99 protein-coding genes, 1 tRNA gene and 3 pseudogenes (2 of these 103 cut by a window edge) are annotated in these 115,343 nt (G+C 34.6%); 46 read left to right on the top strand and 57 right to left on the bottom strand.

Features of this window, described 5'->3' with window-relative positions; all coding sequences use genetic code 11:
• The 18 genes and pseudogenes from ACZ9HT_RS13420 to ACZ9HT_RS13335 all read left to right on the top strand — a co-directional run.
• Positions 1–606, top strand: partial view of a hypothetical protein gene (locus tag ACZ9HT_RS13420; RefSeq protein WP_476040997.1) — the 3' portion only. It extends 477 nt beyond the left edge of the window; 606 of the gene's 1,083 nt are visible here — the last part of the coding sequence; the start codon falls outside the window, past its left edge; its stop codon occupies positions 604–606.
• Positions 607–1,063: 457 nt separating this feature from the next.
• Positions 1,064–2,044: an ankyrin repeat domain-containing protein gene (locus ACZ9HT_RS13415; RefSeq protein WP_476040996.1), complete on the top strand. Its 981-nt coding sequence runs from the start codon at positions 1,064–1,066 to the stop codon at positions 2,042–2,044.
• 412 nt (positions 2,045–2,456) lie between these two features.
• Positions 2,457–2,726, top strand: a pseudogene (locus ACZ9HT_RS13410) (M23 family metallopeptidase); the annotation flags it as partial.
• Positions 2,727–2,816: 90 nt separating this feature from the next.
• On the top strand, positions 2,817–3,668 hold the full coding sequence (locus ACZ9HT_RS13405; RefSeq protein ID WP_476040995.1) for a hypothetical protein: 852 nt from the start codon (positions 2,817–2,819) through the stop codon (positions 3,666–3,668).
• 324 nt (positions 3,669–3,992) lie between these two features.
• A complete protein-coding gene (locus tag ACZ9HT_RS13400; RefSeq protein ID WP_476040994.1) occupies positions 3,993–5,312 on the top strand; it encodes a site-specific integrase in 1,320 nt (439 codons plus the stop codon).
• Positions 5,313–5,315: 3 nt separating this feature from the next.
• A complete protein-coding gene (locus ACZ9HT_RS13395; protein ID WP_476040993.1) occupies positions 5,316–6,275 on the top strand; it encodes a hypothetical protein in 960 nt (319 codons plus the stop codon).
• A gap of 239 nt (positions 6,276–6,514) precedes the next feature.
• The gene (locus ACZ9HT_RS13390; protein ID WP_476040992.1) at positions 6,515–6,814 is read left to right on the top strand and encodes a DUF3853 family protein; all 300 of its coding nucleotides are present in this window, start codon (positions 6,515–6,517) and stop codon (positions 6,812–6,814) included.
• A 10-nt stretch (positions 6,815–6,824) separates the two neighbouring features.
• A complete protein-coding gene (locus tag ACZ9HT_RS13385) occupies positions 6,825–8,201 on the top strand; it encodes a DUF3987 domain-containing protein (RefSeq protein ID WP_476040991.1) in 1,377 nt (458 codons plus the stop codon).
• Positions 8,202–8,422: 221 nt separating this feature from the next.
• A pseudogene (locus ACZ9HT_RS13380) lies at positions 8,423–8,590 on the top strand (PG0870-related protein); the annotation flags it as partial.
• A gap of 120 nt (positions 8,591–8,710) precedes the next feature.
• Positions 8,711–9,328, top strand: a complete 618-nt coding sequence (locus tag ACZ9HT_RS13375; protein WP_476041006.1) for a DUF6371 domain-containing protein — start codon at positions 8,711–8,713, stop codon at positions 9,326–9,328.
• Between the two features lie 146 nt (positions 9,329–9,474).
• A complete protein-coding gene (locus tag ACZ9HT_RS13370; protein WP_476040990.1) occupies positions 9,475–9,771 on the top strand; it encodes a plasmid mobilization protein in 297 nt (98 codons plus the stop codon).
• Position 9,772: 1 nt separating this feature from the next.
• Positions 9,773–10,723, top strand: a complete 951-nt coding sequence (locus ACZ9HT_RS13365; RefSeq protein ID WP_476040989.1) for a relaxase/mobilization nuclease domain-containing protein — start codon at positions 9,773–9,775, stop codon at positions 10,721–10,723.
• A 1-nt stretch (position 10,724) separates the two neighbouring features.
• Entirely contained in the window at positions 10,725–11,210 is a 486-nt protein-coding gene (locus tag ACZ9HT_RS13360; protein WP_476040988.1) for a hypothetical protein, read from the top strand.
• Positions 11,211–11,432: 222 nt separating this feature from the next.
• Positions 11,433–11,762 carry a helix-turn-helix domain-containing protein gene (locus ACZ9HT_RS13355; protein ID WP_476040987.1) on the top strand — a complete coding sequence of 110 codons (330 nt, stop codon included), beginning with the start codon at positions 11,433–11,435 and terminating at the stop codon, positions 11,760–11,762.
• A complete protein-coding gene (locus ACZ9HT_RS13350; protein ID WP_476040986.1) occupies positions 11,762–14,731 on the top strand; it encodes an Eco57I restriction-modification methylase domain-containing protein in 2,970 nt (989 codons plus the stop codon). Before ACZ9HT_RS13355 ends, ACZ9HT_RS13350 begins: the two co-directional genes overlap by 1 nt.
• Positions 14,718–16,322, top strand: coding sequence for an Eco57I restriction-modification methylase domain-containing protein (locus ACZ9HT_RS13345; protein ID WP_476040985.1), 1,605 nt, complete (start codon positions 14,718–14,720; stop codon positions 16,320–16,322). Before ACZ9HT_RS13350 ends, ACZ9HT_RS13345 begins: the two co-directional genes overlap by 14 nt.
• A gap of 13 nt (positions 16,323–16,335) precedes the next feature.
• A complete protein-coding gene (locus ACZ9HT_RS13340; RefSeq protein WP_476040984.1) occupies positions 16,336–18,381 on the top strand; it encodes an ATP-dependent nuclease in 2,046 nt (681 codons plus the stop codon).
• A gap of 1 nt (position 18,382) precedes the next feature.
• Positions 18,383–20,215, top strand: coding sequence for a UvrD-helicase domain-containing protein (locus ACZ9HT_RS13335; RefSeq protein ID WP_476040983.1), 1,833 nt, complete (start codon positions 18,383–18,385; stop codon positions 20,213–20,215).
• A 14-nt stretch (positions 20,216–20,229) separates the two neighbouring features.
• Here the strand turns inward: ACZ9HT_RS13335 and ACZ9HT_RS13330 are convergent, their stop codons facing one another.
• The 3 genes from ACZ9HT_RS13330 to ACZ9HT_RS13320 are packed head-to-tail and all read right to left on the bottom strand — an operon-like array spanning position 20,230 to position 23,472.
• Positions 20,230–20,586, bottom strand: a complete 357-nt coding sequence (locus ACZ9HT_RS13330) for a hypothetical protein (protein ID WP_476040982.1) — start codon at positions 20,584–20,586, stop codon at positions 20,230–20,232.
• Between the two features lie 36 nt (positions 20,587–20,622).
• Positions 20,623–22,143, bottom strand: a complete 1,521-nt coding sequence (locus ACZ9HT_RS13325) for an HNH endonuclease (protein ID WP_476040981.1) — start codon at positions 22,141–22,143, stop codon at positions 20,623–20,625.
• Positions 22,144–22,170: 27 nt separating this feature from the next.
• Complete coding sequence (locus tag ACZ9HT_RS13320) at positions 22,171–23,472, bottom strand: hypothetical protein (protein WP_476040980.1); 1,302 nt, start codon at positions 23,470–23,472, stop codon at positions 22,171–22,173.
• A gap of 659 nt (positions 23,473–24,131) precedes the next feature.
• Between ACZ9HT_RS13320 and ACZ9HT_RS13315 the strand changes: the two genes are divergently transcribed.
• Both ACZ9HT_RS13315 and ACZ9HT_RS13310 read left to right on the top strand, forming a co-directional pair.
• The gene (locus tag ACZ9HT_RS13315) at positions 24,132–24,515 is read left to right on the top strand and encodes a hypothetical protein (RefSeq protein WP_476040979.1); all 384 of its coding nucleotides are present in this window, start codon (positions 24,132–24,134) and stop codon (positions 24,513–24,515) included.
• A gap of 5 nt (positions 24,516–24,520) precedes the next feature.
• On the top strand, positions 24,521–27,913 hold the full coding sequence (locus ACZ9HT_RS13310) for a hypothetical protein (protein ID WP_476040978.1): 3,393 nt from the start codon (positions 24,521–24,523) through the stop codon (positions 27,911–27,913).
• Between the two features lie 280 nt (positions 27,914–28,193).
• Here ACZ9HT_RS13310 and ACZ9HT_RS13305 read toward each other — a convergent pair.
• Both ACZ9HT_RS13305 and ACZ9HT_RS13300 read right to left on the bottom strand, forming a co-directional pair.
• A tRNA-Ser gene (locus ACZ9HT_RS13305) sits at positions 28,194–28,280 on the bottom strand.
• A 106-nt stretch (positions 28,281–28,386) separates the two neighbouring features.
• Positions 28,387–29,403 (bottom strand): asparaginase, encoded by a 1,017-nt coding sequence (locus ACZ9HT_RS13300; protein WP_476040977.1) that lies wholly within the window; start codon positions 29,401–29,403, stop codon positions 28,387–28,389.
• Positions 29,404–29,447: 44 nt separating this feature from the next.
• Here ACZ9HT_RS13300 and ACZ9HT_RS13295 point away from each other — a divergent pair, with 44 nt between their 5' ends.
• The gene (locus ACZ9HT_RS13295) at positions 29,448–29,750 is read left to right on the top strand and encodes a hypothetical protein (protein ID WP_476040976.1); all 303 of its coding nucleotides are present in this window, start codon (positions 29,448–29,450) and stop codon (positions 29,748–29,750) included.
• A gap of 10 nt (positions 29,751–29,760) precedes the next feature.
• On the top strand, positions 29,761–30,426 hold the full coding sequence (locus ACZ9HT_RS13290; RefSeq protein ID WP_476040975.1) for a TrmH family RNA methyltransferase: 666 nt from the start codon (positions 29,761–29,763) through the stop codon (positions 30,424–30,426).
• A 52-nt stretch (positions 30,427–30,478) separates the two neighbouring features.
• Here ACZ9HT_RS13290 and ACZ9HT_RS13285 read toward each other — a convergent pair whose 3' ends face one another.
• The 3 genes from ACZ9HT_RS13285 to tsaD are packed head-to-tail and all read right to left on the bottom strand — an operon-like array spanning position 30,479 to position 32,692.
• Complete coding sequence (locus ACZ9HT_RS13285; RefSeq protein ID WP_476040974.1) at positions 30,479–31,174, bottom strand: RsmE family RNA methyltransferase; 696 nt, start codon at positions 31,172–31,174, stop codon at positions 30,479–30,481.
• Between the two features lie 39 nt (positions 31,175–31,213).
• Positions 31,214–31,621 (bottom strand): hypothetical protein, encoded by a 408-nt coding sequence (locus ACZ9HT_RS13280; RefSeq protein WP_476040973.1) that lies wholly within the window; start codon positions 31,619–31,621, stop codon positions 31,214–31,216.
• An 18-nt stretch (positions 31,622–31,639) separates the two neighbouring features.
• Positions 31,640–32,692 carry a tRNA (adenosine(37)-N6)-threonylcarbamoyltransferase complex transferase subunit TsaD gene (gene tsaD, locus ACZ9HT_RS13275; RefSeq protein WP_476040972.1) on the bottom strand — a complete coding sequence of 351 codons (1,053 nt, stop codon included), beginning with the start codon at positions 32,690–32,692 and terminating at the stop codon, positions 31,640–31,642.
• Between the two features lie 4 nt (positions 32,693–32,696).
• Between tsaD and ACZ9HT_RS13270 the strand changes: the two genes are divergently transcribed.
• The 5 genes from ACZ9HT_RS13270 (at position 32,697) to ric (ending at position 39,801) form a co-directional block, all read left to right on the top strand.
• Positions 32,697–37,475, top strand: a complete 4,779-nt coding sequence (locus tag ACZ9HT_RS13270) for a translocation/assembly module TamB domain-containing protein (RefSeq protein ID WP_476040971.1) — start codon at positions 32,697–32,699, stop codon at positions 37,473–37,475.
• A 128-nt stretch (positions 37,476–37,603) separates the two neighbouring features.
• Positions 37,604–38,074, top strand: a complete 471-nt coding sequence (locus tag ACZ9HT_RS13265) for an Lrp/AsnC family transcriptional regulator (RefSeq protein ID WP_476040970.1) — start codon at positions 37,604–37,606, stop codon at positions 38,072–38,074.
• Between the two features lie 70 nt (positions 38,075–38,144).
• On the top strand, positions 38,145–38,519 hold the full coding sequence (locus tag ACZ9HT_RS13260; RefSeq protein ID WP_476040969.1) for a hypothetical protein: 375 nt from the start codon (positions 38,145–38,147) through the stop codon (positions 38,517–38,519).
• Positions 38,520–38,527: 8 nt separating this feature from the next.
• Positions 38,528–38,959 (top strand): RrF2 family transcriptional regulator, encoded by a 432-nt coding sequence (locus tag ACZ9HT_RS13255; protein ID WP_476040968.1) that lies wholly within the window; start codon positions 38,528–38,530, stop codon positions 38,957–38,959.
• 128 nt (positions 38,960–39,087) lie between these two features.
• Positions 39,088–39,801, top strand: a complete 714-nt coding sequence (ric, locus tag ACZ9HT_RS13250) for an iron-sulfur cluster repair di-iron protein (RefSeq protein WP_476040967.1) — start codon at positions 39,088–39,090, stop codon at positions 39,799–39,801.
• Positions 39,802–39,976: 175 nt separating this feature from the next.
• On the opposite strand, the gene ACZ9HT_RS13245 is transcribed toward ric, so the two are convergent.
• From ACZ9HT_RS13245 to ACZ9HT_RS13190, 12 genes are all read right to left on the bottom strand, one after another.
• Positions 39,977–41,260, bottom strand: coding sequence for a chloride channel protein (locus tag ACZ9HT_RS13245; protein ID WP_476040966.1), 1,284 nt, complete (start codon positions 41,258–41,260; stop codon positions 39,977–39,979).
• A 181-nt stretch (positions 41,261–41,441) separates the two neighbouring features.
• The gene (locus ACZ9HT_RS13240; protein WP_476040965.1) at positions 41,442–42,377 is read right to left on the bottom strand and encodes a YeiH family protein; all 936 of its coding nucleotides are present in this window, start codon (positions 42,375–42,377) and stop codon (positions 41,442–41,444) included.
• Between the two features lie 80 nt (positions 42,378–42,457).
• Entirely contained in the window at positions 42,458–43,339 is an 882-nt protein-coding gene (locus ACZ9HT_RS13235; RefSeq protein ID WP_476040964.1) for a LysR substrate-binding domain-containing protein, read from the bottom strand.
• A gap of 179 nt (positions 43,340–43,518) precedes the next feature.
• Positions 43,519–43,731 carry a hypervirulence associated TUDOR domain-containing protein gene (locus ACZ9HT_RS13230; RefSeq protein WP_476040963.1) on the bottom strand — a complete coding sequence of 71 codons (213 nt, stop codon included), beginning with the start codon at positions 43,729–43,731 and terminating at the stop codon, positions 43,519–43,521.
• Positions 43,732–43,775: 44 nt separating this feature from the next.
• Positions 43,776–44,318, bottom strand: a complete 543-nt coding sequence (locus tag ACZ9HT_RS13225) for a DUF488 domain-containing protein (RefSeq protein ID WP_476040962.1) — start codon at positions 44,316–44,318, stop codon at positions 43,776–43,778.
• Positions 44,319–44,506: 188 nt separating this feature from the next.
• Positions 44,507–44,917 (bottom strand): MFS transporter, encoded by a 411-nt coding sequence (locus tag ACZ9HT_RS13220; protein ID WP_476040961.1) that lies wholly within the window; start codon positions 44,915–44,917, stop codon positions 44,507–44,509.
• A 133-nt stretch (positions 44,918–45,050) separates the two neighbouring features.
• Positions 45,051–45,545 carry a toxin-antitoxin system YwqK family antitoxin gene (locus ACZ9HT_RS13215; RefSeq protein ID WP_476040960.1) on the bottom strand — a complete coding sequence of 165 codons (495 nt, stop codon included), beginning with the start codon at positions 45,543–45,545 and terminating at the stop codon, positions 45,051–45,053.
• 317 nt (positions 45,546–45,862) lie between these two features.
• Positions 45,863–46,678 carry a hypothetical protein gene (locus ACZ9HT_RS13210; RefSeq protein ID WP_476040959.1) on the bottom strand — a complete coding sequence of 272 codons (816 nt, stop codon included), beginning with the start codon at positions 46,676–46,678 and terminating at the stop codon, positions 45,863–45,865.
• Positions 46,679–46,830: 152 nt separating this feature from the next.
• A complete protein-coding gene (locus ACZ9HT_RS13205; protein ID WP_476040958.1) occupies positions 46,831–47,850 on the bottom strand; it encodes a sodium:calcium antiporter in 1,020 nt (339 codons plus the stop codon).
• A 254-nt stretch (positions 47,851–48,104) separates the two neighbouring features.
• On the bottom strand, positions 48,105–48,518 hold the full coding sequence (locus ACZ9HT_RS13200; RefSeq protein WP_476040957.1) for a fasciclin domain-containing protein: 414 nt from the start codon (positions 48,516–48,518) through the stop codon (positions 48,105–48,107).
• Between the two features lie 263 nt (positions 48,519–48,781).
• Positions 48,782–49,501 carry a LytR/AlgR family response regulator transcription factor gene (locus tag ACZ9HT_RS13195; protein ID WP_476040956.1) on the bottom strand — a complete coding sequence of 240 codons (720 nt, stop codon included), beginning with the start codon at positions 49,499–49,501 and terminating at the stop codon, positions 48,782–48,784.
• Positions 49,498–50,550 carry a sensor histidine kinase gene (locus ACZ9HT_RS13190; RefSeq protein WP_476040955.1) on the bottom strand — a complete coding sequence of 351 codons (1,053 nt, stop codon included), beginning with the start codon at positions 50,548–50,550 and terminating at the stop codon, positions 49,498–49,500. The genes ACZ9HT_RS13195 and ACZ9HT_RS13190 overlap by 4 nt, the downstream gene beginning before the upstream one ends.
• Positions 50,551–50,752: 202 nt before the next feature.
• On the opposite strand from ACZ9HT_RS13190, the gene ACZ9HT_RS13185 reads away from it, so the two are divergent.
• Entirely contained in the window at positions 50,753–53,152 is a 2,400-nt protein-coding gene (locus ACZ9HT_RS13185; RefSeq protein WP_476040954.1) for a TonB-dependent receptor, read from the top strand.
• A gap of 131 nt (positions 53,153–53,283) precedes the next feature.
• Here ACZ9HT_RS13185 and ACZ9HT_RS13180 read toward each other — a convergent pair whose 3' ends face one another.
• The 21 genes and pseudogenes from ACZ9HT_RS13180 to asnB all read right to left on the bottom strand — a co-directional run bounded on the left by ACZ9HT_RS13180 (position 53,284) and on the right by asnB (position 76,577).
• Positions 53,284–53,439: a hypothetical protein gene (locus ACZ9HT_RS13180; RefSeq protein ID WP_476040953.1), complete on the bottom strand. Its 156-nt coding sequence runs from the start codon at positions 53,437–53,439 to the stop codon at positions 53,284–53,286.
• Positions 53,440–53,565: 126 nt separating this feature from the next.
• On the bottom strand, positions 53,566–53,829 hold the full coding sequence (locus ACZ9HT_RS13175; RefSeq protein WP_476040952.1) for a BRO-N domain-containing protein: 264 nt from the start codon (positions 53,827–53,829) through the stop codon (positions 53,566–53,568).
• A 517-nt stretch (positions 53,830–54,346) separates the two neighbouring features.
• Entirely contained in the window at positions 54,347–56,533 is a 2,187-nt protein-coding gene (betT, locus tag ACZ9HT_RS13170; protein WP_476040951.1) for a choline BCCT transporter BetT, read from the bottom strand.
• A gap of 290 nt (positions 56,534–56,823) precedes the next feature.
• On the bottom strand, positions 56,824–57,387 hold the full coding sequence (locus tag ACZ9HT_RS13165) for a CIA30 family protein (RefSeq protein WP_476040950.1): 564 nt from the start codon (positions 57,385–57,387) through the stop codon (positions 56,824–56,826).
• Positions 57,388–57,506: 119 nt separating this feature from the next.
• On the bottom strand, positions 57,507–58,052 hold the full coding sequence (locus ACZ9HT_RS13160) for a hypothetical protein (RefSeq protein ID WP_476040949.1): 546 nt from the start codon (positions 58,050–58,052) through the stop codon (positions 57,507–57,509).
• 86 nt (positions 58,053–58,138) lie between these two features.
• Entirely contained in the window at positions 58,139–59,983 is a 1,845-nt protein-coding gene (locus ACZ9HT_RS13155; protein ID WP_476040948.1) for a hypothetical protein, read from the bottom strand.
• Between the two features lie 187 nt (positions 59,984–60,170).
• Positions 60,171–60,293 (bottom strand): annotated as a pseudogene (locus tag ACZ9HT_RS13150) (transketolase family protein); the annotation flags it as partial.
• Between the two features lie 84 nt (positions 60,294–60,377).
• Positions 60,378–61,226, bottom strand: coding sequence for a hypothetical protein (locus ACZ9HT_RS13145; RefSeq protein WP_476040947.1), 849 nt, complete (start codon positions 61,224–61,226; stop codon positions 60,378–60,380).
• 372 nt (positions 61,227–61,598) lie between these two features.
• Entirely contained in the window at positions 61,599–61,772 is a 174-nt protein-coding gene (locus tag ACZ9HT_RS13140; protein ID WP_476040946.1) for a hypothetical protein, read from the bottom strand.
• A gap of 214 nt (positions 61,773–61,986) precedes the next feature.
• On the bottom strand, positions 61,987–62,934 hold the full coding sequence (locus ACZ9HT_RS13135) for a transketolase family protein (RefSeq protein ID WP_476040945.1): 948 nt from the start codon (positions 62,932–62,934) through the stop codon (positions 61,987–61,989).
• Between the two features lie 346 nt (positions 62,935–63,280).
• On the bottom strand, positions 63,281–64,132 hold the full coding sequence (locus tag ACZ9HT_RS13130) for a transketolase (protein WP_476040944.1): 852 nt from the start codon (positions 64,130–64,132) through the stop codon (positions 63,281–63,283).
• Positions 64,133–64,242: 110 nt separating this feature from the next.
• On the bottom strand, positions 64,243–65,595 hold the full coding sequence (locus tag ACZ9HT_RS13125; RefSeq protein ID WP_476040943.1) for a hypothetical protein: 1,353 nt from the start codon (positions 65,593–65,595) through the stop codon (positions 64,243–64,245).
• A gap of 17 nt (positions 65,596–65,612) precedes the next feature.
• A complete protein-coding gene (locus tag ACZ9HT_RS13120; RefSeq protein WP_476040942.1) occupies positions 65,613–66,125 on the bottom strand; it encodes a hypothetical protein in 513 nt (170 codons plus the stop codon).
• Positions 66,126–66,293: 168 nt separating this feature from the next.
• Positions 66,294–66,722 carry a transposase gene (locus tag ACZ9HT_RS13115; RefSeq protein WP_476041005.1) on the bottom strand — a complete coding sequence of 143 codons (429 nt, stop codon included), beginning with the start codon at positions 66,720–66,722 and terminating at the stop codon, positions 66,294–66,296.
• A gap of 231 nt (positions 66,723–66,953) precedes the next feature.
• Positions 66,954–68,393 carry a sodium:solute symporter gene (locus tag ACZ9HT_RS13110; protein ID WP_476040941.1) on the bottom strand — a complete coding sequence of 480 codons (1,440 nt, stop codon included), beginning with the start codon at positions 68,391–68,393 and terminating at the stop codon, positions 66,954–66,956.
• A 566-nt stretch (positions 68,394–68,959) separates the two neighbouring features.
• Entirely contained in the window at positions 68,960–69,232 is a 273-nt protein-coding gene (locus tag ACZ9HT_RS13105; RefSeq protein ID WP_476040940.1) for a GNAT family N-acetyltransferase, read from the bottom strand.
• Positions 69,233–69,281: 49 nt separating this feature from the next.
• Positions 69,282–69,833 (bottom strand): TMEM175 family protein, encoded by a 552-nt coding sequence (locus ACZ9HT_RS13100; RefSeq protein ID WP_476040939.1) that lies wholly within the window; start codon positions 69,831–69,833, stop codon positions 69,282–69,284.
• 38 nt (positions 69,834–69,871) lie between these two features.
• Positions 69,872–71,056 carry an MFS transporter gene (locus ACZ9HT_RS13095; protein WP_476040938.1) on the bottom strand — a complete coding sequence of 395 codons (1,185 nt, stop codon included), beginning with the start codon at positions 71,054–71,056 and terminating at the stop codon, positions 69,872–69,874.
• 197 nt (positions 71,057–71,253) lie between these two features.
• Positions 71,254–72,762: a catalase gene (locus ACZ9HT_RS13090; protein WP_476040937.1), complete on the bottom strand. Its 1,509-nt coding sequence runs from the start codon at positions 72,760–72,762 to the stop codon at positions 71,254–71,256.
• A 311-nt stretch (positions 72,763–73,073) separates the two neighbouring features.
• Positions 73,074–74,468, bottom strand: a complete 1,395-nt coding sequence (locus tag ACZ9HT_RS13085; RefSeq protein ID WP_476040936.1) for an MFS transporter — start codon at positions 74,466–74,468, stop codon at positions 73,074–73,076.
• A 435-nt stretch (positions 74,469–74,903) separates the two neighbouring features.
• On the bottom strand, positions 74,904–76,577 hold the full coding sequence (gene asnB, locus ACZ9HT_RS13080) for an asparagine synthase B (protein WP_476040935.1): 1,674 nt from the start codon (positions 76,575–76,577) through the stop codon (positions 74,904–74,906).
• A 274-nt stretch (positions 76,578–76,851) separates the two neighbouring features.
• Between asnB and ACZ9HT_RS13075 the strand changes: the two genes are divergently transcribed.
• Entirely contained in the window at positions 76,852–80,154 is a 3,303-nt protein-coding gene (locus ACZ9HT_RS13075; RefSeq protein ID WP_476040934.1) for a T9SS type A sorting domain-containing protein, read from the top strand.
• A 114-nt stretch (positions 80,155–80,268) separates the two neighbouring features.
• On the top strand, positions 80,269–83,523 hold the full coding sequence (locus ACZ9HT_RS13070) for a T9SS type A sorting domain-containing protein (protein ID WP_476040933.1): 3,255 nt from the start codon (positions 80,269–80,271) through the stop codon (positions 83,521–83,523).
• Between the two features lie 76 nt (positions 83,524–83,599).
• Here ACZ9HT_RS13070 and ACZ9HT_RS13065 read toward each other — a convergent pair whose 3' ends face one another.
• From ACZ9HT_RS13065 to ACZ9HT_RS13055, 3 genes are all read right to left on the bottom strand, one after another.
• Positions 83,600–85,192 (bottom strand): GMC family oxidoreductase N-terminal domain-containing protein, encoded by a 1,593-nt coding sequence (locus ACZ9HT_RS13065; RefSeq protein ID WP_476040932.1) that lies wholly within the window; start codon positions 85,190–85,192, stop codon positions 83,600–83,602.
• Positions 85,193–85,326: 134 nt separating this feature from the next.
• Entirely contained in the window at positions 85,327–85,893 is a 567-nt protein-coding gene (locus tag ACZ9HT_RS13060) for a hypothetical protein (RefSeq protein WP_476040931.1), read from the bottom strand.
• A gap of 446 nt (positions 85,894–86,339) precedes the next feature.
• On the bottom strand, positions 86,340–87,545 hold the full coding sequence (locus ACZ9HT_RS13055) for an RsmB/NOP family class I SAM-dependent RNA methyltransferase (protein WP_476040930.1): 1,206 nt from the start codon (positions 87,543–87,545) through the stop codon (positions 86,340–86,342).
• Between the two features lie 352 nt (positions 87,546–87,897).
• On the opposite strand from ACZ9HT_RS13055, the gene ACZ9HT_RS13050 reads away from it, so the two are divergent.
• Complete coding sequence (locus ACZ9HT_RS13050) at positions 87,898–88,230, top strand: zinc ribbon domain-containing protein YjdM (protein WP_476040929.1); 333 nt, start codon at positions 87,898–87,900, stop codon at positions 88,228–88,230.
• Positions 88,231–88,446: 216 nt separating this feature from the next.
• On the opposite strand, the gene ACZ9HT_RS13045 is transcribed toward ACZ9HT_RS13050, so the two are convergent.
• Positions 88,447–89,379, bottom strand: coding sequence for a sulfate/molybdate ABC transporter ATP-binding protein (locus ACZ9HT_RS13045; RefSeq protein WP_476040928.1), 933 nt, complete (start codon positions 89,377–89,379; stop codon positions 88,447–88,449).
• A 78-nt stretch (positions 89,380–89,457) separates the two neighbouring features.
• Here ACZ9HT_RS13045 and ACZ9HT_RS13040 point away from each other — a divergent pair, with 78 nt between their 5' ends.
• Both ACZ9HT_RS13040 and ACZ9HT_RS13035 read left to right on the top strand, forming a co-directional pair.
• Positions 89,458–90,117 carry a YceI family protein gene (locus ACZ9HT_RS13040; protein ID WP_476040927.1) on the top strand — a complete coding sequence of 220 codons (660 nt, stop codon included), beginning with the start codon at positions 89,458–89,460 and terminating at the stop codon, positions 90,115–90,117.
• Between the two features lie 84 nt (positions 90,118–90,201).
• Positions 90,202–90,855 (top strand): hypothetical protein, encoded by a 654-nt coding sequence (locus ACZ9HT_RS13035; RefSeq protein WP_476040926.1) that lies wholly within the window; start codon positions 90,202–90,204, stop codon positions 90,853–90,855.
• 30 nt (positions 90,856–90,885) lie between these two features.
• On the opposite strand, the gene msrA is transcribed toward ACZ9HT_RS13035, so the two are convergent.
• The gene (msrA, locus tag ACZ9HT_RS13030; RefSeq protein WP_476040925.1) at positions 90,886–91,569 is read right to left on the bottom strand and encodes a peptide-methionine (S)-S-oxide reductase MsrA; all 684 of its coding nucleotides are present in this window, start codon (positions 91,567–91,569) and stop codon (positions 90,886–90,888) included.
• Positions 91,570–91,857: 288 nt separating this feature from the next.
• Between msrA and alaS the strand changes: the two genes are divergently transcribed.
• Entirely contained in the window at positions 91,858–94,515 is a 2,658-nt protein-coding gene (alaS, locus tag ACZ9HT_RS13025; RefSeq protein WP_476040924.1) for an alanine--tRNA ligase, read from the top strand.
• Between the two features lie 81 nt (positions 94,516–94,596).
• Here the strand turns inward: alaS and ACZ9HT_RS13020 are convergent, their stop codons facing one another.
• From ACZ9HT_RS13020 to ACZ9HT_RS13005, 4 genes are all read right to left on the bottom strand, one after another.
• Positions 94,597–94,842, bottom strand: a complete 246-nt coding sequence (locus tag ACZ9HT_RS13020) for a hypothetical protein (RefSeq protein ID WP_476040923.1) — start codon at positions 94,840–94,842, stop codon at positions 94,597–94,599.
• Positions 94,843–94,929: 87 nt separating this feature from the next.
• A complete protein-coding gene (locus ACZ9HT_RS13015) occupies positions 94,930–95,424 on the bottom strand; it encodes a GNAT family N-acetyltransferase (RefSeq protein ID WP_476040922.1) in 495 nt (164 codons plus the stop codon).
• A gap of 17 nt (positions 95,425–95,441) precedes the next feature.
• Positions 95,442–96,647, bottom strand: coding sequence for a metallophosphoesterase (locus tag ACZ9HT_RS13010; RefSeq protein WP_476040921.1), 1,206 nt, complete (start codon positions 96,645–96,647; stop codon positions 95,442–95,444).
• Positions 96,648–96,713: 66 nt separating this feature from the next.
• Positions 96,714–97,781: a 3-oxoacyl-ACP synthase III family protein gene (locus ACZ9HT_RS13005; protein WP_476040920.1), complete on the bottom strand. Its 1,068-nt coding sequence runs from the start codon at positions 97,779–97,781 to the stop codon at positions 96,714–96,716.
• A 99-nt stretch (positions 97,782–97,880) separates the two neighbouring features.
• Here ACZ9HT_RS13005 and ACZ9HT_RS13000 point away from each other — a divergent pair, with 99 nt between their 5' ends.
• From ACZ9HT_RS13000 to ACZ9HT_RS12970, 7 genes are all read left to right on the top strand, one after another.
• The gene (locus tag ACZ9HT_RS13000) at positions 97,881–98,450 is read left to right on the top strand and encodes a hypothetical protein (RefSeq protein WP_476040919.1); all 570 of its coding nucleotides are present in this window, start codon (positions 97,881–97,883) and stop codon (positions 98,448–98,450) included.
• A 10-nt stretch (positions 98,451–98,460) separates the two neighbouring features.
• Positions 98,461–99,180, top strand: a complete 720-nt coding sequence (ubiE, locus tag ACZ9HT_RS12995; RefSeq protein WP_476040918.1) for a bifunctional demethylmenaquinone methyltransferase/2-methoxy-6-polyprenyl-1,4-benzoquinol methylase UbiE — start codon at positions 98,461–98,463, stop codon at positions 99,178–99,180.
• Position 99,181: 1 nt separating this feature from the next.
• Positions 99,182–99,967, top strand: a complete 786-nt coding sequence (gene porT, locus ACZ9HT_RS12990; protein ID WP_476040917.1) for a type IX secretion/gliding motility protein PorT/SprT — start codon at positions 99,182–99,184, stop codon at positions 99,965–99,967.
• 152 nt (positions 99,968–100,119) lie between these two features.
• Positions 100,120–100,422 (top strand): hypothetical protein, encoded by a 303-nt coding sequence (locus ACZ9HT_RS12985; RefSeq protein ID WP_476040916.1) that lies wholly within the window; start codon positions 100,120–100,122, stop codon positions 100,420–100,422.
• Positions 100,422–100,709, top strand: coding sequence for a cell division protein ZapA (locus ACZ9HT_RS12980; protein ID WP_476040915.1), 288 nt, complete (start codon positions 100,422–100,424; stop codon positions 100,707–100,709). Before ACZ9HT_RS12985 ends, ACZ9HT_RS12980 begins: the two co-directional genes overlap by 1 nt.
• Before the next feature lie 325 nt (positions 100,710–101,034).
• Entirely contained in the window at positions 101,035–102,606 is a 1,572-nt protein-coding gene (rny, locus tag ACZ9HT_RS12975; protein ID WP_476040914.1) for a ribonuclease Y, read from the top strand.
• Positions 102,607–102,790: 184 nt separating this feature from the next.
• Positions 102,791–105,304, top strand: coding sequence for a cation-translocating P-type ATPase (locus ACZ9HT_RS12970; protein ID WP_476040913.1), 2,514 nt, complete (start codon positions 102,791–102,793; stop codon positions 105,302–105,304).
• Positions 105,305–105,387: 83 nt separating this feature from the next.
• On the opposite strand, the gene ACZ9HT_RS12965 is transcribed toward ACZ9HT_RS12970, so the two are convergent.
• The gene (locus ACZ9HT_RS12965; RefSeq protein WP_476040912.1) at positions 105,388–106,932 is read right to left on the bottom strand and encodes a choice-of-anchor J domain-containing protein; all 1,545 of its coding nucleotides are present in this window, start codon (positions 106,930–106,932) and stop codon (positions 105,388–105,390) included.
• 39 nt (positions 106,933–106,971) lie between these two features.
• Complete coding sequence (locus tag ACZ9HT_RS12960; RefSeq protein WP_476040911.1) at positions 106,972–107,436, bottom strand: acyl-CoA thioesterase; 465 nt, start codon at positions 107,434–107,436, stop codon at positions 106,972–106,974.
• Between the two features lie 149 nt (positions 107,437–107,585).
• Between ACZ9HT_RS12960 and ACZ9HT_RS12955 the strand changes: the two genes are divergently transcribed.
• The gene (locus ACZ9HT_RS12955; protein WP_476040910.1) at positions 107,586–107,939 is read left to right on the top strand and encodes an arsenate reductase family protein; all 354 of its coding nucleotides are present in this window, start codon (positions 107,586–107,588) and stop codon (positions 107,937–107,939) included.
• A complete protein-coding gene (locus ACZ9HT_RS12950; protein WP_476040909.1) occupies positions 107,936–108,274 on the top strand; it encodes a hypothetical protein in 339 nt (112 codons plus the stop codon). The genes ACZ9HT_RS12955 and ACZ9HT_RS12950 overlap by 4 nt, the downstream gene beginning before the upstream one ends.
• Before the next feature lie 39 nt (positions 108,275–108,313).
• On the opposite strand, the gene ACZ9HT_RS12945 is transcribed toward ACZ9HT_RS12950, so the two are convergent.
• The 3 genes from ACZ9HT_RS12945 to idi form a co-directional block, all read right to left on the bottom strand.
• Positions 108,314–108,763, bottom strand: a complete 450-nt coding sequence (locus ACZ9HT_RS12945; RefSeq protein WP_476040908.1) for a hypothetical protein — start codon at positions 108,761–108,763, stop codon at positions 108,314–108,316.
• Between the two features lie 104 nt (positions 108,764–108,867).
• Positions 108,868–109,947: a glycine cleavage system aminomethyltransferase GcvT gene (gcvT, locus tag ACZ9HT_RS12940; RefSeq protein WP_476040907.1), complete on the bottom strand. Its 1,080-nt coding sequence runs from the start codon at positions 109,945–109,947 to the stop codon at positions 108,868–108,870.
• Positions 109,948–110,161: 214 nt separating this feature from the next.
• Positions 110,162–110,671: an isopentenyl-diphosphate Delta-isomerase gene (gene idi / locus ACZ9HT_RS12935; RefSeq protein WP_476040906.1), complete on the bottom strand. Its 510-nt coding sequence runs from the start codon at positions 110,669–110,671 to the stop codon at positions 110,162–110,164.
• Positions 110,672–110,986: 315 nt separating this feature from the next.
• Here idi and ACZ9HT_RS12930 point away from each other — a divergent pair, with 315 nt between their 5' ends.
• Positions 110,987–111,388 carry an LNS2 domain-containing protein gene (locus ACZ9HT_RS12930; protein WP_476040905.1) on the top strand — a complete coding sequence of 134 codons (402 nt, stop codon included), beginning with the start codon at positions 110,987–110,989 and terminating at the stop codon, positions 111,386–111,388.
• Positions 111,389–111,391: 3 nt separating this feature from the next.
• The gene (locus tag ACZ9HT_RS12925) at positions 111,392–112,351 is read left to right on the top strand and encodes a D-2-hydroxyacid dehydrogenase (protein ID WP_476040904.1); all 960 of its coding nucleotides are present in this window, start codon (positions 111,392–111,394) and stop codon (positions 112,349–112,351) included.
• Between the two features lie 163 nt (positions 112,352–112,514).
• On the opposite strand, the gene mscL is transcribed toward ACZ9HT_RS12925, so the two are convergent.
• Positions 112,515–112,886: a large conductance mechanosensitive channel protein MscL gene (mscL, locus tag ACZ9HT_RS12920; protein ID WP_476040903.1), complete on the bottom strand. Its 372-nt coding sequence runs from the start codon at positions 112,884–112,886 to the stop codon at positions 112,515–112,517.
• A gap of 137 nt (positions 112,887–113,023) precedes the next feature.
• On the opposite strand from mscL, the gene ACZ9HT_RS12915 reads away from it, so the two are divergent.
• Positions 113,024–114,520: an NAD(P)H-hydrate dehydratase gene (locus ACZ9HT_RS12915; RefSeq protein ID WP_476040902.1), complete on the top strand. Its 1,497-nt coding sequence runs from the start codon at positions 113,024–113,026 to the stop codon at positions 114,518–114,520.
• 50 nt (positions 114,521–114,570) lie between these two features.
• Here the strand turns inward: ACZ9HT_RS12915 and lgt are convergent, their stop codons facing one another.
• Positions 114,571–115,343 carry the 3' portion of a prolipoprotein diacylglyceryl transferase gene (lgt, locus tag ACZ9HT_RS12910; protein ID WP_476040901.1) on the bottom strand. The gene runs 97 nt beyond the window's last position, so the window shows 773 of its 870 coding nt (coding positions 98–870); its start codon lies off the right edge, out of view; the stop codon is at positions 114,571–114,573.

Raw genomic sequence — 115,343 nt, 5'->3', positions numbered from 1 at the left:
ATATATTATTATGATCAGGAAAATAAAAAATGGAATTTTTTAAAAAATATAGAGAGCCATAAATTGCCTCCTTATGTCAGTAGCGATTTTTTTAAAATTAGTTTCCCTAAATTCTTTAATATAAATATTGTCGGAAATAAGAAAAATTCTCAATTAGAGGAAAAACATGTGAAAATTCCTGATATAAAATCATCTAATACCGACATAACAAAAATTGAGGTTTACGGTACTTTTAAATCTAAATGTACAAATAAAAAAGACAGCTATCTTTTATTAATTGGAAGCAAATTTAACAAATTCAATGAAGGAACAATAGAAATATATAATCAAAATAAGAGTTTTCTTGCAAAAATGATGATTGAATATTTGCCAGAAAATCAGACAATTATTTATATTGGTACAAGTATTACAGGTGATGGAATTGATATAAAAACGCTCACTACTTTTTCTAAAGGAAATATTATTGCAAAAGTTGATATCATTGATGAAAATAAGATATCCATCAATTGGTTTGGTTTGTACAATGATAAAACTAAAAAGAGAATGTTTGAAGATAATCCTTTTGGGAAAGGGAAGAATGCTGTTATACGGAGGTGTAACAATTAATCTGAGGGTATGACATCACTTTGCATCACAAATGTCAAAATCAATCTTTCTTCTCATTCTTCTTGTTTTAAGTTGTCAAAAATCTATCAATAAAGCTGAAATGAATTCTAATCTCAATGCAACTCAAAATAATTACCTGCTTCGGCTGCTGATCATATTGCCAAAAATTTAACTCTTGAATAATATTTTCAGGATCTGGGTCACTCAAGTACCCTTTAGACTCTTAAAAATTGCAAAGATGTTTTTGTAAGAATAGAAAACAGATCCTCTGAAAAAATCGCATTAGAATTGTATGTGAAAATAATATTTCTGAAAATGCTGGTGACGTGCGAAATACTGAAAGTCCGGATTCCTGGCTTGAATTTTTGCTGGCTTCAAAGCAATTATTTGATATTAATTTTGATCCGGATGATTAAGGGAGTAAATGCTATTCATGTTGAGATTAAAAACTAAAACTATGAGAAATACTTTTCTGTTTTTTTTACTTATTATTATTACTTGTCTTGAGATTAGTTGTAAAAAGAGTAAGTCAAATTTTATTAGCCCAATAAATACAAAAAATGATTCATTAAAGATTAATGCTTTTATAAAAAAAATAAATCATTTTGAATATACTCAACTGGGGATTGACTGTAAAGAAAATAATCTTAATGGTGTTCAAGAACTAATAGAAAAAGGAGCTAATATAAATTATGCAAAAAAAGATGATATATATAACTATGACGCATTGTATGTAAGCATTGAGAATAATCGACTATCAATTGTTGAGTATTTACTTCTAAAAAAAGCCAAAGTAAATCAAATCTACACCGATGATGGATTAACACCTTTATCTTTTGCATGTAAATTAAATTACTATGAAATAGCTAAAATATTAATTGAAAAAGGTGCTAAAATTAACGGAATTATCTTAGCAGATAGTGATTATAAAATTACACCATTGTTTATGGCTTTAGAAAATAACAATTTTGAATTAACAAAATTATTATTAGAGAAAGGAGCAGGTATTCAAATTAAAGATGAAAACAATAACAGTGCAGAGGATATTGCTTTAAAAAAAGGAGGTAAATGGATTTCACTTTTTAAAGATAATGAACTGAAAAACTCTGGCATCGAAAAAAAATGGAAAGGAATTTACTATTACCGACCGTATGATAATATAGATTCATTGGGTAATTATTATGTAAATATCCAACAAGATAATTCAGAATTTGGTTTTAGCGGTACAAAATCTTTTAGCAATAAATTGAATATTGATTCGGCGAATGACACGCTGGTTTTATATGACAAGAAAACCTCTAATTTAATTGGCAAAGTTTTTAAAAAGAATGATCAATTTTGGCTTACAAGTAATCTCGTAAAAAACTATAAAAAAGCAAATGTTGGAAAAAATCAGTTCCCATTAAATTTTGCAAAATCTTCAGAGGACATAGAATAATGACATACTACGCAAATTAATATTATAAATTGGAGACCAAACCGAGTGAGCCAATCATGAATATTATGTTACGGCGAGTTATGGCGGCAAGATCAAAAAAGCGAGTCAGATAAATGTTGATGTGGTGAATCCTGATCATAAACCGAAACCACCCCAGAAAACACCAACTAGTCAAAAAAAAACATCCTCAAATGGTGCTGTATTTTCAGGGACCAATTCTAAGCCAATGAAGCGTATCTATTTGAGCCAGAAGGTGGAGGATTGATGATTACACCTAAAGCTGCAGCAATTCCAAAAATGAATAGAGCAGAGTTATTTTATGTCTATAATACGTTAGTATACTGATACGTAACTTTCACCACATAAAAGTGATTTTCATGGTAGAACAGGTGGAAAGGATGATGGGCTAGGTTTATATGCTCCCGTTGGTACCCAAGTTTACGCTGGTATTGATGGTGAGATAACTTATTTGGAGGATAAAGGTGGTTATGGGCACAGGACTTTTTTAGAAGGTAATTATAAAGGAGAAAAGTACTTCTTAATGTATTGTCATCTTTCAGAGTATAAAACAGGAACTGTAAAAGCTGGTGATCCGATAGGTAAAACTGGTCAGACAGGAAATTCAAAAGGTCAAGCGGCAAAAATGGACCATCTGCATTTTGAAGTCAGAAAAATAAAATGACGAAACCTCCATTTGACCCATTACACGAATTGCTGAACTAGGACGTAATGTGAATACAAAACCAGATAAAAATACACAAACAGGCATACTATGATCAAACAGGCATTTTATTTTATAATAATACTAGTAACATTTTTTAATTCTTGCAAAGAAACCCCAAAAATAAGAGGTAATCCAAATGATTTATCATTAGAAAAAAAAATCAATAAAAAAGAATATAAAATTCCTGATGATCTGATAATAGACAGTCAAGAAGAAATAAATATTGACAATGACGAGTCAAAAGAAATAATAATTACCGCAGTTGATAAGAACGCAGATTATTTTTATGAGTTTTGGTTCAAAGACGCTAAGGAGGGGATTAAGAAAGAAAATTACATTAGTGAGAATTTACCTAAAACAGTAAAAGCAATACAATCGCCACTGGTTTTCACAAAAATTAGTGAGACAAGGAATAACTTTAAAATTGATGGCAAGCTATTCGAATCTGACTATGACATCGATGGTAAGCTCATTCGATTTCATTTGACAAGTGTTAAAGGTGAAGGATTTAGTTATGAAATATACAGTGAAGGAAAAAAAATTGGCACTACTCAGAAAGATTCATGGACGCACGAACCCTTTTATTACAAAAATGAAAATATTGGAGTTCTTTTCATTGCAAACGGTGATGAAGGAGGAATTTGGGGTTACAGTGTTTTTATGAAAATTGATAATAAATTTGTTAATCTTGGATTTGTTGAATTCTCATCTGTAGTTGATACACCACTAAATAAATTTTTAGAGTTAGATCAAAAAGATAATTACGTAATATTTAATTTTTTAGAACCCGAGATCTTTTATGGTAATAAAATTAACAGTAGTAAATTGATTTTAAAAATAGATATTGAAAAATTGAAACTATTAAATTCAGGCAGTGATAAACCTTCCTCTTCAGATTAACCCAAATTTTTGCTTAGTCCCCAATTTTTATGCGTGATCCCAAATAATGACGTTGGCATATGTTACCAAATTGAGAAATTTGAACTTGATATAGCAGGAGTATATTACTAAAAAATCAGGAACATTAGTTCCTGATTAGGTTAAGTCATTGTTAGACTTGTTTGTAGAGAGGATGGGATTCTCATCTATTATATTTCTAAATTTACTAAACTATCATTTTCCTTTATTAATAGAGGTTGTACGAGTTTTTGTATTTTAAGATATTTCTTAAATATCATTGCATATCATAAAAAATGGCTGTAGATTTGGCTGTAAATATTTTTTATGATTAACATTAAAAGAAAAATAACAGTTGATATTGAAAGAAGAAAAAAGAAAGGTGTAGTTGTTAATGATAACGCACCAATATTTATTCGTCTAACCTTTTTATCTAATAGAATAAATTTTTATAGCGGTTTCAGAATAAATATTTCTGACTGGGATGCCGAAAAAAAGGAAGTCATTTCTGGTCGAACAAATTCCAGTGAACAAACTGCTGAAGAAATAAACATTAAAATTGACAAGTATAAATCTGCAATTCAGTCGTTCTTTTACGAATGTCAAATCAAAAATCAGATACCAACTATTGAAGAGGTTAAGGATGCTTATGAAAAGATAAAAAATGATGGTGTAGAAGTAAAAAAAATAAAAAAGTTAAAGGTTGAATTAATAAAAGTTGAACCTAAAGAAGAAATATCATTTTATAAAGTGTTTGACGAATTCACTTCCTATAATGGAAAAATTAATAATTGGACAACTGATACTTATGCAAAGTTAAAAACTCTAAAAACTCATTTGGAAGCGTTTAATCCAAAACTTAGATTTGAGGATTTAACTTTGGAAGGATTAAGCAATGTTCTAACTTTTTTTAGCAAAACATTAAAACTTCGAAATACAACTACCAAAAAATACATTGAAAATATTAAGTGGTTCTTAAGATATGCTGTAAAAAAGGGATATACAGAAATTAAATCATTTGAAGATTTTCAACCAAAACTTAAAATCGCAAAAAAGAAACTCATTTTTTTAACGGAATCTGAAATTTTGCAAATAAAAAACTTTGAGATACCGGAAACTAAATTATATCTAGACCGCGTTCGCGATGTTCTTCTTTTCCTTTGCTATTCTGGTTTGCGCCATTCCGATGCTTACAAATTGAAAAAATCAGACATTAAAGACGGCAGATTTGATGTTACAACTCTAAAAACAAACGATAGCCTTGTAATTGAACTTAATAAAACATCTCAAGATATTATTGATAAATATAAAGATATTCCTTTCCAAAATGATAAAGCGCTTCCGGTTATTTCTAACCAGAATATGAACGAATATTTGAAGGAGCTTGGAGAGTTAGCAAAAATAAATGAATCTATTACCGAAACATATTTCATAGGTAATGAAAGACACGATGAAACTAAACCCAAGTATGAACTTTTAAGTAGTCATGTTGGAAGGCGTTCTTTCGTATGTTTATGCATTGCGAAAGGAATCGGTTTACAAATAATTATGAAATGGACAGGACATTCAGATTACAAATCGATGAAACCATATATCGAAGTTGCAGATTCAACAAAAGCGATTGAGATGAAAAAATTAAATTTTTAGGAAATGAAAACAAGTGAACATTTAGCCTTCCTACAAAGAATAGCAACTAGTTTTAATGCAGTTCGAAATACAAGTGATATTAGTAAGGGTTTATTAGACAAGATCATATTTTTCTGTAAAATAGATGATGCTCTAGTTTATGAAGATTTGCTGCGAAGCGAAAATATTCCACTTCTTTTAAGTGAATATAAAGAACTAATATCAGAGATTAAGAAGAAATTTAACGATAGTCAAAGTTTAATACAAGAGTTTTCTGTAAGTGTCTTCTTTGAACAATTACTGCTTCCTTATGATTACAAAATTGAGGTTGAAAGCAAACGACTTGAGTCGTACAGAAATGAAGATAGTTTGCTGCAAAGTCAATTAGAATCGTGGAGTATGAAATATTCCGAAGAATCTGTTGAGATGAAAAATTTAACCAGGGATTTCGAAATTGCTAATAGTGAATACAATTTTCAGAAGCAAAAACTTGAGATTGTTCAAAAAGAAAGAGATGAGTTTTTTGAAAATAATTCTAATAGTCTTTATTTCAGTTTCAGTCCATTTCTAGAAAAAATGGACATTATAGAAAAATGGATACTGCGACTTTCCAACTCAAATACTTTTTCACAAATTATATTTAAGGATGAGGATTCCATAGAATTAGCCTATTCGATTTTAATTAAAATGAGTCTGTTGAAAACTGTTTCACTGCCAGAATTTTATAATCAGATTACATTAAATAAGGTGCTTAGTCTCGAAAAAAACCCGAGTAAGGATAAATATATTGCTTATTCAATAAACAAATTGAAAGCATTTATTGTTGACAATAAAAAAGAAATATGGGAGAAGACGATTGTAGAATATTTTCAAATCCAAAATTTTGATAAAATAAAGACTGTTAACCAAGATCACCTAAAAACTAAAGATCATGAAGAAATTGATTTAAAAATAAGCAATTATTTTGAAAGTCTCAAGAGTTAAAATAGTCGCAGAGAGTCTTGAAATTTATTATTCTCTAATAAAATAGATGCAAATGACCTCATAAAGTCCTATTACATTTTTTTGCATTTTATTTTTATTTTTTATTTTATAAAGCATTGAATATCAGTATTAAATTATTGATATTTTTTTATTTCCATTTTTCTCCATTTCGAATTTTATGTCTATTTGCAATGTTAAGAACGGGCATATTAATTATTAAACTTTAAATAAAATTCAAAATGAAAATCGAAAATCTTTTAGAAAAGCCAATCTGGCAAATGACAGGTCAAGAATTTTTGACATTAAATGAACAGTGTAGAAGTACGGAAGATCAGCAAATTGTTTCTATTTCTGAAAACCCCTTAAGTAAAAAGTATGTTTACGGAATTCGTGGAATTGCAAATCTTCTCAATTGCAGCATTGCAAAAGCAAATCGTATAAAAAAAAGAGGAATTATTGATGAAGCTATAATTCAGGAGGGACGTTCTATCATGGTTGATGTTGAATTGGCTTTAAGTCTAATTAAAAACAATATGTAAGATGGCGCAAATGGAAAACGCCCGGTTACCCGACGAAAATCACAAAGGCGCATCATTTTTCGACTCAAACAATAATACTGAAAATTTTCATATTCTCAACGGATTAAAAGAAGATTTCAAACTTGTTTCAGGAAAAACTATATTTCCGGGAGGTATATTCCCGCCGATAATGCAAAATCTAATAAGAGAATTAGAAAGTACCTTAAACTTTTCTCCAGATTATACATCGGCTTCAATTCTTTATGCTGTTTCAGTTTCGATCGGCAATCGAATCCAACTGAAAGTAAAAAATAGTTGGCTGGAAAAATCAAATTTATACTTGGTTCTTGTCGGCAGAACGGGCGATGTAAAAAGCCATTCGGTTTCATTTTGTCTTAATCCTTTAGTGAAATTGGATAAGGAGAATTTTGAACAATATCTCCATAAAAAGAAAGAATTTGAACAACTGCCAGTAGAAGAAAAATCTAAAACTACAGTTCCTTTTCTTCGTCAATTATTGCTTAATGATTTTACACCAGAAGCATTTGTAAAAGCCCATTATTTTAATCCGCGAGGAATTGGTTTATATACCGATGAAATTGCAGGCTTCTTTAATTCTTTCAATCAATATCGGAAAGGAAGTGAGGAAGAATCCTATTTGTCCGCTTGGAGTGGAAAGCCCATTATAAAAAATAGGATTTCAGGCGAGGAAATGAGAGTTGATAATACAAAAGTAGATATTATCGGAACCATGCAGGAAGCGATTTTATCGAGTGTTTTTCAGTCAAATAAAATGAAAAATGGATTTATCGATCGTCTTCTTTTTGTGTTGCCGCATAAATACGTCGACAATAAATGGAACGACCTCGATTTAGATGAGAAATATATTAAATGGTATTCAGAATTTATCAATAAAATTTATAACCTGGCCGAGAATTCAGAAGTGATACTGGAATTTCATCCTGAAGCAAAGGATTATTTATACAAATGGCAAAACTGCCAAAAAAACGATTTTGATTTTGAATACCAGAGAGGCGTTTCCGTGAAACTCCAACAATATGTTTTGAGATTTTCAATTCTAATCGAAGTGATTCATGCGGTTTGTAATGATGAGAAACTTCAGTTGATCTCTTTAAAAACCCTAAAATCTGCAATTAAATTTAGAGATTATTTTTTTGAAAATGCAGTCCGTGTTTTTGAAATTATTAACAATACTTACTATGATTCATTGACAGAAATACAAAAAAATGTGTTTGACAAACTTCCTCAACAATTCAAAACAGGAGAAGGAATTGAAATAATTTCTAAAGAAGATCTAATGAAAATTAGAAGCTTTAAAAACTTTTTAAAAGATGAAAAACTCTTTAAAAAAATCGCTCATGGGATTTACGAAAAACAAGTTTTTTAAAACAGGTTATCAATTTACTACTGCATTATCTGCATTATTGCACTTTGGGTTTTAAAACACTGAATATTAAACACTTAATAGTGGTCTAAAATGCAATAAAGTGTAAAAAGTACAAAATACATCTTTTTAAAAGTGCAAAAAATGCAACGAAAGTGCAATGAAAAACAAACTTCAATCACCTATGAATAAAGGATAGTGCAAAAAATGTAAAAAGTGCAAGTATGAAAAGATACCGGTATAATTTAGACCCAAGTTCTAAGAAATATAAATGTCCCAATTGCGGTCAGTTTACATTGGTAATTTTCATTGATTCTGAAACAGGAGAACTCATGGAGAATTACGGAAGATGTGATAGAGAATCTAAGTGTGGTTTATTTTACCATCCTTCGAAAGATGGATTTCAAAATTTTCAAAATTTAGGAGTTATGGATAATCTATTTTATGAAATCTCACCTTCGTTTCATAAAAATGATTTGGTAGAATTATCAATGAATTATGATAATAATTTCGTGAAATATTTAAGATTTTTATTTGGAAGTTCAACAGCAAATTCGGTTCAAAAAAACTACAAAATTGGAACACTTCCAGAATTTAATAATGGAACAATTTTCTGGCAAATTGATGATGATAAAAAAGTGAGAGCGGGAAAAGTAATCCAATATTTTGAAACCGGAAAAAGAACAAAAAATATTACATGGATTCATAAATTTTTAATAATGAAAAAAGAAATTTTAGATTACAATTTATCACAATGTTTGTTTGGGTTACAATTGACAATTGATAACAAAAAAAGCATAATCGCGTTAGTAGAATCAGAAAAAACCGCTTGTATAATGAGTGTGATATTTCCATATTTTTTATGGTTGTCTTGTGGTGCAAAAGGCGAGTTTAAATTGAAAAAATTAGAAGCAATTAAACAGAGAAAAATCATCGCATACCCAGACTGTGAAATTCAAAAAAATGGTTCAACTACCTACCAAGAATGGAAGAGAAAAGCAGAAGGTTTTAATGCAAATGGATTTGATATTTACGTTTCTGATTTGCTTGAAAAGGAGACAACGGACCAACAAAAAAAGGACGGGATTGATATTGCAGATTTCTTCATGAAAAAACTATACAAAAATTAATAAAAACGGTTTTTATATCGAGATGTGCTAATTGCGCTACAAATCGTTCCGACTTTGCATCTTATCAGCATCCCGCTTTTTCTCCCGATGGTCAAAAAAGGAAAAATTGCTTCACAATTTTAGAATAAAAAGTAAACAAATCAAATATGAAAAATAAGGAATTTCGGTTCAGGGTTTCACCGCTTGAACACCAAATTATTAAAAACAAAATCTCAAAAACAGGTCTGTCAATTTCAGAATTTATGCGGAGACTTTCTTTGGATTTAGAACTCAAAAACAAACTCACAGATGATGAAATTGAATGCTATAAAAACCTTTCAAAATATGCCGATAATTTCCGCAGGATTTCGAATTTATTTAAACTTGGTGATGTTACTGGTGTGAAAACCCACACACTAGAAACTTCAAGACTGATTAGTAAACATCTGGATAAATTTAAATAAAATGATAGGCAAAGCAAAATCATGCGTTGGTGGTTTTTCACTTTTCAATTATGTAGTTGATGATGAAAAAGGAATAGAATTATTGAGAAATAATCTTTGTGGAGAGACTCCAGTTGAACTTATGAGAGAGATGCAAATTATCCAAAATTTAAATCAAAAAGCGACAAATAAACTCATATCAATGGTTCTTTCTCCGCACGTAGAAGATGGCGAAAAATTGACTTTAAAACAACTAGAAAATTTAACAAAAGAATTCCTGGAAGAATTAGAAATTGATCCGGGAAATTCGCAGTTCATTGCTTTTTTGCACACAGAAAAACGGCATCGCCATATTCACATACTGTTTAACAGAGTAGATGAAAATGGGAAATTATTGAAAGATAATCATATCGGAAAATTAGCACAGTGGGCTGCACACAGGTTTGCAGAAAAAAACGGATTGATATCAGCAAAACAAATAAAAATTGATAAAATAAAAGAAGCAGAACAAATTCAATTTGGTTTTAAAAATTTAAGAAAGGAAATCTATCAAAAGCATTTGAATGTAATCGCAACGAAACCAAAAACAATGGAGAAATATTTATCTGAAATGATGAAACATGGTGTAAAATTCATACCAACTATCAATAGGCAAGGAAAATTGCAGGGTTTTAGGATTCGAGATATGGAAAGTCAAACTGAAATGAAAGCGAGCGAAGTCCACCGAAATATGGGACTAAAAAACCTTTTAGATTCTGGATTATTTTTTCAGGATAAAAATTTTGATTTAAGTAATGTAATGCAGGAATCAAATCAATTTAGCATTCAAAAAGTTCAAGAAGAATCAATTATTGCAGAAAAAAGAAATAACAATTTTCCTACAAACAATATTTTTACATTTAGTCCAAATATTGTTGATCACACCGAAGATGAATTAAAAAGAAAACGTAAAAAAACATTTAAAAGAAGATAAAATGACACAGAAATTAAAATCACAAGATTTGATGGAACTCTTCAATGAGAAACTTGATATAGCAATTGAAAAGTTTGATTTGAATGAGAAAATAATTACTACAGTTAATAAAAAGTTGGAAGAAATTAAAAATTCTTCTCTTAAAGTTGAATATGAACCACTGGGTACAGTAGTTCAAGAAAACGCAAAAATGTTTAAGGAGCACAGAAGTGAATTATTAAATATTTTTGAAAAACAGATTTTCACGATGAAAATTGTTGCTAAAGAAAAAGAGAAATATCAATTGTATTTTTATGGTGCTTTGACTGTTCTTTTGTTTTTATGCACAGGTTTACTTTCTTATGGCATTGATCAACAGTACGAGAAAAAAGATGCAGAAAGAAAATTAAAATTTTATTCATCAGAAGCATACAGAATGAATAGTTATCTGAAGGAGAAAAAATTAATTGAGAAATATGAAAATTGGCTACAAAGTAAAAAGCACTAACTGGTATAAGAGAAGTTAATCAAAGTATGTAAATATTATGACTACATGAATAGGCGATTTTTCCAGATTATAACAAATTTTAATAAGGTAGACGGCAATTTATAAAAGATTGACGGGTAGGAATTAAGTCTTGAACAAATGATAAATGATTTTGATAAATTTAAATCCCTATATTTGGACAAAATAAGTCCTGAAACTATTTTCAAGAAAAAATTATTTAAAATGAAACAATCATTTGGGGAATTAATTAGAGAATTACGAGAAAAAGAAGGACTCCCTTTAAGAAAGGTGGCTGCTTTTATAGACATCGATGCTTCTACATTAAGTAAAATTGAACGTGGGGAGCGTTCGGCAAATAAAGAATTGATTCCGGCTTTTGCAGAAATTCTCAAAATATCAAACCATGATCTTACTTTAAGTTTATTGAGTGATACAGTTGTAGAATCTATTATCTATGAAAATAACTGTTCTGAAATTTTAAAAGTAGCAGAGGAAAAAATCAAATACTTTAAAAGTAAAAATTACGAACAAAGTAAATTAAAGTTTGATTAATGGAAATAGTAGATTTAGTTAATAGATTTAGTGCTGAAAGAGAACGATTTATCAGTTCTAGTTATAATGAGGCGCAACTTCGCACCGATTTTCTTGATCCTTTATTCAAACTTCTTGGATGGGACATTACCAATGAGCAGGGTAGACCAACTAATGAAAGAGAAGTTCTTGTAGAAGAAGGTTTGAGGGGAGAGGTTAGTGAAAATACTAAAAAACCAGATTATACTTTTAGACTATTTGCTGAAAGAAAATTTTTTGTAGAAGCAAAGAAACCATTTGTGAAAATAGAAACAGATGCAGAAGCAGCAAAGCAAGTAAGGAGATATGGCTTTACGGCCAAATTAAAAATTTCGGTGCTTACCAATTTTGAATATTTAGCAATTTATGACTGTTCGCAAATAGTAGAAGAAACTGATCAGGCTCAAAAAAGGAGGTTAAAACTCTATCACTATACAGAATTTCAGGAAAAATTCGAGGAAATTAAATCTTTGATTGGAAGGGAAGAAGTTTACTCCGGACATTTTGATGTTGAATGGGAAACTATTGAAAGACAAATTCAAACATATAACATTGATGATTTATTTCTAGCTCAAATTAATGAATGGAGAGTTTTATTAGGGACTGAAATTTACTCTAATAATCCGGATCTTGAAGAATCACAATTGAATGATATTGTACAGAGTTACATCAACAGTATCGTGTTTTTAAGGGTATGTGAAGACAGAAATATTGAATTATATAAAACATTATTAAATTTAGCAGAGAATAGAGATTTTTCCGCACTGATACAGGTTTTTAGGAATGCGGATATAAAGTTTAATGCAGGATTATTTAGTCAACCATTAAATGAAGAAATAATATCTAATGAGAGTAATGCTTTTTGGGATATCATTAAGCAACTCTATTTTCCTGAAAGCTCTTATTCCTTTTCGGTGCTTTCTTCTGATATTCTAGGACACATCTATGAAATATTTCTTGGAGAACAATTAAAAATTGAAGATGGGACTATAGTTTTACGAAAAAAACCTGAAGTTGAAGATAGGGATATTGTAACCACACCCACATTTATTGTTCGAGATATTCTGGCAGAAACCGTGCAAAAATATTGTGAGGGAAAGACAGACGAAGAAATACTCAACTCAAAATTTTCAGACATTGCTTGTGGTTCAGGCGCGTTCTTATTAGAAATATTTCAATTGCTTCAGGATATTTTAAAAGATTATTATGTTTTAAACAATCTGGATAAAGTAATTCAGGTAGGGATCAACAATTATAAACTCAAATTTAAAGTTAAAAATCAAATTTTAAGGCAATGTATTTTTGGAATTGATAAAGATTTTAATGCAGTTGAAGCTTGTAAATTTGGACTACTTCTTAAATTATTAGAAAACGAAGACAGAGAAAGTATCCCTATTCCGGCTCTTCCATCACTGAACCATAACATTCATTTTGGGAACAGTCTTATATCGCCAGGTCAAACCACTGCAGCAAATAGAGACCTGATCAATCCTTATGATTTTGGAACTGTTAAATATGATGTAATAGTAGGCAATCCACCTTATCTTGCAACGGAACACATCAAAAAATTTACGCCTTTAGAATTACCCTTATACAAAGCACATTATACTACAGCCTACAAACAATTTGATAAATATTTTTTATTCGTTGAGAGAGCCATCCACTTATTAAATCCAAGTGGTTATTTAGGACTTATAATACCGAGTAAATTCTCAAAATTAGGTGCAGGAAAGAATTTAAGACAATTACTTTCAGAAGAAAAACTTGTTGAAAAAGTGGTTTCATTTGGAGCAAACCAAGTGTTTCAGGATAAAAGCACTTACACCTGTATTTTGATACTTAAAAATTCAGAACATGAATTTTTACAATATCATGAAGTTAAAAATCTCAACAATTGGAAAGCTAAAAATTATGAGATTGATTACAGTCAAATCAATATTTCAAGTCTAAATGGCGAAACTTGGGAATTGCTTCCGCATGAGTTGAATCCAGCATTTAATTTAATAAAAAATCAAAGTGAAGAATTAGGAAATTTGGTTGGCAGTAAAAATATTTACAATGGAATACAAACAAGTGATAATAGAATCTACATTCATAATATTTCCAATGAAGATGATGATTTTTACTATTTCACTTTACATGAAATGGAATGGAAAGTAGAAAAGGAATTGACAAGGCCTTATTTTCAAACGAGTACTGGAAATAATAATTTAAATACCTACCGAACCCTCCAACCAAATTCATTTGTAATCTATCCTTATAGAAACCAACAAGGGAGAATATCTTTTGTAGATCTAACTACATTGGAAACTTCTTATCCGGAAACATTTAGATTTTTAAGTCACTACAAAAGCACATTACAATTAAGAGATATAAAACCCGCTCCTGAAACTGATAACGAATGGTATCGATTCGGAAGACATCAAAGTTTGGAAAAATGTGATGTTCCTGAAAAAATAGTTGTTGGAGTTTTGTCCCAGGGAGATAAATATGCGATAGATAATCAGCGAACTTTTATTTCTTCTGGAGGAACTGCAGGATATTGTATGATTACTTTACCAGATGATTTTCCATATTCTATATACTACATTCAGGCACTTCTAAATTCTAAATATGGAGAATGGTTTGCTTCGATTTACGGAGAAATATTTAGAGGTGGTTATATTGCTAGAGGAACAAAAGTTTTAAAAAGACTGCCAATTAGGAAAATTGATTTTGCAAATGAAGTTGATACAAATCTTCACAACAGAATTTCTGAAACACAACAAATTCTTATCAATTTACAAAGCAGAATTGATGAAAACCGAACCGATAACAGAGCACTAGTACCTTTAGAAAGAGAATTTATAGAAAAGAAAATAGAATTAGAAGATTTATTAAAAGAGTTGTTTAACCTTGGAGAAGATGAAAATCTTATTCCACAAATAAGTGAGATTTATGCAACTGATTAATGAAGCAACAAAAGATAAATTAAGAGGTGGATTTTATACACCGGAACCCATTGCACAGTTTATGCTGAAGTGGGCAACCAATGGTAACCAAGCACTGGATATACTTGAACCAAGTTGTGGAGATGGGGTATTTTTACAGATAATTAAAAATAATGAAATTGCATATAACTCGATTACCGCAGTAGAATTTGATGATGATGAATTTGTAAAAGTAGAAGCAATAGAATTGGAAAATTCTAATTATATCAATGATGATTTTCACAGATTCTGTCTTAATACGGATGCTAAATATGATTTGATAATAGGAAATCCTCCATATATTAGATACCAATATTTCAGTAAAGAACAACAGGAACTTGCTGCAGAGATATTTTCAAAATCAAATCTAAAATACTCAAAATTAACAAACGCCTGGGTTTCTTTTGTTGTTGGATCCAGTCAATTATTGAAGGAAGAAGGAAAAATAGCATTTGTACTACCGGCTGAAGTTCTGCAGGTTTCTTATGCACAACAGTTGAGAGAATTCTTGTCTCATTTTTATAATAAAATAAACATTATCTCTTTTGAGAAATTAGTTTTTCCTGAAATTCAGCAGGAAGTAGTTTTACTTTTATGTGAAAAGGATGGAACAAACCTACATAAAATTGATCATCTTGAAGTTAAAGATGCAGAGGATCTGAAGGATATTGACATTTTAAAATTGGATAGTCCACAGAAGAAAATTGACTTTAAATCGAATAAATGGACATTCTATTTTCTTGATCAGATTGAAATTGATTTTTTAGAAAAACTTCAAAAAAATAATACAGTCCCGAAATTAGGAAAATATGCTAATGTTGAAGTTGGAATTACAACCGGAGCAAATCCATTTTTTACAGTTCCTTTATCCACAATTCAATTTTACGATTTAGAAAAATATGCAAAACCTCTTGTAGGAAGAAGTGTGCAAGTTCCTAGTTTAATTTTCACTGAAAAAGATTGGAAAAAAAATAGAGATAGTGATGCAAGAACCCACTTGCTCACATTCCCAAAAATGAAAGATTTAAATGGTTCTTTTGGCGCAAGAGAATATATAGAGTTTGGAGAGGAACAAGAGATCAACAAAGGTTACAAATGTAGTATTAGAGAAGAATGGCAGATAGTGCCCTCACAGAAACTATCTGATGCATTATTTATTAGAAGAAACCATTTGTACCCAAAATTAATTATAAACGAAGCTGAAGCCTATACAACCGATACAATGCATCGGGTAAATATTAAGAAAGATGTTAATTTAAAAGCATTTGTTGCCAGTTATTATAATTCATTATCATTTGCATTTGCGGAAATCTCCGGAAGAAGTCACGGGGGTGGAGTTTTAGAATTAATGCCAAGTGAAGTAGAAAATATTATGCTTCCTTATCACGATTCCAATGAAGAATTGGTGGAAATGATTGATGAAATGATCAGATCTAATAAAAGTATTGATGAAATTCTAAAAATCACTAATGAAAAGATTTTGATTGAAAAATATAATTTTTCGAGAAAGGATGTTGAAATTGCTGATAAGATTTGGAAGAAATTATCGAGAAGGAGATTGAATAGGAATTAAAACTATATGTACTATGAAAATTAAACAACTTTCTGTAACAAATTTTAGATTGTTAGATAATATCACGATTAATGTTGAAGATGATATTACATTAATAGTAGGAAAAAATAATACCGGAAAGACATCATTATTTGAGGTTATAAATTTATTTTTTGATTCTAAAAATAGGATTTCATTCCATGATTTTGCATTTAATAGTCATGATGTTTTTAAATTGTGTCATGAAAATTATAAATTATTAGAAGATTTAGAGGAAGATAAAAAGAATGAACTTGAATTGACAATAATTGATGAAATTCCTAGAATAATTTTAAGAATTGAAATTGAGTACGACAAAGTGAAAGATTCTTTAATTAATATAAGTGAGTTTATTTCTGATTTAGATGATGCAAAATCAGATGTTTCAATTCTTTTCAAATTCGAACCCAAAGACACAATCAATTTATTTAAGTCTTTTGATAATAGAACCGTAAATGAAGTTGAATTAATAGATTGGTTAAATGAGAATATATCTTCCTTTTACACACTCCATGTTTTTGGTGGAGATAATTTAATAGATGACAATGTTTTAGCAAAAATTCAATCAATAATAAATTTTGAGACAATCCAAGCATCAAGAAAATTGGATGATACAAAAATGGATAAGAATAGATCTTTAGCACTTGGATTTTCTGATTATTACCAAAACATTAATTCTGATAATAATGAAGATGTTGAAAATTTGAAAAATACATTAAAAGAAGTTTCTACTGATTTGGATGTAAAGTATGAGAAAGTTCTCAAAAAAATTCTTGAAAAATTAAAATCTTTTGGTATAGATAAAGACATCAATATACCAGAAATTATATTGAAGTCTAAATTTGATCCTGAATCTATTATTAGAAATAATGTTAAATATTATTATAAAAGCGGGGGTATTGAATTACCTGAAAATTATAATGGACTAGGTTATAGCAATCTCATATTTCTAGTTTTAAAAATAGTAGCATTTATTGAGAATTTTAAAAAGAACAAAGCAAATAATAGTATTGAAATTCTTACGATTTTAATAGAAGAACCCGAAGCCCATCTACATCCTCAAATGCAACAAGTTTTTGTGGAGCAAATACGAGATACAATTGAAAAAGCATTAAAGGATGATGGCATTCAAGTACAACTAATAATTAGTACTCATTCTTCCCATATGGTAGCAGAGGCAGGTTTAAATGTCAAGCGCAGCTTTGAGAGAATTCGATATTTCAACAGATGTAAACAAGATGGTAAGACAATTATTGAGGTCAAAGATTTTAATGATTTTAAGCATAAAGAAAAGGATACAGATACTTTTAGATTTTTAAAACAATACTTAAACTTGCATAAATGCGATTTGTTTTTTGCGGATAAAGTTATTATGGTTGAAGGGATAACAGAAAAAATACTAATGCCATTATTTATTAGAAAAGTTGCAACGAAACTCGAAAATGAATATGTCTCTATTATTGAAGTTGGTGGAGCATATACTCATAAATTTAAAGAGTTTTTTAAATTTCTAAATACAAAAGTTCTTATAGTAACGGACATAGATTCTATAGATCCGGAAAACAGTAGAAAAGCTTGTAAAGTAGACACTTTAAATTCTAAAACGTCTAACCAAACATTAATATCTTGGTTGCCGGAAAAAGAATTAATTTCAGAATTATTATTAGCAACTACTGAATCGAAAATAGATTCAGGTATAATTAGAGTAGCATATCAAGTCACTGAAGATAGCCATACCTACACAGCAAGAAGTTTAGAAGAAGCAATAATAAATTGTAATAAAATTTTTTTCACACACTCTAACGAAAATTTAACTGTTAAGGAAAAGTTTATATTATTGAGAAATAGAGATTTATTAGAAGAACCGTATGCGCTATCGCCAAATTCCAAACAAAAAACTGACTTTACCTTTGATTTATTGACCTTTGATGAATCAAATGAGTATTTGGAAAGAAAGACCTGGAATGTTCCCAAATATATTAAGGAAGGTTTAGAATGGTTAGAAACAAATGAACATTTAGAAACCATAGAAGCTAATTAATATGGGGGCATTTGAAGAAATTAAGGAATGTATTGAAGCTAAATCAAGCTTCGTAGTTGAAGCGGGAGCAGGATCTGGAAAAACCTATGCATTAATTCAAACCTTAAAATATTTAATAGAAACGACGGGAGATGTTTTACAATCTAATAAACAAAAAATCATTTGTATTACTTACACCAATGTGGCTAAAAATGAAATCATTAAAAGAATTGAATATAATGATTTAGTTAATGTTTTTACAATCCACGAATTTTTGTGGCAATCAATTAAACAGTTTCAAAAACAATTGAAGATTGAGATTTGCAAACTAAATGAGTTGAGATTGTCGAACGATATAATCAAAGGTAATGCTTCAAAGTATATTCAAAATTTGATTGAAAGAATCGGAAACATACAATCTATTTTTTATAATGATTCTTCGTTTCGAGATTTTGAAAGAGGAGAGCTACATCATGATGACGTAATTGACTTATCAAAAATGCTTTTTAAAGAATATCCTCTACTAACATCTATTATAGCACAAAAATATCCGTATATTTTTATTGATGAATATCAAGATACTTCGGTAGAAACTGTTGAAGCACTAATAGATTATTTATTGCTTCGACATCAAACCGCAATATTACTCGGTTTTTATGGTGATTCTCATCAAAAAATTTATAATACCGGAATAGGAAGTCTTAAAGATTACTATGAAGGGGAAAATAATAAACTCACATTAATAAAAAAAGAAGAAAATTACAGATCCTCAAAAACTGTAGTTAATTTATTAAATAACTTCCGTACAAATATTAAGCAAGAGTCTAAAAGAGATTTAGAGGGTTCAGTAAATTTTGTCTATTGGAAAAATCATCCGGAGAAAGAGAAAAATCAAAAGGTTAAAGAATTTGAAGACTCATTGAAAAGTATAAAAAATAATTATTACGATAAGGTTATTGAAAAGCTAAATAGTGATGGATGGGACTTTGGAAACAATAGTATAGATAAGATTTTAGTGCTAGCTAATAGTAGAATTGCAGAAAGAGCTGGTTTTTCAAACCTATACAAAATATTTAGTAAACGATATGGTCAATCGACCAAAGAACGTCTTTTGGATAGAAATCATTTTTTAATCAAATTTTTTACTGGATATATTGATAAAAAGAACTCTCAAGAAAGAGAGGTTGGTTTAGAACATCTTATGCTTTATTGGTTGAATAATAATCATAATAAAGCAATCAGGTTTATTAAAAAAAATGGAACTATTTTAAATGAGTTTCAACACTCAAAAAAGAAAGAAGTATCAGATATTTTAGATGATTTATCAAATTATAGACATGATAAAACAATTAGAAAAGTATTAGAAATTGTTTTGCAAAAGGGAATTTTATATTCGAGGAATTATCAAGATTTTATTGAGCGCATCTATAAAGATTTAGAAGGAGTAGATCCAGACATAAAAGATAAAATCGAAAAGGATAAATTTTTTTATGAATCTTTTTTAAATCTACCCTATAGTGAAATTTTAAACTTTTGGAAACATATTCAGAATGAAACAGTGTTTTCAACTAAACATGGTACAAAAGGGGATGAATATAGAAACGTCTTGACAGTAATTGATGATACTGAATGGAAGGCAGAATATAATTTCAATAATTTTTTCAGCAGTTCTGATGAAAAACCTGAAAGAGCATTACGAACACGCAATTTATTTTATGTTGAGTGTTCTCGTGCTAAAGATAATTTGGTTGTTTTAATGTTATCAAAAATTGATAGTAATGCATTAGTTAAGATTAAAACATGGTTCGGAGAAGAAAATGTTATTGATGTTGATGAATTTGTGAAATTCGAATAGATTTTTTTTAAAAGTTATATAAAATTTTTTGTCACATCAAGACCCTCCTCCACAATTTTAGGAATATCATTGTAAGAAGTTATTTTTGATATTCCAGTGTTTAAGGCCGTTAAATCTATAATTTGAGGTTCGTCATTGGATTTGGAAATGTAGATTTCTATTGCCCGTTTTAAGCGGTCTTTGACTTCTTCTAATTGCTGTTCAAAATTTGGCAAAAAAGATGATTTCTTTCCAAATTCAGCATTTGTCAAATTTAGAAATTCTTGCTTATGAGCGCGACTTATTCTTCCATCAAATTTAAAAGCTCTTGATAAAAAATGTTCATAATTCATTGCATAGGCATGCAGTTCTCTTTCTTCTTTTATTCCCATAATGTGACAATTCTAACGATTAAATTTATTGTATTTTTATTCAATTGCTCCGAGTAAATATCCAGTAGTTAATCCTTTTTCTTTAAAGAAATTTTTCACTTGACTTTTATTATCAGATAAAATTCTATCAATGTCAGAATTAGTAGGCGTTTCCCAAACATTCCAACTAACAATTCTTCTAACAATTCTTCTAACAATTCTTCTTATTTTTTCAAAACTATCATCTGAAATTTCTCTGTAAAAAATCTGTGCTTTTTCATCTTGATCTATAATTTCAAGTTTTGCAGCAACTGCATCACGTAATAATTCCGACCATGCCATTATTGATTTACTTCTAAACATTCTGTTAAGTTTATTTTGTATCAAATCGTTATCTGTTTTAGAAGCATCCCACTTATGCAATATCTCTTCATCAATAATATTACAAAGACTAATTGCATTAGAAATTTCCTTATCTCGTTTATAATTTTCACTTGTTAGATCATCATCAGTAGGACTTCTATAAAGAAAATTTGTAAAAATTGATTTTGTCAACATATCTAATGTTAATGGATAGTCCGCAGAACTTCTATTGCCCTTTGAAACTAACCGAACTATTTTATTTGTTGTTTCATCTAATATTGAATCATAAATAAAACTCGTAAATCGTTTATTTACTTCTGCGTTTGTCAGTTGCTCTCCTAATCTAATAAATTTAACAAAACCTGCCTCAGTTTTCTTTTCACCATCTTCTACATTTTTATATTCTTCAAATTCTTTCCCAAATTGACTGCCAAGCTTTGCAACCATAACTGATGAAAAAAATCTTGTCTGTGCAAATTTATCGTGAGCAGAAATATTAGTTTGATTTAAACTTTTCGGATCTGGATCAATGTAGATTTTAAGTTCAAAATTTTTTCTTTCATTCCATAGTAGCGAAGCTATTTTATGTTGACCATCAAAAATTAATATTTTGTTCTGATATAATCTCGCAATTGAAGGATTTAAGACCGTATTTCTTTGAAAATGTCTATATAAATCAAATACCTTTTCTTTAATTAAATATCTTGGTTGCAATCCAATTTTCCCATCTTCGTCATCATCACTATTTATTACATTTACTGGCAATGTAGCATAAAAATACTTCCATTTTGTTGTGGGACAAGTGTATAATCTGAAATTTTCTTTTTTATTTGAAAATTCAAGTTCGATTGAATCATCAGAGATTTTATGATAAACAGTCTCTCCGAAACTTGTAATGATATTTTCATTTTTAAAAAATTCTAATTCGTGCTTTAGCGTTAATGCTTGCCCTTTATTAAAAAACTCTTCTAATCTAATTTTTATTCTAAAATCCTCAAGTGGCAAACGTCCTTTTTGCAAATTATGTTGCTGACACATTGGAGCAATATTGTCAATTTCAGAAGCGCCATCATTTACGAATGCTTTTATATGATCAAAATGAATTTCATCAGTTTCTAAAATATCATGTCCAGTTGCATAACACTTTCTGCCAAATCTTTCAATAATCTGTGCTTTTTCCGATTCTGTAATTTGTCTATTTAATATTACTGCCATTTTTATTTTTTTTATGATAATTCTAATTTAAGACATCTTTAATTTTAAACTTGAACTATAAATTTTTTTTTTTTCTTCTTTATTCATATTTAAGTGGAAAGTAAAATCTCTTTCTTTATCAAACGAAAAGTCATTGAAGACCCATCCTTTGACTTTTGAATAATGATTGAATTCGTCCCAAAAGTGTGCATAACTTTTTTTGTCAACAAAATTATTTTCATCCTCTTGACAAAATGGAACTATAAATGTTATTAATTTGCAAGTTAGATGAAATTCACCGACCATGTATGGAATTTTTTTATTATCGTTTTTTCTGATATAAAGAAATAATTTAGGTTCGGTTGTAAAATGATGGTAGGAAATTAGTTCACCAATTTTGGGTAAAATTTTAGATGTTAGTTTCTTATTAACCCATTCTATTGTTTTTTCGAATTTTTGAATTTCCTCTGTATCAATAACACTCAAGCAAAACTTCACAAGGCATCGATAAATATCCTGTGAGTTAATTTTATCTTGTAACTCTAACTTAATATTATAATCATCTGGATATTCTTCAACATCCGGTCTGCTATCTATACTTTGAAATTTTATTTCTAAATCATCATTTTTTACGATCTCAAAATTTTTACCTTTTATTTTTTTACTTCCTCCTTTGCCTTTAATGTCATAAAACGTTCTGAATATTGAATAAAAATTAATGATATCTGGTTCAATTTCAACGCTAAATTTATCGTTGCAGCGGTCACACTCATCATAAAGAAAAACTTTTTTATTTCCTAAGCCTTCGGATATTGCATGGGCTTTGCTTTTGAACGTTGTTTCTCCATTTAATTTACCGCAAAATCTACATTTTCGATTTTGTTTATCTCCAATAAATATTCTTTCGCCACCAAACGCTCTTAATCGATAATTGTCAAGGGTAGCTCCAAATGTATTTTCGAATTCTTTATTAAGTTGATCAAACGTTTCGTCTCCTTGAAGTGAAATCAAATAATTGTTTAATTTATTTGATTCTTGAATGGTTAATTCAAAATTCGGAAGAAAAAAAAAGTATTCATCTTCCTTTAAACGACTGAAATATGCTGTCACTTGGTTTATACTTGGTGGAAATCTATCCTTAAAAAGTGCAATAAATTTTTTAATACCAATTTTATTATCACTATCATATTTTTGTAAGCCATTAATCTTTTTTGAAGAAATATCTCCGAAGAGTTCATAAAGACCAAATACAAAATCTTCAATCAATTTTTGATTTTCGGACTCTAATAAGAATGATAAAGTTTCGTTTAGAGATTTGAAAGTAATTTTAGAACTCCAAGATTTATTCATATTTTTTGTAAAAAAGTAATGCAAGATTTATTTTTTGGGTTGTAATACTATTTAACTAATTTTCAAAACGCTGTATAACGTCTCCTTATGCAGACTGAAAAGTTCCGCTAATTCGACAGTGATTTTCCTTTTAATAAAGTTTAATAATTTCTCTTAGGTAGGCGACTTGTTTCTCTACCATTATTTCTGGCTTGTTCTATTAAATATTTCAAGTTCTTGTTTTGGTATAATGAGTTTAAAGCCTGCGAAAGATATTCTATAAGCACTATTTTAAAATTTCACGTCTCACGGACTTTGTGAGGCGAATAAAAGCAAGATCTCAATTTTCTACTTCTTCGGAGAAAAAAAGCAAATATAGAAAAGATTTGAAAAGGGGACATAGTTATCAAAAAAACTATATCATTTAAGTCATTTCCGGAATATGTATAGGCACCTACATCAGAATCTTAAAATTGAAAACCACTGAATCCTAATTTAACAGAAACTTTTATGAAGTTGATGTGGTGGAGCAATTAACTAAGAAAAATGAGGAACTGGTGACTAACATTTGTTGTGATTTGATAAAAATCAATTCAAAATATAAAAATCCAAACTTATTAATTGAATTTTTTATATATTATAAAATAAACTAGTTAAATTTATGCTCTAAATAATAAATTATGATAATTACTACAGCATTGGTAACTGGATTGTTGCTGAGATTAGGAGAGAAAGGACTTGAAAAAGCATTTGAAACTGGTGGAGAAAAAATTTCGGAAGATTCAATAAATTGGATAAAAAGTCTCTTTTATAAAGATGGAAAACCTAAAAAAGCATTAAAGGAACTTCAAGAAGAGCCCGAAAACAATGGAAAACAGGAAATAGTAAAAGGTATAATTGAGAATAGTATTGAAGATGATGAAGAAAATAAGAAATATTTTGAAGAGTTAATTGAGAAACTTCCGAATATACAAAATACGATATCAAATAGTAAAAATGTTGTAGTAGGAGATATCACTTCTGGTAGTAGTACTATAGTAGGTGATGGAAATGTGATAAATTAATAGTTATGAGTAATAATATTGTTACTGCTCCCATTAATGCAGGAGAAAATGCTATTATTGGCAATGGCAATACTGTAATCCAAAATTTTATCAGCGGATTAGATATTTTATTGAATGAGTACAAAGACCAACTAACATATATTTCAAATTTACTCAATGAATTTAAACCTAAAACAGCCCTAGATCTTTTACAAGATATCGAATATCGAATAAAGGATAAAGAAATTGCTCAAAAAGAAATTTTATCTGGCAAAATCTTGTATTTAAGGGGTTTGTGTAAATCAGAAGTTGAAAACTTTAAAAAAGAAGATTCCGCAAAAGATTTTATCAAAGCGTACAACATCAATAAGAATGATAATACTTTCAGAGATAGGGCTTGTATTGAATACTTAAATTTACAAGAAAATGAAAAAGCAAATTCATTAGCAGCAGAAATTTTAAAGAGTGATGAATTTAACGTTGCAGCATGGTATGTAAAATGTATTTTGTCGGAAGATTTGCTTACAACTCTAAAATTAGTTCCTAAAAATTTAAGAGATAGTTCTGATTTTACTAATTCTTTAGTATTTAGAATTATCCGTATGGATGAATATAATTCTTTTGATGATTTAAAAAAATATAATATTGAGTATAAGGTCAGTTTGGATGAGTTTAAAGAATTAACATTTGCAAATAAACTCAAATGGATTATTAATATTGATTTGCTAATAAACAAATTTTTTTCTGAGTTTCCCTTACGGTACATTTCAGGAGAAAAATTAATAGTTGAAAATAATTCAAGTATGCAAAAGGCACTTGAATTACTAGAAAAATATGTTTTGACATTAGACAAGACAGAACTTTCCGACTGTATAATACCCTATAAGTTTTATTACCACTACCTAAAATATTTGATAAAGAATGATAAAGAAGATTATTTAGCATTATTTGAAAATTATAATAATTTAAAAGAAATGCATTGGTCTTTGACGGTATGCTTATGTCAGGTTCTCAATCACAATAAAAAATTTGAAGATACATTAAAAGTCTTAAATGAATATTTAACAAAAGGGGGAGAAGAAATTGTTGAATATTTTATTTTTAAAGCCGTTGTATTAGATGCTTTAGAAAAATATGATGATGTAGAGGAAATGTTTTTACAATATTTGAATTTTAAAGACTCAATTGATGAAAAGACCGTTCTTAATATTTTTTACACTTTTTTCAATATTCAAAAAAAATATGCTGATTTGGATTTGTTTAATCGAGAGAATGAGGAAATGCTTAAAAAAAATTACGCCTTTCCTGAACTTAGGGAACTTGTTGATGTTACATTAAAAGTCAATTTTTTGGATGATAAAGGAGAAGATGTAAAAAATCAATTAAGAAAAATTAGTATAAACAGTTTCAGTTTGATTGGTTGTAAAACTCTTATTGCAAGAAATTTTGAAAGTATAGGATTAAGAAAAGAAGCAATAAATTGTTTAGAAAAATTTGTTGATAAAACCAAAATATCAGAAGAGTTGCGACTATATATTCATTTTTTAATAGAACAATTATATGATAAAAATGATATCGAAAGACGATATAAAGAATTACTAAAACTATTGGAGTTTTGGAGAAAGAATAGTGATTATGTAGATGAACAGTTGTTGTTGGTAGAGCATAATCTTTTTATGGATATTAATGATCTGGAAAATCTTATAATAATTGATAAATTACTTTATACATTTTTTCCCGAAAATGAACAATATCAATTTTTTGTTTTGTTAACGTTGGATAAATTGGGGAATTATGAGCAAATAAATGAGTTTTCAGAAATTTTAAAAACCAATTTTGAAAATGAAATTTTAGGAGTAAATATTGCAATACTTCTATTAAGAAATAAAATTGATACACTAAAGGCGTTCTTAATTTTATTTAATTTGGCGGAAAATAAAAGTAATATTAATGCACGTAGATCGTACTTTACAAACTCTACAATGTTCACAGAGTATCTTGAAAAATATGAAGAAGTAAAATTTGGAAATTGGGTTGTTTATAAGGTAGACGAAGTAATAGATAAGATAAAAATAGAAAAAAATGATGGGTTACAAGGGAGATTTTTAGGAAAGAAAATCGGAGATAAGTTTATTGAAGTCGCAAAGATGTCAGGAAATACGAAAAACATTGAAATTTTAGAAATTTTCAATGACGCAATGAAATTGTTTAGAGAAATAACTGAGGAGGCCCATAATCCAATAAATGAACTTGGTTTTGAATCTATGAAACTACCTGAAAACATTGAGGATTTAGAAAGTTTTTTAAAAAATCAATTTGGAATACAAGGAACTGAACAAAAAAGCTATATAGATGTATCTCTGAACGATTATTATAATTCAGGCAAAGGTTTTATTGAAATTACTAAAGCGGTTTTTAAGGATGATTTTATAGACGCCTACAATCATCTCACTTTAAATGTAGGAACTAAATATACTACTATTCCGAGTTCAGTAACTAATAATGATTTTGTTGAAGATTACGGATTAGATTTTAGTACATTAATATTATTTTACAATTTAGAAACAAATTTCGAATTTAAGTTTATTCATAAATTTAAAATTTCATTTCAGATTAAATCAGAACTTGAGAGTAGAATCCAGGAACTAAAAGTTTCTCCAGTTTCAACGCTTTCTGTTAATATTACTCTTGATCGAGTGGAAAAATTTATATATCCCGAGAATATAAATGAAATAAGAATTGAATATTTGGAGAAAGTGCTATTATGGGTCACTAATAATTGTATTGTGGATAAAGTAATTGAAAAACTTGAGCTATATCCGAAATTAAGAGAAAACGAGAATCATTTTGATTCAAATTTTAGTAAAATGCTTGTTGATTTAATGTATATGTCCTCAAGGCAAGATTTTAGATTGATTAGTAGTGATTCATTTATATTTATTAATAACCATAGGATTAATATATACACCAATATTTTAAATCCAGAGAAATATCTTAAAACATATTACTCGGAAAAGTGCGACGAAACATTTTATAGGCAACTTTTAAAATGGAACTATACAGGCATTGATATAAATTTTGGTGTTTTAAAAAGTGAATTTGTTGATTTCCTTGCGGGAAAAGATAATTGTTATTCTAAAGCCGTCGATAACTTACAGTTTTCTTTGAACTCAAATCCGGAAATAATTTATACATGTAGTAAATTTTTGAAAGAAGTCTATTTGTTTAGCTCGATTACTATTGAGAATAAAAATCGATATTCTTTCGATATTATTTCAAGCAGCTTTAATCAAATGCCAATCGAGCTTATAAACATGTATGAAGGTTTAATTAGAGCTGAATTTAAGTTGTTAGGCGATTACTTCGATGAAGTTCTTCTAACCTTTCAAGAAGTTAAGAAATTGTACGGTTTAATTTGAAAATAAAAATATTAGTACAAAAAAAACACAAATTTAAACTAAAATACTCTAAATGAATTATTCAGGATTTTGTTACGTATAGTCGATGGTTTAGAGTTTTTTTAAAATTGCTCATATTGATAGATTATATATTTTAAAACTATTGTTTAAAAGAATGTGGGTAAATAATATATTTTTAATGTCATGTGATCTCATACAATACAAACAGCCAAAACTAAATAAGTTTTGGCTGTATTTTTGGCTGTAATTACCATAAGTGTTTGATAATCAATTGAAATTGTAGAGAGGATGGGATTCGAACCCACGGTACAGTTGCCCGTACACTAGCTTTCCAGGCTAGCTCCTTCAACCACTCGGACACCTCTCTAATTGAAGACTGCAAAAATAGCGTAATTATTTGAATTCTAAAAACCGATTCGTGAATTTTTCAAAATTAAAAACGCTTCGTGTTTTGAAGATGTTCAAGATTACAATTATTCCGAAACTTCACCACAAAGATTTTTAGCAAAATTTTCTGCGAAACTTCCTTCGTAATTAGGATTATCTAAAAGGTGCATCGCTTTTGTTATCGCACTTTCCGACGTTATGTCGTGTCCGCTGATCGCACCGATTTTTGTAAAGATATTAGAATTTGTGTACTTTCCAAAACTGATTCCTCCCGAAACACATTGCGAGATCACCACGATTTCAGTTCCCTGATCGCGCAACGTTTGTAAGGTTTTCTGCGTTTTCTCTGTGTTGAAAATTGTTCCGGAACCAAAAACCTGCAGCACCAAAACTTTAACTTTCGGAATTTCAGAAAAATGATTCAAATGCATTCCCGGGAAAATCCGCCAGAATAAAACATCCTGCGAAATGTGATTGTCCACGTGAAACGGCTCAGAAGTTCTGTTCCGCCATAAATAATCTTTCTTCACATTCAAATGAACTCCAGATTGACCTAAAACTGGGTAGTTAGGAGTTTGATAAGCGTCAAAAAACTCCGCAGAATATTTCAAAGTTCGGTTTCCACGCAGCAATTTATATTCAAAATAAACCGCAACTTCCTGAATCACCGCCTCATCATTTTCGTACAAACTGGCGTAATATAAACTCGTAAGTAAATTTTCCTTCGCATCTGTCCGCAAATCACCGATGGGCAATTGTGAGCCCGTTAAAATTACGGGTTTGGTCAGGTTTTTCAACATAAAACTGAGTGCCGAAGCGGTGTAAGACATCGTGTCCGTTCCATGCAAAATTAAAAATCCATCATATTTATCGTAATTTTTACCAATATAATTCGCGATGATTTTCCACTCCGTTGGACCCATATCCGATGAATCCAAAGGCTTTTCAAAGGGATGAACCGTAACTTCGCATTCGATCATTTTCATTTCCGGAATTTTTTTAAAAATATTGCCGAAATCAAAAGCCTGCAAACTGCCCGTTTCGTAATCTTTTTCCATGCCGATCGTTCCACCCGTATAAATCAGGAGCACTTTTCTTTTCATAGCTTCAAAAATACGGTATTTCAAAGAATAACAAAAATGCAGATTTGGGCGATTTTTTTAGATTTTCCCGCACCAGAATCTACCACCCAAAATCTAAAAAACCGGGCTCTTCGTTCCAATTCCTCATGCAGCCGCTTATCAATGAACCGCACAATTTTGCCACCGCTAATTCCGGGATTTCCACTGCGATCCCTATCGCGGGACACCGCCGATCCACGAGCGCTGTTAGAGCTCCAAGCTACGAACAGCGCTTCCAAAAAAAAATCCGATTAAACTTGTTCACGCTCGCTTCGCTCGCAACCTTTTCTCCCCAATTCATCACCATCAAACTCCAAAATAATCCTTAATTTTATCGCCATGAAAAACCGACAAGCCTTCGAGTATCTGCAGCAATTTCTCACCGAGGAGCGCCTTCAAAAAATCAATCATTTTGCGCTTGAAAGTTCAGATTATGTTTTACCTGTCATCGAAGATGTATTTCAGTTCCGAAATGCAGCTGCCATTGTTAGGTCTGTAGAAGCGTGCGGACTTCATAAAATCGTGGCTATGGAAAGCCAGAACGAATTCAATCCAAACTTGCGCGTTACAAAAGGTGCAGAAACCTGGGTAGAATTGGAAAGACTTCCACACAGTCTTGATTCTATTAATGAAATTAAAAACCGCGGTTATAAAATTGTAGCAGTTTCGCCCGAAAAAAATGCAACGCGGTTACCGGATTATCAGATCACAGAGCCTGTAGCTTTAATTTTCGGTACCGAAGCCGAAGGAGTGACCGAGGAGATTTTAGATTTCGCCGATGAAACCTTAGCCATTCCGATGTATGGATTTACGAGAAGTTTTAATGTATCTGTTGCCGCCGCAATTTGTGTTTATGAACTCAAACAAAAACTCCTGAAATCAAATATCGATTACAAATTATCGGAAGAAAAACTCTGGCAAATGAAAGTTCGCTGGGCGGTAAATTCATTACAAAGTGGCGACCAGATTTTAGCGAAATATCTAAATGAAAATTTCAATAAGTAATGAGCGAAATTTGCAATAAGTTTAATTTTCAAATTAGCACATTTTCAAATCGTCACATCATCAACCCGTAATTCCAGGCTGCCACAAAAACTCCCGCAGTTTCTGTTCTTAATCTCTGGCTTCCGAGCGAAACAGCTTTCACTCCTTTTTCTGCTAAAAGCTGAATTTCCTTATCAGAAAAATCACCTTCAGGACCAATTAAAAAAGTGACATTTTCTTGAGATTGAATATCTTTTAATTCGATTCGTTCTGAATTTTCATTGCAGTGCGCTACAAATGTTGTTTTCGGATCAATATCTTTAATAAAATCTGTAAACTTTGTTAAGTCATTTATGATGGGGAAATGAAAGCGCAGACTTTGTTTCGAAGCGGAAACCGATTGTTTTCTGATCTTTTCGATGTTTACATTTTTTCTTTCCGTTTGTTCGGTCTGAATTAAAGTAATTTCTGAAATTCCCATTTCTGTGGCTTTTTCCACAAAAAATTCAATACGGTCAATATTTTTTGTCGGCGCGATTGCAATATGAAGTTGCGTCGGAAAATTCGGAAGGTTTTCTTTAATTTCCAGAACATCCAGAGAAACTTTCTTGCCTTCAAAAACCAGATTTCCTTTCGCCAGATTTCCTTTGCCATCGGTGATAAAAATTTCTTCGCCAGATCTCATCCGCAAAACTTTTACAATATGCGTTTGTTCTTCGCTGTCGATATGAACTTGATCACCGGTGATTTCTCCGTAAAATAATTTCATTTAAAGCTTGTTCTATTTTTAATTGAATATTATTTTATATCAAGGTTTCAGATAATTATTCTCACTTAAAAATGCCACACCGGTTTTGATGGTCGTATAAATATCGGTATCACATTCTCTGTAACTGCAGGGATAAACTTCTTCGATCCATTTATCATTAATAAAGATCAAATTCAAATATTCAGTTTTTCTCAAATTATTTTTAAGTGATAAATAATCTCCTTCTTTCGGGGTGAAAGCAAAACTAAAAACGTTTTCAGTATTTATTTTTTCCAGGAACTCCTCTTTAATATCCTGAAGATATCCGATTTCGGAACTTTCATTCAAGAAATCTGCTTCTTCCGTGGATGCTTCAGTTTTTCCGGTCACCGTTTCTAAGATCCAGTAATATCTTGAACTTTTTTTGGAGTGGGTTACCAGGACTTTTTCTTCTAATAATATTTTCATCTGAAATTTTATAATCTATTAATCTATAATCTGATCGTCTTTCTTAAAATTTTCCTCAATATCATATCTCGATGTTGCAGAAACTGAAAGGTCCGCAAATTCGCCACGGTCAAATTTCAATTTCGCTACCATTGCGATCATCGCGGCATTATCGGTCGTATATTCAAATTTCGGAATATAAATATTCCAGCCTAATTTTTCTGAATTTTTTTGCATTGCTTCTCTCAAACCGGAATTTGCAGAAACGCCGCCTGCGATCGCTACATCCAAAATGTTTAATTCCTTCGCTGCTTTTTCGAGTTTATTCATCAAAATTTCAACAAGTGTTCTTTGAACGGAAGCACACAGATCCTCCAAATTTTCTTTAATGAAGTCTGGATTTTTTTGAACTTCCTTCTGAATAAAATAAAGCACCGACGTTTTAATCCCGCTGAAAGAATAGTTATAATTATCGATACGTGGTTTATTGAACTGGAACGCGTCCTTATTTCCGGTTTTTGACAAACGGTCTACAATGGGTCCCGCCGGATAATCCAGCTCGAAAATTTTTCCAATTTTGTCGAAAGCTTCTCCAGCTGCATCGTCGATGGTTTTTCCAATAATTTCCATGTCAAAATAATCTTTTACTACCACGATCATGGTATGTCCGCCGGAAACCGTTAAACATAAAAAGGGAAACTTTGGAGGTGCCGGATTTGCATCGTCGATAAAGTGTGCTAAAATATGCGCCTGCAGGTGATTGACCTCTATTAAAGGAACCTTTAAGCTCATCGACAATGATTTTGCAAAAGAAGTTCCCACCAGTAACGAACCCAAAAGTCCGGGACCGCGCGTAAATCCAATGGCAGAAATATCTTTTTGTTGTATATTTGCTTTGCTCATGGCTTTTTGCACCACAGGAATAATGTTTTGTTGATGAGCACGTGAAGCTAATTCGGGAACAACACCACCATATTCGTTGTGTATTTCCTGATTGGCTGCGATGTTAGACAGGATTTTGTTTCCTTGAATGATTGCTGCAGAAGTGTCGTCGCAGGACGATTCTATCCCTAAAATTATTGATTCGCTCATAACAATGGCAAATTTAGAGAATAATAACGATAACGAAAATAAAAAATCTGTCGCAGAAAACTTAGGTGACCAGATTCAAAATACGGCGGAAAATGTGAGCGACAAGGTGCAGGAAACGGTAAAAGAAGCCGGTCAACTCGCCTCCGACGCGCTGCATCATCCCGGGCAAACGGCAAAAGAATTTGGCGAACAGGCGGTGCATGATGTTACCAGCTACAAATGGTGGGCAAAATTACTTTTGGTCATTTTTTGGTTAGCGCTTTTTATATTCGCTTCAGTGATTGTTGTAATCAGCCTTCCGGCAACCAAAAACTGGGCAGCTCAAAAGGTGATCGAGAAACTGAATAAAGACTTAAAATCCCAAATGTCTTTCGAAAGTGTTGATGTGAGTTACTTCGGTGATATTCATATTCATAAAGTGACCGTTCAGGATTATAAAAAATTTCCGTTTCTGAAGGCTGACGAATTGTATGCCGACTCCGACTGGTTTTCAATTATCAGCAATTCCCGGAATTTACAGTTTCAGTCTTTATCTTTAAAGAAGCTTGATCTGAAAGTGATCACCTACAAAGGCGACAGTATTTCTAATTTCATCCGTTTTGTTGATCTTTTTAATACGCCTTCGCCAACAGTAAAAAAAGAAGCTTTCCAATTAAAATCAAGAGTATTTATTTCCAATTCCAAAATATCGATCATCAATCAGAATTCTGAAGGGGAAGCAGGAAAATGGCTCACGGCAAACAACGTAAATTTAGTTGTACCGGAATTAAGAGTGAATGGTTCTGATGTTTTTGCGCAGATCAACAACATGAGATTTACCACGGAAAGATGGGGTAAAAAACACGTGGTTGATACTTTTTCTGCAGATTTGGCGCTTACAAAACAATTTCTATCGCTGAAAGATCTAACCATAAATACAGATCGCTCTTTACTTCAGGGCGATGTTAAATTTAATTTGAGAAATGGTTCCTGGGCAGATTTTGCTGATAAAGTTCGGTGGGAAATGAAATTGAAACCCGGAAGCCAGATCAGCGGTTACGACATTAGCTATTTTGTGACGAACTGGGATAATTACAAGCCCATCAATATCTCGGGAACGATGACGGGGCCTTTAAATAAATTTTATCTGGATAACTTTTTAGTCCGTAATCCAAATGTAAATATAAGAACGCAAACCATGAAGGTTTCTAATATTCTGAAAGGAAACTTTCAAATTGAGACCAACAGTTTGTCGACCGATTTTACTTATGTTGATCTAAAAGAAATGATGCCGACTTTCATCTCCTCAAAAATGAAAAATTTTGCGGATGATTTTGGAAGACTTAAATATAACGGCGCAGTTCGGGTGACTCCAAAACAGATCTTTGTTCCCAAAGCAAACTTAATTACCGGCATCGGACAGGCGAAGATCACCAATTTTTACCTGACAGATTACAGTTCAAATCTACCAAAATACCGTGGCTTTGCTGAGGTGAATGATCTAAATACATCTGTGATCACTAAAAATAAACAGGTCGGATTAATATCCGGAATGTTTAATTTAGAAGGTGAAAGTTTTGATGTGAATACGATGCGATTAAAAACGCGGTCGCGTATTTCGAAAGTAGAGATCTTAAATAAAGAGATTAACAATATTTTTCTTGATGGTTTTCTGGATCACAAAACTTATAAAGGAATTGTGAATGTGAACGATGAAGAGGCAAAAGCAAATATCAACGGGTTCATCGACTTTAGAACCAGCAGATTAGCTGCCGATATTGTGGCGGATGTGCAATATTTAAATCTGAATTACTTTACGGGTGGAAAAGGAAACCAGATCGTAACAGGTTTGGTAGATGGAAAAATTTCTATGACAAATCTGAACGACCTTAATTTAGATGCCGACCTGAAAAATGTAACTTTTGCCAACGCCACCAACAAATTCCTTATTCCAAATGCTAAAGTAAAAGCCTATTTCGAAAATGGCAACCGCGTTGTTTCTGTTGATGCTCCGGGCGCCGTAAATGGCCAGATCTCCGGTAAATTTAATCTGGAAGATTTAGCGGCAATGGTTCAAAATGGGGTGGAAAAAATTCTGGTTGGTCCGCCGCCCAGAAAATTATACCGTGGACAAAATTTCACTATGGATTTTAAAGTGGAACAGGGACTCGTTAATTATTTCGAACCGAATCTTCAGATCCCAACCGGCGCTTCTGTGAACGGTTCTTACGAAGGAAATGCTAATAATCTTATTTTGAATATTGATGCACGTTCCCTGAAATACATCATGACCAAAAAAGAAGAAATCACAGATGCTGATAATGCACTCGCCAGAGCAAATCCGGCTTATAAAATAACGGAAAGAGACAAGGTTTCCCGCGACAGCGCCATGGTCGACAGTTTAATGGTGCGAATAAATACCGCAAATCTTGATGAGCAAATTTTTGCGAAAATCAATCGGGTAGAATACAATCAAAATATTCTGAAAGACATCACGCTGAGCGGCAGAAACGAAAACAACTCTATTCTGCATATTGCGGCTAACTTCAAACACGGCACACCGGAAGATGAAGTGAAACAAACGCTGAAGGAATACGCAATTAATCTAAATCAAACTGCGAATACTGCAGGAGATTACGTCTTTAGATTTGAACCGACTACCGTAAAAATTAACGATGTTGCCTGGAGTGTTGATACAGATCCGACACTCAATCATTCAATAACCTACAGAAAGAAAACTGCTGATTTTTTAATTCAGAATCTGCGGGTTTATTCAGATGCGAGTGAATTATTTTTGAAAGATGCGGTCTTTAAATCGGCGAAAGATTTTTCCGCGGACGGGGAAGTCAAAAATCTGGATATAGCGAAAGTTTTTGCCTTAACAAAAGGTGTGAACAGCATGGATCTTCAGGGAACTGCGAACGGAACTTTCAATATAAAAATGGATCAGAATAATCTGGAACCTTTGATTGATCTGAATATTACCGATATTTTAATGAATGGTAAGGACATGGGAAATGTCATGATTTCTGCAAAGAAAAGTGCCGTTCCCAATGTTTTCGATGTTGAAGCAAAAGTAGTTTCTACCGGAATTCTAGGTAATAATGATCTTTATTTATCCGGAACCATCAATAACAACACGTCTTCGCCAACGCTTGATCTCGTTGCCGAGATGAACGAGTTTGATCTGGCTTTTTCCCAAGAATTTGTGAAAGGCGTCTTCGGAAATGTTCGCGGGAAAGCTTCCGGTGAATTGAAGATCTCCGGTAAACTGAGCGATGTTGATTACAGTGGCGATATCGCCTTAAAAGACTTTGGACTTAAACTCAATTTTACGGGAGTTGATTACGCTTTAGATGATACGGTGGTTTCACTTTCCAAAGGTTTAGCGATTTTAAATGATATTGGGGTGAAAGATGGCAGAACAAATTCCAAAGGCTCAATTTCCGGAGCGATCCAGTTTGAAACCTTAGCTTCTATGGGGGTCAATTTAGTGTTAAGAGCCGATAATTTAATGTTGCTGAATACGACTCAGAAAGATCTTGATTTATTTTGGGGAAGGGTTTATGGCACAGGAACGCTTTATGTTGACGGACCCGTTTCCGCTTTAAATATTGCCACGCCGGAAATGAAAGCTTTGAATAACAGTGTTTTCACTTTCAATTCTAATTCAACTTCTAATGTCGAAGAATTTAAGATGCTGCGTTTTTTGAAAAAAGATGAAGCTGGAATTGTGAGTATTGAAGACAAGAAAAGATCGAGCGCAAACATTAATGTTGATTTTACGATCTCGGTTGATAAAGGAACAACTGTAAATGTTTTGGTTGGTGATGATATTGGAGATATAACGGTTCGTGGAAATTCGGATAAACTTCGTTTTTTAATGAGCCGAACAGGTTCAGTTTCGATGAACGGAGATTACTCTGTTGATAACGGAACTTTTGTGTCGAAAGCGATTTTGAACAGAACGTTCCAGATCTCCAGAGGAAGCAGTATCCGTTGGGATGGCGATCCTATTTCGCCGCAGCTGGATATTGATGCCACTTATTTAAGAACTGTAACCAACGCCGGACAATACCTGAATATGGGAAGCCTGCAACCTGTAAATGTTTTGCTCTCTACAAAAATTACCCAAACATTAAATAATCCGAAAATTGAACTGGGCGTTTCCGCACAGGATGTTTCGAGTAATTTAAGAGAAACGTTAGCTGAAAAAATGAGTAACGAAGATGAGAAGGTGATTCAGTTCGGATCCGTTTTGGTGATGAACAGCTTTAATGTCGGTAATTCTGCCTTCGATATTAATTTAGGAAATATTGCAGAAAGTTCCGGATACAACTTGCTTTTCAAACAGCTCGGTTCCGTGTTAAATACCATAAGTAATGAATTTCAGGTCGATCTAAATTATCTGAATGGCGACACCGCCTCCAACAGTGGCGACCGTGCCAATGCCAGCGTGAGTTTTGCGCTTTCGCCGCGGGTAAAAGTGAAAACAGGTTTAGGAATACCGATTTCAAAATCCGAGAATACCAATTCTGATTATCTTTCGGGCGAAGGAATTGTTGAGTATGACTGGTCCAAAAAGAACGATGGAACGCGTTTGCTGCGTGCTTATTCTAAACCAAGCAATATTGGACTGGGAACCGCAACCGGAAACGCAGGTGCAAATCAAAGTTATGGAGTAGGAGTAGTTTATAGTAAAAGCTTCAGCACAATCTTCAAAAGAAATAAAAAAAGCAAAAAGAAACTGAATACTAAACCCGAAATGAAAAGAGATTCTGTTAAAAATGATACGATAAAATAAGGATTTTGAGGTAAAACATAACAATTAAGTTAAATATTGTTAATATTTCAGTAAATTTTTTCGTTTTAATATTTTTTTGTAAATTTGCAAAAATATACACGTAATATTATCAAATTTATAAATAGAAAATGAACTATCAATTAGACGAAATAGATAAAAAAATCCTCGATTTTTTAGTAGAGAATACAAGAATGCCCTTCACAGAAATCGCTAAACAGATGGATGTTTCTGCAGGTACTATTCACGTAAGAGTGAAAAAAATGGAAGATGCCGGAATTATTTTAGGTTCTTCTTTAAGCATCGATTATGGGAAGTTAGATTATCACTTTACCGCTTTCATCGGAATTCTTTTAACTAAATCTAACAGAACGCAGGAAGTTTTGAAAGAGCTGACTACAATTCCAAATGTAATCGAAGCAAGTGTGATCTCCGGAAAGTACAATATCTTTTGTAAAATAAGAGCGAAAAATACCGAAGACGCAAAAAGAATTATTTATCAGATCGACGATATTCAGGATGTAATGAGAACAGAAAGCATGATCTCTATGGAAGAATATATTTCTGACAAAAACAGATTGATCGACGCAGTTTCTATCTAAATCGAACTGATTTTCAATAAACATAAAAACTTTTGAATTCATTTTCAAAAGTTTTTATAATTTTACCACTATGAAGGAAGATTTCTCGGATGAAGATCCAAAAAAAGATATGGGATTTATCTTATCGCTCGCAACCTTATTGCTTTTCAGCTTAATGGGAATCGGTATTGATACTGATGAATTTCTGCAGCGGGTAGAATTGAATATTCCAACCAACTATTTTTTCCTGATCGCAGGTGTTGACTTCTTGATGATCGCAGGAATCGTGCTTATTTTCTTTTATCGAAAGATTGGAGTTTATATTTTTCCGGCAGCGGTTTTAGCGCATTATATGTTGCATAACTATTACCTTTCTACTTTTTTATATACCGATGTTACGAATCTTTTTCTGTTCATATCGATAGGTTTACTGGCATTTATCCCAAAATGGAAATTTTTTAAATAAAGACAAAAATGTTTTCAAAAGCCTGCGAATATGCCATAAAAGCTACGATCTATATTGCTCAGCAAAGCCATCAGCAAAAACGTGCGAATGTGAAAGAAGTCGCAAGATCGGTCAACGCTCCGGAAGCTTTCACGGCAAAAATTCTGCAGCAGTTATGTCGGGAACATGTTTTGGAATCCATTCGCGGGAAACAGGGCGGTTTTATCTTCGACCTAGAAAAGCAGAAGCAAACAAAGATTTACGATCTTGTTCGCATTATGGATGGTGACAACATTTTTACCGATTGTGGTTTAGGTCTGCATAAATGTTCCGAAGTAAATCCCTGTCCGGTTCACGAGGACTTTAAAAAAGTTCGGGAAAATCTGATTTACATGACGCAGAAATATTCCTTTTACGACCTTGCCCTGAAAACGGAAAACGGTTTGGCCTGGCTTAAATAATTCTTTTTAAAATTCTAAATTTTTACCGAAAAATCTCTTTTGTTTTTTTTCTGAATTTATATCGGATAAATTTGTCCGAATTAAAAAATAGGTTTACATTTGTAGTATAATTACAAATCACACAAGACATGTTAACGAAAGAAAGAACAATAGGTGAAATGGTTGCACAGGATTTTAAAGCAGCCGAAGTATTTAGAAAGTATAAAATCGATTTTTGCTGCAAAGGAAACCGAACCATCGAAGAAGCTTGCGAAAATAAAAAATTCAACGTTGCAGATGTTTATAAAGATCTGGAAGAAATGTCGAAAGAAAAGTCGGGCGAAATCGATTTTAATTCCTGGCCACTGGATCTGTTGGCAGATTATGTAGAGAAAACGCATCATCATTATGTAGAAGAAAAATCTGCAGTGATCATTCAATATTTAAATAAACTGTGCAAGGTTCACGGAGACAGACATCCGGAATTATTCGAAATTAATGATCTTTTCTTAGAAAGTGCAAAAGATCTTGGAGCACACATGAAAAAAGAAGAGTTGATCCTTTTCCCTTTCATCAAAAAAATGGTTGCAGCAAAACAGAAAGGAGAAGCGGTTGAAAAACCTCAATTCGGAAGTGTTGAAAATCCTGTTGCCATGATGAAACATGAACATACGGTTGAAGGTGACCGTTTTGTGAAGATTGCAGAATTGACCAATAATTATCAGTTTCCGGAAGATGCGTGTGGAACGTATCAGGTAACCTATAAAATGTTAGAGGATTTCGAAAATGATCTGCATAAGCACATTCATTTGGAAAATAACATCCTTTTTCCAAAAGCAATTGAACTAGAAAAAACATTTTAGACTGAATTTTCTGTTTTTTTACTGAAGTCCATCTCATCTGTTTGAGGTGGATTTCTATTTTACGTAACCACAAAATTCACAAAGAACTTTTCAGGAAACGTCGTACGGAAGTTCGCTAAAATCGGGTAGTGTTGTCAATCAAAGGCATAAAAAAAATTCCAGCACCATTTCACTGTTATTCTACAGAAGAAGTTTTCGAATTCAGATAGAAATCATACGTGTAAACATTGTATGGCAAAATAAGTTTTGAAATCCCGTAAGAAATGAAACAGCAGATCAAAATCGGAACAAACAAAACATAACCGTCCGGAAGCAGATTACAGATCAAAACCACCGATGTAAACGGGGCATAGAGCGAAGCCGACAAAGTTGCAGCCGCACCGATAAGTGCAAAATTAATAGGAATTAATTGCATTCCTAAATAATTATTTCCTACAAAAGCTACCATTAATCCTAAAAAAGCTCCGGCTACAATACTTGGTGCGAAAACGCCACCGTCGCCACCGGCTCCTAGAGTTAAAGAAGCTGCCAAAGGTTTCAGCACTGCTAATATGACAAGAAGCAAAAGGGTAATTGTTGGTGCATTTAAAGGTTCCTGCAATATTTCCCGTAAACCGTGGTAGCTGTCGCCATATAAAGTCGGGAAGAAAAAGATCATTGTTCCCACCGCGATCGCTCCTAAATTCACCCGGATAAAATTGTTAGAAATATTACCGAAGATCTTTTTCATTCTTGTTACAAGAAGCGTAAAATAAACAGAAAGAACGCCGCCCAAAATGCTCAGCACCACAAAAAACGGAATCGCTGCGTACGTCCATTCTTTTACCGGATGCGTTAAAATTGTTTCCGAATCGAACAGTTCAATAAATCCCCAACTTACCAAAGCAGAAGCGGTGCAGGCAATTACCAGCGACTTCCGCATTTTTCGCGCGATCACTTCCAAAGCAAATAAAAATCCGGCGAGCGGACTTGTAAATAGAATAGCGACGCCGGCTACAACACCAGCACAAATCAATTCGCGTTTGTACATTCGTGCAGAAAATTCCTTTTCGTAAGCATAATTTCCAATCGTGGCGGTCGCAACAACCGTGGAAACTTCAACACCCGTTGAACCTCCAAAAATAACGGTGAGAAAGCCGTTGAAAAAGTGAGAGGGGATTTTGAAAAGTGGCAAATGATCTTTTCGCTGATCCAAAGTTTTATAAATTTCTGTAATTCCTTTATTTTTTCTGTTTTCAAAAAGAGTTTTTCTCAAGAAAAAGATGGCGGTAATCCCAATGGTCGGTAAAATAATAAAGAGCGCCGAATATTTCCCAGAAATTAAACTGAACAGATAATGCTCGAAAAATTCTGTAAGATGTTTGAGGATGAAAGCCAGCAAAGCACTTCCTAATCCTACCAACATCGAGGCAACGACGAGGCGAAAGTAATGTTGGGTAACGATTTTAGTTCTTTCCAAGGGAGTTCTTTAAATAATAAGTGTCAGATATCATTTTCTTCAGAGGTATATTTTTTCATGTATTGAAAATATTTCGGCTGAAGATGTCTGTTTTGCAAATTTAAAGAAACTTTAATAAATCAAGAGAATTTTAGGGAATTCATTATTTATCATTTAAAGAAAAGGGGTGGAGAAGCTTCTTCTATTTTAAGATCATAAGCAAACTTCCGACACTTACTACGACCCAAAGTACGATTGCCAGAAACAATGGCTTCCAACTGATGGTTTTCAAAGTCTGAATAGAAATCGTAGAACCAATGAAAAAGAGCGTTAAATTTAATCCGGATTTTGCGCCTGTAGTTGCTAATTTGCTGAAACCGTCGAAAATAGGAAAGTAAGTATTCAAGATAATCGCAATAATAAAATATCCGATAAACCAGGGGATTTTGACCTTTGCGCCTTTAGTTTTAAAAAATACCATTGTTAAAAGCGACATTGGAATGATCCATAAAGCCCGGGAAAGTTTCACAGTCGTTGCCACTTTCAGAGCCACGTCGCCATATTTATTGGCCGCGCCAACCACAGAACTCGTATCGTGAATTCCGATGGCACACCACAAACCGAACTGTTCCTGCGTCATATGAAATAAATGTCCGAGCGGTGGATAAACAAAAAGTGCTACAGAATTAAGCGTGAAAATAATCGCCAAAGCCAAAGACATTTGTTTCGTAGTTGGTTTAATAATGGGCGACACGGCTGCAATTGCACTGCCACCACAAATTGCTGTTCCCACAGAAATCAAGTAAGATAAAGGTCTTTCGAGTTTTAAAAATTTACCGAGGAAATATCCAATGGTCATTACGGTGGTGATGCTTAGAATTGTTAAAGTAACGCCTTCTTTTCCGGCTTTTAAAGCTTCATCGAGTTTTAGTCCGAATCCTAAACCGACAATGGAGATCTGCAACAAAAGATGAATGTATTTATGGAGATCCTGTTCGTAAGGATTACCAATAATAATAGTAAAAGCGATCCCTAAAGCCAGAGCAACGGGCGAGGACGCGAAAGGGGAAATACAGAAAATGACCAGCAGAAAGAATAGGATTTTTCGGAGAAGATCTTTTGAAACGGTAGTTTGCATTTGGATGATTTATTTGGTGGTACAAATTTCGGTTATTTGTCATTCATAAACCAATCACAATTTGTTGTAGCGTATAACCATTAGTTATAATTAATGAATTTCAGAAAAAGATTGATGAGGTCTGAGTGTTCGCCTTTTAAAGTTATGAAATGAAAATTTCTTTCGATGCTGAAATTTTTAATATCGATCACACTGAGTTGATTATTCCTCAGTTCCTGCAAAACAGTATTGAGGGAGAGAAAAGCCATTGCGTCGGAATGCAGCAAATAATTTTTGATACTTTCGCTGCTTCCTAAATTCATTACCACATTCAATAATTTTAAATCGATGCCGTTTTTCTTTAATTGATTTTGAATAAATTCCTGCGTGCCGGATCCTTGTTCCCGAAAAACAAGATCAATTTCATACACGTCTTTAAGCTTGAAGTTTTTGTGGACCAAATTATGATCTGCCTTAGAAACCAAGACAATCTCATCTGGTTTAAAAATCTGATAGTCGAAATAAGAAGACTGCGATTCCCCTTCTACAATTCCCAGATCGATCTTCCCTTTCTTAAGTAGAGCCGAGATATCTTCGGAATTATGCGTCACCAATTCAATACTGATGTCTTTGTAATAAGAATTAAACTTCGCCAGAATTTCAGGCAAAATATACTGCGCGATTGTCGTACTCGCGCCGATCTTCAGCTTTCCTTTTTCCTGTTTGTTGAGTTGGGAAATATCAAATTCCAGATCGCGGTATAGGTTTCGGATCTTTTCTGCGTAGATCAATAAAATCTTTCCGCTTTCAGTGATTTGAATCGTGGTTCCGTTTCGGTGAAACAATTTCGTGTTGAGTTGATTTTCGATCTCTTTAATGTGTTTCGTCACTGCCGGCTGAGAAATACTCAGTTCGTTTGCAGCTTTGGTAAAGCTGAGACGAGTTGCTACGGTATGAAAAACTTTCAGGCGGTAATCGAACATGAATTAGAATTTAAGGATTTTTGAAGAAGTTTTTTTACCGCAAAAGTGACAAAAGGCAACTGTAAAAAAAGAAGATTCAAAAGAATGGAAAAAGTAATGCATTATTCTGTCCGCATTTTGCAAACTTTGATTTGGTGTATTTGATCTTTTGTCTCTTTGTGGTTTAACGTATTTAAATCTTATTTTTCTATAGTAAGAGCCGAACCTTTGTGCGCGGCGATGTGATCGGTTTTGCTGCTTTTGATCTCATATTGTGGATCATCTTCTTTGGCGTGATGCGTGTAGCCTTTATAATCAAAATCTTTCGTATGAACTTTGATGATGGTTCCGGAAACTTTTCCTGCTTCCGAATTCCAGCTTACTTTATCACCGATTTTAAATTTTTTTTCCATGATCTAATTTTTTTAAATTTTTCTTTTTGAGAGCCTTTATAATATTATTCAGGATTTTCTACTGAATAGAAAACCTGGTCACCTACAACTCTCGCCGGAGCAGTGTACGGATGTTCCGTCGCTTTTCCTAAAGCCATAATATGAAGCACTTCCCAACGTTTTGCCTTCAAATAATCTGACACCATAGAACGGTGACAACGCCACCAAACTGCTTCCGAACACATCATTGCCGTTGGTTTTTCCAGAGCGAGTTTTTCCAGTTCTTCCACTCCATTTGCAAAAGGTGCGGTTTCCATATAATCGGCGTAAGCCTGGAAAGATTTATTTCTCCAGACCGTATTTTTTGATGAAGGAGACAATTTCCTTCTTCCGCCAAGATCTTCGATGTACACATATTGAATTCCGCTTTCTTCTAAAGATTTCTTAAGCTGATCCTGATCGAACTGTGGGAATTTTCTTGAACCGGGTAATCTTCGAATGTCCGCCAGAGTTTTAATGTCAAATGAAAAGAGCAATTCAAGAAATTCCTCGATCGTTCTGGTAGAATGACCGATGGTGTAGATGGTGGGTTTTTCAGACAATGACATTTGAAGGAATTTATAGGAAAGTGGGAATTATAAATTTAATGATTTTAAAATAAAAAGAAGCCCCAATTTAATTCGTCAAAATTACATTTCAAAGATTAGAGTAAGATTATCATCTTCTGCTTACATTTTTCGAGTGTAGTTTAAACTTGCGGCGGTGAGGAATTAGTTATTGAAAGTTCGCTGCAGAATTATCTTGTATTTGCTTGAAGATCACTTAGAACTTTATCTTCACTTGGTCTTAAAAGGAAAATGTATGCTATTAACAGTATTCCAAAGATCACCAGATCGGGCTTTATAAATAAAATTAAAAAGGCGGCACTTTCTAAAATAGCCCACCGAATTATTGAGGCCGTTTGATACAAATTAAATTTTTCTTCTAATTTTAGATCCGAATCAATTTGCTTCAACTGACTTTTAAACAGAAAATTGCTTAGCAGAAAAGCGCCGATCGGAATCACCAAATAAATTAGATCACTGGATTCAATTTCCTGACCTTTTAATTGTTCCATTGTAATTTGGCCTGCGAAAATGTAGGCTAAAATAACTCCTGCACAAATTGCCAGATGAATTATTTTAAGAATTTTTAGTTTATCTGTCATGATTTATTTTTTTTGAATCGTATGTTTTTATTCATCTAAAATTACTTATGCTGTCTGCCTTTATCATATTATAATTCTCACTTATCTGATCGTCGCACTTGGAGCATAAAGACGATTTGAGAGACTTGAGCTCTTAAAATATTTCCGTTTTTGTCAGTTGGCCCTGTTCGTTATAATATTTCCATTCTCCTGCCTGTTCTCCATCTTTATAGGAGCCAATACTTTCCACTTTTCCGTTAACGTGATAGGTTTTCCATTCTCCTGTCTGCTTGTTTTTTTCGTAATTTCCTATTCGATAAAGTTGTCCGTTAAAATGGTTGTTTTTCCATTCACCTGTTGAGTTTCCGTTCTCAAAGTTGGCGGTTGTCAACAAGGTGCCATCTTCGAGGTAATCTTTCCATTCCCCGGTTTTTTTTCCGGTGTCATATTTTCCGGTGCGCAACAACTTTCCACTTTCATAGTAATATTTCCATTCGCCTGTAGGATTTTTGGTATTGTCAACCTGGCCCAGTTCCTTTATGTTTCCATTTTCATAAAAAATCTTGTGAACCGTTTGTGCGTTTGAGCAAGCAAAAAAATTCATTATCAAAAGTAAAATCAGCAGGTTTTTCAGGTTTATTTCTTTCATCTGTAATTGTTACTCTATTTTATAAGTTGGGTTGAACTTTCGTATTGCAAAACGGTTGGGAGTTTGTGTTTTTTTTGAGTGGATTATCTTCTTCAAATAAAATTCAATTTCCAACGAGTAAATTAGTGAAAATAATAATTAAAGAGGATTTCAATATGGAATTATTATTTAAATCCGGGACGATAATTTTTCTGGAAGTCGTTTTTTGTCACCTGATTAAATCGAAGCCTAAGTATAATTAATAAAGTCTAATAAAAATTCAGGACTTCACTTAATGAAAGAAAACTTAACTCTCAGCCAAGATCATGGATTGTCTTTTATCGATAAGGATAATCGGAATATCTCTTGTAATTTCCGTTTTCAGCATCAATTGTTATAATGTCGGTTGCTCTGTTTTTGTCTTCTCTTTCTTCCTCAAAGACATAGTAATTTCCTGTTTTCTCCATATGAATGCCGCAAAAAATTTGAGAAAGCAAGTGCTTATTCTTTCGGTTATTGTAAAATATTTCTTCTGCCATTTTCAGGGATATTTTTGAATTATTTGAGATGACTTCTATTTCTTTATCGGTTGCGTTAATTATTTTGATTCGCTTGTTTTTTTCAGGTTCAATTAATGCAATATTTTTTGAAATCGAATTTCCATGACCACCATTGATATCGAAATCTTCATCTAAAGTGCAGTCTGAAATACCGACGGGACCGAACATTCCATAATGTAAACCGGCTGTGTGATGAAAGTTTGATATATAAAATTTAAGGTTATTGTGGGTTGTCACAATAATGGTATCTGTTTTCAAAAATTCAGAAAACGGAATCCGAGTTTTTTTGAAGGATCTGTCTTCTGAGACGTAAGTGAATTTGTTTTTAATAACGGTGTCTGAAAAGATCTCTTTACCTCTCTTAATTTCAAATTTTAAGCTATTGATTTCATTTTCTTTAAATCCTGAAAAGGAAATTTCGGGCTGCTCGGTTATTATGTGGGTAGAATCACATTTTTTAATGGTTGCAGATAATTCTTTCTCGATTTGTCTCCTGCTGAAATAGGAAGAAATGGTGACAAAGAGTACAATCGCCAAAATGAAAAGGCTAATTGCTGCAATCCCACGAAGTAAAAGTTTATAGATTTTTTTCATTTTTGTATTTGGTAGGAAAGCTTCTTCGTGCGTTTTAGCATTTTCTTAATATATAAAAATACGAAAGAAATCCTTCGATAAGCACAAATCTCATTTATTGCTTTAACTATCAGTCAAAATAGCCATTTAGCTTACACCAAAAAGCCGCTATCTTAAATTTTTATGGCGAACACCATCCCGAGAATTGAAAGAATATAAAAGCCTAAAACAATCCAGGAATCGATACCCATTCCTTTCTTTCGACCTGGTTGTTTAATAACCATGCCGATCAAGTAGATGGCGGTGATAATAATCGCAACAACGGTTAAATAAACATCTACATTTTTTGCTTGCGGCAGGATCGGTTTATTGGTGATCAGCGTTGCAGCCAAAAATAAAACCGGAAGAAAAGCATTGCCTCCAAATATATCACTGATTATTGGTTGATACGTTTTGTCTTTCACGAAAGCCAATCCGCTTGAAATCTCCGGTAAAGAGGTAACAAATGCCAATACGGTTGCGCCAAAGATTAAACCGTTAATATTAAAATGTTCTGCGATAGTACTGCTTGTATCTTCCAGTAAAACTCCAAAAACCAGAATTATTAGGGAAATACCAATTAACCAGATAATGGCAGATTTTGGAGACATTTTAGTCTGACCGCTTTTGGAAGATCCGCTAACAGCCGGTTCTTTTTTAGACTGCACTTTTTTAAGAATAATAATACTGGTGATCCATGAAAAAGCAATCAGCAATTCCGGCGGAGTCGTTCTAAATATCAGACTTGAAGGAGTAAGTTCTTTTCCGAGGATCACCGTTACCAAGATAATGATCAGAAATAAACCCTGAATTAGGCTGGCTTTATTACTTACCAAAGTACTCAGAGGTTTTTTTTCTTTTCGGGAAGCAAAATCAAAAAGGACCAAAAGTAAAGACTGAATCACGATGCCGCCCAGAATATTTCCGACAGCAAGATCGATATTGCCTTTTATTGAGGCACTAATGGTAATCGCAATTTCCGGAAGATTGGTGACGACCGATAAAATGATAGTGCCGCCAAAGGAACTTCCCAGCTTAAATTGGTCATCAATAAAATTGACGACTTTAGATAATTTGTTGCTAAAGAGCCAAAGCAAAACAACGGAAGCGATAAAAATCCAGATACTGTAGTTGAAAGGAATGCCAAGATCCATAGAATCGGTTTTAGTGGGAAGAAATACAACTGCAATTTATAAAATTTTGGTATTGGAAATAAATTTTTATCTATTTAATGGCTATAATTTTTCGGTATTATTTATACAACCGCTTAAATCTAATTCATGTTTTGAAATACCATCTCTTAAAAAATAATTCTATAATGAATATATATCCTGCGTCAATCAAATCACAAAAAACAAAGCCTCCCAATCACAGGAGGCTTTGTTTAAAAGTTTAAATTAACTTGATCTTAAGATAACAATACGGTGTCGATCACGTGGATCACTCCGTTTGATGCTTCAATGTCAGCAGCTGTAACAGTTGCGCCACCGATTTTTACTTTGCCATCTTGGATGCTTACCTTTAGCTTTCCTCCCTGTACGGTTGTTAATTCTTGCCCGTCTGATAAATCAGCAGCGTGAGCTTTTCCCGCAACCACATGGTAAGTCAAAACTTTTGTAAGCTCTTCCTTATTTTCTGGTTTTAGTAAAGTGTCCACACTTGATTGAATGTCTGCAAAAGCAGCATCAGTTGGTGCGAAAACAGTGAAAGGTCCGTCGCCTTGTAAAGTTTCTACTAAACCTGCCGCTGTTACTGCTGCTGCAAGTGTTTTACAATCTGATGATGCGATTGCTACGATGTCTTTTTTAGTTTCGTTGTCCATTTTGAATTTTATTTTTTTGAGAATTAGTTTTCTCATTTGGTAAAATTACATACTAATTATTCTATAATGGTGTTTTTTTAATACATGTTTGCAATAGAAATTCTCAATCTGTTATTGTTGAAATTACTGCCCCAAAATAGCGAGCTTTAATGTTTTTTAATATTTTCAAAATTATTGATTTGTTCCTTTGGAATTCCCCATTAGCAATAGTTTCTTTTTTATAGGATTGCAATTCACGGATTATAAATTCGCACCATGGAATTTCACAATTTTTTATTTTGGATCATTTCAAACAATTCTTTTTTATAAGTATCGCCGATGGGAATGTTTTTATCATTGATGTAAACGCATAAAGAATCTGTTTTCGTTATGTGCCGAAGGGAAACGATAAAAGATTTATGGGTCTTGATAAATTCTGATTTTGGCAGTAGATCCTCAATATTTTTAAGCGTATTATTGGTGATGATCTGCTTTTCAGTTAAATGAATGGCGACGTAATTTTTTAGTGCTTCGATATATAGGATGTCTTTCTCATATACTTTTTCAAAATTATTTTTACCATCGGTTTTAACGAAAAGATATTCCGACGTATTTTTTGGTAGTTCTGAAATCTGGTTCTGATTGACATACGTATTTTCAACTTTTTTTACCGCTTCATAGAACCTTTCAAATTCGAAGGGTTTGAGCAAATAATCGACCGCATTAACATCGTAACTATCCAAAGCAAATTGAGAATAAGCCGTTGTGAAAATAATTTCCGTTTTCCCTTTGATGATTTTTGATAATTGCAAACCCGTTAATTCAGGCATTTGAATATCCAGAAAAACGAGGTCGATATTGGATTGCTCAATGATGGATAAAGCCTGAATAGAACTTGTGGTCGTTGCTTCTAATTGGAGAAATGGAATCTTGGCCACATATTTTTCGAGTAATCGAATTGCAGGCGGTTCATCATCTACAATTATACATTTTAATATTTTCATAATTTGTTGATCAATGGCAATTTTAATAGTGTGGTAAATTTACCCTCTTTTTCTTCCGATTGAAAAACAAAATTGTTCTGATAAATCGCAGACAAACGTCGTTTTAAATTCTCTTTCCCTATGCCATTATGGTTGTATTTTTCGGATTTAGAAATTAAGTTTTCGGTGGTTACAATCACTTCTTTATCAGTAACCTTAATAGAAAGTTTTGCCGGATTTTCATTGTCAGTAATGATCCCGTGTTTAAAAATATTTTCCACAAAATGGATAAAAACTAAAGAGGGAACAACTTGTATATCAACGTTTCCTTCCACTTTATAATCTAAAAACATCGTGTCTTCAAATCTTTTTCGGTGCAGATAAATGTAATCTTCGATAAATTTTATTTCTTTTTTTAAAGGCATCATTTCGTGTTCCGCTTCATAGGTCACATATCTTAAAAGTTCAGAAAGCCGGTGAATATCTTTCGCGGTGTTGGGTTGCGTATCAATTAAATCGGTATAAAAAACATTCAGCGTATTAAATAAAAAATGTGGTTCTAACTGGGATTTTAAAAAATTGAGTTCTGCTTTTTTATAATCCAGTTCCAATTGAAAAACCCTTTTTTGATTGGCGGCTGATTCGTAAAAAATATATAACAAAGTACTGTATAAAATACCCTTAATTGCAAAATAGGAATTGTCAACAGTGTAATAAACGAATTTTCTGGATTCTTCCCAATAATTGTGAAGACCAGTAAAATGGTATAAAATAACCTCTTCAAGCAAATAGCGAATCTGTCCAAAAATGACCATCAAAAGGATGATGCCTAAAAAAAATATGAAATAATTTTTCTTTTTTAAAGTGTAAGGAAGAACCACATAAAAGTTTAGAAAGTACACAGAAAATGTTGCGATATACATGATGATCCGTGTAAAATTTATTGGCAACTGAAAATTTTCTAAAAACCCTTCCTTTCCGCCGCTGTGAAAATCCAGAAAAAAATCCATTAAAACGACTAGAAGGATGACGGCCAAATGAAAGTAACGCTGTTTTTTAACTATTTCCATGTGATAAAATTACCCAATATTTTTACTTGCAAATTATATTTTTTGATGAACTGGCAAAAACGCTACATGAAATAGGTTTTTAATATCGAAAAGTACAAAAGCGTGCTATTTTAAGGTTTCATCTCGTGTTATTTCGGGTTGGTGTAATTTAATTAATTGTGGAGGTTGCCTGGAATACATTTGCGTCATCAAATAATAACACATGAAAACAACAATCGCACTTTTCTTATTACTACAAAGTTTCTTCTACTTTGGGCAAAGCATTCAAATCAGCGGAATGGTTACATTCGAAAAAACCAATCAGAAATTAGCATCTGCGAAAGTTTCTATTTTTAATGCTGCAGACCATAGTTTTCAACAAAGCACAAACACAGATGCAAATGGACAATATCAACTGGACATAAAAGAATCTGAATTTTATATTAAAATTAATGTAGAAGGATATAAGGTTTTACAATCCAAGATTTTAAAGAAGAGTAGTGGTAATCAAATTCAAAATTTTTCTTTAGAGGAAAATGTTTCTGAAATAGAGGAAGTGGTGGTTATGAAAGCCAATAAAGTACTGACCTTAAAAGGGGATAAAATGATATTTGATGTCGATAAAGCAGGTTTTGGCAATGGCAATGATGCTTTGGAAACCTTAACAAAATTACCGGGTGTTCGTTTGGATAAAGATGAAAATGTAGTTTTTAGAGGCAATGGAAATGTCCAGATCATGATTGACGGAAAACCTGCACTTTTAAGTGGCGAAGAACTCAAACAATATTTAAAAACTTTGGATGGTGGCAATATTAAATCGGTTGAAATTATTGCAAATCCTTCCGCAAAATACGATGCTTCGGGAAGTGCTGGAATTTTTAACATCGTTCTCAAAAAATCTGCCGCAACGGGTTTAACCGGAAACGTAAAAACATCGGTTGGCTATGCGGAATTCATTAAAAATTACAACAGTATAAATTTGTACAACAATACGGAAAAATGGAATTTTAAATTCGGCCTGAGTCAGGGTTATACAGAAGGCGCGAATCACAGAATGATCAATCAAACCATCGTCAATCCGACGAATACTTTATTGTTAGAACAAAAAAACGATTGGTTGCCAATATCCAACAGTTATTCCGGAAATTTTGGGGTCGGACATCAATTGAATAAAAACGCCAGCGTTGGAGCTTCCATTAATTACAATATTTACAACAGCCGCGAATTGACCAATGGTCGAACAAATGAGTACGACAACAGCGTTTATAAGCGCTACACGATCTTAAAAACAAACGATGCCATTTTTAATAAAACCTTGATCGGCAACTTATTTTACAATTTTGCCACCGATAGTTTAACGACGAAAATCGATGCCCAAATTAATTTTGCGAAGTATGAAAATACAAGCGACCGCCTCACCTCTAATTCCTATTTTAATTCGAATACCAATGAGATGTACAAAAATGCTGAAGTTGTAAAATATAATAATCCAACCAATTATAATATTTTAAGCGCTAAAATAGATGTAGAACACAAGGTAAATTCCGCCCTCAATTTAGAAACCGGCGCAAAATACAGTTACGTGAATAATGATTATGACATTGATTTGAGAGAGCGCAATTTAGCCGGAGATTTTATTTTAAATACGAATAGAAGCAACCGGTTAATTTACAAAGAATCGATTTTTTCCGGCTATGGAACGGCCAATTTTAAAACCGGAAAGTTTGATCTGCAGGCAGGTTTACGGGCGGAATATATTAATTATAATGCGACGTCATTAACCTCCAATTCCACCAATAAAGATCATTATTTATCCTTGTTTCCTTCTTTCAGCGTGAATGGTAATTTTAAAAACAACCAGTATAAATTATCTTACAGCCGTCGAATTCAAAGACCTCGTTATTTGTATCTGAATCCTTACTACGAATATATTGATACCTATAATGTTTCCGTAGGAAATCCGGATCTGACGCCCCAATTTACCAATGCTTTCGAGATGGTTTGGATCAACAAACAAAAAACATCTCTTTCATTGTTTGCGAATTTTTCAACCGACGAGATGTATCAGATCATTAATTATAATCCGGACAATAAAATAACCACTTTATACTTTGATAATATTGGAAGTTCCAAAAGCATCGGTCTTTCCTTCAATACCAATTGTAAAGTGAAAAAATTCTGGGAAATTCAGTTAAATAGCGAAGTTTCTTACGGTCAGGCAAAATCAAATCTGGAAGGTTACAAATTCAACGACAGCGGCATCTCTTATTACGCAGGTGTTAATCAAACTTTTAACTTTGGAAAAAACTGGAATGCCACCTGGAATAGTTTTTACAGCCAAAGCGGAAATTATGGTAATACCACTTTTAAACCTTCTTACGATATGTCTTTCAGTGTGAGAAAAGATTTTCTTGATAAAAAATTAAGAGTGAGTTTAAGCGCGCAAAATGTGTTGAAACAAAGCCAGTGGCGACAAAACACGCAGCAAGGTAATGTCACAACCAATTGGACGAACCGTTGGGAAACTAGAAAATTCACACTTTCTGCGACATATACTTTTGGCAGTGCAAAAAAGAAAGAAGTGAAGGATGCGGATTTGGGCGAGGAGCAGGGGAGATTGTAGGTTTTTACATTATTAAAAAAATAGCCAGACTGGATTTTGCAGTTTGGCTTTTTTTTGTTTTGAGGAAATAATTTTTTGTTGTAGTACAATCGATTAATGAAGATTTTTTACTGTAAATATTTTACAAATATTTAACTATAATTTTCATAAAATAATTTCAGTTTCGTCATTCTTAAAATAGTTAAGCGATATGAAGAATCTTTTATCAATAAAATTTTAGAACTTCTTCTTTCATCAAAACTCGCAAATTCGGCGGAGCCAATGACAAAAGTTTGGTCGTTTTTCAAAATATTTTTTTTTATAAAGCACCACTGTCATTCTGACGCAGGAAGAATCTCAAGTTATAGCCGAGATTCTTCACTTCGCCTTGCTGCGTTCAGAATGACAAATATTATGATAAGAAGTAGAATTATTTAATGAGGTAAATTTTGAGCATTTGCACAATCTGTCATCCGCATTTTTCCATCTGCAGCCGCCATTTTCAAAGTGTTACAATTTGTAACGGTTTCATTTCCTTCTGCAAAAAGACGCTTTTTCATAACCCGCCAATAAACCTTTGGATTTGTACTTTCCGTAAGAATTGCTACTACGTCAATAATGGAGAAATACCACCTTTCATTTTCTTCAGTCCAGTGAGAACGAACTTCTTTTTCTTCAAATAATTTGATATTATCCATAGGGATTTGTGTTTTTTTGAAGTAATAAAGATAGAGATTTTTGGACTCTTATTCAATACCAACTGCACGCAAAACGTTTTTAAAAAAAAGCAAGTGGATGCAGATTTAGTTGATGAACAGGGGAGTTTGTAGGTTTTAGTATTATCGAAGAAAAAATATTTTGTCTTTCTACAATCCTTTCAGGTCTCTGTGGTTTTTCATAGTCAAACCTGTCCATTCCCGATGAATGATGTTCGTTAAAAAAGCAAATTTTTCGCCGATTTTAAATTTTTTAATGGTGCTCAAGAATTCCGCGTCGCTCCGTTTCATCAGATTTTGAAACTTCATTTTCTTTCCAATAATCAGTGAGTTTGTTTTGTGTATCCTGACCTGTCATTCTTTGCCGAATCCACTTTTCGCTTCTGCCCAATTTTTGCCAATTCTCTCGGAGGTGCAGTAAAATTTTAAATTATAAATGGAAAGATAATTTCTTAAAATAAACGCTTCATTCTTCAAACCTTGAGAAGGTTAAACGGCTTTATTCGTCTTCCTCTTGTGCCGCGGTTATATAGATAACATACGCTTCATATTGTTCCAGTACATCATCAATCACCTGCTGACGGCTCAATCCCATTAAATCATAGCCACCTGATCCGGTTTGGGTAGTGACTTCAAGACGATAATAAACATCGGTATCTGACGCCATTTTCCCGCTAAAGGTCGGTGCTGGTGTCGCCACCATAGCCACCTGATAATAAAAATCATGAACACCGTCCGTCGATACTCTAAGTAAAGGTCCCGAAGGACGAGTAGGATCAATGGTTGAGATTGTTTCGTCGTGGTCGGCATTCTGACGCTCGGCATCATAACCTTTACCCCTAAATTCCGCTGCTACGTCGTCAAGAGCAGGGCGAATCACGCGCTCTAAATACTGTACTCCTTCTTTTTTTGAGGCAAAAGTAAGCATCTGTCCAAGTCGCTGTTTCCAGGAACGCTCGGGAATATGACCACCACTTGGAGTAATCGTTGGATCGCGAAGCACTTTTCCTTCCTGTTCTGCACGCTCTATACTTAGCGCTTTGTAAAAAGAAAACATGATCAGATAGGCAATAACAGTTACCGGAAGCGCAAAGATTAACGTAGCATATTCCATGGTAATAACGCCGCCCGCCAGAAGCATAGAAATGGTCAGCACCGCGGTTAGTACAGCCCAAAATATTCGTAACCATTTAGGTCCATCCTCACTTGGATCAGGAATCGATGATGAAAAATTAGACATGACCATTGCACCTGAGTTGGCACTGGTAATGTAAAACAACAATCCTGAAAACGTGGCAAGAGCAATCAGGAACATTGGTGCAGGAAACATTTCTAAAAGTGCATACCACCCGTGTTCCGGACTTTCGATGGCCAGTTGGGCAAATGCCGTGTTGCCTTGTAATACTTCATAAAGTGCAGAGTTGCCAAAAAAGGATACGATAATAAAGTCACAAAGCACCGGCACCGTAATCGCCGCAACTACAAATTCGCGCAACGTTCGACCCCGGGAAATCCGAGCCAAAAATACACCTACAAAAGGTCCCCATGCGAGCCAAAAGGCCCAAAAGAAAAGAGTCCAACTTCCCATCCAGTCACTGCTGTCCGGCACGTATGCAAAAGTTTTAAACATTCTTGAAGGCAGCGTCGCCAAAAATTGACCAATGTTTTCTACCAGAGCGTTAAGCAAAAATGCCGTATGACCTGAAATCAGAATAAATGCCATCATGGCCACGGCGCTCCACAGATTCAATTCAGAAATCCAGCGGATCCCACGATCTACGCCTGATGTTGTTGCAGCAATAGTTAAAATCACGGCGCCAATAACCAATGCAATTTGTAACGTTAGACCTTCGCTAAAGCCAAACAGTTTTGCGAAACCAACGTTAAGCAGCACCACGCCAATTCCCATGGTGGTTGCGACACCAAAAACAGTTCCTATCAATGCAATGGTGCTGATGGCGTGACCTAACGGACCTTTTACACGTTTCCCGAAAAGCGGATAGAGCGCTGCCCGGATCGACAAAGGCAAATTCCATCGATAAGCAAAATATCCCATTGCCATCCCGAGTAGTGCATAGACCGCCCAACCGGCTATCCCATAGTGAAACATGGTCCAAACGACCGCATCCTGTAAAGCAGCGGCAGATTCTGACTCACCCGAGGGTGGCGTTAAATACTGTACGACAGGTCCTGTCACCGAGAAAAACAACAGATCAATTCCGACTCCTGCTGCAAAAAGCATTGCGGTCCAGGTAGCCAGTCCATATTGTGGCCGCGAATCATCAGGTCCCAAACGCAAATTTCCTGCTTTTGATACTGCCACCCAAACGACAAAGAAAATGACAAGCGCCATCGTCAAAACGTAGTACCAGCCTAAATTGGTGGCGATCCAGTTAACGGCTAATTTCATTGTTGATCTCGCTTGATCAGGCATCGCAATTGCCCAAAATGAAAACGCCGCAATTACCGCAGATGATATTATTAAAACACTCCAGTTAATTTGGGTGGTTTTATTCTGCCATAGTTTTTGAGCGCCTTTGCCCAAATCACTTTTTGATACAGGAACCTCACTTTTAACTTTAGGCGACTTTATGCTGCCACCAAAACGACTGCGTTCAAACGGCGTTTTTTCTGAAGGGGTGCGATCATTTGGGTTATCTATATTGGAATTTTCGTTGATGGGCATTGTACTTATTATTTATAATCTCCGGAGGAAAGATCTCGTTCTTCAATTGATTACGCTAAGATAATAGAATACATTGGATCAATAGACCGTTGTATTTTGAAAAGTATAATCATTTGTGGATTAAAATGAGATTTTAAATTCGACATTAAAAAAAATACCCTAAAGACGTTTTTTGTCACACATTTTGTGCAAAAAGCATTCATCAGTTTTTTGACTTATAAAAAATCCACTGAGATGATCAGTGGATTGCTTTGTTTTTATTTTGAATGTCTTGAAAAGCCGTTTAAAAATTAGTTAACCGCAATTGATTGAACGAATATTTCAAAGTTTTCTTCTTTTTTATTACCGATCAATAACTGCATTTCGACTACGTTTTCTCCATTATAATTCGGGACGTTCACAACTTCGCCTCTGTAAGTTGCCTGCATGGATTTAAATGGTATTGTGATGGTTTCCCAATCTCCATTGTTGTTCGTTGAAAAGGTAGAAGCATAAGAATGTCTGCCTTTCGGAGTTCTTATCCTAAAATTGTAATCTTTGCCGTCTCCCTTTAGATTTAATATAAAATTTTTCGATTCTTCATTAATGATAAAAGGCTCATTTTCGGAAGTTTGATGAATCGAGCAGAAACCACCATTGTTTTCCAGTGAAACGCGGCCGGTAAAAAGTGCCTCATTTTCGTCAGTCATTTTTAGTTGACTTTCAGATCTGCCACCCATGACGACATCATTTTGTATGCGCCATTTACCTTTACCCTGTTTCGTGAAATCATAGATCATCTGGCTGTTTTTTTCGGATTTTGCTGAAGTTTTATCCGTCGTTTGGTCAGCTGGATTTTGATTTGAATTTGACATACAGGAAATTGTTAAAAGTGATAGGATGATTAGTGGTCGCATTTTGCGTGATTTAAAAATACAAAATATTAAAAGATTTTTTTAATAGCCGTCAACTTTAGAATCGAATGCACGATTAATTATTTAAACTTCGATTGCTGCTTCAGGAATTCCAATATTTCCGTTTCTTCTTTGATTTCAAAATTGGCGATATAATCTTCTTTGAAAGTTTCGTATCTAAGTTTGGCGAGCGGAATTAAATACAAATGCTCTGGTTTACTCGGTTCTCCACCAACTCCAATTGCGATATATACTTTCTCTTTTTTAGTTTTTTCATAATAGTTGTAATTTCTAATCTGTCGTTCTTTCGCCCAGAAAACGTAGTCGTTTCCAAAAGATTGTCGCCATTTACATTCTACTGCAAATGGAGCACTTTTATATTTGAACTTTAAATCGGGTTCCAAATTTTCTAAAGCTGAGATCCCGTTTTTATGATAATCAGAAACCTTTCCCACAAACTTTATATCATTCTGTTTTCCTAAAAGTTGAATCATATATTCTTCAAAATCATCGCCTTTTTTCTTATTGATTTCTTCAGGTGTGAGTTCAATTTTCTGTTTTTTGGAATAGAAATAAAAGGAAACTGCTAAACTTGCAATTCCTAGAATTAAAAAAAGTAATGCCATTTTTTTCATTTAAATAATTTTGGAGCGATCATTTTCCCTCACCAGTGGTGATTTCCGGTTCGGTCAAATCGTGCAGGAGTTAAGATTTACTTACTCAATGCTTTACTTACTCGTTCTTCATTAATCAAAATATCTCTAAAAAGAACATGAGGAAATACAGTGTATTTTGAAGCTTTAAATGATTCAAAAATTTGAACTAATGTCGAGGATGTAATTAGAGACAGATTCATTTCAGTATCCATTTCGCAATCATAAACAAAATCGTCACTAAATTCTGGAGCAACAAGCAGAATTTTTACGATACGAAGATTATTTTTCAAAGCTAGATTTTGATAAGATTTTAATTGTCTAGAAACAGAACTGAATTTGTTATATCCTTTCTCTTTAATAGTTTTGCATTCGATTATTATAATTTCATTATTGCCCAAATTTAGTAGGACATCAATCATATCTTTCTGAGTGTTCAACTCATTTTTTAATTTTTCATCAACATTAAATCCTAGACCTGTAAAAATTATCCGCGTTAACTCCTCAAACTTTAATCCTAATTCACTTTCTTTAATTTGAATTCCGTTTTCTTTTAAAAGATTTAAGTTGCGATATCCAACGTTTGCATAGTTTTCCATGTAAAGATTTTCAACATCTTTGTAGTGTTCTAGAATGTTTAAGATATCATCACCACGTTGCTTTACTCCGTTGTCTTTTATAAAATGCGTAAGATCTGTTTTCGAAATTAAATCTAAAATATCTCTTGGCTTAATGTTATAGTCAAGCAAAAATGCTGCGTTTAGAACGTATTCATCTTGAAGTTCAAATTGCTCTTTAATCTCCTTATTTAATTTTGGCAATGAAATGTTTAACTCAGTTAACATTTTGTCATATCCATCATGTGATATTCCAACTTTATCATCTTTTTCGATAGCGTTAAAATATTCGACTAAACTACCAATTTTATCTTCTAAAGTATTTCCTTTTAAGTTTTCTATCCCTAAACCTTTTTCAACAACTTCAGTTAAAAATTTCTTTTTTTCAGTAAGAGAAATACCGTCTTTGTAAATCTCATTTTTAAGTATTGAACTTAGCGAAACTCCGTCATTTATAATCTTCTCAATTTTTTCAGATATTGACATTTTTCGATCAATATTATGGTTTTTCGCAATTTGATTAATGATAGGTTCTTTAAAAAGTTTAAGAGTTCTTCTATAGAATTTCTCTGCTACTTCTTTTTCTCTAATATCTCGCAGTAGTCGAACTATCTCATCTGCAACGTATATACAATTATCTTTTTTGGAGAAAAATAGAATTCCCATATTTTTGAGATGATTTACCACTTCCTGAATTTCAATTTTCCTTATAGGTAGAACCGAGTAGTTGATGAATTTAATTTCTTCTTGAGAAAGATCAAGCTGTTTTGCTAAAGTTAAAATGATTGAGAGTTCATCAGAGTTTACTTTAGTTTCTCTATTATTTGAAACGTCATTATGAAAAGCAGTATGAAGACAGGTTTTATAAATTCTGTAGTCTCTTTTTCTGTGTTCAGAAATTTCGGACTTTTCGCATTCTAAATGAATTTCTAGTTCTTTGATTTTGCTTTTCAATTTCTTAATCTCATTTTCATATAATCGGGAAAACCAATCTTGCTTCATTATGCAATTGCCATCGCGAATTATTATATCGATTAATATATCTAGCTGAGAATTAGCTTCGTTAAATTCGCAAAGAACATGTTCTTTAAATTCTTCTGCTATTAAATTAAAAATATTTACAACATTAATATTGTCAGCATTCTTAAGCCCTTTATCAGAATTGCTTAGAATTTTTTCAATTTCTTTAGCGTTTTTAGGGTTCTTTGTAATTTTATTATCAATTATTTTAATAAAAGAGTTTTTCTCCAATGATCCCAATTTGTCTAAAATTTTTTCAAGTTTCATCTTATGTTTAAATTTTGATAATTATTAATGTTATGGCTAAATGATTTATAAATATTGCAAAAGCTAAAATAGCAAATATTTCTCAAAAGGCATTTATGGATTTTCTATGTTTTGGCAATATAATTCTTGTGATAAAGCGAAAAAAAACACGCCTTTCGACGTGTTTTAAAAATATATTTCAAAAAAACTATCTTTTCATAATTATCTTCACTGCTGCAATCACATCGTCAGAATCAATTCCGTATTTTTTCATTAATTCTGCTGGGGTGGCAGATTCTCGGAAGATATCATTTACGATTACAAACTCTCTAATGAATGATCTCTTTATAAACAAAATTCTAATAAGATGTTTTTTTTAAGATGATTAAATTCTTTTCTTAAATATTTAAAGCCTTTATTTATCTAATTCAGCTTTTAGGATATTATAAACATTTTCACTTTTATAATTTTCTCTAAATATTTTGATCAGTTTATTGGTTCGACTATTCGGGTATTTCTTTTGGAAACGGTCAAATTCATCGATATTTTCAGGGTATATAAATGCATTCGCTAAATTTTCTGTTCTTTCCCGGGTTGGTGTATTGTCTAAGCCAAGCAGGTAATCTGATCGATAAGTCTTTAGGTCTTCTCGTACTTGAGGTAGCAGGCTGGATTTAGGATATTTATTGATGAAATTCTCCCAATAAATAATGCGGTCACCTAATTCTTTAAAGGTGATGATGAGACCAGCATCAGCTTGATAGGTTGTTTCGTTTTCCTTACTAATTAAAGATAGATAATCCTTGTAATCACTTGTAACGTAGGGACCAAAAATTTTGATGTAAAAATCAGATTTTGTTTCTATCTCAACGGATCCCTCTCCTAACTCTATAAATTTTAATTCATATTTGTTTAAATGATCTCCTAATGTTTTGATGACTTTTTTGTCTGACGGATTGTCACTGTAAAATCGATCTAAAACTGTAATTTCCTTTTCTATGATTTTACTTAGCAAAAGGTTGTTTTCCTTGTAATAGGTATTATACAATTCATTCGCTTTTTCAGGAGAAGAAGATTTTAGTTTCGATTGAACCTCTTCTTTATTTTTAGAAAATAATTCATAAACAGACAGCAAATCTTTCTCGATTGGCTCGGCTGTATTTTCCAAGCTCTTCGAATCGACCTTAAATTTAGCTTCTGTTTTAGGTTCCTTACAAGAAATTAAAATAAAACCAATTGTTATTATGGTGAAAAAATATTTCATATTGAGTGTTGTTAGTTTTTTAATAATCGATTAACATTAAAATTAAAAATTGATCAGTTATAATTTCTAATCTTTTTTAAAATGATCGAGTTAATGATATTGGTGCTTTTTTCCATTGCTAAGTTGAAAACTTATCCTTAAAATACGCTCTATTTTCCGTTGGACGATTAAAATGATTCATATCAACTTTATCTTAAGATGAGTTGTTACTTTCTACATTTTGAAATTTTCATGTTGCTCATCTTTAAGCAAATCAATTATAACAGTTTTCAATTCAAATTCTTGTTTTATATCTGAGCAACAGTGGCGCATTTTACTTCTTAAACTTGTTGCTGTTTCAGGTAATATATTTCCAAATTTGTTAAAAATATCTTAATTTCGCCACTGCGCCATAGCGACGAATAATTTGTCATCTACCTTGAATAGCTTTGACCCATAACTTCCTTCAAATTCATTTATAAGTTTAGTCAATTCGGTCCAGCAATCAATAGATTCAAATTTTTTTCCGTCGACGATTTTTAATGAATAGATAATTGTTAATTTCATTGTGCGTTTTTATAAAACTATTTGTCGGAAGAAATAATGTTAAAGCTAAAATACTTAATATAATTGTAGGTTGTTGATTTTGCAGTCGTTGATTTTCTATTCATCGCAGAAAATTTACTTTAATTTTTATGCAGAAAAAATCCACTGAAATAATCAGTGGATTTATCTATTTTCTAAAAGCGAAGCGATCTTTAATCTCTTCGTCTATTTAAAATTATCTCTTCATAATTCTCTTCACCGCCGCTTGAACAGCATCAGAATCAATTCCGTATTTTTTCATTAATTCTACTGGGGTTGCAGATTCTCCGAAAGTGTCATTTACGGCTACGAATTCCTGGATTGTTGGTCTTTTTCTGGACAACATTCCGGCAACGGATTCTCCTAGACCTCCGATATAATTGTGTTCTTCGGCAGTTACGATTCTTCCTGTTTTTTCTACCGATTTTAAGATGATCTCTTCGTCTAAAGGTTTGATCGTGTGAATGTTGATGACTTCACAAGAAATTCCTTCTTTCTCTAAAGCGTCTGCTGCCAATAAAGATTCCCAAACTAAATGTCCGGTTGCTACGATGGTGACGTCAGTTCCTTCCTGAAGCATAATTCCTTTTCCGATTTCGAACGGCATATCTTCTGGTATGAAAACTGGGACAACTGGTCTTCCGAATCTTAAATAAACCGGACCTTCGAAATCTGCGATGGCCAATGTTGCTGCTTTGGTTTGGTTATAATCACAAGTGTTGATTACGGTCATTCCCGGAAGCATTTTCATCATTCCGATGTCTTCTAAAACCTGGTGTGTTGCGCCATCTTCACCCAAAGTTAAGCCTGCGTGAGATGCACAAATTTTTACATTTTTATTGGAGTAAGCGATTGACTGACGAATCTGGTCATAAACTCTGGAAGTAGAGAAGTTGGCGAAAGTTCCAGTAAAAGGAATTTTTCCGTTGATGGTTAAACCGGCTGCGATGCCCATCATATTGGCTTCTGCAATCCCAATCTGGAAAAAACGTTCCGGTGCTTTTTCGATGAATTTCTCCATTTTCAAAGATCCGATAAGGTCTGCACAAAGTGCTACGACATTGGGATTGGTATCTGCCAATTCTGCTAATCCAGCACCGAATCCGCTTCTTGTATCTTTTTGTTCTGTGTATGTATATTTCATGATTTTTTTTGATGTTTTGATGTTCTGATTTTTCGATTTTCTCCGAATTTTGATTGTTGTTCCGTATTTAAATTACTAAAAGGTTTAATCTCGTCTACTGACGAGACAAAGTTCTTTTATAAATATGCTTTTAATTGCGTTCGCAAAGGCGTTTCACTTAGCAAGGTTCGCAAAGAATTTTATTTATTGCGAATCACGGTAATTACTTTTTAATAACGAGTTTTCTAATTATAAAATAATCTGCAGCCCGGCCTGAGTGGAGCTCTTTTTAATTGGTGGCTGAGCTTGTCGAAGCCAGCAATTAAAAAAGCGGGAACGGAGGCCGGAAATGTCTGCCCAATTGAGTTTAGTAATCACCCGGAGCTTCTAAATACAGTTGTTTGAAAGCCGTGTCCAGCTGTTCTGCATTCGGTGCTTTACCGTGCCAAGCGTGCGTTCCCGTCATATAATCTACCCCAAATCCCATTTCTGTATGCAAAATGATCACGACTGGTTTTCCCTGACCGGTTTCTGCTTTTGCACGTTCCAGAATTCCAATAACGGCTTCTAAATCGTTACCGTTCTTTTCTTCTAAAACCTTCCACCCAAAGGCTTCCATTTTTGCATGCAGATCGCCTAAATTTAAAACATCATCGGTGTCGCCATCGATCTGGCGGCCGTTATAATCAATAGTCGCAATAAGGTTATCGACTTTTTTTGCAGCGGCGTACATAAAAGCTTCCCAGTTTTGACCTTCCTGCAGTTCGCCATCGCCCTGTAAAGTGTAAATTAAACTGGTATCGCCATCTAATTTTTTTCCTAAAGCGGCGCCAATAGCAACCGACAGACCCTGACCCAAAGATCCGGAAGCGACCCGAATTCCCGGAAGTCCCTCATGCGTCGTCGGGTGACCCTGCAAACGGGAATTTAATTTACGGAAAGTTGCCAGTTCTGAAACGGGAAAAAAGTCGAATCTCGCCAAAGTAGAGTAGAACACGGGGGAAATGTGACCGTTGGAAAGGAAGAAAAGATCTTCGTTTTTCCCAGCCATACTGAAGGGTAATTTGTAGTTTAATACTTTCCCATAAAGTGCGGTAAAGTATTCGGTACAGCCCAAACTTCCGCCTGGATGTCCGGAATTTACAGCGTTGACCATTCGCAAAATGTCTCTTCTGATCTGTGTTGTAAGAGATTTCAGCTCTTCAATCGATTTACTCATTATTTAGATTTATTTGCAGGCGAATTTACAAATTTTTGATGGGTCTGGGAAATGAAAAAATCCGGGTTTTTGCGCCGGATTTTTGTTTTTAAAATTGACTGAACTTTTTTTTAAGGATAAAAAGTGTAGTCTATTTCAATTCTTTTTAAATTTTTATTTTTAATAAAATCAAAAGAAGTGAGTAGGTTTTTTTCGTTGAAATGATAGGTTCCACTTGGATTTAGCTCTTTGTTTATATTTCCATCAGAATCTTCACTTGAAAATTGTTCATATAAAATGGGCGATTTTTTCGTGATTTTATTGTTCATCGTCTGCAAAATTTTTCCATCCTGGTAGGAAGTGTAATTGGAAGTGAAAGGGAATTCATCTGTTTTTGTGCTGCATACGGTGGTCCACAATTCATTGTTAATCGTATAATTCACGCAATTGTTTTTCATTGTTTCTTCAGAATATGAATTCATTTGCGCATAATTTTCATCTTGCATAATGGTATAATTTTTTTGCAACATCTTGCCATTTTCAAGGTGATATACTTTAGTTTCGTCGCCTTCTCCAATATTTTTACTCAATATAAGTTCACGATCATCATAATTAATGGCCGTAACAGTCTCTTCTTGAGATTTAATTTGTTTTAAAATATTGTTCTCATACTCAAACCTCATTCTTGATTTTTCATTTCCTTCGCTGCCATAATGGATTACAGAAATTGGCTGGTTTTTTTCGTTCAGATCAATCGATTCATAAATTCTGCGTTTGCCATTTTTTTCAATAAAATAGGTTTTTATTGTTTTTACTTTGTCTTGATTTTGATTTAAGAACAGTTCTTTATCACCAAGAAAAGAAATGATGGGAAGTGATAACATTCGCAAATAAAAATCCATTACTTCCTTTGATTTTGGGGTAAAATTATTTTTAGACTGCAAAGCAGAAACTTCCTTTCTGTATAATTTATCATTAATGATATATGACGATTGCTTTTTTACGCCCAGTTGTTGCGCAACAAATTCTGTGGCTTTTATAATTCCTTCCTGAGTTTTAATTTTGTCGATCTTGTTGCCGCTCCAAAAAGCAATGGCTTCGTAAGAATTTCCGTTTTCACTTGCGTCTAGAAATTGTCCGTTTCCAAAATGAATATAAGTGTACTTATTAATATTAGTGATTTCAAAAGTATTTTTTGGAAAATTCTTCAACAATTCTTTTTCTTCCTGATCATCGCCAAAACTTTGGGAGTTCCACTGATCTGCTTTTATTAAAAATACATGAGCTTTTCCGGCTTTCACATTTAACGTATCTACATCGGGATCATCATTTTCCGACGGATAGCCAACTTCTGTTGCGTAAGCAGAATCTACGACTGCCGCTTCCTGAGTTATTTCATATTTTTGTTTTTTCTTCGTTTTTTTCTGTGCAGAAATTCCTATTGAAAATAACAGGATAAAAAGGAATTGAAATATTTTTTTCATCGTTTAAATTTTATTTTTTAACATCCTTCATTTAAATAAATCATTACTTCTACCACGATATTGTTGACCAATTTAAAGGAGAGTTCGGTTTGGGCATCCAGATCACTTAACCGAAAATAACTTGTTGTTTTCGATTTGCCATTATCGTCCCAGTCTTGACTTACAGAAAAATTCGGGTAATCTTTGTAGGCTTCTATCAATTCGGTTCTGGAGCTACCAACGCCCATTCCGCTTTTGGTTCGGAATTTTTTACTTTTTGTGCTTAAGACCTGAATGGTTTCAGTATTTTCCTGGTTTTCCCCGGCATAACCTTCATAAACCGTAATGTCGATTTTCTCCCCAAAATAATTAACCTGATTCCGCTGTTCATAATTGTCCGTTTTTTGGAATTTGCTTTTCGATAATTTTTCGGCATCGTCCTTCTTCATAAAGATCTTATATTCTCCAATTCTGAGGGTGGAGAGTTCGAAATTTTGGGCGGAGATGATGGTGGAAAAAAGAAACAGGAGAAGAATCGTAATATTTTTCATAGTCTGGGTTTGGTTTTAGTTTCCTTGCTAAGATATGATTTTTGAGGATTTTAATGAACTAAAAAAATCCGGGTTTTTAGCCCGGATTTTTGTTTTCTCAGAACCTTGTCATGGTTTTAAACCTTGACAAGGTTAAATCGGGATATACGCAAAGTTTTATTGTACTTTTCAAAACTGGTAATCCGTTTCTTTTTTATGGCAGAATACGAAATTTTCTTTACCCTCAAATAATTCAATCACTTCATTTCTTTTTAAAGAAGTATTCCTGTTGCTTAAAATTATTTTATAAGAAGAATAGTCGAAATTTTCAAAATCTTCAGAAATGGGATTTTGATGGATGTAAATAATGCATTGTCTTAGATAATCCTCAGAAGTGATTAATTTTCTTTTGAAGGGTGATTCAATTAAAGCACCATGTTTATTGTTTTCTTTGTTAAATGCTTGCGAGTAAGAATTGAAAATTCTTGAAAATTGTTTTGAAAATATATGTTGTGGAGAATGTAGGCCTTCAACCTTGTCAAGGTTCAGAACCTTGACAAGGTTTTGTAAGTCAGTATCGGATTTAATTTTAATTAACAAATGAAAATGATTTGGCATCAAGCAGTAAGCGTAAATATCACAAACATTTAAAAGTTTTTCTTTTATTTTATTGAGAAAAAAACAAGTAGTTTCGCTCAGTTTTAAAAATAATTTCACCAGTAGTCCCACGATTGTAAATGTGGTAAAAACAATCTGCTTCTATGGATGTTAATCTAATGTCCATGATTCATTTTTACTGATTTTTTTTTAAAAAACCTTGACAAGGTTAACTCTAAAGTCATTTTATTTTTAATTTTTCTTCCGAATCAACCACAATCCAAAAAACGTGATCAATCCATTAATGATCAACAACTCCAGTCCAATTTTGAAATCTCCGAAAACAGTTTCCTGGTATTTATCAATAAAGTAAGAAATGATCGGTGCCGCAATACAAACGTAAGGAACCCATTTATCAATGACTTTAAACTTCGTGAAAATTCCGAATGCAAATAGTCCAAGCAAAGGTCCGTAAGTAAATCCAGCCATTTTCAGGATTAAACCGATCATCGAATTATCGTTGATGAGTTTAAAAATAACGACCATAATTAAAAAAGCGAACGCAACGATGAGGTGCACTCTTTTTCTGAATTTCTCCTGCTCCTTCTCGGAAATTGGTCTTTCTCGCAGTCCAAAAATATCAATACACAAAGACGAAGTTAAAGCCGTCATCGCGCCATCTGCACTGGGGAAAAGCGCTGAGATCAAAGCGATAATAAAGATGATCGAAATAAACGGCGGCATGTGATTCAAAGCAATATCCGGGAACAGTTGATCGCCGGAACTAACCACGTGTTCTGTGTTTCCGTAAAGGTGCAAAAGTCCGCCCATGAAAAGGAAAAGAGAGATCACGACCACTAAAATAAAGCCGAGTACGACCATGTTTTTCTGGGAATCTTTCAACCTTGTTACCGACAATGATTTCTGCATCATTTCCTGGTCAATTCCCGTCATGGTGATTGTTATAAAAGCTCCCGCCAGGATCTGCTTGAAAAAGAAAGCTTTGCTGTCGACATCAGTATTAAAAACTTCGGTATAACCCAGTTTATTCATTTGCGAAATACTTTCCGTAAAATTTAAACCAAGATGATTCATCATGTAAACCGAGCAAATGATCAGTCCCAAAAGCATACACGTTGTTTGCAAAGTATCCGTCCAAACAATGGTTTTTACGCCGCCTTCGTAGGTGTAAAGAATGATCATTCCCAGTATTATTAGGGTAGTTACAATAAACGGAACGCCTAAACTGTCCAGAATGGCGAGTTGTAAAATGTTGACAACCAGATAAAGTCTCGCCGTTGCACCAACTAATCGGGAAACGATAAAGATCCAGGCACCGGATTTATAGGAAAGCTGTCCCATCCGCACCTGCAGATAACCGTAAATCGAGGTCAGTTTTAATCGGTAATAGAGTGGTAGCAGCACATAAGCGATAACGATATATCCGATCAGATATCCAATAGTGATCTGCAAATAGTGGAATTTATCTGCGCCAACAGCTCCCGGAACCGACACAAAAGTCACGCCCGAAAGCGAAGTTCCGATCATTCCAAACGCCACAAGCATCCAGTTGCTTTTTCGGTTACCGATAAAAAAACTTTCGTTATTACTGCCTTTTCCTGTTCGGTAGGCGACCCAAAGTAAAAGGGCAAAATAGGCAACAATGATCAACAGCAACACGATCGGATTCATAGAAATTGTTTTAAAATTTTCACAAATATAGTTTTTTTTGTCAGTATTTGCGCCTCTTTTAAAGTTATGAAGAAGATGAGTTTTTGGTTTTATTTGGGCGCCTTTTTCCACCTTCCACTCCCTCCCGATTTAACATCGGGATCCGTTCAAGTTGGGACGCAGATTAGATTTTCTCCACAAATCCGGATTAATAAAAGACCTTTCAGTTTTTCACCGAAAAGTCTTAAAAGTTGGTTTAATGAGAAGTTGTCAGACTTTGCTTGTCAAAGTCTTTTATATTATTGAACTGCGTTAATGCAAAACTCTTCAACAGGCTCAGAGTGACAGAGTTTACAATATTTATTGATTAGTCATTTGTCAGACTGAGCCTATCGAAGTCTTTCATAATATTAAACTGTGTTAATCCAGAACTCTTCAACGAGCTCAGATTGACAGTGCTATCAATATTTGTTAATCACCCATTTGTCAGACTGAGCCTGTCGAAGTCTTTTACAATATTAAACTGTGTTAATGCAAAACTCTTCGACAGGCTCAGAGTGACAGTGTTCAATGTTATAACCAAAAATTTACTCTGCCAGAATATCTTTAAATTCGGGAGTTTTAATGATCATTTTCTTGGCGTACGGACAAGAAGACACGATTTTTAGGTCATTTTTTCTCGCATAATCTACGGCAGCGCGCACGAGTTCTCGTCCTAAACCTTTTCCGCCAAATTTTTCATCCACTTCGGTGTGAATGATTTCTATGATATCTTCTTTTTTAATGTATTCCAAGAATCCGGCTTTTTGCCCGTCTTCATACAATTCGAAAGTATCGTCGTTTTGTTTTACTTCAGTCATCTCTTTATTTTTTTGATAATTATTATGTTACTGTAAATTTTTTTCGATTCTAACATCGGGGATAATCCATAATAGTGCCGCAGTGTAATATAGTACCACGGCTATGAATTGGGTACACAAAAGAAAGTAAAATTCCGTAAATATAAATCACTGCCGAAAGTTTTTCTTTGATCGTCGAGGTAAGTGCAATGGCAATTACAGAATCTTTTCCTTCCAGATCAAGACAGAATTTCTGTAAGATGTTAAAAGCCAGAGCGCACATTAAAAGGATAAATCCATATAAGGCGACCGGATTTTTTGTGAAATGATTTTCTTCCATCCAGAAGGTTTTAAATGGTAAGATAGAAAGCCAGAAAAGCAGATGAAGATTGGCCCAGAGGATTTTACCGTTCACCTTTTTCATCGCCTGAAAAAGATGATGATGGTTGTTCCAGTAAATTCCCACATATATAAAACTAAAAATGTAGGAAAGGAATTTGAAGATCAAAGGTTTTTGATCCTGAAAAGTTTCCCCTTCCGGAATTCTTAATTCAAGAACCATGATCGTAATAATGATTGCGAGAACGCCATCACTAAAAGCTTCTAATCTTCCTTTAGTCATCTATATTTAAAAAATAAAGATAATTAAAATCTTCAAAATTAAAGATGCGCTTTTCTGAATTTTGTCATACTTAGAATAAATAATCCCAAAATTCCCAGAATTAAATATCCTTCCGCAACACCCAACTGCATGGTTGGTCGAAGGAGCGCAACAATCCCATAACTTACTGCAGAGGTGATAATATAGGAAACTCCGCCTGTGAGACCGCCAGCAACTCCCGCAGAATTTGGGAATCTGCCGAGACAAAAAGCGAAATAATTATTAAAAATAAAGCCGGCAGTCACATGAATTACAAACGCAAACGCAACTAAACTGTAAATATTATTCAGAAAGAAAGAGCAAAATATCATGAGTAGAATTAGAAATAACTGAATGTAATTCGCAAATCTAATTTTAGGAAGAAAGTCTTTATCTATTAAAAATTTTCCTAAAAATCCTCCCGACATCCAGGCTAAACCAAGAATTAAAGAAACGTAACCGGCGACAACTTCGGAATAACCCATTTGATGTTCAATGATAAATGCGCCGCAAAGATTAAAGAAAATCACCATCGCGTAACTTACGCCGCACATCAACATCCCATAGAAAAAATCTTTGGCTCGGAACATCATGTCATATTCTTTCAATACAAAATCCAGAAGAAAAGGTTTTTTAACTTTCAGCGTTTCACCGGAAAACAGGAGTTCCGAAATTAATAACAGAAAACTGTACGCTGCTAAAACATAAAAATTCGACTGCCATCCAAAAAGTTTCTGCAAGTAACCGCCGAGAAAAGGGGCGATAATGGGACCGACCGACCAGACGATCGTCATGACGCTCAAATAATGTTTTCGTTTTTCACCGTCATAAACATCAACGAAGAATGCACGTTTAGAGACGACTGCAAAACCGGATAATATTCCTTGTAAAATACGCATCGCATAGATCACCATAATGTCTTTGGTTAAGGCAGTGACTAAAAAACTCACCATAAATAATCCCAAAGAAACCAGAGTTACCCGATATCTTCCGTAAGAATCTACGATACTTCCCGCAAAAAACTGAGTGATTCCGTAACTGATCAAAAATAAAGTAAGGGTGAGTTGAATTTTCGTTTCCGGCTGCTGAAGATCGATCGCCATACTTGGCATGGATGGTAAATAAATATCGGTTGCTAAACCCGACATTGGGATCACTGCAAACGCAAGTAAGGTTGCAATAAACTTATTTTTTTCTTTTAGCATCTTTAACTTAAAACTTGTTCCTGAATAATTAAAGGCGCAAAAATCGGGAATTTCTGCGGAAAATGATGTTGCAAATAGTCAAAACAGAACATCGAAAAAAACAATGGTGAAAATGCTTTTTCTTTTGAATAATAAAAAAAGTGGAATGTTAATTAAAACAATTCCACTTTTTAAATTTATTAAAAATTTATTAAAAATTATACAGATTTTTTTGGAGCCCATTGATCGTAAGGTGTCATATCGAAATTATTAACTTCATCCATACTTAATCCCAGAGCATTTGCAACTCCCTGTCCGTATTCCGGATCGGCTTGGTAGCAATTTCTGATATGGCGGATCTGGATAAATTTTTCTGCACCACCAACTTGTCCTGCGGTGTTTTTAAACAGTACTTCCGCTTTTCCATCTGCTTTAATGATCCGGAAGAGATCGCCTGGCTGCGTGAAATAATCATCATCATCGTCCCGGAAATTATAAGCGTAAGCGTCGCCCGATAATTCCAGGGGCGGTTCTTTTGCAGAAGGCTGTTCCTGCCATTCGCCATAACTGTTGGGTTCGTAATGTTTGGTCGCGCCGTAATTTCCATCAACACGCATTTGACCGTCGCGATGGTAAGCGTTATAAGGACATCTCGGTTTGTTTACCGGAATTTGATAATGATTTACACCCAACCTGTACCGTTGCGCATCGCCGTAAGAAAATAATCTTCCCTGTAACATTTTATCGGGGGAGAACCCAATTCCGGGAACGATATTCGTTGGATTAAAGGCAGCCTGTTCAACATCTGCGAAATAATTTTCTGCATTTTTATTCAGTTCAAATTCACCTACTTCAATTAGCGGGAAATCTTTTTTAGACCAGACTTTTGTTAGATCAAACGGATGAAAACGGTAGGTTTTTGCTTCTTCTTCGCTCATGATCTGGACAAACATTTTCCATTTCGGAAAGTTGCCTTCTTCAATATTTCCAAATAGATCTCTTTGCGCAGATTCACGGTCCATTCCAACTAATTTGAAAGCTTCTTCATCGGTTAAATTTTCAATTCCCTGCTGTGTTCTGAAATGAAATTTCACCCAATGCCGAACATTATCATGATTAATAAAACTGTAGGTATGACTCCCAAAACCGTGCATGTGTCGATAACCATTTGGCAATCCGCGATCGCTCATTATAATGGTCACCTGGTGCAGAGATTCCGGAAGTAAAGTCCAGAAATCCCAGTTGTTATTTGCACTTCGCATATTGGTTTTTGGATCCCGTTTAACGGCGTGATTTAAATCCGGAAATTTCATAGGATCGCGGAAAAAGAAAACGGGCGTATTATTACCAACCATATCCCAGATTCCTTCGTCGGTATAAAACTTTAAAGCAAATCCCCGAATATCTCTTTCGGCATCGGCGGCACCTCTTTCGCCTGCCACGGTAGAAAATCGCGCAAACATTTCTGTCTGTTTACCAATTTCGCTAAAAATATGAGCCTTTGAATATTGAGAAATATCGTGCGTAACGGTAAAAGTTCCAAAAGCACCGGAACCTTTGGCGTGCATTCTGCGTTCCGGAATGACTTCTCTGTCGAAGTTTGCCATTTTTTCCAGAAACCAAAAATCTTGCATTAACAAAGGTCCTCGTGGTCCGGCGGTTTGTGAATTCTGATTATCAGGAACGGGTGCTCCTGTTTGTCGCGTCAGTTTTTTCTTTTCGTCCATTTTAATATATTATTTAGATTATTAAAGTTAGGAATTAAAAGTTACCAATATCATTGCTTTTGTCTAAAACGGTCATCTATTTCAAACTAAAAATTATTTTCGATTGAGAATTGTTAAATTTTAAAATCTTGTAAATAGAAAAAGCGGCCAAAAAATTGACTGCTTCATTTAGGATCTGATTTAATTCTGAATTTTAGCTCTCTTTTTTCTTATTGAATAATATTTGCCAGAAATGGATGCGGAGTTATTTTAGGAAAAGTCGACATTTAAATTTTCTGGAGACCTTACGACGTACTAAATTGCAAGTGCGATTAAGCTTGAGATTTCATGTTTTCACCGTCTGAAGAATGCAGTCTTCTGAACACAAATCCCGATATCACCGTTAACAATCCAACAATATAAAAAGTGTAGCGAAAGGCGAGATGCGTATTTCCGCCTGTTAATATGGTGTTGTTTTCGAATAATTTTAGCGCGATCAATCCGAACGCAATACCAAAACCGACGGCCAGTTGTTGATTCACGGCAAGTAAAGAATTTCCGCTGCTCGTGTGTGAGATTCTTAAATCAGCGATCGCGATCGTATTCATAGACGTAAACTGAATGGAATTGAAAAAACCTAAGACCGAAATGATCGGGATAAACCAGTAGATCGAGGTGTTAATTCCCGGAATTCCGAGGCACGCAATTAAAATTCCAATGATGAAAGTGTTGGTCATTAAAGTTTTTCGGTAGCCGAAATAATCCAGGATCTTAATGACTGAAGATTTCCCGAGCATTGCCGTTAAAGCCATTGGTGCTACGATCCATCCGGAAACAACTGCACTTTCTCCGTACGCGATCTGTATCATCAAAGGTAATAACAGAGGTATCGAACTAATTCCCAATCGCGTCGCCAGGTTTCCTAAAATTCCGACGCGAAAAGTTCTCACCTGAAATAAATTCAAGGGAAAAATTGGATTGGGCGTTTTTTTGGCGTGAACGTAATAGTAATAGATCATCAAAAATCCCAGGATGAAAATGAGCAAAATTAAAGTGGTGTGCTGCGAATTTCCAAACATTTCCAGAGAAATTGATAGCAGGAGAGAAGCGGATGCGAAGATTAAAAAACCCTTCAGATCGAAAGTGATTTTTTCTGACCGGTAATCCGGCATATATTTTAAACTGAGTAAAAGTCCCAGGAGTCCAATAGGAATGTTGATGAGAAAGATCCAGTGCCAGGAAAGATAATCTACCATATATCCACCAACCAAAGGTCCCAGAACTGGTCCGATCAAGGCCGGAATAATAGCATAATTCATGGCTTTCATCAACTCATTTTTCTCATAAGTTTTAATTAAAGCCAGGCGACCAACCGGTGTCATTAAACTTCCGCCCAAACCTTGAATAACACGTGAAATCACCAACTGCGTAAGATCCTGAGAGAGTGCACAGAACAAAGAACCCAACATAAAAACCACTAAGGATAGCATGAAGATCTTTTTCGTGCCGAATTTATCCGCGAGAAAACCGCTCACGGGCATAAAAAGCGCTAAAGTTAAAACGTAACTGATAATTGCATTCTGCATATTCAAGGGTGACTCCTGTAAATCCCTTGCGATGGAAGGCAAAGAAGTGTTTAGAATCGTAGAATCCAGCATTTGCATGAAAATGGAAGTTGCCAGAATTAAAGGCAGATATTTCTTGGTCGCGTTATCGGAAAATGGCATTCGGCAAATCTAAGGTTTATCATATCAAAGGCATTGCCAACGGATTACTCTTTATCAAAAAAGGTCATCGATGAAATCTTTTAGCAAATTCCTGGAATTTTGTACCTATGATTTTATAGTTGGGGCGATTAACTCAGAATTTTACTTAAAGAATTATACCTGACATCTTATTTCCATTAATGAGTTTCGGATGAAACCGATCAACAGATAAATAAAAACTTTTTTTTGATTAAAAAGGTTGATTTCTATTTTAATTTTTATCTATCAATTTTGGCTAAAGCCATTTATTTCTTACATAAAAAAAACGGGCTAAAGCCCGTTCCTATTGAAAATAATTGATCCATTTTCTGAATTGTTAGCGCGAAATACTTCAAGGTTTGGAGAGTGGTCAACTGCCCGTAATTTGGCTCTTTTTACTTTTTTCCTGGCTCTACACTACAAATAAGAATCCTCGTGAACCGATTTTACGGCTCTTCCGCTTGGATCGTTTGCATTTTTAAAGGCTTCATCCCATTCCAACGCAATCGGTGTTGAACATGCGACGGAAGGGACAGAAGGAACCGTGGCCGCCGCCGTTTCGCTGGGGAAATGCTCTTCGAAAATGGTTCGGTATCTGTATTCTTCTTTATTTTGAGGGGTGTTCAACGGGAAACGGAATTTCGAGTTGGTCATCATTTCGTTGGTCACTTCTTTTTCCGCAACTTCTTTTAAAGAATCGATCCAGGAATATCCAACGCCATCAGAAAACTGTTCTTTTTGTCGCCACGCAATACTTTCAGGTAACAGATCTTCAAAGGCTTTTCGCAAAACCCATTTTTCCATTTTACCTTCTGCTTTGCTGACCATTTTATCTTTCGGGTTAATGTTCATCGCCACATCCATAAATTCTTTATCCAAAAACGGAACCCGGCCTTCAATTCCCCAGCTCATCAACGATTTGTTGGCTCGCAAACAGTCATAAAGATGAAGTTTGGATAATTTTCTTACGGTTTCTTCGTGAAACTCTTTCGCATTTGGCGCTTTATGGAAATAGAGATAACCGCCAAAAAGCTCGTCGCTGCCTTCACCGGAAAGCACCATTTTTATTCCCATCGATTTGATCACTCTTGCCAGTAAATACATCGGCGTCGAAGCCCGAATGGTCGTAACATCATAAGTCTCCAGGTGATATATCACATCGCGAACTGCATCTAAACCTTCCTGAACTGTAAAATGAACTTCGTGATGAATAGAACCGATATGTTCTGCGGCTTTTTGTGCTGCAATTAAATCCGGACTGCCTTCCAGACCAACTGCAAAACTGTGCAATCGTGGATACCAGGCTTCCTGCGTGTCGCCACTTTCAATTCTGTTTCTGGAATATTTTGCGGTTACCGCCGCAATGATCGAAGAATCTAAACCGCCGGAAAGCAGAACGCCGTAAGGAACGTCGCTCATTAGCTGTCGGTGAACTGCGTCCTCTAAAGCTTTTCTAAGGGCTGGAATATCTGTTTTATTGTCTTTCACGTTGTCGTAATCGATCCAGTCTCTTTTGTACCACTGCTGCATTTCGTAACCGTCTTTGCTGTATAAAAAATGTCCGGGTAGAAAGTTTTCGATGGTTTTACAAACGCCTTCCAAAGCTTTCAGTTCGGAGGCGACATAATAATTTCCGTTTTTATCCCAACCCTGGTAAAGCGGACAAATGCCCATATGATCGCGCCCAACCAAATAAATATCGTTTTCAATATCATAAAGAGCGAAGGCGAAAATGCCGTTTAGTTTTTCGAGAAAATCTTTGCCATCGCGTTGGTATAAAGCTAAAATAACTTCGCAATCTGACTGTGTTTGAAATTCATAATTCGGAAATTCTTTCCTTAATTCCTGATGGTTGTAAATCTCCCCGTTCACGGCTAAAACCACTTTTTTATCTTTTGTGAAAAGCGGCTGTTTTCCCGAAGTTGGATCAACGATCGCCAATCTTTCATGAGAAAAAATTACTTTTTCATTCTGAAAGATCCCGCTCCAGTCCGGACCGCGGTGACGGATTTTTTTAGACATTTCGAGAACTTGAGGTCTTAAAACCTCTGTTTTTTGTTTCGCATCGAAGAGGCATACAATTCCGCACATAATTCTTATATTTTTGAGTTTGGTAACTTTTGATTAAAATTCTACAGCAAACATATTACAAAAGTTTATAAAATGAAAGAATAAATTTAAATAAGTGAATAATTTACTAACATTAATTTTAATTTAGGAAAAATTTAAGTTCAAAAGGAAATTAAGGAGCGTTTGGTTAAAATAATTTATTAGGTATATAATCGGAGAAAATAGGGTTTTTCTTATTATTCGTAAATAATAAGCTCCATAAGCTATAAAACAATATATTTACAAAAATTATTTTATGAAAAAAAATATACTCTTTCTTTTATTGTTAACATTCTCGACTTATTCATTTTCTCAAACTGCGCCAGCCAATACACGATTATTTCAAATAAATACTTCAAAAGGCAGCGATTTAAAAATCGTAGAATCCACTCCGCAGAATGTTTACCATATCGGGACTGCAAATGCTGAAATTGGGTTTGATGGTTTGAGTTTTTCTCAAGTTGGTTTGGATGATCTTTATATTTTAAAATCAAATGCTGCAACAGGCGGAAATGTTTGGTTCAAAACTTTTAACGCGGGTGTAAAAGGTTTAATTTCTCCACGAAGCGTCTACATTGATTCTGGCAATAATCTGTTTGTTTATGGAACGTTTTCGGGAAGTATTTCCGCAGGTTCTACAGTTGCAACTTCATCTCAAACAGTGAATGGTTTTCTTCTAAAATTAAATGCTTCTGGAACTGCAGTTTGGGTAAAACCTTTGCAACTTTCTGCGACCTCAAACCTTAATCTACATTCTGGAGCGAAAATCGCAACCGATGACACCGACGTTTTCATGACGTATAATGCGACAAATTTGATGCGCATTAACAACACAGATGGAAGTACAATTTATGACAACGTTTATACCGGAATTGATTTCAGATCAATTTTGTTAAAAAATTCTGAGATTTATGTTGCTGGTTTTTCAATTAATGCATCGACTGCTTTTAATTCTGAAATTATAGATGGTCCAAATCAGGGTTTTGTAATTAAAGGTAATAAAGATGCGGTTTTTTCTTCTTCTATTCAAACCAAAAATGCAGGTGATCTTTCAAATGTTGCGGATATTGCTTTTGCAAGTGATGGAGATTTACTAATTTCTGGTTATAACAGAAATAGAATGAGTTTGAAAACAAGCTCTGGAATTATTCCCTATACCTTTGCTGCAGATAATAATTTTGTCAGTACAAAACTCTATTATTATGTGGCAAAAGTTGCAGATAATTTATTGAACATTAAACATTTTCGAAGTTCAGGAGTAGTGAGTGGTACCGTAAATTTGAGTGCTTTTTCCAATGAATTTGACTCAAAAATAGTTCCCTATGGTAATAGTTCGAAATACCGACTGATTTTATCTACTGGAGATTCTTATCGATTTTCTGGCACTTTTACAAATGCAAATGGATCTACAATTACTTATGATGGACGCTTTACAGGCATTTCATTTTTAGTTTCTGCTGATATTGATGGAAATTATACTGGAGAAATTCAACCAATAATTAAAAATTTTCCTGCAAGTTCTTCCGCAGATTTTTACACTGTTGTAACGCCGAATTTTCGCGTATTTAACACAAAAGTTTATACAATTTCCTCTGAAAATCTGTTATGGACAAAAGAGAAAGTAAGTTCAGTAGGTGGATCCATTGATAAAATTTTTGGGAAGCACCTAACATCGGAACCAGGTGATTTATTATTTACGGCAGTAGTAGAAGGAAAAGCTAATTTTTACGGAACAGCGGTTAATAATTTAGATAATCAAAGAACAAGATTAATTGCGAGATTAAGTGTTGACGGACAACCAAAATGGCTCGCAAAATTTGAGGGTGAATCTGGAGCACAAGAATTAGGTAATGGTAATCAATTCGCATGCGTAGATCAAAACGATAATTTATATTTTTTAGCAAATACCAAAGGTTTAAATTCTTCATTCACAGACGCAGTAGGAACGGTAACCAATTTTCCTCAAAATCAATACTCATCTTCTAAAATTCTGATAAAAATTGATAAAAATGGAAAATATCTTTGGTCTAAAATTATGAGAGACCTTTTCGATGTTAATGAAAGTTTGGCAGCAGTTGCTACAGATAATTTGGGTGATGTTTATATAGTGGGTTCAAATTTCGGAAGTAATTTTGTAGTTGACGGCTTTAATTTTGATGGGCAGACTTTTGTAATGAAGTTAAATTCATCAACTGGCTCACTCATTTATGGTAAATCTTATGATACTTTAGATGTTTTTTCACTAATTCCTGTTTTTGATTCAGCCAACAATTTGTATATCTTCAGTGAACCCGCTTATCCCACCGGTGATTATCTCTTAGACGGTGTTACTATACCAACAAATGTGGCACAAGGGTTAGATTTTTTAATGTTAAAATTTAACGATACAGGAAATGTGATTATGGGCAAAAATTTCTATGCAAATGCTCCTGCAAATCTTAACTCTTACGTTTTCCCAAATGATGTGAAATTTGATGGAACAAATTTTATCATTATGGGAACTTTAGCAAGTGGTGCAAATTCACCCAGTTATTTAGGTTTAGATTTAGCGATAATTCCAAGAGAATTTCCACTACTCATTTCTAATCTTCCTTTCATGGCAAAAATTGATATTGGTGGAAATATTATATGGCAAGATTTAATTCAAACGAATAAAGCGGCAACTTCTTACACGAATATTGAGTTAGATGCTCAGAAGAATATTTACCTCTATTCTTACGCGAGAGACAAATCAAAATACAGAGGAATAGAATATTCTTATGATGCCATAAAAGGTGATAAAATTGCGCAGAAGTTTGACACCGCTGGAAATTTATTGTATACCGTAAAAGTTGATAAAAGATCGAACCCCATATCTCCAATGATTGATGTAATAAAGGAAGATACTTTTAACATTGTTGCTACAACTTCTGAAAATAATATTTTAAATTATCCAATTCAGAACTCCAATGGATCTAATGTCTATATAACAACCTTCGGAACTTTAGACAAAAAATACATGACTCCGAAAAAAGATTATTTAGAATTAAATGCGGTCACCATTTCAAATAATCCTCTTTCGACTCAAAACGAAATATCTTTTGATCTCATCAATAATGTAAACTGGACCGCAACAAGCGATCAATCCTGGTTAAATCTTTCCTTTATAAGTTTGATATCCAAATCACCACAAAATACAATTACTGGAAATGGTGATGCAAAAATCACTTTAACTGCAGATCAAAACACAAGTGGAGTTTCGAGAAGTTCAAATGTGGTTATTTCTGGTGAAGGAGTTCCAGCCAAAACAGTAATTGTTTCTCAAACTACCACTTTAGGAACGAACAGTAATGCACTTTCCGTCATCACACTTTATCCAAATCCGACTTCCGATTTCTTAAATATAAAATCTGAACAGAAAATTTCTAAAGTGGAGATTTATGACATGAGCGGGAAATTAGTTCAAACCTCAAAAATGAACAATGATAAAGTTTCAGTCAGTAAATTACCGAAAGGAAATTACCTTATAAAAATTCAAACTGAAAATGGAGTAGTGAACTCTAAATTTATTAAGAATTAAAAATTGCTTCACTTTCTAAAATCAAAAACACTTCTGTAAAAAGGAAGTGTTTTTTTTGTGAAAAAGGGTGAGTTTTTAAATCATTTAAAAGATTATATTTACAAAAATTTATTTATGAAAAAACATTTACTAATTCTCAGTTTATTTTTATTCTCATCTTTAACATTTTCTCAAACCGCACCCTTAAATACGAGATTGCTTCAGGCAAATACGACCAAAGGAAGCGTCTTGTCTTTAGTGGAGATGACTCAAAATTTTGTGTATCACATTGGTACCACTAATTCATCTGAAGTGGGATTTGATGGTTTAAGTGCGACAACTATTGGATTAGACGATTTGTATATTGTGAAATCAAACGTTTCAGATGGTTCTAATGTTTGGTTCAAAACTTATAATGCAGGTGTTAAAGGAATCATCACTCCACGATCGGTTTCAACTGATGCAGCGGAAAATGTTTATGTTTTCGCCCAGTTCAAAGGAAGTGTTTCCGTGGGAAATCGCACGATTACAAGCGTGAATGTGAATGATGCGCTCCTAATGAAAATTGATAATAATGGAAATGCAATCTGGATCCAGTATTTTGAAAATGGCTATAATTCAATCACCAAAACGAAGACTGTTAGTGATGGAACTGATACTTTTATAATATTCAATAATAAATTGGCAAAACTTAATGCCGCAAATGGAGATCTAGTTTTCGAAAGATCCTATGGCTGCGAATTACAGAGTGTTGCATTGAGCAATTCAGATCTGTATTTATCCGGCGCTACAAATACTCTTGCTGTTCAAATAGGATCAGAATCTATCCCTGCAAAATCTGGTTTTATATTGAAAGGTGATACGGAAGCAATTTTTACAAAATCCAATAAAACCCTGGGAATTGGATTGGGATCAGTTATTAGTGATATCGCAGTGAATAGTGAGGGAAAAATTTTACTAGCGGGATTTAGCAATAACTCAGTTGATCTTCAAACTGAAAACAACGTTGTTACTTATACTTATAATCCAAATTCGTCTTTTGTATCCACTCGACTTTATTATTTTACCGCAAAAATCGACTCCAATTTTAATACGGCAGATTATTTCAGGACGTCGAGCGCTTTTGATGCGGATTTTCAAGGCGTATTAAGAGCAGATATTGTTTCAGCTAAAATAATTAAAAATTCCAGCGGACATCAATTGCTGCTTTTTATTAAAGATCGATATTCAGGAATCAGTAATTATACCAATGCAAATTCCTCTGTCACCACTTTAACGCCAAATACGGGTTTGACGAATCATAGTCTTTTATTAGATTTTGATAATAATGGAGATTATTCCGGAGCGCTTCAACCCTTGTATTATGGTTTTAAAATGAGTGCAAATACCACGAAATTTTCGCAGACTGCGGATAATGTTAGAATTTTTACTACTAACGTAAAAAATATTAATACTGGAAACGTACAGTGGTCCAAGCAAAAAACAAGTGCTATAGGTGGAAGTTTTTCCAAACAATTTGCTCAACATCTAAAATCTTCGCCCAATGAACTTTTTGTTACCGCTTTAGCAGAAGGAAAAGGCAATTTTTTTGGGACCCAGTTTAATGGTGTCGTTGGATCAAAAGCACGATATATTACGCGACTTGGAATTGATGGGTTACCGAATTGGGTTGCGAGTTTTCGGGGGGATTTAGGCTCAGATGAACTAACCGTTTCTGGAGCTTACATTCATGTAGATAAGGACGACAATTTTTTATTCTTGGCTACCATTTCTTCTCCCTCTTCCACCTTTACAGATGCAGCAGGAAGTGTAATTAATTTTGTAGGAAGTTATTATATCAACGAAAAAGTGCTTATTAAAATAGACAAGAACGGGAATTATTTGTGGAGCAAACAGTTTAAAGGAAATGATAAGCTTCGCGCCAATATCAAAACCGACGCAAATGGCAATGTTTATTTTATTTCGATTTTCGGAGGATTTTTTGTAGATACTCAAGAACTAACTGGAACTACTAATATTGTAAAGTTAGACAGCAATGGTAATTTTATCTACGGTAAAGGATATGCACTTTTTGACGCTTATTCATTGATACCAGTTTTTGATGCGCAAAATAATTTATATCTATTTTCTGAACCTTCAAATCCATCAGGTGAAAACTATGTTTTCGACGGAATCACGGTTCCAACCAATACCGATCATACCGATCACATCATGCTGAAATTCGACAATAGCGGAAATGTTATTTGGGGCAAAAATTTCTACGCAAATGCACCTAACTACAGTTATTCCTGGCCAAATGATGTCGTTTTTGATGGAACTGATTTTGTGATGATGGGAAATTATTACGCCAATAAGACCGGTGATTTTATGGGTCTCGATTTAATTACTGTTCCAAGAGTTTACCCAAATGTCACTTTTATGCCTTTTGTAGCAAAAGTTTCTACGGCTGGTTCAGTAATTTGGCAAAAACCTTTGCATGTTAGCTTCAGCACTTCCGGAAGTTATACCAATATCAATCTGGACGAAAATAAAAACATGTATATGTATTGGTATTCCAAAGACAAAGTGTCATTTGACGGTATGGAATATTCTTTCAATGCAGTTTCTGGGAATAAAATTCTTACGAAAATTGATACTTCCGGGAATTTAAAATATTTCAAAGCGGTTGATACTACACCTTACAGTACGATTAATGTAGATGTAATGAGCAATGACAAAGTAAATGTAAGTGGATTTACGGTGGAAAACCAATTTTTAAATTATCCCATTAATTATAACCGCGGAACCAGTTTCTATGTTGCAACTTTTGGTAATCTGGATTCCAATTATTTGACGCCTTCGAAAGATTATTTAGCGCTGAATAATATTGCAATGGAAAACAATGCAGACAATGCAAATACTTTTTCCTTCGATCTACTTAACAATGTAGACTGGAATGCCATTAGCGATCAGGCTTGGTTGAATCTATCATTCCTAAGTTTAACAGAAAAAAATAATTTCCAAAATTCTATTAATGGGAATGGTGATGCTAAAATCATTCTGGCTGCAAATACCAATAACACCGGCTTAAACAGAAGTGCAAGTGTAATAATTTCAGGAACGGGAGTTAGTTCAAAAACCATTATCATTACCCAAAATTTTGTGTTGGCAACAGGCGAAAATAAAACCATTGTTACAACGCTTTATCCAAATCCAACTTCTGATCTATTGAATATTGAGACGAAACAAATAATTTCTAAAATAGAAATTTATGATATGACTGGAAGATTGTTGAAATCTGCAAACGGGAATGACAAAAAGATCTCCGTTTCTCAATTAAACAAGGGAATGTATATCATCAAACTTTACACGGAAAATGGAGTAGTGAACTCTAAATTTATTAAGAATTAGAAACTTCTTCACGTTCTGAAAACAAAAACACTTCCGAAATGGAAGTGTTTTTTTATATCTAAAATTTTTTGAAAATTTACGCAAAATCCTTTTCAAGAATTTCCTCCATACAATATTCCGCAATCGCCGTGATCGTCACAAAAGGATTAACGCCAATTGTTCCCGGAATTAAAGATCCATCGATGACGTAAAAATTTTCATGACTATTTAATCTCCCAAAGTTATCCGTTGCTTTTCCCAAAACAATTCCACCCAGCGGATGATAACAAACATCGGCGCCAAAACCATTGTGAAAGAGTAAGTGAGCGCGAGTACCGCCATTGGCTTTATTCATGGTTCGAAGGAAATATTTCGCATTGTCTTTCATATGCGCAGTATGCGACTGATCCCAGTTTAAATTTAATTTCTCAGTATTCAAATCGTAATCGACGTGACCATACTTTTTTAGTTTATTCACCATCAAATATAAAGAAGTCGCCACATTCATTCCCATTGGTAAAGGTGCGATCTCCACAAAAAAGGGTTTATCCTTATCGTCCCAATGATCAATTCCGCCGACTGGAATGGTAGATTGTTGAAATCCAGTTCCGCCAGAAAAAGCTTTAACCCAGTTTCTGCCCGTCATAAAGTTTCCGTTATTTCCCCATTCTTTACCAATATTCTCGTCCATTGGCAGTTGGTTCATTGCTTTTGACTTTAGTAATAATTCCAAAGAACCCATGGTTCCGGCAGAAAGGATTAATTTTTTAGTGTTGATGATCTTATGCTGAATTTCCTCCCCTTTTGTATTAATGACCGAAATATCGATAGAATACGTTTTATCAGGATTTTGCGTGATATGATTTACCTTATGAAGCTCCAGGATTTCTAATTTCCCAGTGGCAGAGGCTTTCTTCAAATAGGTTTTATCCAGAGAGTTTTTGCCATAATTATTTCCGTAAATCACTTCTCCGGCCAAAGCGGAACGTGGAACTTCTTCTTTATATTCCTTTTCCATGTATTTGAAATCATACACATTTGGAACGCGCACGGTTTCGAAACCTGCTTTTTTCGCCTCTTCTTCGCCAACTCGGTTGAATTTATAGAAATCACAATCTGCAAGAAATTCTTCTGAAGCAACATTAGATTTCAGTTCTTTATTGGCTAAAGGAAAGTAATGCGAGTAGAATTTTTCTATATCTAAATTCGGAAAAATCTCTTTGAAATATTCCTTCTTCGGTGTGACAGCCATTCCACCATTTACGAGAGAACCACCGCCAACTCCGCGTCCGAGCCAAATTTTAATATGTTCAAAATCTAAACGATCAAGCGCGCCTGTAAATCTTTCTAAACTAAAAAGATTGAAGAAAGGGGCGATTGTTTTTGTTTTCAGCCACGCTGCGGAATGTCCCGGATGAATCATTGTAGAAAATTTTTCTCCCGATTTTTCCCAGTCCAAGCCCATTTCCAAAAGCGTCACGGGAATATTTTTTTCACACAATCGTAAGGCTGCAACTGAACCTCCATAACCGGAGCCGATGATCACGACCTCTTTCTCAATGACTTCAAAAGGTTTAGGAGCTTTTTGTTCCAAAGAAGTTGGAGACTTTCCTAAAAAACTGCCTGTTCCTAGAAAGAAAAGGGCAGCAATTCCCAAACTGCTGGTTTGAATAAATTCTTTACGATTCATGCGAGTTCCTAAACAATAACTGTACTACAAATCCAATTAGATACGCAATTGATGTGTGTTGCATCTGAGTTTATTATAGTAATTACTAGTCTGTGTTAAAAATATTAACGCACGTTATATTGAAAATGATTTCTTTATTCAACACTGAAAAATTGGGTGATAAAAAAGATCTCAAATAAAATAAAAAATAGAACGAGATAGAGATGAAAAGTTTTACTGTTAATCCTAATGGCGAGCAGAGAAAGAACGATATGGGAAATATTTCTAAGGTAATAAATCGGTTGCGCGCTTAAATAGTAAGCCTTTCCCTTCAAGCTCGTGTCCACAAGATCTGCCAGAAAACAAAGTGCTAAAATAGCGAAGAACCAGTTTTTTCTGGAATAAAAATAATTCTCGTAAGTGCTGTAATCTTTTAAATCGTCGGGGTAAAGAACCGCGCAAAGCAGGTAGAAGAGTAAAATATAGAAGATGAGAAAAATATATTCCGCAAAATTCCATTGCGTGATCAACCGTAAATTAATCTCCCACCACCAGAAATGCACGATCAAAAGAAATACAAAAATTACCCAGAGAAAGTGGATCAAATAAAACTTTTTTCTTCCCGGATGTTGTATAAAAATAACCGAACCTTTGATGAGGTGCGTTAATCCTAAGCCAAGAATAATTCCGAAAATGGATTTTACGTGATCAAATTCTGCCATGTGAAAAGGATTTAAAGTTTGATTCTAAGGAAACAATATTAAAATAAATATCCGAAAAATTATTCAGAAAAGATCAATCAGAAATTATTTTCCATTTCTAATCTTTAAGTCTTAAATTGATGATAAAATTTGAGGAAAAATTAAATTATTATTAATGCGTTTCGGAGGAACGCCATCTCTCTAGAAAAGATAGAATACACAAACAAAAGCGTTCCGGAGGAACGTTATCTTTCTATAAATTTCTGGAAAAAAAACCGCTTTTTATTTTAGCCACGATCGCAACGACATCCTTTTTTGAGAAGGAACGATGAAAAAAAGACCTGCCTGTCGGCAGACAGGTATAGTGAAGAGCGGGTGGGATTTTCGGAAAATGCGAAAATCTTTTTGCTCCTAAAAAAAAGCCACTTCAATTAATGAAATGGCTTATTGTATTTGTAAAATAAATTTTATGCTTTTCTTTCGATCAAAGCCATGTAAAAACCGTCGAAACCTTCGCTCGGCATTATCTTTTCTTCTTTGATCAAAGAATAATTTTCGTTGTTCTTTAAGAAAATTTCTACCTGTTCGTTGTTTTCACTCGGTAAAATGGAACATGTCGCATAGATCATTTTGCCGCCTTTTTTTAAGATCTTCGAATAATCCTGTAGAATTTTTTCCTGCTCTCTTTTGATACGGTCGATAAAATCCTGATCGATTTTCCATTTAGAATCCGGGTTTCTTTTCAAAACTCCCAAACCTGAACACGGCGAATCGATGAGCAAACGATCTGCAGTTTCGTGCAATCTTTTGATGACTTTATTGTCGTCGATCATGCGCGTTTCAATGTTGTGCGCTCCGGCTCTTTTTGCGCGGCGTTTTAGTTCCGCAAGTTTCCATTCGTAAATATCGAGGGCGATGATCTGACCTTTATTTTTCATTAAGGCTGCGAGGTGCAAAGTTTTTCCACCAGCTCCGGCGCAAACATCAACGACTCTCATGCCTTCTTTCACGTCGAGTAATTCACCGATTTTCTGGGAAGAAGCATCCTGAACTTCGAACAAACCATCTTTAAACGCAGTCGTAATAAAGACATTTTTCTTCATCTCCAACTGTACGGCGTCCGGATAATTCTTGATCTGAAAACTTTCAACTCCTTCCACTTTCAAGTCAGAGATCAACTCTCTTGGAGTCGTTTTCAAAGTATTTACACGCAAAACGGTCGGTGCCTGTTCGTTCAGTGCGATCATTTCTTTCTCCCAGCTTGGTCCGAGTTCTTTCTCCAAAGTTTCAGCCAACCATTCCGGTATTGAATATTCGACTGATTTTGTAGGAACGGTATTCTTCTTTAATTTATTAATGATATCGGCGGTTTTAACACCGTCGAATTCTTCAAATTTTTTGTAATGCGTTTTCGTCCAAAGACAGTAAGCCAGGATCAGTTTATAAATATTGTGCGGTTTTACGCCTTCGCCCATGTAATACTCGAGTCGTTTTTTCCAGCGAATAATGTCGTAAAAAATCTGCGCAACCACTTTTCGGTCTTCGCTGCCCCATTGTTTGTGGCCTTTCAAGAGCCTTTCGATCACTTTGTCTGCGTATTTTCTTTCTTCGAAAAATGTTTCCTGTAAAGCGTCGTGAATTCCTATGAGTAAGTTTCTGTGTATGAGTTCCATTTCGGATAGTTTAAAAGTTCAATTTATCCTCGAATCTTCGGGATTAAATTTTTGCAAAAATAAGGTTTTTAAACCGAATAATTTTATGCGGTTTTTGGGCGCCTTTTTTCCAGCTTCTCTCTTCAATATTGACGAGACTTTTTTCTCCACTGCGATGCAAAAAAAGAGGTCTCTCGTCCCAATAGGCGAGAGGGCGCAGATTCTGTTTGATAAATATTTTTATAAAATCAACAGAGGTCCTTGTGTTTTCGAAAATTTAAACGCGCATTATCTGACCTTTTCATTACTCCAAATGATAAAATCGCAACTTGTACTCTCCTAATTTTAATAATATCTTTACAAAAATTAAATTATGAGCGATACAATAGTTTGTCCGAAATGTGAGTCAGAATTTACCTACGAACAGGATGGTAAAATGGTTTGTTCCCAATGTTTCAACGAATGGACACCGGGAGAAACTTCAGACGAAGACAAAATTTTAGATGCGCACGGACACGAATTACAAAATGGGGATACCGTAGTTTTAATAAAAGATCTACCCGTAAAAGGAGCGCCAAAGCCTTTAAAATCTGGAACGAAAGTAAAAAATATCAGATTACGTCCCGATTCTGATCATAATATCGATTGTAAAATTGATGGATTTGGCTCAATGGCTTTGAAATCTGAATTTGTGAAAAAGGCATAGTTTAAAAACAAATGGCACGAATGAATTTCACAAATAATACCACTCAAATTATTGCTATTAGTGAGAAAATTGGTGAGATTTGTATTTAAGAAAAATGAAAAATTTCCCTAATTTAAAATATCAAAGCAAAGAACGATCTGTTCAATAATAAAGAGATAGGATTAAAGTCAAGGCTTAATTTGCAATTACCGATTTGAGACTTGACTTTTCTTTATCCTAAAAATTAATTTTAACAGGAGCAACGATTTTCTCGGGCGTGTACAAGATCAGGATTTTATCATTCAAGGAAACTTTGTTCCAGTAGTAACTTCCGGCAAAACGGCTTTCTAAAAGCTGCACCTCTTTGCCGTTTTCATCAATTTCTATTTCGTGTGGATACCAAAGATTTTTCGACAAATTCAGCGATAGTCTTTCTTCATCCGAAAAAGCATTCACTTCCCCGAAAAGTTCCGCAACATATTGATTGTATGGATTGTTGTACGTTTCTTCCGCGTTATCATTTTGTATCAATCTTCCCTCCTGCAAAACAATGATCTGATCCAGCCAGGGCATTACTTCCTGAATTTCGTGCGTTGAGATGATCAGAGAAATGTTTTTTTCCCGAACGTATTTAAAAAGTCTTTCACGAAGTTCAATTTTCCGGGAAAAATCGATATTGCTGAACGGTTCATCGAGTAGGAGCAACTTCGGCATTACTGAAAGCGCTCTGGCGATCGATACGCGTTGCTGTTGGCCGCCACTCAGATATTTGGGTAAGATCAAAGCGTAATCTTCTAATCCGACAACGGTCAAAAGTTCTTCGACACGTGCTTTTTTCTCGTCCAGATTAATATTAGAAATAAATTTCCCCACATTATCAGCAACGGTGGAATAGGGCATTAGATCATAATTTTGAGCCACGAGTTTCATTTCACTTTCACCCGGAACTAGATTTTTTTTCGGACCTAAAATAGGAGTTCCATCAAATATAATGTCACCTTTTTCCCATTCGAGTAAACCATAGATCAAATTCAGTAAAGTAGATTTTCCACAACCACTTTCTCCTGCCAAAGCAATGATTTTTCCTTCCTCCACCTTGAGGTTAAAATTTCGAAAAAGCGTTTTATCCGCAGAATGAGAAAAAAATAAATGGTTAATTTCTAAAAGCATAATGCAAAAGTAATATTTTTGGGTGTAATAGGAATATTTTTATTATTTTAGCAACATAATTTAAAAATTAGTTTTTTGATGAAAAAAGTATTTAGAATGTCAGTTTTTACTGCAGTAATTGCATCAGTTTTCTTAATTTCTTGTGGCAAAGACAAACCCTTAACCAGCGAAAGCAACGAAAACACTACGGTGAAAGAAGGTAATGTTTATGAACTCGATACCCTTAACAGCAGGATCGAATGGAAAGGTTTTAAAGTTGTGAAATCAGATAACACCAGCCATTTCGGTACGATACAGTTTGAAAGCGGCGATGTTACGGTAAAAGACGGCAAGCTCGAAAGCGGAAAATTTGTAGCAGACATGAATACTTTAACTTCTGTAGATTTAAAAGATGATGCAGAGCAACTCAATAAGTTAAACGGACATTTGAAAAGTGGTGATTTTTTCGAAACTGAAAAATTCCCTACCGCTTCTTATGAAATTACAAAGGTTTCTGCAAATACTGCCGGTGACTACAATACCTTACTCGATGGTAATTTGACCATGAAAGGAATTACGAAACCCGTTCAGTTTAATGCAAATGTATCGGTGAAAGATGGCGAAGTGAGTATTGCAACAGAACCGAAAGATGTAAAGAGAGAAGAATTTGGCGTTAAATTCCAACTTCCTCTTGCAAACGGCGTTATTAAAGATGAAGTAAACCTTCAGATCTTGATAAAAGCCCTGGAAAAGAAATAAATTTTTATTTATTTAAGTGTTATAAATGATATGAATCCGTCTCTTTTTAAGGGACGGATTTTTTGTTTAGATTTAACCTTACAAATGAAAAACCGACTCACCAAAAAATATTATGTTCCGGGATTGATAAGCGCAATTTTAATTCCGCTTGTTTTTTGGTATTATGGAAATCGAAAATTGCAAGAACCTTTGCCGAACGTCATGGATTTGGGATTGCCTGCGAAGTACGATCCGAATATTCCATTAAATAAACAAATTACTTTAGAAGCCTATAGAGATTGGAATTATAAGAAAATAGAAGTTGTTGCTAATACCGCAAAAGAAAATTCAAAATTTTATATTTCAGAAATAAGAAATCTGCAAGAACGGAACGAAAAAAATACTGGAATTGAATTTATTCTTGATGATGAAAATTCTTATGATGATTTTGTTGCAATTCTGAATGATCTGGCAATTGCCAATCATGACATATATGGTTTAGATTTAGATAAAACCGGTCATATTTTTGCTTTAGTAAATTATAAAGATCCTAATAAGAAAATAGAACCAGACTATCTTCGCAATGATGTTGTTTTGATGAGTCATGGCTCATTTATATCTGGCGAAAAGCAAAGCCCGAAGACCTTTGAAACGATAAAAAAATTTCTACAAAACCTACCAGAAAACACATACTACATCATCTTGGGATTTCTATTTTTCTTAAATATTTCAATGCTCAACATCAAAAAATTTCTATAAAAAAAGGTTGCCTTTCGACAACCTTTCATTTTATGATTTCCCTTTCGGAAGTGGATTTGCATTTTTAGCTTCCTCAAAAACCGAAAGTGGAATGTGACAATAGCCACCTGGATTTTTCACTAAGTAATCCTGGTGATAATCTTCAGCTTTGTAGAAATTTTTCAAAGGAATCGTTTCTACAACAACTGGCTTATCGTAATTTTTCGCCAATTTCGCTACCTCCGTTTTTACTACTGCTTCTGCAGCTGGATCGGTAGTATAAATTCCGCTTCGGTAATTATCTCCCATATCATTTCCCTGTCTGTCGATCGTTGTTGGATCGATCGATTTAAAGAAAAGATTGATCAATAAAGGCAGATCAACTTCATCAGCGTCGTACCTTACTTTTACCGCTTCTGTAAAACCTGTGGTATGACTGATCACCTGTTCGTAACTAGGGTTTTTAATTTTTCCGTTGGCGTATCCAACTTCAGTACCAACAACGCCTCTCACGAGCTGAAACAGATGTTCGGTTCCCCAAAAGCATCCGCCTGCAAAGTAAATTTCTTTTACATTTTTTCCTTCCATTTCAGTTTCATTTTGTTTTTTTTCTCCGGTAACCTGTACTTTAGCTTTGGTGCAGGAAAAGCTGGTTGCTGCAAAAATGCCAACTCCAAAGATAAACGCCAAGAGTGTTAAAATACTTTTCATTTTTTTCTTGTTATTTTTATTCATTAATTTATTTTTTGTTATTTCCCTACTTGCAAATATCAGGCAGAATTTAAAATTATTTGTAAGTAATTTTCTATCGCCGTCATTTCGGTTTGTAAGAAGATTAAGTCAACTATGAGATATACGATAAAGGTCTGCCGAAGGTTTGTTATTGATATATTTTTCTCCTTTAAAACTTTAAATATTTTTTTGGAGAATTGTATTGATCAATATTTCACAATCATTTCAAAATCATTAAATTTGCCAACTTATAAATAAGCCAAAAGCGGTTCATAAAAGCAAACAGAAACCATGACATCACAACAAATAAGACAGCAGTTTTTAGATTTCTTTAAGGAAAAAGGACATCTCATCGTTCCTTCCGCACCAATCGTGTTGAAAGATGATCCAACTTTGATGTTCTCCAACTCCGGAATGACGCAGTTCAAGGATTATTTTTTAGGCTATAAAGAACCGAGATCTCCGCGAATTGCAGATACGCAAAAATGTTTGAGAGTTTCCGGGAAGCATAATGATCTGGATGATGTTGGTCGTGATACTTATCATCACACGATGTTCGAAATGTTGGGAAACTGGTCTTTTGGTGACTATTTTAAAAAAGAAGCCATTGATTACGCGTGGGAATTGTTGACAGAAGTCTATAAAATTCCGAAAGAAAATTTGTACGTTACTATTTTTGAAGGCGATGCTTCCGAAAATTTAGATCGCGATACTGATGCTTATAATTTCTGGAAAGCTCATATTTCTGAAGATCGAATTATCAACGGAAATAAAAAAGATAATTTTTGGGAAATGGGCGAAAGCGGACCTTGCGGACCTTGCTCAGAAATTCATATCGATATTAGAACTGCGGAAGAAAAAGCCAAAGTTTCTGGTTTAGAATTGGTGAATAATGACCATCCACAAGTCGTTGAAGTCTGGAATCTGGTTTTCATGGAATTCAACAGAAAAGCAGACGGAAGTTTAGAAAAATTACCTGCGCGTCATGTTGATACCGGAATGGGCTTCGAGCGTTTGTGTATGGCTTTACAAGGTAAAACGTCCAATTATGATACCGATGTTTTTACGCCTTTAATTGCTAAAGTGGAAGAACTTTCAGGGAAAAAATATACGGGGATTTTAGAAGACGAAAAAGACATTGCAATCCGTGTTTTAGTCGATCATATTCGTGCCGTTTCGTTTGCAATTGCCGATGGACAGTTGCCTTCAAATGGAGGCGCAGGTTATGTGATCCGCAGAATTTTGAGAAGAGCAATTTCGTATTCTTACCGTTTCTTAGGAATTAAAGAACCTTTTCTTTTTGAACTGGTTGCGGTTTTAAGAAATGAAATGGGTGACTTTTTTCCGGAATTGGTTAAACAAGAAAAACTGGTTACAGAAGTCATAAAAGAAGAAGAAACTTCTTTCCTTAAAACGATTGAACACGGTTTGAAAAGAATCGACTTGATCATTAACGAAACCATTTCCAAAAACGAAAAAACACTTCCGGGAGCGGCGGTTTTTGAATTGTACGATACTTACGGTTTTCCCGCAGATTTATCTCGAATTATCGCTGAAGAAAAGCAGTTGACCGTTGATGAAAAAGGTTTTGACGAAGAAATGGAAAAGCAAAAACAGCGTTCCAAAAAATCATCCGCCCAGAAAGTTTACGACTGGGTTGTTCTCGAAGAAAAAGCAGAATCTTTCGTGGGTTACGACCAGACCGAAACTGAAACCTACATTACAAGATACCGAAAGGTTGAAAATAAAGATGGCGAATTTTATCAGATCGTTCTTTCAAAATCTCCTTTCTATCCGGAAGGCGGTGGACAAATCGGTGATAAGGGAATTTTAATTCCAAGTTACGCGGAAGGTTTTGATATTTCTAAACCAAGCATTTCTGATATTAAAGATTGCACGGAAATCATCGAGGTTTTAGAAACCAGAAAAGAAAATAATCTCATCGTATCTTTGATTAAAGACTTACCGAAAGATGCAGGTGCTGTATTTTATGCAAAGGTAAACGAGTCGGAAAGAAGAAATTCCCAGGCTAATCATTCAGTTACGCATTTGCTGCATGAAGCTTTGCGTGAAGTCTTAGGAACGCATGTTGAACAAAAAGGATCATTTGTAAGTCCGGACTATTTGCGTTTTGATTTCTCTCATTTTTCTAAAATTAATGAGGAGGATCTGAAATTGGTAGAAGATAAAGTCAATTCAAAAATAAAAGAAAATATTGCACTTCAGGAATTCAGAGATATTCCAATGACTGAAGCAATTGAAAAAGGAGCGATGGCTCTTTTTGGAGAAAAATATGGTGATAAAGTCCGAATGATCCAATTTGGTTCTTCGAAAGAGTTGTGTGGCGGAACGCACGTGAAATCTACGGGAGAAATCGGTCACTTCAAAATTCAGAATGAAAGTTCAACCGCTGCAGGAATTCGTCGTATTGAAGCGATATCCGGCGATCAATCTTCTGCATACTTCAATAATTTGGAAAGTCAGATGAAAGAAATTTCAGCTTTATTAAAATCAAAAGATCTTGCAAAATCTGTTCAGAAACTGATGGATGAAAATATTGCTTTGAAATCTGACCTAGAATCCTTTAAAAAAGAAAAAGCAAAAGGTGAGACTGCCAACTGGAAAAATGATTTCATCGATGAGTCCGGTAAAAAATTGTTGGTCAAAAAAGTTTCGATGGACGCGGGAAGTGTAAAAGATATCGTCTTTCAATTAAAAAAAGAAACGCCCAATTCTGTAATCGTTATTATTTCTGATGCTGACGAAAAACCAATGATCACGGTAGGAGTTTCTGCAGATCTGGAAGCCCAATACCACGCTGGAAATATCGTAAAAGATCTGGCAAAAGAAATCCAGGGCGGCGGCGGCGGAAATCCTGGTTTTGCCACTGCGGGTGGGAAAAATTTAGCAGGAATCGAAAATGCTTATCAGAAGGCACTCGCTCTTTAGAACGTAAGAAACCACTTTTCGATTTAGGACAAAAAAAACCTGGGAAATTTTCCCAGGTTTTTTATATGTGTTTGCAGAAAATTAAGCTTTATTCCCGCTACCTCTTGCAACAAGGGCGATAATAACGATTAAAACAAGAGCTCCAATAACCCAAACCAGAGGATTGCTCATCCAGCCTGCACCCATTGCGTCACCACCTTTATTTACATCGACATCGACTTTAAGGTCGGCAGCTTTTTCCTGGCCTTTTACCAAAACAATTGCGAGGTTTGCCATTAATGCTAATGTTAAAAACTTAATTTTCGAAAGTAGATTTGTGCGTGTCATAATTTAATTTTTTTAGTTATAAATTAAAGTAACCTAAAATCGTACCAAAAGATTTTTTTATGGAGTGAACCCCTAAATTTAGAAGGCTTACAGAACAAATTCCATTAAATAATCATCCATTACGAATCCATTCCCGATATCAAAAACGCCTTCAGCATAAACTTTAAACCCTTGAGATTCATAGAATTTTTTGGCATTATTATCTTTATTAACATTTAAGATGATCCTCGTATCTAAGTTTTCTGATACCTTTTCTTTTAAAAATTCTATTGCCTTTTTACCCAGATTCTTGCCGATACTTTCCGGCAAAAGATAAACGCGGTGGAGTTTTGTTGTATGTGCTTCGTAATGGTATTCAAAACCTATAAAACCAACTGCAAGTTCATCATTTAAAATTAAATAAAAGACATAATCAGGAGTTTGCATTTGACCGGAAATAATAGCTGTAGAGTACATCTCCGACAACATATAATCGATCTGTTCGCGAGAAAGGATCTTTGAGTAAGCTGTATTCCAGGATTTTTCTGCAAGTTCGCGGATCAAAGGAATATGTTTTTCAGTAGCTTTTTGATAGGAAGTCATCACTTTTCGTAATAAAATTAACTCAGTTCAATAAGGGTGATTTCGGGCTCAATACCAACTCTTCCGGGATAACCAATAACGCCGAAACCACGGTTCACATAGAGGCTCTTGCCCTGACTTTCGTATAGATCTGCCCATTTTTTATAACGGTACTGAACGGGAGACCAGCGAACATTCTTCAGATCGATGCCAAACTGCATTCCGTGGGTATGTCCGGAAAGCGTGAGCTGAACGTTGGATGGATGAGTTTTTACGATGGCATCAAAATGCGTTGGATCGTGACTCATTAATATTTTTGCTGCTTCGGGTGGCACTCCAGCCGATGCTTTATTCAAATCACCGAACTGCGGAAAAGGTTTCTCGCCCCAGTTTTCAACGCCCAGAATATAAAGTTTTTCGCCGTTTTTTTCGATGATGCGATGCTCATTTCGTAACATTTCAAAACCAGCCTCCTTTTGTAAAGCGATCAAATTTGGAATGTTCTGGGCTTTTTCCGCCGGCGAATTCCATTCTGCATAATCGCCGTAATCGTGGTTACCAAGGATTGAAAGTTTTCCGTCTTTTGATTTAATAGTCGAGAACAAAGGAACGAATGGCTTAAATTCATTTGCGAAATTATTCACCATATCGCCGGTGAACAAAACGAGATCTGCATTTTGTTCGTTAATAAGATCAATGGCTTTCTGTAATTTTTCGGGATGAAAAAAACTTCCGCTGTGTACATCCGAGATCTGTATGATCTTATAACCTTTGAAACTGTTGGGTAAGCCGGCAATCTTAAGTTTCACTTTTCGTACGCGGTGTCGGTATTTACCGAAAATAATACCATCAATAATTAAGGTGGAAAAAACCGCAGCAATTCCCCATCCTAATAAGCTGATGAATTTTCTTCTTCCGGGATAAGTTGGTTCAGGTTGTGTGAACATGCCAAAAAGATAATTGAACAATCTTCCGATATCTTCCAAAACAAGAAAAAATATAACGAATAATTTAGGGAGAAGAAATATTAAAAGAATTGATGCTACAATCTGAACGCGATGATGATCACGATCTGTTCTTTTAAAATTGAGCAATTCGTAAATAAATAACGTGTAGCCGGCAATCGTAATAACCCAATAAGCGATCCGCACCCAATTGTTAGAGGTAATGGTTTTCAGCGCCTGGTAAACATAGAATTCGAGAATGAACAGAATTCCCGTAAGAATTAAAAAAGTTTTCTGCATGATTTGGATTTCAACAAAAAAGCACAAAATTTGATTTGTGCTTTTTCGATTTTTTAAATACGTTGATTACGGAAATTTATAAACGATCGCGTTAATATTCATTCCTGCTCCAACGGAAGCAAAGACAATATTGCCTTTATCTTTAAAAGAATGGCCATTTAATTTTCCTTTCAAAATTAGATCAAACATCGTCGGGATCGTTGCCACAGAAGAATTACCAAGATCCTGAATCGTCATTGGCGCAACATCGTGATCGTAATCGGTTTTACCGTATAATTTGTGAAGGCGGGAGATCATGGCGTAATCCATTTTCGCATTCGCCTGATGAATAAGAACTTTATCGATATCATCTAAGGTTAAACCCGCTTTGTCGATGGTTTCTTTAATGGCGTCCGGAACATGCTTCAATGCATATTCGTAGATTTTTCTGCCGTGCATTCTTATATAGAGTGGTCGTCGATCTTCATCTGGTTTTAGAGAAGGCGAGTTTTCCAGATAATTTAATTCCAGTCCGTTATCACAAATGGTGGAATCCGCAATAATTCCTACGGTTTCGTCGTCTGTCGCTTTTACAACAACAGCTCCTGCGCCATCGGCAAAGATCATTTTGTTACGGTCGAATTTATCAACAACTCTGCTTAGCGTTTCTGAGCCTATCACTAAAATAAGTTTTCCTTTTTTAGCTTTGATGAGGGTATCTGCCAAAATCATCGCTTCAACCCAGCCCGGACAACCGAAGATCATGTCGTAATTAACACATCTTCTGTTTTTGATTCCTAATTTATTCTTAACTCTTGCAGACATCGAAGGCATGAAATTCGTCATTCCATCCTTGTTCACATCGCCAAAATTACTTGCGTAAATAATATAATCTAAGTCCTCCTGATCGATTTTTGCATCGGCGATCGCCTCTGTTGCCGCACGGAAACCAAGATCTGAATTAAATTCATCGTCTTCAAGATAACGGCGGTTTTCAATTTCGGTAATTTCTACAAACTTTTGAATGATCTCGTCATTAGGCTTATCAATTTTTTCGCCTTCATCGGTATAAAAAACATCATCTTTGAAATGTTCTCTCCCGATAACTTTGGTTGGAAGATAACTTCCTGAACCTATAATGATAGTGTTGGCCATATTTTAACTTGAAAATTTAGGGCAAAGTTAAGAATTAAAATTGTACCAGCTTAAAACAAAATTATTATTAAATTTGCAAAAGTTTTTTTAAACAATTTTATGAAAATCAGCGCTTCCACGAAAGGTTTAGTCATCTCTCTTCTTACCGTTTTTATTGCGTTCGGAATTTACTTTTTGTTTTTAGCAAAAAAAAATGAATTTCTTGTAGATAATCCGACAGACAATACCTTCTACTTCAAAATTAATAACGGTTCTGAAAGCATTATTGCGGCAAACCAAAATGTAAAAATTGACCTCAAAAAAGGAAAGAATCAGATCAAAGTTTTCGACGGGCAGAAAAGATTGCTTTACGATTCCGCTTTTACGGTGAATAAGGTAAGAGGTTTATTAAATATTGCGCACCAGGATTATTACATCAATGAGCAGTTCTATGGTTACGGCCTGAATAAGGACTCACTTATCGTAGCCCGGAAAGCTACAGAGATCGATGGAAAGAATTACGTAAATACGCCGAAACTTTTCAATAAATTATATACAGATGATTTCTATTTTAATATTGACGAAGACTACGATAAAGTGGTAAAAAACGTTCAGAAAATAGAGTCTCGAAGCAAGATTTTCCGGAAACAGGATTTTTTGAATTACTATAAAGAATATTACAAATTTTAAATAACGCACCTTGAATCAAGTTACTCCTTATAACACAGAAGCCGGTAAAAAGAAAGAAGTCGAAGAAATGTTCGACAATATTGCGCCGAAATACGATTTGCTGAACCACGTACTTTCTATGAAAATTGATGTGCTCTGGAGAAATACTTTGGTAAAATGGATGAGTGATGATGAGCCTAAAATTGTACTGGATGTTGCGACCGGAACCGGTGATCTTGCGATTGCTGTGAATAAAGGACTTGGAGCGAAAGTAGTTGGCTTAGATCTTTCTCAGCTTATGCTTAATGTTGGTATTGATAAAATTAAAAAACTTAATTTAGACGACCAGATCACGATGGAGAAGGGGGACGCTGAAAATTTGCCCTACGAAAGCAATAAATTTGATGCTGTTTGCGTTGCATTTGGAGTTCGTAATTTCGAAAATTTAGAGAAAGGTTTAGCGGAATTAAAAAGAGTAGTTAAAGAAAATAAAAGTGTTTATATTCTGGAGTTTTCTAAAGTTGAAGGTTTTTTAGGACCTTTCTACATGTTTTATTTCAAAAATGTTTTGCCCAGAATTGGTAAACTGATCTCCAAAGACAGCAGAGCATATACGTATCTTCCGGATTCGGTGAACGCTTTCCCTTTTGGGGAGAAAATGAAACAGATCCTTTTAAATACAGGTTTTAAAACTGTAGAATATAAAAAACAAAGTTTAGGCATTGCAACGATTTATAAGGCAACCAAATAGTATGTGGAAATCATTATTAAAAACGAACATCATTACCGCAATTTGTTTTGCAACTATCGTGAATGCGCAACTCTTCCGTACAAAAGACCGAATGGATAATTTGGAGGGTTTCGATAATCAAAAATTCAGTTACGGTTTTTATCTCGCAGCCAATAATTTCGATTACAAACTGGTTTTAGATCCAAAGTTTGGGATGGATGGTCAGAAAAGTTTGGTTCAGACAAAATCTTCTTACAGTTTTGGTGCTGGACTTATTGGGAAACTTCGTTTGAATGATAATTTCGATTTAAGATTCGAACCGGGATTGCAGTTTGTTGAGCGCGAAGTAATGTTCGATACGCAATCGAATGATCAGTATGCAGGTGGAACTCCGGCAAATGCACCATTTACGCCGCGATTACTTACCGATGCTGATAAATTGAGAACTGTAAAATCTACTTATGTTGATCTTCCATTATTGATAGAAATTCATGGCGACCGTTGGTATAATTCCCGCCCATACGCTGCGGCAGGAGTTAACTGGATGATGAATCTACAGGCGAACAGCAATGCTCCAGATGATAATTCACAAGGTTTATTTCGCACCACATCCAGCAATTTTGCCTGGACTGCAGAACTTGGAATTCAATTTTATTTCAGCAGATTTAAATTGACTCCGGGATTTCGTGGTACCTTTATGATGAATGATGAAATGGTGGGCGATAATCCAGGCACGCCACCTTACTGGACAGATGCTATTTCGAGTGCAAAAAGCCGGGCATTTATGTTCGTTCTTAAATTCGAGTAAAAAATCCATCACAAATATTATAAAAGAGAAGGTAAATATTGCCTTCTCTTTTTGTTATTTCAACATATTCCTAAATTAGTCCTGAATAATCCATCAATTCACATTTAAATTTTATATTTTTGCTAAATAGTTAGAATTAATTAAGCCTGAAAATGCTCAAAGATTTAGATAATAATTTTTCGGTTTTAGAGAAGAAGATTTTGAATATCAGCAAAAATTATCAGAATCTCACCGAGCAGTATTTAGAATTATCCCAGGAGCACGAAGAATTGAAGAAGAAATATGAAGAGGGGAGAAAAAGCAATCAGGTTTTAGCAGAAGAACAAAAAAATATAAAGCTTTATTCCGCACTGTCAGGAAATCCAGATCATAACCGGCTGATGAAAAATCATATCAACAGGCTAATGAAAGAAGTGGATCACTGTATTGCAGAACTTCAAAACAGCGGTTTGTAATGGAAGTAAGAAGAATTACCATCAACATAGCCGGAAGAAATTATCCGCTGAATGTACCTGCCGCCGAAGAAGAAACCCTTCGGAAAGTCGGTAAAAGTATTGAAGCCATGATTAAAGATTTTGAACAGAATTTTGACGTTAGAGATAAACAGGATGCTTTAGCAATGTGTGCCTTAAAATTAGGGACCAACGCCGAAGTTTCGCAACTCAGCAACGAAAAGAATATAAATGCTTCCAACGAAAGATTAGTGAAAATTAATCAGATGCTGGAGGAGCTGGAAAAGTAGATTTTTCTTTTCCGGAAAACAACTGCCTACAATAGTTCTAACACATTACAGGTAAACTCAACGCTATACAATTGCCGAACGAATGTTTATTTAATGGCGCGCCGACTTGCTCGGATTACAGAAAATAAAAAACAGTTCAAATCGTGTTGATAAGGAGTTTACTCTATATCTTGAATTATTGTGGGCTTTTTTTTGTCGAATAATCAACGTTTTGAAGGACTATTTTCCTTCAAAATAAATGTATAAAAAGTTTGTAGGTTTTACTTTAATGAACCTTCAACTAACACACTAAATATAAAATTATGAACATTAAAACTAAAAATATATGACAACAACAGCGATTATTATCGGTATTGTTTGCCTGGTTTTAGGAGCAGTAATTGGAATGTTATTTTCCAAAAGCGGTCTTAACGCCAAAGCAAAATTCATCGTAGAAGATGCGAAGAAAAATGCCGAAAACCTTATAGAAAAAGCAACTGTACAAGCCGAATCCATTAAGAAGGACAAACACCTTCAGGCAAAAGAAAAATTTATGGAACTGAAATCTCAGCACGATGCAGACATTCAGTCCAGAGAAAAGAAAATGCAGGATTCTGAAAAAAGAGTAAAAGATAAAGAGCAAAAACTTAATGATGATCTTAGCAAAGCTGGCAAATTAGAAAAAGACTTAGACCGCCAGGTTACAGAGTACGGCAAAAAGCACGACATCTTAGACAGAAAGCAACAGGAACTAGACGCCGTTGTGGCTCAGAAAGTTGAGATCCTCGAAAGAATTTCAGGATATTCTGCAGAAGATGCGAAACACGAATTGGTTGAAGCCTTAAAAGCAGAAGCAAAAACAAGAGCTCAGGCACACGTTCAAAGCATCATGGAAGAAGCTCATTTAAACGCAAAACAGGAAGCCAAGAAAATCGTGATCCAAACCATTCAGCGAATTGGTACAGAACAGGCGATCGAAAATTCCGTGTCTGTGTTCAACATTGAATCTGATGAGGTAAAAGGTAGGATTATTGGTAGAGAAGGCCGGAATATTCGTGCTTTAGAAGCTGCTACAGGCGTAGAAATTATTGTTGATGATACGCCGGAAGCGATTTTGCTTTCATGTTTCGATCCGGTAAGACGGGAAATCGCAAGACTTTCTCTTCACCGTTTGGTAACCGATGGTAGAATTCACCCGGCGAGAATCGAAGAAGTTGTTGATAAAACGAAAAAACAGATCGAGGAAGAGATCATTGAAGTTGGTAAAAGAACAGTAATCGATTTAGGAGTTCACGGACTTCACCCGGAATTGGTAAAAATCGTAGGTAGAATGAAATTTCGTTCTTCTTATGGCCAGAATTTATTGCAACACTCCAGAGAAGTTGCCAACATCGCAGCCACAATGGCTGCAGAATTAGGTTTGAACGTTAAATTGGCGAAAAGAGCCGGTTTATTACACGATATAGGAAAAGTTCCGGAACAGGAATCAGAACTTCCACACGCACTTTTAGGAATGCAGTGGGCTGAGAAATACGGTGAAAGTCCGGAAGTTATTAACGCAATTGGAGCTCACCACGACGAAGTGGAAATGACAGGATTGCTTTCCCCGATCATTCAGGTTGCCGATGCGATTTCTGGAGCGAGACCGGGAGCAAGAAGACAGGTTTTAGAATCTTATATCCAAAGATTAAAAGATCTGGAAGCTGCAGCTTTAAGTTTCGACGGCGTTTCCAGTGCTTATGCGATCCAGGCGGGACGAGAACTTCGTGTTATGGTAGAAAGCGGAAAAGTTACCGACGATCAGTCTGCGCAACTTTCGTATGATATTTCAGAAAAAATTCAGAATGAATTAACCTATCCAGGACAGGTTCGTGTTACCGTAATTCGGGAAACGAGATCTGTGAATATTGCCAGATAAAGATTAGAAAATAATTGATAACAAACTCCTTTCAGAAATGTAGGGAGTTTTTTTGATTAAAAATCGGTTTCTAATTCTTCGAGATGTTTTTTACCTAATATTTATCAATCCTTTCGATTAAACGATCTTTAGATGAGATAAGGGATTTCATTTTCACTATCTTTATTTTAAGAAATTTTAATTTATGAATTTAAATATTCCCGATTATTTAAAAGGTCTTACAGACGCTGAACTTCAAACTTCCCGTGAAAAATTTGGGTATAACCAACTTAAGGAAACGGAGAAAGCAAGTTGGCTGAAACTGTTATTCGATATTTTCCGGGAACCGATGTTGATTCTACTCATCATTATTGCGGTCATCTATTTGGTCGTTGGTAATTATGGCGAATCACTTTTTATGTTACTGGCGATTGTTTTAGTGTCGGGGATTTCCTTTTATCAGGATAACCGAAGTAAAAAAGCACTGGAAGCTTTAGAAAAGCTCAACGAGCCTTTGAGTAAAGTCATTAGGAACAATCAAATTTTAGAGATTCCGACGCGTGAAATTGCAGTTGGTGATTTATGTGTTACAGAGGAAGGTAAAATGATCAACGCCGATGGAGTAATCGTTCACAGCAATGATTTTTCCGTCAATGAATCTTCTCTTACGGGCGAAAGTTTTTCTGTTTTTAAAGACAGTAAGTCGGAAGATAAACAGGTTTACAGCGGAACTTCTACCGTTTCAGGTTTGGCGGTCTTCGAAGTACAAAAAATTGGAAAGGAAACGAAGCTTGGAAAAATTGGGGAATCTATTCTCAATAATAAAGAGGAAAAATCGCCGCTTCAAATACAGATCGAACGTTTCCTGAAATACATGGCAATTGTTGGGATTGTAGTTTTCCTTTCAGTTTGTGCCGTAAATTACTATCATACCAGAAATATTGTAGATTCATTATTGAATGGATTGACCTTAGCAATGTCGATTCTGCCAGAAGAAATTCCCGTTGCTTTTACCACGTTCATGGCACTTGGAGCCTGGAAGCTTATGCGCAAAGGAATTATTATTAAAAAAAGCAGCATTGTAGAAACACTTGGAAGCACAACCGTGATCTGCACCGATAAAACAGGAACGATCACAGAAAACTCGATGCATTTAAAAGCAGTTTATGATTTTAAAACAGAACGTGTTTTCAATGACAAAGAATTTAGTGATACATCGGTCTCAGAAATCATACAATATGCGATGTGGAGTAGTGAACCCGTTCCTTTTGATCCTATGGAAAAAACACTCCATCAGGTTTACACCGAAACACAAAAAGAGGATTTACGGCCGTATTATAAAATGTTTCATGAATATCCATTAGAGGGAAAACCACCGATGATGACACATCTTTTTGAAAATAATGAAGGCGAAAGAATCGTTGCTGCTAAAGGAGCGCCTGAAGCAATAATCAATGTTTGCAACGTTTCAGAAATTCAAAAATCCGCGATTCGAAAAGAGATGGAGATTTTTGGTAAAGAAGGATACCGACTTTTAGGCGTGGGAAAATCGAATTTTAAAGGCGATAATTTCCCTTTGAAACAGCAGGAAATTTCTTTTGAATTTTTAGGATTGGTGGTTTTCTACGATCCGCCAAAAAAAGATATCCAAAATGTTTTCAAACAAATAGAGCAAGCCGGAATAAAAATTAAAGTCATCACCGGTGATAATGCACAAACTACAGAAAGCATCGCCATTCAGGCTGGAATTCCAAATGCTTCAGATCCGATTAATGGGGACGAAATTGCAAATCTTTCCGAAGTAGAATTGATGAAAATTGCTCATGAAAAAGTTCTTTTTACCAGAATGTTTCCGGAAGCAAAATTACGCGTAATTGAATCTTTAAAAAAAAATGGTGAAATAGTAGCCATGATCGGAGATGGCGTAAACGATGGACCTGCTTTAAAAGCTGCACACATCGGAGTCGCAATGGGAGAGAAAGGAACTGAAATCGCAAAAGCTGCTGCTTCAGTTGTTTTAACCAACGACGATTTGGGAAAACTCGTGATCGCCATTGCAGCCGGACGAAGAATTTATACCAACATCAAAAAAGCCGTCCAATATATTATTTCCATACATATTCCAATTATTTTGACGGTTTCGTTACCACTGTTTTTGGGTTGGGTTTTTCCGCAAATTTTCACGCCGGTTCACGTCATCTTTTTAGAATTGGTGATGGGTCCAACCTGTTCAATCGTTTATGAAAATGAACCGATGGAAAAAAATACCATGTTGCAAAAACCACGGCCGATTACGGAAACTTTTCTTACCTGGCGGGAACTGCTCATAAGTATCATTCAAGGTTTGGCAATTACAGCGGGAGTTTTGTTTATTTACCAACTGACTTACCGAAGTGGCGGTGATGAAATTTTGACAAGAACAATGGTTTTCACGACTTTGATTTTCGCTAATATTTTGCTCAGTTTAGCGAACCGATCTTTTTACTATTCGATGTTTGAAAGTTTTAAAAATAAGAATATTCTTCTGGTCATCATTACTACTTTAACAATACTTATTTTGGGTGTAATGCTGTATGTTGTGCCGGTTTCAAATTTTTTCAAGTTGACTGCTCTCAATATTGAACAACTTTTAACCGCAACTTCTGCCGCGATTCTGTCCGTATTGTGGTTTGAAATTTATAAACTGATTAAAAGATATCCTTGGATTAAAAAGAATTAAAAATTACACAGTTTGCGTATTTAATCAAAAAAAGATCCGTTTCAAAAATTTTGAAACGGATCTTTAGGATTTGAAAGTATAAATTATTTTATTATTTTCTGAGTCTGAATTCCAGATTTTGTATAGATCTTGATAAGATAAAGACCTTTTGGATTTTGAGAAAAATCAATGCGATCATTGTTTAAAACTGTTTTCAGCAATTTTCCGTCGATGCTGTAAATTTCTGTTTTTTCAATTTTTTCAGAAGAACTGATATTTAAAATATCTTTTACTGGATTAGGATAAAATTGGATCTGATTTTTCATAGCATCCGAAACAGCAAGATTTGTTTTCAAAAACCGAATATTATCCAGTCTTAACGCAGCGTTATTCGCAACGGGCGCGGTCACATTTCCAAAACCGAAATAATAAACGCCCTCTGCAGCTGCAGTAAAAGTGGACGTATACTCGGAATAAACATTTCCACTGATCTGGTTTGAACTTAATTCCTCCGTGATCGATTCTTTTTCCGGCGCAGTTGCGACGCTAACTTTTAAGGTTGCTGGTGAAGCGGTTTCAGAGCCCATTTGTGCAAAATACTTGATTTCTACGGTTTCATTCGCCAGCATTTTTATAAGATAAGAAAAGATCCAGTCATTTTTCGGGAATGTTTTGCTCGTATTATTGAAAACGTAACCTTCACCGGTTTGCGCAGAAGTTCCGCTTCCATTGATCCAGGTTCCGGAAGTCCATCCATCTGAATCGTATTCACCATAGTTTTCTGCCGTAAATTCAAAATCATAGGAATAAGGAAGATCAGCCGCTGTAAAAACAGATTTTGGACCAGCCCAACCCGAACCACAATCAGCATTTTTCAAAAAGAACTGATAGCGCGTTCCCGGTTGAAGATTGTCGAAGTTTTTCGTCATCGCTGTCTGAATTCCTTTGGAAGAAACAGGCGTTACAAAATTCGTGAGTCCTACATCAAAAGTGTTGATCCCTGGAGATTCTGACCAGTTTGCTGTAAAATTCTTGTTATTTAAATTCGTTGCATTAAAGCCTGATAAATCCGGCATTAAACAATTTGCCGAATTACTCATATACAAATCATCCAAAGCTAAAAAATAACCATCTGTTGTCTTACTAACGAACGCCAGATGAATCGTTTTCCCTTTATAGGCCGAAAGATCTAGACTTCTGGAATTAAAATCGTAGGCCTGTTCACCTTCTACGCTTAAAACCGTTGCGGTAAAACTTTCGATCTGATTATTTGTTTCGGAGATTTTGATGTCGTAAGAATCTGTAAATTCAAAATCATAAGATTTGGCTTTCCAGTAGAGTGTTGGATTACCATCCGCTGGAATAGTGATAGATGGCGTAATTAACCAGTCATTCGACGTTCCAGCCGGATCATAAGAAGAAGTGCTGAATGCAATTTTGTTATCAAAACCGTCATAAAACTGAATCCAGGCTTCTGTGTTGAAATCCTGAACTGGCGCCCAATCAGCTACCATATTTCCATCAACATTAACCGTTTTGTAGGCTGAAAGTGGAGTTCCGTTATTATTCTCGAAACCGCTGTTGAAAATTTGAGCATTAAGCTGAGTCATGAGCGCCAAAGTGGCAATAGATAAAATTCTTTTTTTCATTGATAATTATTTAGATTTAAATTGAGATCAGGTGTTTTCTTACATAAAAGGCTTCATTTCGTCTTCGATCTGTTTCCGCAGATCCATCAATTTAATTGCATATTGTTCCATCTGTTTTTCCTGTTCCGAAGAAGGGGTGAATTTTGGAACCTGAAGCGAATTTCCTTCATCATCTACAGCCACAAATACAATAATGCAGTGTGTTTTCTTTTCGAAATCTTTCCTTTTAATATTCCGCGAAAATACGTTGATGGCAATATGCATACTCGTTTTTCCGGTGTAAATAACTTCGGCTTCTACTTTTACGATATGACCAATTTTTATAGGTGAATAAAAACGGATGCCGCCAACATAAACGGTGACGCAGTAACTGGAACTCCAGGAACTTCCGCAGGCATAACCGGCTTGATCGATCCATTTCATTACACTTCCGCCATGTACGTTGCCGCCATAATTTACATCGCTGGGTTCGGATATGAACTGAAAAACCGTTTTTGTCTGCATAAAATAAATTTTCTCAAAGTTAATATTTAGAAATGGTTTGGGTGGAAACTTTGTCTTATAAATAAAATTTTGTCGCTTATATCTGACTTATGCTTTGGTTTTAAACGGAAACGTAAAAAATATTCCCTCGATTTTTTTAAATTTACAGAATGAAGAAAGTCTTTTATCTTAAAACCTGCGGAACCTGTACCAAAATTTTAAATCAGTTCGATCTTTCAGACTGGGAACTTCGGGAGATCAAGAGTAAGCCCGTAACAGAAGAGGAATTGGAAGAAATGTTCCGGAAAACGCAATCCTATGAGGCACTCTTCAGTCGAAGATCGATACAAATAAAAGCGCAAAATATTGAGGTGAAATTTTTGGAAGAAAAAGATTTTAAGAAATTGCTCTTAGAACATTACTCCTTTCTGAAGAGACCGGTTTTTCTGACTGATAAAGAAATTTTCGCAGGAAATGAAAAGAAGAATCTGGAGAATCTACATCACTTTTTCGAAAGTAAATGATCCGATTTTTATTCTTTATTTTACTGTCACTTAATTTATCAGCACAAACAGTTTACAAAACACCGTCTGGCGAAAAGTATCATTTGTCAGGTTGTAGAATGGTGAAAAATGTTTCTTCTGCACTTACCGTTGATAGAGCGGTGAAGAGTGGTTTAACGCCTTGTAAAATATGCAAACCTCCATTTCGGACGACGATCGGAATCGTCTCAAAATCAAAAAAGACTGCTGGAATTAATTCTCAAAATCAATGTTTCGCCCATACTCAAGCTGGAGCACGCTGCAAACGCAAAACAAAAATTGGAAACAACTTCTGTTTCCAACATTTACCCAAATAAAAAAGCGTTCCTTCAAATAATGATGAAACGCTTTCTGCTTTATTTTGTCTTGCTTTTCTCCAGCCAGTTATAAACTCCAATGCTTACAATGGCACCAAAAAGATAATATCCGGTTGTCATCCATTTTTTTTGATCGGTATTGGTCGCTTTGTTATGATCCAACATTTGATCTGCTAAACCAATTGTTCCCGCAGCGCCTAATAATCCTGTTCCCAAAGTTTTAGCCAATATCTCCGAAGTCGTGGTAGAGGTTGACAAAGTGGCAAATAGAACTGCATTCGATAAGATATTTCCTCCCATTGCGGCAGCATAAACCTGGTCTTCATGTGGAAGATCCATATCAACGGCGCCCAAAGTAGTTTTAAGTGCTTTTTCACCCACCTGATCCAGATTTGGTGCTCCGCTTATATATTTTTTAAAGATCTGGTGTGCTGCAGTAAGTGCCAGAGAGCCGGCTAAACCTGCGATACTTCTATTAAGAGTAGACATAATGTGATTTTTTTAATGTTCAAAAAAAGATTGCGAAAATAATGCCACACAAAAAAAGCAGGCTAAAATTTCACCTGCTATATCCTTTTCTTTACCAACTTGGTTTATACGAAAGGTAACTTTACTACTTTCGCGGGTACATTTTTATTTCTGATCTGAATAAAAATATCCGAATCCACTTTAAAATGCGATTTGTCTACATAGGCCAAACCAATTCCAATATTTTTCACAGGACTCATTGTTCCTGATGTTACTTTCCCGATTTCATTCCCTTCTGCATCTACAACCAGATAATCGTGTCTTGGGATGGCTCTTTCCTGCATTTCGAAACCAACCAGTTTCCGGGTAATTCCTTCTTCTTTTTGTTTTGCGAATCTTTCTTTATCCACAAAATCTTTATCAAATTTCGTGATCCAGCCTAAACCTGCTTCAAGCGGAGAAGTTGTATCATCGATATCATTTCCGTATAAACAGAATCCTTTTTCTAAACGCAAAGTATCTCTGGAGGCTAATCCACAAGGAATCAGGCCAAACTCAGAACCCGCCTCAGTTAAAGCTTCCCAGATTTTTACGGCACTTTCATTTTTAAAATAAATTTCGAAACCGCCACTTCCGGTGTAACCGGTATTTGAGATGATCACATCGTCAACGCCTGCGATCTTACCTTCAGTAAAATGATAATAAGGAACATCAGCGAGATTTATATCCGTCAGTTTTTGTAAGGTTTCGCCAGCTTTCGGGCCCTGAATTGCGATGAGCGACATTTCATCCGAAGCGTTCGTTAATTTCGCTCCAAATTTCTCATTGTATTTTGAAATGTGATTCCAGTCTTTTTCAATATTCGAAGCATTTACCACCACGAAATATTTTTCATCATTCATTTTATAAACGATCAGATCATCTACGATTCCTCCATTTCCGTTGGGTAAACACGTGTACTGTGCTTTTCCATCTTCCAGCGAATTCACATCATTGGTTCCTACATATTGCAGCAGATCCTTTGCAGAAGGACCTTCTACAAAAAACTGACCCATATGCGAAACATCAAAAATACCTACTTTTTCACGCACTGCCATATGTTCCAGCGTAACACCGGAATATTGCACAGGCATATCGAAACCTGCAAAAGGTACCATTTTCGCGCCCAGAGAAACGTGTTTATCGTACAAAGCCGTCTTATTCATCTTTTATTTTTATTAATTTATTTTTTTTTTCAGGAGCAACAAAATTTTTAGCCTTTCCCAAAGATTGTACCCGCTTTTCACTATATCTTTTTCCTCCACTTCTAAGAAAAAGGATGCCGTTTCAATCGGGGCTAGAAAATCATTGATTTGGATTTTCAAGAATTTTTAATCGACAATCTACATCAATCATTAAACACCCTTCACCCAGCTGCTATCACAAATGTTCCTTATATTCTTTCAAAATAATCTTAAACCATTCCGTAAAATTTTCCGGATGATCAAGCATTTCTTTTTCCAGCACTTCCATAGAAATATACCGAACTTCCGAAACTTCCTCTGGATTAATTTGTACGTCGCCATTAAAATCTCCGGTGAAAACATGATCTAACTCGTGCTCCCAAAGATTTTGTCCTACATCTGCTTTATAAATAAAATGAAATTTTGGATTAAGCTCGGCTTCGATTCCCAATTCTTCTTTCATACGTCGTTTTGCACCTTCTAAATAAGTTTCGTTATTTCTTGGGTGGGAACAAACTGCATTTGTCCACTGATTTGGAGAATGGTATTTGTTGGATGAACGTTTTTGCAAAAGCATTTCGCCTTTTTCATTAAACAAAAAAACCGAAAAAGCACGATGCAGAATTCCATTTTCGTGGGCCTGCATTTTTTCCATCAGACCGAGGATCTCGTCGTTTTCGGAAACTAAAACTACTTGTTCTTCCATATCACACAAAAATAAGTTTTAAAACTTAGGTGGTAAAATTTTTGTGAAAGATTTATGTTTTTCTTAAAAAGAAGAATTAAAATTTCTTTTCTAAAACTCATTTAATTTTGAAAATCAATTTCGCAATAGGGATCGTAGCGGAAATCCCGGAACAGGAATGGGCAAAGTTGTGGCGTGAGGAATTGCAGCGGAGAGCCCGGCCCGAGCTGCTGGATCGTTGCGTTGGAGAGGGATTGCCCAAATAAATCGGGTTCGGAAAGATAATCTGCTGTAAATCAATGAAAAATCGTAATTTCGCACCTTAAAATTTTGATCATGGAATTAGAATATAAAGATCATTTAAGTCCAATGCTAAAAGGAGATATCAAGAATTATTTGATTGATATCGATGGCACGATTACCGATGATGTCCCGAATGAAGAACCCGAGAGAATGGTGGACTGTGTGCCTTATCCCGACGCTTTAGAAACAATTAACCGTTGGTACGACCAAGGTCATATTATCTGTTTTTTTACTTCGCGTACCGAAAATCTAAAACAGATCACCATCGACTGGCTCGATAAACACGGCTTTAAGTACCACAGCGTTCTTTGCGGAAAACCGCGGGGCGGAAACTACCACTGGATCGATAATCATTTGGTGAAGGCGACAAGGTACAAAGGTAAATTTACCGATATGATAGAGAAACAAGTAACAATAGAAGTTTTTAAAGATTAGTATATGAAGGTATTAGCAAACGACGGTTTAGACCAATCAGGAATTGATGCCTTGACCGAAAAAGGTTTTGAGGTAATTACAAAGAATGTCCCACAGGACTTTTTAATCGATTACATTAATGAAAATAAAATTAAAACCATTCTCGTAAGAAGTGCGACGCAGGTAAGAAAGGAATTAATTGATGCTTGTCCGAGTATTGAAATTATCGGCAGAGGTGGAGTAGGAATGGACAATATTGATGTTGATTATGCGCGTTCCAAAAATATTCATGTTATTAATACACCTTCAGCATCTTCGGAGTCGGTAGCGGAATTGGTATTTGCACATTTGTTTTCCGGAGCACGATTTTTACCTGATTCCAACAGAAAAATGCCCGTTGTTGGTGATTCTGAATTTGCAAAATTGAAAAAATCCTACGAAAAAGGAATCGAACTTCGCGGTAAAACTATTGGTATCATCGGTATGGGAAGAATCGGACAGGAAGTGGCGCGAATTTCCCTCGGTTTAGGAATGCGCGTAATCGCAGCCGACAGTAACGTTGGTCGCGCAAGCATTAAGGTAAAATTCTACAACAACCAGTTCATTAATGTCGATATTGAAACGGAACCTGTGGAGGAAGTTTTGAAGATCGCAGATTTTATTACGCTTCACGTCCCGGCGCAGAAAGACGGATACATGATCGGTGAAAAAGAATTTGCAATGATGAAAGACGGTGTTGCCATCGTCAATTGTTCCAGAGGTGGAGTGATCGATGAACAAGCTTTAGTTTCTGCTTTGAATTCAGGGAAAGTGGCTTTTGCGGGTTTAGATGTTTTTATTAACGAACCAACTCCTTCAAAAGAAATTTTAACGCATCCGAAAATTTCTTTAACGCCGCACACCGGAGCTTCCACTTTAGAAGCGCAGGACAGAATTGGAATTTCTTTAGCGGATCAGATCTGCAGTATTTTGCAGGTTTACTAAACGTCTGACTCCAAAAATATATAAAGAACGCGTCGTTTGATGCGTTCTTTTTTTTGACTATTTCTGCGGGATTATTCTATGTTCTCCCGGAAATAAGCTGAAAAAATTAAAATGAAAGAACCCGAAAGCAAATTTCGGGTTTCTGTTAGGTATGAAAAATTTGTTATCTGTTTTTTAGTAAATCTCTGATCTCAATTAATAATTGTTCCTGAGTTGGTCCGGCTGGCGCTGGTGCCGGTGCGGGTTTCTTCATTTTGTTCGCTGCCTTTATTACCAGGAATAAAACGATAGCAACACATAAAAAACTAATAACAGCAGACAGGAAATTTCCGTACATGACGCCGTTCCAGGAGAGTTTTGCAATGTCTTCTGCACCCGCTGCCTTTAATGCGGGATTTAGTAAAAGTGGGGTAATTACATCTGCGACTAAAGAAGAAACGATTTTACCAAATGCAGCGCCAATGATTACTGCTACTGCAAGATCCATTACATTACCTTTGAATGCAAATGCTTTAAATTCCTGAACTAATCCCATGATTGTGTTTATTTAATGTTAATAAGTAAAAGTAAGAATTTTTTCGAAATTTATTGTTTTTTGAGGTAAGATATATCCATTTTGAGACAAACCTCAATATAAATTTCATTAAATTTAAACAACGAAATAAATTCCAAATGAAAATTTTTTCTGCAGACCAAATTAGAAATCTTGATGATTTTACGATTGCAAATGAGCCGGTTTCCGCCCTTAATTTAATGGAGCGTGCTGCAAAATCATGTGTAGAATGGCTACAAAACCATTTCAGAAAAAGGGAAACATTCTATCTGTTTTGTGGCAGCGGCAACAATGGTGGTGATGGTTTTGCGATTGCGAGGTTGCTTTACGAGAAAGGTTATGAGGTTAATATCTTTTCTGAAGTGGAAAAAACAAAAATGTCGGAGCAGGCACAAAGTAATTTTAAAAAAGCAAAAGATATTTCCGGAATTAAATTTTTTGATTTTGGAGAAGTAGAAAACTTTCAGTTTAAAAATAATGCAGTTCTTATTGATGCACTTTTTGGAACAGGATTAAACAGAAAGATCACCGGAAAATATGCCATTTTGATTAAGGAACTCAACCAGCTTAATTATCCGAAAATCGCCATCGATATTCCCTCCGGTTTGTTTGCTGATGGAAATATTGAGAAAGATACCATCGTTTTTAAAGCAGATGAAACCTTAAGTTTTCAGTTTTGGAAGAGATCATTTCTCCATCCGGAAACGGGAAAGTTTTGTGGGAAAGTCCATATTTTAGATATCGGCTTAAGTTCCGTATTTATTGAAAATGAACCTTCTGACAATTTTGTGATCGATGATGATCTTATTCGTCAGATCTACGAACCCAGAAATGAGTTTTCAAACAAAGGTACGTTTGGCAGAACGCTTATTGTCGCCGGAAGTTTTGGAAAAATTGGGGCAGTAGTTCTGGCTACCAAATCGGCTTTGAAATCCGGAAGTGGGATCACCATAACGCACGCTCCAAAATGTGGTTACGATATTTTGCAGACGACATGCCCGGAAGCCATGTTCATTCCTGGAGGAAATGATTTTATAGATAAGATCCAAATTGAAGAAAAAGATGTCGTTGGAATTGGTCCGGGTTTAGGCAACGGTGAGAAGACGGAAAAAGCTCTTTTTAAATTTTTAGAAGGTTACAGTAAACCCTTAGTTTTAGATGCAGACGCCTTAAATATTCTTTCGAAAAATCCTGAAAACTTAGAGTTGATTCCAAAAAAATCCATCATTACGCCACATCCAAAAGAGTTTGAAAGACTTTTCGGAAAGACAGAAGATTCATTTCTGCGGTTAGACTTAGCGCAAAAAAAAGCCAATGAGTACGGAATTTTTATCATTTTGAAAGATCATCACACGCAGGTGGTCACGCCTGAAGGGCAAGTTTTCTATAATGTAACGGGCAATTCGGGTATGGCAAAAGGTGGAAGCGGTGATGCCTTATTAGGCATGGTGACCGCTCTTCTGGCGCAAAATTATTCATCTAAAAATGCAGCGTTATTTGCAGTTTGGTTGCATGGAAAAGCCGGTGATCTGGCGGCTCAAAAATTTTCTAAAGAAGCAATGCTTCCAACCGATTTAATTGAAGAGATAGGAAATGTTTTTAAATCTTTGGCATAAAAAATCCTTCCAAATAAATTGAAAGGATTGCATGTATTTTGCGAATGAAGTTATTCTGGTTTCGAATTTTCTTCTTCCGTGATCATTCTGTTTTTCGAGGTAAACATGATTACAAATCCAGCGATCATAAATGGTATCGAAAGGATCTGACCCGTATTTAAACCAGCAAAGTGAATAAACTCGTCGCCTTGTGGCTCTTTTAAATATTCTACAAAGAATCTTACTGCCCAAAGGATGATGAAAAACAATCCAAAAAGCCAGCCTTGCTGATATTTTTTCTTGGTATATCGGTACAGGATCCAAAGCAAAACGAAAAGTAAAAAATAGCCTGTAGCTTCAAAAAGCTGCGTGGGATATCGTGGAACGATCGGACCATATTCAGAACTTTGTTGTGGGAATAAAACCGCCCATGGAGAGTTTTCGGGTGCAGCTTTTCCAATGATTTCGGAATTGAAAAAGTTTCCAATTCTAACAAATGCACCGCCCAAAGCAACGGGAATTCCAATTCTGTCGTAAACCCAGAATGGATTTTTTTTAATGATCTTAAATGAATAATAAAGCGTTGTAAAAATTAATGCGATCGTCGCCCCATGACTCGCTAATCCAGAAAATCCGGTAAACTCTAAAGTAGGTTTCGTGCGGATCGGCAAAAATACAGACCAGAAATCTTCTCTAAAAAGTTCGGGCTGATAAAAAATAACGTGACCTAAACGAGCTCCCAAAATGGTTCCGATCAAGGTCCAGGTAAAAAGTGGTTCCACGTAATTGACGTTTACATTGTCAATTTTGTAAATTTTGGTCATCACCATGTATCCCAATCCGA

The organism is Chryseobacterium sp. UYP7 (genome assembly GCF_056279225.1).
Note: the sequence above shows the minus strand (reverse complement) of the source record. Positions and strands in the feature narration are given on the sequence as shown.

What these genes read in the sequence shown, in the direction of transcription:
- ACZ9HT_RS13415 (WP_476040996.1), top strand. Translation starts at nt 1,064, where the DNA reads ATGAGAAATACTTTTCTGTTTTTTTTACTTATTATTATTACTTGTCTT.
- ACZ9HT_RS13405 (WP_476040995.1), top strand. Translation starts at nt 2,817, where the DNA reads ATGATCAAACAGGCATTTTATTTTATAATAATACTAGTAACATTTTTT.
- ACZ9HT_RS13400 (WP_476040994.1), top strand. Translation starts at nt 3,993, where the DNA reads ATGATTAACATTAAAAGAAAAATAACAGTTGATATTGAAAGAAGAAAA.
- ACZ9HT_RS13395 (WP_476040993.1), top strand. Translation starts at nt 5,316, where the DNA reads ATGAAAACAAGTGAACATTTAGCCTTCCTACAAAGAATAGCAACTAGT.
- ACZ9HT_RS13390 (WP_476040992.1), top strand. Translation starts at nt 6,515, where the DNA reads ATGAAAATCGAAAATCTTTTAGAAAAGCCAATCTGGCAAATGACAGGT.
- ACZ9HT_RS13385 (WP_476040991.1), top strand. Translation starts at nt 6,825, where the DNA reads ATGGAAAACGCCCGGTTACCCGACGAAAATCACAAAGGCGCATCATTT.
- ACZ9HT_RS13370 (WP_476040990.1), top strand. Translation starts at nt 9,475, where the DNA reads ATGAAAAATAAGGAATTTCGGTTCAGGGTTTCACCGCTTGAACACCAA.
- ACZ9HT_RS13365 (WP_476040989.1), top strand. Translation starts at nt 9,773, where the DNA reads ATGATAGGCAAAGCAAAATCATGCGTTGGTGGTTTTTCACTTTTCAAT.
- ACZ9HT_RS13360 (WP_476040988.1), top strand. Translation starts at nt 10,725, where the DNA reads ATGACACAGAAATTAAAATCACAAGATTTGATGGAACTCTTCAATGAG.
- ACZ9HT_RS13355 (WP_476040987.1), top strand. Translation starts at nt 11,433, where the DNA reads ATGAAACAATCATTTGGGGAATTAATTAGAGAATTACGAGAAAAAGAA.
- ACZ9HT_RS13350 (WP_476040986.1), top strand. Translation starts at nt 11,762, where the DNA reads ATGGAAATAGTAGATTTAGTTAATAGATTTAGTGCTGAAAGAGAACGA.
- ACZ9HT_RS13345 (WP_476040985.1), top strand. Translation starts at nt 14,718, where the DNA reads ATGCAACTGATTAATGAAGCAACAAAAGATAAATTAAGAGGTGGATTT.
- ACZ9HT_RS13340 (WP_476040984.1), top strand. Translation starts at nt 16,336, where the DNA reads ATGAAAATTAAACAACTTTCTGTAACAAATTTTAGATTGTTAGATAAT.
- ACZ9HT_RS13335 (WP_476040983.1), top strand. Translation starts at nt 18,383, where the DNA reads ATGGGGGCATTTGAAGAAATTAAGGAATGTATTGAAGCTAAATCAAGC.
- ACZ9HT_RS13330 (WP_476040982.1), bottom strand. Translation starts at nt 20,586, where the DNA reads ATGGGAATAAAAGAAGAAAGAGAACTGCATGCCTATGCAATGAATTAT.
- ACZ9HT_RS13325 (WP_476040981.1), bottom strand. Translation starts at nt 22,143, where the DNA reads ATGGCAGTAATATTAAATAGACAAATTACAGAATCGGAAAAAGCACAG.
- ACZ9HT_RS13320 (WP_476040980.1), bottom strand. Translation starts at nt 23,472, where the DNA reads ATGAATAAATCTTGGAGTTCTAAAATTACTTTCAAATCTCTAAACGAA.
- ACZ9HT_RS13315 (WP_476040979.1), top strand. Translation starts at nt 24,132, where the DNA reads ATGATAATTACTACAGCATTGGTAACTGGATTGTTGCTGAGATTAGGA.
- ACZ9HT_RS13310 (WP_476040978.1), top strand. Translation starts at nt 24,521, where the DNA reads ATGAGTAATAATATTGTTACTGCTCCCATTAATGCAGGAGAAAATGCT.
- ACZ9HT_RS13300 (WP_476040977.1), bottom strand. Translation starts at nt 29,403, where the DNA reads ATGAAAAGAAAAGTGCTCCTGATTTATACGGGTGGAACGATCGGCATG.
- ACZ9HT_RS13290 (WP_476040975.1), top strand. Translation starts at nt 29,761, where the DNA reads ATGAAAAACCGACAAGCCTTCGAGTATCTGCAGCAATTTCTCACCGAG.
- ACZ9HT_RS13285 (WP_476040974.1), bottom strand. Translation starts at nt 31,174, where the DNA reads ATGAAATTATTTTACGGAGAAATCACCGGTGATCAAGTTCATATCGAC.
- ACZ9HT_RS13280 (WP_476040973.1), bottom strand. Translation starts at nt 31,621, where the DNA reads ATGAAAATATTATTAGAAGAAAAAGTCCTGGTAACCCACTCCAAAAAA.
- tsaD (WP_476040972.1), bottom strand. Translation starts at nt 32,692, where the DNA reads ATGAGCGAATCAATAATTTTAGGGATAGAATCGTCCTGCGACGACACT.
- ACZ9HT_RS13270 (WP_476040971.1), top strand. Translation starts at nt 32,697, where the DNA reads ATGGCAAATTTAGAGAATAATAACGATAACGAAAATAAAAAATCTGTC.
- ACZ9HT_RS13265 (WP_476040970.1), top strand. Translation starts at nt 37,604, where the DNA reads ATGAACTATCAATTAGACGAAATAGATAAAAAAATCCTCGATTTTTTA.
- ACZ9HT_RS13260 (WP_476040969.1), top strand. Translation starts at nt 38,145, where the DNA reads ATGAAGGAAGATTTCTCGGATGAAGATCCAAAAAAAGATATGGGATTT.
- ACZ9HT_RS13255 (WP_476040968.1), top strand. Translation starts at nt 38,528, where the DNA reads ATGTTTTCAAAAGCCTGCGAATATGCCATAAAAGCTACGATCTATATT.
- ric (WP_476040967.1), top strand. Translation starts at nt 39,088, where the DNA reads ATGTTAACGAAAGAAAGAACAATAGGTGAAATGGTTGCACAGGATTTT.
- ACZ9HT_RS13240 (WP_476040965.1), bottom strand. Translation starts at nt 42,377, where the DNA reads ATGCAAACTACCGTTTCAAAAGATCTTCTCCGAAAAATCCTATTCTTT.
- ACZ9HT_RS13235 (WP_476040964.1), bottom strand. Translation starts at nt 43,339, where the DNA reads ATGTTCGATTACCGCCTGAAAGTTTTTCATACCGTAGCAACTCGTCTC.
- ACZ9HT_RS13230 (WP_476040963.1), bottom strand. Translation starts at nt 43,731, where the DNA reads ATGGAAAAAAAATTTAAAATCGGTGATAAAGTAAGCTGGAATTCGGAA.
- ACZ9HT_RS13225 (WP_476040962.1), bottom strand. Translation starts at nt 44,318, where the DNA reads ATGTCATTGTCTGAAAAACCCACCATCTACACCATCGGTCATTCTACC.
- ACZ9HT_RS13220 (WP_476040961.1), bottom strand. Translation starts at nt 44,917, where the DNA reads ATGACAGATAAACTAAAAATTCTTAAAATAATTCATCTGGCAATTTGT.
- ACZ9HT_RS13215 (WP_476040960.1), bottom strand. Translation starts at nt 45,545, where the DNA reads ATGAAAGAAATAAACCTGAAAAACCTGCTGATTTTACTTTTGATAATG.
- ACZ9HT_RS13210 (WP_476040959.1), bottom strand. Translation starts at nt 46,678, where the DNA reads ATGAAAAAAATCTATAAACTTTTACTTCGTGGGATTGCAGCAATTAGC.
- ACZ9HT_RS13205 (WP_476040958.1), bottom strand. Translation starts at nt 47,850, where the DNA reads ATGGATCTTGGCATTCCTTTCAACTACAGTATCTGGATTTTTATCGCT.
- ACZ9HT_RS13200 (WP_476040957.1), bottom strand. Translation starts at nt 48,518, where the DNA reads ATGGACAACGAAACTAAAAAAGACATCGTAGCAATCGCATCATCAGAT.
- ACZ9HT_RS13195 (WP_476040956.1), bottom strand. Translation starts at nt 49,501, where the DNA reads ATGAAAATATTAAAATGTATAATTGTAGATGATGAACCGCCTGCAATT.
- ACZ9HT_RS13190 (WP_476040955.1), bottom strand. Translation starts at nt 50,550, where the DNA reads ATGGAAATAGTTAAAAAACAGCGTTACTTTCATTTGGCCGTCATCCTT.
- ACZ9HT_RS13185 (WP_476040954.1), top strand. Translation starts at nt 50,753, where the DNA reads ATGAAAACAACAATCGCACTTTTCTTATTACTACAAAGTTTCTTCTAC.
- ACZ9HT_RS13175 (WP_476040952.1), bottom strand. Translation starts at nt 53,829, where the DNA reads ATGGATAATATCAAATTATTTGAAGAAAAAGAAGTTCGTTCTCACTGG.
- betT (WP_476040951.1), bottom strand. Translation starts at nt 56,533, where the DNA reads ATGCCCATCAACGAAAATTCCAATATAGATAACCCAAATGATCGCACC.
- ACZ9HT_RS13165 (WP_476040950.1), bottom strand. Translation starts at nt 57,387, where the DNA reads ATGTCAAATTCAAATCAAAATCCAGCTGACCAAACGACGGATAAAACT.
- ACZ9HT_RS13160 (WP_476040949.1), bottom strand. Translation starts at nt 58,052, where the DNA reads ATGGCATTACTTTTTTTAATTCTAGGAATTGCAAGTTTAGCAGTTTCC.
- ACZ9HT_RS13155 (WP_476040948.1), bottom strand. Translation starts at nt 59,983, where the DNA reads ATGAAACTTGAAAAAATTTTAGACAAATTGGGATCATTGGAGAAAAAC.
- ACZ9HT_RS13145 (WP_476040947.1), bottom strand. Translation starts at nt 61,226, where the DNA reads ATGAAATATTTTTTCACCATAATAACAATTGGTTTTATTTTAATTTCT.
- ACZ9HT_RS13140 (WP_476040946.1), bottom strand. Translation starts at nt 61,772, where the DNA reads ATGAAATTAACAATTATCTATTCATTAAAAATCGTCGACGGAAAAAAA.
- ACZ9HT_RS13135 (WP_476040945.1), bottom strand. Translation starts at nt 62,934, where the DNA reads ATGAAATATACATACACAGAACAAAAAGATACAAGAAGCGGATTCGGT.
- ACZ9HT_RS13130 (WP_476040944.1), bottom strand. Translation starts at nt 64,132, where the DNA reads ATGAGTAAATCGATTGAAGAGCTGAAATCTCTTACAACACAGATCAGA.
- ACZ9HT_RS13125 (WP_476040943.1), bottom strand. Translation starts at nt 65,595, where the DNA reads ATGAAAAAAATATTTCAATTCCTTTTTATCCTGTTATTTTCAATAGGA.
- ACZ9HT_RS13120 (WP_476040942.1), bottom strand. Translation starts at nt 66,125, where the DNA reads ATGAAAAATATTACGATTCTTCTCCTGTTTCTTTTTTCCACCATCATC.
- ACZ9HT_RS13115 (WP_476041005.1), bottom strand. Translation starts at nt 66,722, where the DNA reads ATGCCAAATCATTTTCATTTGTTAATTAAAATTAAATCCGATACTGAC.
- ACZ9HT_RS13110 (WP_476040941.1), bottom strand. Translation starts at nt 68,393, where the DNA reads ATGAATCCGATCGTGTTGCTGTTGATCATTGTTGCCTATTTTGCCCTT.
- ACZ9HT_RS13105 (WP_476040940.1), bottom strand. Translation starts at nt 69,232, where the DNA reads ATGACTGAAGTAAAACAAAACGACGATACTTTCGAATTGTATGAAGAC.
- ACZ9HT_RS13100 (WP_476040939.1), bottom strand. Translation starts at nt 69,833, where the DNA reads ATGACTAAAGGAAGATTAGAAGCTTTTAGTGATGGCGTTCTCGCAATC.
- ACZ9HT_RS13095 (WP_476040938.1), bottom strand. Translation starts at nt 71,056, where the DNA reads ATGCTAAAAGAAAAAAATAAGTTTATTGCAACCTTACTTGCGTTTGCA.
- ACZ9HT_RS13090 (WP_476040937.1), bottom strand. Translation starts at nt 72,762, where the DNA reads ATGGACGAAAAGAAAAAACTGACGCGACAAACAGGAGCACCCGTTCCT.
- ACZ9HT_RS13085 (WP_476040936.1), bottom strand. Translation starts at nt 74,468, where the DNA reads ATGCCATTTTCCGATAACGCGACCAAGAAATATCTGCCTTTAATTCTG.
- asnB (WP_476040935.1), bottom strand. Translation starts at nt 76,577, where the DNA reads ATGTGCGGAATTGTATGCCTCTTCGATGCGAAACAAAAAACAGAGGTT.
- ACZ9HT_RS13075 (WP_476040934.1), top strand. Translation starts at nt 76,852, where the DNA reads ATGAAAAAAAATATACTCTTTCTTTTATTGTTAACATTCTCGACTTAT.
- ACZ9HT_RS13070 (WP_476040933.1), top strand. Translation starts at nt 80,269, where the DNA reads ATGAAAAAACATTTACTAATTCTCAGTTTATTTTTATTCTCATCTTTA.
- ACZ9HT_RS13065 (WP_476040932.1), bottom strand. Translation starts at nt 85,192, where the DNA reads ATGAATCGTAAAGAATTTATTCAAACCAGCAGTTTGGGAATTGCTGCC.
- ACZ9HT_RS13060 (WP_476040931.1), bottom strand. Translation starts at nt 85,893, where the DNA reads ATGGCAGAATTTGATCACGTAAAATCCATTTTCGGAATTATTCTTGGC.
- ACZ9HT_RS13055 (WP_476040930.1), bottom strand. Translation starts at nt 87,545, where the DNA reads ATGGAACTCATACACAGAAACTTACTCATAGGAATTCACGACGCTTTA.
- ACZ9HT_RS13050 (WP_476040929.1), top strand. Translation starts at nt 87,898, where the DNA reads ATGAGCGATACAATAGTTTGTCCGAAATGTGAGTCAGAATTTACCTAC.
- ACZ9HT_RS13045 (WP_476040928.1), bottom strand. Translation starts at nt 89,379, where the DNA reads ATGCTTTTAGAAATTAACCATTTATTTTTTTCTCATTCTGCGGATAAA.
- ACZ9HT_RS13040 (WP_476040927.1), top strand. Translation starts at nt 89,458, where the DNA reads ATGAAAAAAGTATTTAGAATGTCAGTTTTTACTGCAGTAATTGCATCA.
- ACZ9HT_RS13035 (WP_476040926.1), top strand. Translation starts at nt 90,202, where the DNA reads ATGAAAAACCGACTCACCAAAAAATATTATGTTCCGGGATTGATAAGC.
- msrA (WP_476040925.1), bottom strand. Translation starts at nt 91,569, where the DNA reads ATGAATAAAAATAACAAGAAAAAAATGAAAAGTATTTTAACACTCTTG.
- alaS (WP_476040924.1), top strand. Translation starts at nt 91,858, where the DNA reads ATGACATCACAACAAATAAGACAGCAGTTTTTAGATTTCTTTAAGGAA.
- ACZ9HT_RS13020 (WP_476040923.1), bottom strand. Translation starts at nt 94,842, where the DNA reads ATGACACGCACAAATCTACTTTCGAAAATTAAGTTTTTAACATTAGCA.
- ACZ9HT_RS13015 (WP_476040922.1), bottom strand. Translation starts at nt 95,424, where the DNA reads ATGACTTCCTATCAAAAAGCTACTGAAAAACATATTCCTTTGATCCGC.
- ACZ9HT_RS13010 (WP_476040921.1), bottom strand. Translation starts at nt 96,647, where the DNA reads ATGCAGAAAACTTTTTTAATTCTTACGGGAATTCTGTTCATTCTCGAA.
- ACZ9HT_RS13005 (WP_476040920.1), bottom strand. Translation starts at nt 97,781, where the DNA reads ATGGCCAACACTATCATTATAGGTTCAGGAAGTTATCTTCCAACCAAA.
- ACZ9HT_RS13000 (WP_476040919.1), top strand. Translation starts at nt 97,881, where the DNA reads ATGAAAATCAGCGCTTCCACGAAAGGTTTAGTCATCTCTCTTCTTACC.
- porT (WP_476040917.1), top strand. Translation starts at nt 99,182, where the DNA reads ATGTGGAAATCATTATTAAAAACGAACATCATTACCGCAATTTGTTTT.
- ACZ9HT_RS12985 (WP_476040916.1), top strand. Translation starts at nt 100,120, where the DNA reads ATGCTCAAAGATTTAGATAATAATTTTTCGGTTTTAGAGAAGAAGATT.
- ACZ9HT_RS12980 (WP_476040915.1), top strand. Translation starts at nt 100,422, where the DNA reads ATGGAAGTAAGAAGAATTACCATCAACATAGCCGGAAGAAATTATCCG.
- rny (WP_476040914.1), top strand. Translation starts at nt 101,035, where the DNA reads ATGACAACAACAGCGATTATTATCGGTATTGTTTGCCTGGTTTTAGGA.
- ACZ9HT_RS12970 (WP_476040913.1), top strand. Translation starts at nt 102,791, where the DNA reads ATGAATTTAAATATTCCCGATTATTTAAAAGGTCTTACAGACGCTGAA.
- ACZ9HT_RS12965 (WP_476040912.1), bottom strand. Translation starts at nt 106,932, where the DNA reads ATGAAAAAAAGAATTTTATCTATTGCCACTTTGGCGCTCATGACTCAG.
- ACZ9HT_RS12960 (WP_476040911.1), bottom strand. Translation starts at nt 107,436, where the DNA reads ATGCAGACAAAAACGGTTTTTCAGTTCATATCCGAACCCAGCGATGTA.
- ACZ9HT_RS12955 (WP_476040910.1), top strand. Translation starts at nt 107,586, where the DNA reads ATGAAGAAAGTCTTTTATCTTAAAACCTGCGGAACCTGTACCAAAATT.
- ACZ9HT_RS12950 (WP_476040909.1), top strand. Translation starts at nt 107,936, where the DNA reads ATGATCCGATTTTTATTCTTTATTTTACTGTCACTTAATTTATCAGCA.
- ACZ9HT_RS12945 (WP_476040908.1), bottom strand. Translation starts at nt 108,763, where the DNA reads ATGTCTACTCTTAATAGAAGTATCGCAGGTTTAGCCGGCTCTCTGGCA.
- gcvT (WP_476040907.1), bottom strand. Translation starts at nt 109,947, where the DNA reads ATGAATAAGACGGCTTTGTACGATAAACACGTTTCTCTGGGCGCGAAA.
- idi (WP_476040906.1), bottom strand. Translation starts at nt 110,671, where the DNA reads ATGGAAGAACAAGTAGTTTTAGTTTCCGAAAACGACGAGATCCTCGGT.
- ACZ9HT_RS12930 (WP_476040905.1), top strand. Translation starts at nt 110,987, where the DNA reads ATGGAATTAGAATATAAAGATCATTTAAGTCCAATGCTAAAAGGAGAT.
- ACZ9HT_RS12925 (WP_476040904.1), top strand. Translation starts at nt 111,392, where the DNA reads ATGAAGGTATTAGCAAACGACGGTTTAGACCAATCAGGAATTGATGCC.
- mscL (WP_476040903.1), bottom strand. Translation starts at nt 112,886, where the DNA reads ATGGGATTAGTTCAGGAATTTAAAGCATTTGCATTCAAAGGTAATGTA.
- ACZ9HT_RS12915 (WP_476040902.1), top strand. Translation starts at nt 113,024, where the DNA reads ATGAAAATTTTTTCTGCAGACCAAATTAGAAATCTTGATGATTTTACG.